This is a genomic window from Nitrospirota bacterium (assembly GCA_040757595.1).
Taxonomy (GTDB): Bacteria; Nitrospirota; Nitrospiria; order Nitrospirales; family Nitrospiraceae; genus JBFLWP01.
Window position 1 is genome coordinate 227,207 of the sequence record JBFLWP010000002.1, and the last position, 111,150, is coordinate 338,356.

At 65.0% G+C, this 111,150-nt stretch carries 112 protein-coding genes, 1 tRNA gene, 1 other RNA gene, 2 pseudogenes and 1 riboswitch (1 of these 117 running past the window's edge); of the genes and pseudogenes, 64 read left to right on the forward strand and 52 right to left on the reverse strand.

What is annotated here, in order from left to right:
* From hisD to AB1411_03035, 16 genes are all read left to right on the forward strand, one after another.
* Positions 1–210: the end of a histidinol dehydrogenase gene (gene hisD / locus AB1411_02960; GenBank protein MEW6542552.1), read on the forward strand. It extends 1,074 nt beyond the left edge of the window; only the last 210 of its 1,284 coding nucleotides appear in the window; the start codon falls outside the window, past its left edge; it ends in the stop codon at positions 208–210.
* Complete coding sequence (gene hisB, locus AB1411_02965; GenBank protein MEW6542553.1) at positions 207–815, forward strand: imidazoleglycerol-phosphate dehydratase HisB; 609 nt, start codon at positions 207–209, stop codon at positions 813–815. The genes hisD and hisB overlap by 4 nt, the downstream gene beginning before the upstream one ends.
* A gap of 96 nt (positions 816–911) precedes the next feature.
* Positions 912–1,526, forward strand: coding sequence for an imidazole glycerol phosphate synthase subunit HisH (gene hisH / locus AB1411_02970; protein ID MEW6542554.1), 615 nt, complete (start codon positions 912–914; stop codon positions 1,524–1,526).
* Between the two features lie 130 nt (positions 1,527–1,656).
* A complete protein-coding gene (locus AB1411_02975) occupies positions 1,657–2,310 on the forward strand; it encodes a hypothetical protein (GenBank protein ID MEW6542555.1) in 654 nt (217 codons plus the stop codon).
* Between the two features lie 121 nt (positions 2,311–2,431).
* Complete coding sequence (gene hisA, locus AB1411_02980; protein MEW6542556.1) at positions 2,432–3,151, forward strand: 1-(5-phosphoribosyl)-5-[(5-phosphoribosylamino)methylideneamino]imidazole-4-carboxamide isomerase; 720 nt, start codon at positions 2,432–2,434, stop codon at positions 3,149–3,151.
* A gap of 98 nt (positions 3,152–3,249) precedes the next feature.
* Positions 3,250–4,053 (forward strand): imidazole glycerol phosphate synthase subunit HisF, encoded by an 804-nt coding sequence (hisF, locus tag AB1411_02985; protein ID MEW6542557.1) that lies wholly within the window; start codon positions 3,250–3,252, stop codon positions 4,051–4,053.
* A gap of 124 nt (positions 4,054–4,177) precedes the next feature.
* The gene (hisIE, locus tag AB1411_02990; protein MEW6542558.1) at positions 4,178–4,987 is read left to right on the forward strand and encodes a bifunctional phosphoribosyl-AMP cyclohydrolase/phosphoribosyl-ATP diphosphatase HisIE; all 810 of its coding nucleotides are present in this window, start codon (positions 4,178–4,180) and stop codon (positions 4,985–4,987) included.
* A complete protein-coding gene (locus AB1411_02995) occupies positions 4,984–5,328 on the forward strand; it encodes a histidine triad nucleotide-binding protein (protein ID MEW6542559.1) in 345 nt (114 codons plus the stop codon). Before hisIE ends, AB1411_02995 begins: the two co-directional genes overlap by 4 nt.
* 362 nt (positions 5,329–5,690) lie before the next feature.
* Positions 5,691–5,924 carry an Arc family DNA-binding protein gene (locus AB1411_03000; GenBank protein ID MEW6542560.1) on the forward strand — a complete coding sequence of 78 codons (234 nt, stop codon included), beginning with the start codon at positions 5,691–5,693 and terminating at the stop codon, positions 5,922–5,924.
* Entirely contained in the window at positions 5,921–6,352 is a 432-nt protein-coding gene (locus AB1411_03005; GenBank protein MEW6542561.1) for a type II toxin-antitoxin system VapC family toxin, read from the forward strand. Before AB1411_03000 ends, AB1411_03005 begins: the two co-directional genes overlap by 4 nt.
* Positions 6,353–6,935: 583 nt before the next feature.
* Complete coding sequence (locus AB1411_03010) at positions 6,936–7,586, forward strand: hypothetical protein (GenBank protein ID MEW6542562.1); 651 nt, start codon at positions 6,936–6,938, stop codon at positions 7,584–7,586.
* Positions 7,558–10,431 carry a hypothetical protein gene (locus tag AB1411_03015; GenBank protein MEW6542563.1) on the forward strand — a complete coding sequence of 958 codons (2,874 nt, stop codon included), beginning with the start codon at positions 7,558–7,560 and terminating at the stop codon, positions 10,429–10,431. The genes AB1411_03010 and AB1411_03015 overlap by 29 nt, the downstream gene beginning before the upstream one ends.
* Before the next feature lie 62 nt (positions 10,432–10,493).
* On the forward strand, positions 10,494–10,826 hold the full coding sequence (locus tag AB1411_03020) for a hypothetical protein (protein ID MEW6542564.1): 333 nt from the start codon (positions 10,494–10,496) through the stop codon (positions 10,824–10,826).
* 156 nt (positions 10,827–10,982) lie between these two features.
* A complete protein-coding gene (gene dnaG / locus AB1411_03025) occupies positions 10,983–12,812 on the forward strand; it encodes a DNA primase (protein MEW6542565.1) in 1,830 nt (609 codons plus the stop codon).
* Between the two features lie 22 nt (positions 12,813–12,834).
* Positions 12,835–14,637 carry an RNA polymerase sigma factor RpoD gene (rpoD, locus tag AB1411_03030; protein ID MEW6542566.1) on the forward strand — a complete coding sequence of 601 codons (1,803 nt, stop codon included), beginning with the start codon at positions 12,835–12,837 and terminating at the stop codon, positions 14,635–14,637.
* A gap of 83 nt (positions 14,638–14,720) precedes the next feature.
* Positions 14,721–14,797, forward strand: a tRNA-Ile gene (locus AB1411_03035).
* A gap of 287 nt (positions 14,798–15,084) precedes the next feature.
* Here the strand turns inward: AB1411_03035 and AB1411_03040 are convergent.
* Complete coding sequence (locus AB1411_03040) at positions 15,085–15,510, reverse strand: response regulator (protein ID MEW6542567.1); 426 nt, start codon at positions 15,508–15,510, stop codon at positions 15,085–15,087.
* 645 nt (positions 15,511–16,155) lie between these two features.
* Between AB1411_03040 and AB1411_03045 the strand changes: the two genes are divergently transcribed.
* From AB1411_03045 to AB1411_03060, 4 genes are all read left to right on the forward strand, one after another.
* Positions 16,156–16,353, forward strand: coding sequence for a hypothetical protein (locus AB1411_03045; GenBank protein ID MEW6542568.1), 198 nt, complete (start codon positions 16,156–16,158; stop codon positions 16,351–16,353).
* 18 nt (positions 16,354–16,371) lie between these two features.
* The gene (locus tag AB1411_03050) at positions 16,372–16,932 is read left to right on the forward strand and encodes a hypothetical protein (GenBank protein MEW6542569.1); all 561 of its coding nucleotides are present in this window, start codon (positions 16,372–16,374) and stop codon (positions 16,930–16,932) included.
* Between the two features lie 541 nt (positions 16,933–17,473).
* Positions 17,474–17,764 carry a hypothetical protein gene (locus AB1411_03055; GenBank protein MEW6542570.1) on the forward strand — a complete coding sequence of 97 codons (291 nt, stop codon included), beginning with the start codon at positions 17,474–17,476 and terminating at the stop codon, positions 17,762–17,764.
* Between the two features lie 93 nt (positions 17,765–17,857).
* A complete protein-coding gene (locus AB1411_03060; protein MEW6542571.1) occupies positions 17,858–18,619 on the forward strand; it encodes a C4-type zinc ribbon domain-containing protein in 762 nt (253 codons plus the stop codon).
* A gap of 2 nt (positions 18,620–18,621) precedes the next feature.
* Here AB1411_03060 and rnhC read toward each other — a convergent pair whose 3' ends face one another.
* Positions 18,622–19,290 (reverse strand): ribonuclease HIII, encoded by a 669-nt coding sequence (gene rnhC / locus AB1411_03065; protein ID MEW6542572.1) that lies wholly within the window; start codon positions 19,288–19,290, stop codon positions 18,622–18,624.
* Between the two features lie 119 nt (positions 19,291–19,409).
* Here rnhC and rnpB point away from each other — a divergent pair.
* An RNA gene (rnpB, locus tag AB1411_03070) (RNase P RNA component class A) lies at positions 19,410–19,829 on the forward strand.
* An 18-nt stretch (positions 19,830–19,847) separates the two neighbouring features.
* Here the strand turns inward: rnpB and AB1411_03075 are convergent.
* Positions 19,848–20,144, reverse strand: a pseudogene (locus tag AB1411_03075) (glutaredoxin family protein).
* Between the two features lie 207 nt (positions 20,145–20,351).
* Here AB1411_03075 and ilvB point away from each other — a divergent pair.
* The 12 genes from ilvB (at position 20,352) to queA (ending at position 33,258) form a co-directional block, all read left to right on the forward strand.
* The gene (ilvB, locus tag AB1411_03080) at positions 20,352–22,127 is read left to right on the forward strand and encodes a biosynthetic-type acetolactate synthase large subunit (GenBank protein MEW6542573.1); all 1,776 of its coding nucleotides are present in this window, start codon (positions 20,352–20,354) and stop codon (positions 22,125–22,127) included.
* A 72-nt stretch (positions 22,128–22,199) separates the two neighbouring features.
* Positions 22,200–22,718 (forward strand): acetolactate synthase small subunit, encoded by a 519-nt coding sequence (gene ilvN / locus AB1411_03085; GenBank protein MEW6542574.1) that lies wholly within the window; start codon positions 22,200–22,202, stop codon positions 22,716–22,718.
* Positions 22,719–22,821: 103 nt separating this feature from the next.
* Positions 22,822–23,835, forward strand: a complete 1,014-nt coding sequence (ilvC, locus tag AB1411_03090; protein ID MEW6542575.1) for a ketol-acid reductoisomerase — start codon at positions 22,822–22,824, stop codon at positions 23,833–23,835.
* 70 nt (positions 23,836–23,905) lie between these two features.
* Positions 23,906–24,556 carry a phosphatidylserine decarboxylase family protein gene (locus AB1411_03095; GenBank protein ID MEW6542576.1) on the forward strand — a complete coding sequence of 217 codons (651 nt, stop codon included), beginning with the start codon at positions 23,906–23,908 and terminating at the stop codon, positions 24,554–24,556.
* Between the two features lie 13 nt (positions 24,557–24,569).
* Positions 24,570–25,379, forward strand: a complete 810-nt coding sequence (gene pssA / locus AB1411_03100) for a CDP-diacylglycerol--serine O-phosphatidyltransferase (protein MEW6542577.1) — start codon at positions 24,570–24,572, stop codon at positions 25,377–25,379.
* Positions 25,380–25,683: 304 nt separating this feature from the next.
* On the forward strand, positions 25,684–27,237 hold the full coding sequence (locus AB1411_03105) for a 2-isopropylmalate synthase (protein ID MEW6542578.1): 1,554 nt from the start codon (positions 25,684–25,686) through the stop codon (positions 27,235–27,237).
* A 129-nt stretch (positions 27,238–27,366) separates the two neighbouring features.
* Complete coding sequence (gene leuB / locus AB1411_03110; protein ID MEW6542579.1) at positions 27,367–28,443, forward strand: 3-isopropylmalate dehydrogenase; 1,077 nt, start codon at positions 27,367–27,369, stop codon at positions 28,441–28,443.
* A gap of 9 nt (positions 28,444–28,452) precedes the next feature.
* A complete protein-coding gene (locus AB1411_03115; GenBank protein MEW6542580.1) occupies positions 28,453–29,676 on the forward strand; it encodes a hypothetical protein in 1,224 nt (407 codons plus the stop codon).
* A 50-nt stretch (positions 29,677–29,726) separates the two neighbouring features.
* The gene (locus AB1411_03120; GenBank protein MEW6542581.1) at positions 29,727–30,821 is read left to right on the forward strand and encodes an aspartate-semialdehyde dehydrogenase; all 1,095 of its coding nucleotides are present in this window, start codon (positions 29,727–29,729) and stop codon (positions 30,819–30,821) included.
* A 15-nt stretch (positions 30,822–30,836) separates the two neighbouring features.
* Complete coding sequence (locus AB1411_03125; protein MEW6542582.1) at positions 30,837–31,082, forward strand: DUF2905 domain-containing protein; 246 nt, start codon at positions 30,837–30,839, stop codon at positions 31,080–31,082.
* A gap of 5 nt (positions 31,083–31,087) precedes the next feature.
* A complete protein-coding gene (locus AB1411_03130) occupies positions 31,088–32,239 on the forward strand; it encodes a SpoIID/LytB domain-containing protein (GenBank protein ID MEW6542583.1) in 1,152 nt (383 codons plus the stop codon).
* Positions 32,239–33,258 (forward strand): tRNA preQ1(34) S-adenosylmethionine ribosyltransferase-isomerase QueA, encoded by a 1,020-nt coding sequence (gene queA, locus AB1411_03135; protein MEW6542584.1) that lies wholly within the window; start codon positions 32,239–32,241, stop codon positions 33,256–33,258. Before AB1411_03130 ends, queA begins: the two co-directional genes overlap by 1 nt.
* Before the next feature lie 97 nt (positions 33,259–33,355).
* Here queA and AB1411_03140 read toward each other — a convergent pair whose 3' ends face one another.
* Positions 33,356–34,054 carry a SurA N-terminal domain-containing protein gene (locus AB1411_03140; GenBank protein ID MEW6542585.1) on the reverse strand — a complete coding sequence of 233 codons (699 nt, stop codon included), beginning with the start codon at positions 34,052–34,054 and terminating at the stop codon, positions 33,356–33,358.
* A gap of 174 nt (positions 34,055–34,228) precedes the next feature.
* Between AB1411_03140 and AB1411_03145 the strand changes: the two genes are divergently transcribed.
* The 10 genes from AB1411_03145 (at position 34,229) to bfr (ending at position 46,111) form a co-directional block, all read left to right on the forward strand.
* A complete protein-coding gene (locus tag AB1411_03145; protein ID MEW6542586.1) occupies positions 34,229–34,657 on the forward strand; it encodes a hypothetical protein in 429 nt (142 codons plus the stop codon).
* 64 nt (positions 34,658–34,721) lie between these two features.
* On the forward strand, positions 34,722–35,774 hold the full coding sequence (locus AB1411_03150) for a rod shape-determining protein (GenBank protein ID MEW6542587.1): 1,053 nt from the start codon (positions 34,722–34,724) through the stop codon (positions 35,772–35,774).
* 25 nt (positions 35,775–35,799) lie between these two features.
* On the forward strand, positions 35,800–36,666 hold the full coding sequence (mreC, locus tag AB1411_03155; GenBank protein MEW6542588.1) for a rod shape-determining protein MreC: 867 nt from the start codon (positions 35,800–35,802) through the stop codon (positions 36,664–36,666).
* Positions 36,663–37,178, forward strand: a complete 516-nt coding sequence (locus AB1411_03160; protein ID MEW6542589.1) for a hypothetical protein — start codon at positions 36,663–36,665, stop codon at positions 37,176–37,178. Before mreC ends, AB1411_03160 begins: the two co-directional genes overlap by 4 nt.
* Before the next feature lie 17 nt (positions 37,179–37,195).
* Positions 37,196–39,076 (forward strand): penicillin-binding protein 2, encoded by a 1,881-nt coding sequence (gene mrdA / locus AB1411_03165; GenBank protein ID MEW6542590.1) that lies wholly within the window; start codon positions 37,196–37,198, stop codon positions 39,074–39,076.
* A complete protein-coding gene (gene rodA / locus AB1411_03170) occupies positions 39,073–40,194 on the forward strand; it encodes a rod shape-determining protein RodA (protein ID MEW6542591.1) in 1,122 nt (373 codons plus the stop codon). Before mrdA ends, rodA begins: the two co-directional genes overlap by 4 nt.
* 90 nt (positions 40,195–40,284) lie before the next feature.
* Positions 40,285–41,793 (forward strand): Rne/Rng family ribonuclease, encoded by a 1,509-nt coding sequence (locus AB1411_03175; GenBank protein ID MEW6542592.1) that lies wholly within the window; start codon positions 40,285–40,287, stop codon positions 41,791–41,793.
* 78 nt (positions 41,794–41,871) lie between these two features.
* Complete coding sequence (gene dprA / locus AB1411_03180; GenBank protein ID MEW6542593.1) at positions 41,872–42,996, forward strand: DNA-processing protein DprA; 1,125 nt, start codon at positions 41,872–41,874, stop codon at positions 42,994–42,996.
* 84 nt (positions 42,997–43,080) lie between these two features.
* A complete protein-coding gene (gene topA, locus AB1411_03185) occupies positions 43,081–45,426 on the forward strand; it encodes a type I DNA topoisomerase (GenBank protein ID MEW6542594.1) in 2,346 nt (781 codons plus the stop codon).
* Between the two features lie 205 nt (positions 45,427–45,631).
* Entirely contained in the window at positions 45,632–46,111 is a 480-nt protein-coding gene (gene bfr, locus AB1411_03190; protein ID MEW6542595.1) for a bacterioferritin, read from the forward strand.
* Between the two features lie 66 nt (positions 46,112–46,177).
* On the opposite strand, the gene AB1411_03195 is transcribed toward bfr, so the two are convergent.
* The 10 genes from AB1411_03195 to AB1411_03240 all read right to left on the reverse strand — a co-directional run bounded on the left by AB1411_03195 (position 46,178) and on the right by AB1411_03240 (position 53,249).
* A complete protein-coding gene (locus tag AB1411_03195) occupies positions 46,178–46,516 on the reverse strand; it encodes a hypothetical protein (GenBank protein ID MEW6542596.1) in 339 nt (112 codons plus the stop codon).
* 32 nt (positions 46,517–46,548) lie between these two features.
* The gene (locus AB1411_03200) at positions 46,549–46,716 is read right to left on the reverse strand and encodes a hypothetical protein (protein MEW6542597.1); all 168 of its coding nucleotides are present in this window, start codon (positions 46,714–46,716) and stop codon (positions 46,549–46,551) included.
* A gap of 423 nt (positions 46,717–47,139) precedes the next feature.
* The gene (locus AB1411_03205; GenBank protein ID MEW6542598.1) at positions 47,140–47,358 is read right to left on the reverse strand and encodes a hypothetical protein; all 219 of its coding nucleotides are present in this window, start codon (positions 47,356–47,358) and stop codon (positions 47,140–47,142) included.
* Between the two features lie 39 nt (positions 47,359–47,397).
* On the reverse strand, positions 47,398–47,952 hold the full coding sequence (locus AB1411_03210) for a redoxin domain-containing protein (protein MEW6542599.1): 555 nt from the start codon (positions 47,950–47,952) through the stop codon (positions 47,398–47,400).
* A 982-nt stretch (positions 47,953–48,934) separates the two neighbouring features.
* Entirely contained in the window at positions 48,935–49,606 is a 672-nt protein-coding gene (locus AB1411_03215; GenBank protein ID MEW6542600.1) for an HD-GYP domain-containing protein, read from the reverse strand.
* A gap of 110 nt (positions 49,607–49,716) precedes the next feature.
* Positions 49,717–50,229, reverse strand: coding sequence for a hypothetical protein (locus AB1411_03220; GenBank protein ID MEW6542601.1), 513 nt, complete (start codon positions 50,227–50,229; stop codon positions 49,717–49,719).
* 14 nt (positions 50,230–50,243) lie between these two features.
* Positions 50,244–50,939, reverse strand: coding sequence for an FMN-binding protein (locus tag AB1411_03225; protein MEW6542602.1), 696 nt, complete (start codon positions 50,937–50,939; stop codon positions 50,244–50,246).
* Positions 50,924–51,382, reverse strand: coding sequence for a hypothetical protein (locus tag AB1411_03230; GenBank protein ID MEW6542603.1), 459 nt, complete (start codon positions 51,380–51,382; stop codon positions 50,924–50,926). The genes AB1411_03225 and AB1411_03230 overlap by 16 nt, the downstream gene beginning before the upstream one ends.
* A 62-nt stretch (positions 51,383–51,444) precedes the next feature.
* Positions 51,445–52,959 (reverse strand): hypothetical protein, encoded by a 1,515-nt coding sequence (locus tag AB1411_03235; protein ID MEW6542604.1) that lies wholly within the window; start codon positions 52,957–52,959, stop codon positions 51,445–51,447.
* A 113-nt stretch (positions 52,960–53,072) separates the two neighbouring features.
* Positions 53,073–53,249 carry a hypothetical protein gene (locus AB1411_03240; GenBank protein MEW6542605.1) on the reverse strand — a complete coding sequence of 59 codons (177 nt, stop codon included), beginning with the start codon at positions 53,247–53,249 and terminating at the stop codon, positions 53,073–53,075.
* Positions 53,250–53,517: 268 nt separating this feature from the next.
* On the opposite strand from AB1411_03240, the gene AB1411_03245 reads away from it, so the two are divergent.
* Together AB1411_03245 and AB1411_03250 are read left to right on the forward strand one after the other, a co-directional pair.
* Positions 53,518–54,177 (forward strand): hypothetical protein, encoded by a 660-nt coding sequence (locus AB1411_03245; GenBank protein ID MEW6542606.1) that lies wholly within the window; start codon positions 53,518–53,520, stop codon positions 54,175–54,177.
* Positions 54,178–54,200: 23 nt separating this feature from the next.
* Positions 54,201–55,220, forward strand: coding sequence for an FAD:protein FMN transferase (locus AB1411_03250; protein ID MEW6542607.1), 1,020 nt, complete (start codon positions 54,201–54,203; stop codon positions 55,218–55,220).
* Positions 55,221–55,231: 11 nt separating this feature from the next.
* Here the strand turns inward: AB1411_03250 and AB1411_03255 are convergent, their stop codons facing one another.
* The 8 genes from AB1411_03255 to AB1411_03290 all read right to left on the reverse strand — a co-directional run bounded on the left by AB1411_03255 (position 55,232) and on the right by AB1411_03290 (position 61,782).
* Entirely contained in the window at positions 55,232–55,651 is a 420-nt protein-coding gene (locus AB1411_03255; protein MEW6542608.1) for a hypothetical protein, read from the reverse strand.
* A gap of 71 nt (positions 55,652–55,722) precedes the next feature.
* The gene (locus AB1411_03260) at positions 55,723–56,691 is read right to left on the reverse strand and encodes a TonB family protein (protein MEW6542609.1); all 969 of its coding nucleotides are present in this window, start codon (positions 56,689–56,691) and stop codon (positions 55,723–55,725) included.
* The gene (locus AB1411_03265; GenBank protein ID MEW6542610.1) at positions 56,688–57,062 is read right to left on the reverse strand and encodes a biopolymer transporter ExbD; all 375 of its coding nucleotides are present in this window, start codon (positions 57,060–57,062) and stop codon (positions 56,688–56,690) included. Before AB1411_03265 ends, AB1411_03260 begins: the two co-directional genes overlap by 4 nt.
* The gene (gene exbB / locus AB1411_03270; protein MEW6542611.1) at positions 57,052–57,477 is read right to left on the reverse strand and encodes a TonB-system energizer ExbB; all 426 of its coding nucleotides are present in this window, start codon (positions 57,475–57,477) and stop codon (positions 57,052–57,054) included. The genes AB1411_03265 and exbB overlap by 11 nt, the downstream gene beginning before the upstream one ends.
* A gap of 68 nt (positions 57,478–57,545) precedes the next feature.
* A complete protein-coding gene (locus AB1411_03275; protein ID MEW6542612.1) occupies positions 57,546–58,670 on the reverse strand; it encodes an ABC transporter ATP-binding protein in 1,125 nt (374 codons plus the stop codon).
* 32 nt (positions 58,671–58,702) lie between these two features.
* Positions 58,703–60,253, reverse strand: a complete 1,551-nt coding sequence (locus AB1411_03280; protein ID MEW6542613.1) for an iron ABC transporter permease — start codon at positions 60,251–60,253, stop codon at positions 58,703–58,705.
* 18 nt (positions 60,254–60,271) lie between these two features.
* Positions 60,272–61,318 carry an extracellular solute-binding protein gene (locus tag AB1411_03285; protein MEW6542614.1) on the reverse strand — a complete coding sequence of 349 codons (1,047 nt, stop codon included), beginning with the start codon at positions 61,316–61,318 and terminating at the stop codon, positions 60,272–60,274.
* A gap of 32 nt (positions 61,319–61,350) precedes the next feature.
* Positions 61,351–61,782, reverse strand: coding sequence for a transcriptional repressor (locus AB1411_03290; protein ID MEW6542615.1), 432 nt, complete (start codon positions 61,780–61,782; stop codon positions 61,351–61,353).
* Between the two features lie 227 nt (positions 61,783–62,009).
* On the opposite strand from AB1411_03290, the gene AB1411_03295 reads away from it, so the two are divergent.
* Positions 62,010–63,512, forward strand: a complete 1,503-nt coding sequence (locus tag AB1411_03295; GenBank protein ID MEW6542616.1) for an aldehyde dehydrogenase family protein — start codon at positions 62,010–62,012, stop codon at positions 63,510–63,512.
* Between the two features lie 94 nt (positions 63,513–63,606).
* On the forward strand, positions 63,607–64,149 hold the full coding sequence (locus AB1411_03300; GenBank protein ID MEW6542617.1) for a hypothetical protein: 543 nt from the start codon (positions 63,607–63,609) through the stop codon (positions 64,147–64,149).
* Positions 64,150–64,209: 60 nt separating this feature from the next.
* On the opposite strand, the gene AB1411_03305 is transcribed toward AB1411_03300, so the two are convergent.
* The gene (locus AB1411_03305; protein ID MEW6542618.1) at positions 64,210–65,754 is read right to left on the reverse strand and encodes a carboxypeptidase M32; all 1,545 of its coding nucleotides are present in this window, start codon (positions 65,752–65,754) and stop codon (positions 64,210–64,212) included.
* A 128-nt stretch (positions 65,755–65,882) separates the two neighbouring features.
* Between AB1411_03305 and AB1411_03310 the strand changes: the two genes are divergently transcribed.
* The 3 genes from AB1411_03310 (at position 65,883) to AB1411_03320 (ending at position 67,977) form a co-directional block, all read left to right on the forward strand.
* The gene (locus AB1411_03310; GenBank protein MEW6542619.1) at positions 65,883–66,536 is read left to right on the forward strand and encodes a class I SAM-dependent methyltransferase; all 654 of its coding nucleotides are present in this window, start codon (positions 65,883–65,885) and stop codon (positions 66,534–66,536) included.
* Positions 66,537–66,581: 45 nt separating this feature from the next.
* Entirely contained in the window at positions 66,582–67,490 is a 909-nt protein-coding gene (locus tag AB1411_03315; GenBank protein MEW6542620.1) for a DMT family transporter, read from the forward strand.
* Between the two features lie 79 nt (positions 67,491–67,569).
* On the forward strand, positions 67,570–67,977 hold the full coding sequence (locus AB1411_03320) for a nuclear transport factor 2 family protein (protein ID MEW6542621.1): 408 nt from the start codon (positions 67,570–67,572) through the stop codon (positions 67,975–67,977).
* Between the two features lie 15 nt (positions 67,978–67,992).
* Here AB1411_03320 and AB1411_03325 read toward each other — a convergent pair whose 3' ends face one another.
* Entirely contained in the window at positions 67,993–68,208 is a 216-nt protein-coding gene (locus AB1411_03325; GenBank protein ID MEW6542622.1) for a hypothetical protein, read from the reverse strand.
* Positions 68,209–68,325: 117 nt separating this feature from the next.
* Between AB1411_03325 and AB1411_03330 the strand changes: the two genes are divergently transcribed.
* Together AB1411_03330 and AB1411_03335 are read left to right on the forward strand one after the other, a co-directional pair.
* Positions 68,326–69,825 (forward strand): alkaline phosphatase D family protein, encoded by a 1,500-nt coding sequence (locus AB1411_03330; GenBank protein MEW6542623.1) that lies wholly within the window; start codon positions 68,326–68,328, stop codon positions 69,823–69,825.
* 110 nt (positions 69,826–69,935) lie between these two features.
* Positions 69,936–70,418 carry a hypothetical protein gene (locus AB1411_03335; protein ID MEW6542624.1) on the forward strand — a complete coding sequence of 161 codons (483 nt, stop codon included), beginning with the start codon at positions 69,936–69,938 and terminating at the stop codon, positions 70,416–70,418.
* 623 nt (positions 70,419–71,041) lie between these two features.
* Here AB1411_03335 and AB1411_03340 read toward each other — a convergent pair.
* From AB1411_03340 to thiC, 6 genes are all read right to left on the reverse strand, one after another.
* Positions 71,042–71,242 carry a hypothetical protein gene (locus AB1411_03340; protein ID MEW6542625.1) on the reverse strand — a complete coding sequence of 67 codons (201 nt, stop codon included), beginning with the start codon at positions 71,240–71,242 and terminating at the stop codon, positions 71,042–71,044.
* Between the two features lie 134 nt (positions 71,243–71,376).
* Complete coding sequence (locus AB1411_03345) at positions 71,377–72,468, reverse strand: aminomethyltransferase family protein (GenBank protein ID MEW6542626.1); 1,092 nt, start codon at positions 72,466–72,468, stop codon at positions 71,377–71,379.
* Between the two features lie 61 nt (positions 72,469–72,529).
* Positions 72,530–72,919, reverse strand: a complete 390-nt coding sequence (locus tag AB1411_03350; protein MEW6542627.1) for a histidine kinase — start codon at positions 72,917–72,919, stop codon at positions 72,530–72,532.
* 57 nt (positions 72,920–72,976) lie between these two features.
* Positions 72,977–73,492: a tetratricopeptide repeat protein gene (locus AB1411_03355; GenBank protein ID MEW6542628.1), complete on the reverse strand. Its 516-nt coding sequence runs from the start codon at positions 73,490–73,492 to the stop codon at positions 72,977–72,979.
* A 114-nt stretch (positions 73,493–73,606) separates the two neighbouring features.
* Positions 73,607–74,407 (reverse strand): sulfide-dependent adenosine diphosphate thiazole synthase, encoded by an 801-nt coding sequence (locus AB1411_03360; GenBank protein MEW6542629.1) that lies wholly within the window; start codon positions 74,405–74,407, stop codon positions 73,607–73,609.
* A gap of 85 nt (positions 74,408–74,492) precedes the next feature.
* Complete coding sequence (thiC, locus tag AB1411_03365; GenBank protein ID MEW6542630.1) at positions 74,493–76,436, reverse strand: phosphomethylpyrimidine synthase ThiC; 1,944 nt, start codon at positions 76,434–76,436, stop codon at positions 74,493–74,495.
* A gap of 159 nt (positions 76,437–76,595) precedes the next feature.
* A riboswitch (TPP riboswitch) is annotated at positions 76,596–76,699 on the reverse strand.
* Between the two features lie 246 nt (positions 76,700–76,945).
* Here thiC and nadA point away from each other — a divergent pair.
* The 3 genes from nadA to lspA all read left to right on the forward strand — a co-directional run bounded on the left by nadA (position 76,946) and on the right by lspA (position 81,476).
* Positions 76,946–78,049, forward strand: a complete 1,104-nt coding sequence (gene nadA / locus AB1411_03370; GenBank protein ID MEW6542631.1) for a quinolinate synthase NadA — start codon at positions 76,946–76,948, stop codon at positions 78,047–78,049.
* A gap of 80 nt (positions 78,050–78,129) precedes the next feature.
* Positions 78,130–80,961: an isoleucine--tRNA ligase gene (gene ileS, locus AB1411_03375; protein ID MEW6542632.1), complete on the forward strand. Its 2,832-nt coding sequence runs from the start codon at positions 78,130–78,132 to the stop codon at positions 80,959–80,961.
* 11 nt (positions 80,962–80,972) lie between these two features.
* The gene (gene lspA, locus AB1411_03380) at positions 80,973–81,476 is read left to right on the forward strand and encodes a signal peptidase II (GenBank protein ID MEW6542633.1); all 504 of its coding nucleotides are present in this window, start codon (positions 80,973–80,975) and stop codon (positions 81,474–81,476) included.
* 29 nt (positions 81,477–81,505) lie between these two features.
* On the opposite strand, the gene AB1411_03385 is transcribed toward lspA, so the two are convergent.
* Positions 81,506–82,402, reverse strand: a complete 897-nt coding sequence (locus AB1411_03385; protein MEW6542634.1) for an undecaprenyl-diphosphate phosphatase — start codon at positions 82,400–82,402, stop codon at positions 81,506–81,508.
* A gap of 235 nt (positions 82,403–82,637) precedes the next feature.
* Here AB1411_03385 and AB1411_03390 point away from each other — a divergent pair, with 235 nt between their 5' ends.
* From AB1411_03390 to AB1411_03410, 5 genes are all read left to right on the forward strand, one after another.
* Positions 82,638–83,408 carry a helix-hairpin-helix domain-containing protein gene (locus AB1411_03390; protein ID MEW6542635.1) on the forward strand — a complete coding sequence of 257 codons (771 nt, stop codon included), beginning with the start codon at positions 82,638–82,640 and terminating at the stop codon, positions 83,406–83,408.
* 189 nt (positions 83,409–83,597) lie between these two features.
* Entirely contained in the window at positions 83,598–84,899 is a 1,302-nt protein-coding gene (locus AB1411_03395) for an efflux RND transporter periplasmic adaptor subunit (protein ID MEW6542636.1), read from the forward strand.
* Between the two features lie 99 nt (positions 84,900–84,998).
* The gene (locus tag AB1411_03400; protein ID MEW6542637.1) at positions 84,999–85,709 is read left to right on the forward strand and encodes an ABC transporter ATP-binding protein; all 711 of its coding nucleotides are present in this window, start codon (positions 84,999–85,001) and stop codon (positions 85,707–85,709) included.
* 8 nt (positions 85,710–85,717) lie between these two features.
* Positions 85,718–86,953 carry an ABC transporter permease gene (locus tag AB1411_03405; protein MEW6542638.1) on the forward strand — a complete coding sequence of 412 codons (1,236 nt, stop codon included), beginning with the start codon at positions 85,718–85,720 and terminating at the stop codon, positions 86,951–86,953.
* A gap of 76 nt (positions 86,954–87,029) precedes the next feature.
* Positions 87,030–87,398 (forward strand): response regulator, encoded by a 369-nt coding sequence (locus tag AB1411_03410; protein ID MEW6542639.1) that lies wholly within the window; start codon positions 87,030–87,032, stop codon positions 87,396–87,398.
* A 26-nt stretch (positions 87,399–87,424) separates the two neighbouring features.
* Here the strand turns inward: AB1411_03410 and AB1411_03415 are convergent, their stop codons facing one another.
* From AB1411_03415 to AB1411_03450, 8 genes and pseudogenes are all read right to left on the reverse strand, one after another.
* Positions 87,425–90,592 (reverse strand): response regulator, encoded by a 3,168-nt coding sequence (locus AB1411_03415; GenBank protein MEW6542640.1) that lies wholly within the window; start codon positions 90,590–90,592, stop codon positions 87,425–87,427.
* A 71-nt stretch (positions 90,593–90,663) separates the two neighbouring features.
* Positions 90,664–91,602, reverse strand: coding sequence for a diguanylate cyclase (locus AB1411_03420; protein ID MEW6542641.1), 939 nt, complete (start codon positions 91,600–91,602; stop codon positions 90,664–90,666).
* Between the two features lie 269 nt (positions 91,603–91,871).
* Positions 91,872–92,504, reverse strand: a complete 633-nt coding sequence (locus AB1411_03425) for a RusA family crossover junction endodeoxyribonuclease (GenBank protein MEW6542642.1) — start codon at positions 92,502–92,504, stop codon at positions 91,872–91,874.
* Between the two features lie 8 nt (positions 92,505–92,512).
* The gene (locus tag AB1411_03430) at positions 92,513–92,953 is read right to left on the reverse strand and encodes a division/cell wall cluster transcriptional repressor MraZ (protein ID MEW6542643.1); all 441 of its coding nucleotides are present in this window, start codon (positions 92,951–92,953) and stop codon (positions 92,513–92,515) included.
* A gap of 24 nt (positions 92,954–92,977) precedes the next feature.
* Entirely contained in the window at positions 92,978–93,187 is a 210-nt protein-coding gene (locus AB1411_03435) for a helix-turn-helix domain-containing protein (protein MEW6542644.1), read from the reverse strand.
* 100 nt (positions 93,188–93,287) lie between these two features.
* Positions 93,288–93,632 (reverse strand): zinc ribbon domain-containing protein, encoded by a 345-nt coding sequence (locus AB1411_03440; protein ID MEW6542645.1) that lies wholly within the window; start codon positions 93,630–93,632, stop codon positions 93,288–93,290.
* Positions 93,633–93,755: 123 nt separating this feature from the next.
* Positions 93,756–94,217: a ComF family protein gene (locus AB1411_03445; GenBank protein MEW6542646.1), complete on the reverse strand. Its 462-nt coding sequence runs from the start codon at positions 94,215–94,217 to the stop codon at positions 93,756–93,758.
* A gap of 57 nt (positions 94,218–94,274) precedes the next feature.
* A pseudogene (locus AB1411_03450) lies at positions 94,275–94,493 on the reverse strand (double zinc ribbon domain-containing protein).
* A 167-nt stretch (positions 94,494–94,660) separates the two neighbouring features.
* Here AB1411_03450 and AB1411_03455 point away from each other — a divergent pair.
* The gene (locus AB1411_03455) at positions 94,661–95,323 is read left to right on the forward strand and encodes an ABC transporter ATP-binding protein (protein ID MEW6542647.1); all 663 of its coding nucleotides are present in this window, start codon (positions 94,661–94,663) and stop codon (positions 95,321–95,323) included.
* Positions 95,324–95,366: 43 nt separating this feature from the next.
* Positions 95,367–96,293 carry a dihydroorotate oxidase gene (locus AB1411_03460; protein ID MEW6542648.1) on the forward strand — a complete coding sequence of 309 codons (927 nt, stop codon included), beginning with the start codon at positions 95,367–95,369 and terminating at the stop codon, positions 96,291–96,293.
* 6 nt (positions 96,294–96,299) lie between these two features.
* Here AB1411_03460 and AB1411_03465 read toward each other — a convergent pair whose 3' ends face one another.
* Positions 96,300–96,509, reverse strand: coding sequence for a LuxR C-terminal-related transcriptional regulator (locus tag AB1411_03465; protein MEW6542649.1), 210 nt, complete (start codon positions 96,507–96,509; stop codon positions 96,300–96,302).
* A 274-nt stretch (positions 96,510–96,783) separates the two neighbouring features.
* On the opposite strand from AB1411_03465, the gene AB1411_03470 reads away from it, so the two are divergent.
* A complete protein-coding gene (locus AB1411_03470) occupies positions 96,784–99,399 on the forward strand; it encodes an FtsX-like permease family protein (protein MEW6542650.1) in 2,616 nt (871 codons plus the stop codon).
* A 13-nt stretch (positions 99,400–99,412) separates the two neighbouring features.
* Here AB1411_03470 and bioB read toward each other — a convergent pair whose 3' ends face one another.
* The 8 genes from bioB to rplU form a co-directional block, all read right to left on the reverse strand.
* Entirely contained in the window at positions 99,413–100,411 is a 999-nt protein-coding gene (bioB, locus tag AB1411_03475) for a biotin synthase BioB (protein ID MEW6542651.1), read from the reverse strand.
* 58 nt (positions 100,412–100,469) lie between these two features.
* Positions 100,470–101,870, reverse strand: coding sequence for a tetratricopeptide repeat protein (locus AB1411_03480; protein MEW6542652.1), 1,401 nt, complete (start codon positions 101,868–101,870; stop codon positions 100,470–100,472).
* A gap of 3 nt (positions 101,871–101,873) precedes the next feature.
* Complete coding sequence (rsfS, locus tag AB1411_03485) at positions 101,874–102,314, reverse strand: ribosome silencing factor (protein MEW6542653.1); 441 nt, start codon at positions 102,312–102,314, stop codon at positions 101,874–101,876.
* The gene (nadD, locus tag AB1411_03490) at positions 102,277–102,966 is read right to left on the reverse strand and encodes a nicotinate-nucleotide adenylyltransferase (protein MEW6542654.1); all 690 of its coding nucleotides are present in this window, start codon (positions 102,964–102,966) and stop codon (positions 102,277–102,279) included. The genes rsfS and nadD overlap by 38 nt, the downstream gene beginning before the upstream one ends.
* Before the next feature lie 136 nt (positions 102,967–103,102).
* On the reverse strand, positions 103,103–104,224 hold the full coding sequence (proB, locus tag AB1411_03495; GenBank protein ID MEW6542655.1) for a glutamate 5-kinase: 1,122 nt from the start codon (positions 104,222–104,224) through the stop codon (positions 103,103–103,105).
* Positions 104,206–105,231, reverse strand: a complete 1,026-nt coding sequence (gene obgE, locus AB1411_03500) for a GTPase ObgE (GenBank protein MEW6542656.1) — start codon at positions 105,229–105,231, stop codon at positions 104,206–104,208. The genes proB and obgE overlap by 19 nt, the downstream gene beginning before the upstream one ends.
* Positions 105,232–105,400: 169 nt before the next feature.
* Positions 105,401–105,655 (reverse strand): 50S ribosomal protein L27, encoded by a 255-nt coding sequence (rpmA, locus tag AB1411_03505; GenBank protein MEW6542657.1) that lies wholly within the window; start codon positions 105,653–105,655, stop codon positions 105,401–105,403.
* A 34-nt stretch (positions 105,656–105,689) separates the two neighbouring features.
* The gene (rplU, locus tag AB1411_03510) at positions 105,690–106,004 is read right to left on the reverse strand and encodes a 50S ribosomal protein L21 (GenBank protein ID MEW6542658.1); all 315 of its coding nucleotides are present in this window, start codon (positions 106,002–106,004) and stop codon (positions 105,690–105,692) included.
* 153 nt (positions 106,005–106,157) lie between these two features.
* Between rplU and AB1411_03515 the strand changes: the two genes are divergently transcribed.
* Positions 106,158–107,072, forward strand: coding sequence for a branched-chain amino acid transaminase (locus tag AB1411_03515; GenBank protein ID MEW6542659.1), 915 nt, complete (start codon positions 106,158–106,160; stop codon positions 107,070–107,072).
* A 115-nt stretch (positions 107,073–107,187) separates the two neighbouring features.
* Here AB1411_03515 and secG read toward each other — a convergent pair whose 3' ends face one another.
* From secG to gap, 4 genes are read right to left on the reverse strand one after another with little or no spacing between them, the layout of a single operon-like run.
* Entirely contained in the window at positions 107,188–107,550 is a 363-nt protein-coding gene (gene secG, locus AB1411_03520; GenBank protein ID MEW6542660.1) for a preprotein translocase subunit SecG, read from the reverse strand.
* A 6-nt stretch (positions 107,551–107,556) separates the two neighbouring features.
* On the reverse strand, positions 107,557–108,339 hold the full coding sequence (tpiA, locus tag AB1411_03525; protein MEW6542661.1) for a triose-phosphate isomerase: 783 nt from the start codon (positions 108,337–108,339) through the stop codon (positions 107,557–107,559).
* A gap of 27 nt (positions 108,340–108,366) precedes the next feature.
* On the reverse strand, positions 108,367–109,566 hold the full coding sequence (locus AB1411_03530; protein MEW6542662.1) for a phosphoglycerate kinase: 1,200 nt from the start codon (positions 109,564–109,566) through the stop codon (positions 108,367–108,369).
* Positions 109,567–109,572: 6 nt separating this feature from the next.
* On the reverse strand, positions 109,573–110,577 hold the full coding sequence (gene gap / locus AB1411_03535) for a type I glyceraldehyde-3-phosphate dehydrogenase (GenBank protein MEW6542663.1): 1,005 nt from the start codon (positions 110,575–110,577) through the stop codon (positions 109,573–109,575).
* Positions 110,578–111,150: the final 573 nt, after the last annotated feature.

Sequence of the window (111,150 nt, forward strand, 5' to 3'; positions counted from 1 at the left end):
GACTACGTGGCCGGCCCCAACCACGTCCTGCCGACGGGCGGGACGGCGCGGTTCTTCTCGGCCCTCTCGCTGGACGATTACGTGAAGAAGAGCAACATCATTTCGTACAACCGGGAGGAGCTGGCCAGGGTCAAGGATCACATCGCGCGCATCGCCCACATGGAGGGGCTCGACGCGCACGCCAAATCGGTGGAGAGCCGGCACGCATGAAAAAGAGCGCAGGAGCCAACCGGCGGGTCGCGATCGAGCGCAACACGACCGAAACGCGGATCAAGGTGGAGCTGGCCCTGGACGGGAGCGGCCGCGGGCGGATCCGGACGACGATCCCGTTCCTGGACCACATGCTCGCCCTGCTCGCGAAGCACGGGTTCTTCGACCTGACCGTGAAGGCCAAGGGCGACACGGAGATCGACGACCACCACACGGTGGAAGACGTCGGGATCGTGCTCGGGGACGCGATCCGGCAGGCGCTTGGGTCGAAGGAGGGGATCCGCCGGTTCGGCTGGGCGGCGGTGCCGCTGGACGAGACCCTGGCCCAGGTGACCGTGGACCTGAGCGGCCGGCCCTACCTGGTCTACAACGTGCAACTGCCCCATCGCCGCATCAAGTCGTTCGACCTGTACCTGTTCGAGGACTTCTTCCAGGCCCTGGTCACGCACGCGGCGATGAACCTGCACGTCAACGTCCTCTACGGCCGCAATCCCCACCACATCCTGGAGGCCGTGTTCAAGGCGCTGGCCAAGGCCCTGGACCAGGCGACGTCCGTGGACGAGCGGGTCAAGGGGGTCCTGTCCACGAAAGGCAAATTGACGTGATAAGTGATGGGTGATGAGTGATGAGCAAGGAACTGGCCCGTAAATGACGTTCCGTCTTCACCGATCACCCGTCACCCTTCACCCATCACGGGTTCTATGATCGCCGTCATTGACTACGAGATGGGCAACCTCCGGAGCGTCCAGAAGGCCTTCGAGACGGCCGGGTGCAAGGCGGTCGTGACCCGCGAGCGGCGGACCATCGAGGAGGCGAGCCACGTGGTGCTGCCGGGGGTCGGGGCCTTCGCCGACTGTATGGCCAACCTGGAACGGTACGACCTGGTCGAGCCGATCCGCCGGTCCATTGCGGCCGGCAAGCCCTTCCTGGGGATTTGCCTGGGCCTGCAACTGCTGTTCAGCGAGAGCGAGGAGTTCGGCCTCCACAAGGGGCTGGACCTGATTCCCGGGCGGGTCCGGCGGTTCCCTTCCGACGGGACCGGTCTCAAGGTGCCCCACATGGGCTGGAACGCCCTGACGATCACGAAGCCGGCTCCCGCGCTGCGGGGCGTCGAGACCGGCGCCTACGTCTATTTCGTCCACTCCTACGTCGTCGAGCCGCGGGAGGCGTCGGTCGCCAGCAGCCTCACGGAGTACGGGCAGCCCTTCGTCTCCAGCATCTGGCGGGACAACGTGTTCGCCTGCCAGTTTCACCCGGAAAAGAGCCAGTCGGTGGGCCTGCGCATCATCAAGAATTTCGCCGAGTGGCGACCGTGACCGGTCACCCGTGAAACGTGAAAGGTGAGACGTGAGACGAGAAGCGAAAGATCGAGCCGGCGTTTCACCAGCCACTGTTTACTGTTCGCTGTTCACCCTGTTTTTTCTGGGGGGGTGCGGGCCTACGAAGGTGCAGACCGACACCTCTCCGGAGATCGAGAACTACCAGGTCAAGACCGTCGCGGTCGTGCCGTTCCAGGCGCTCCCCACGCCGCAAATCATTGATCTGCGCGACAGTCAAATGCAGGGGCCTCAAGGGGCGGTCCGCTCCGACATCTCGCTGGCCATCCCCCAGACCATCGAGCGCTACGACCAGCCGACCGCGACGGTTCCGCCCCAGGCGGCGGAGAAGCTGACGCGGATCTTTTACGGAAAACTGAAGGTGTGGCAGGGGCTCAAGGTCCTGTCCCCGGAAGAAACGGCGCAGGCCGTCAAGAAGCTGGGCGACACGAGCGGCCTGACTCCCGAGCAGGTGGCCAAACGGGTGGCGAAGCAGCTCTCGGCCGACGCGGCCCTGATCGGCCGCGTGCTGATCTATCAGGAGCGGGTCGGCGGGAAGCTGGGCGCCCAGCCGGCGACGGTGGGCTTCGAGGTGAAGCTGGTCAGCGTGGACGGGCGGGTCCTCTGGGTCGGCAACTATTTCGAGAAGCAGCGGCCGATGATCGAGGATCTCCCCGGCTTCGTCCAGCGCGGCGGGGTCTTCGTGACCGCCGACGAGCTGGCCCAGTACGGGGCCGAGCACGTGGTCAAGGATTTCCCCTTCGGCGTCCAGCCGGAGAAATAACCGTGAAAGGTAAAACGTGAGACGTGAAACGTAAAAAGATAAGACGAATGACCGAAAGATGTTTCCCCGCCGCGCATGTCTTTCGTCTCACGTCTCACGTTTTCCGAGGAGCGAGCGGACGATGCTCGTGATTCCCGCGATTGACCTGAAGGACGGCCGGTGCGTGCGCCTGCGGCAGGGCGACATGAAGGCGGAGACCGTCTATTCGGACGATCCGGCGGCGACGGCGCTCCAGTGGGAACGGCAGGGGGCCAAGCTGCTCCACGTCGTGGACCTCAACGGGGCGGTCGAGGGGAAGCCCAAGAACGTCTCGTTCATCGAGGCCATCGCCAAGACGGTCTCAGTCCCGGTCCAGGTGGGGGGAGGCATCCGTTCCCTGGATACGGTCCGGCTGTACCTCTCGGGCGGCGTCCGCCGGGTGGTGCTGGGCACGGCGGCGCTGCAGGACCGGACCCTCCTGGAGAGGGCCTGCGCGGAGTTCCCCGGCCGGATCCTGGTCGGGCTCGACGCCAGGAACGGGAACGTGGCGGTGCAGGGCTGGACCAGCCAGTCGGGCACGAAGGCCGCGGAACTGCTCCAGGCCCTGGCGGGGCTGCCGCTCTCCGGCGTGATCTACACGGACATCGGCCGGGACGGCATGTTGGAGGGGCCGAACCTGGCGGCGCTCCGCGAGATCGTCTCGGTCTCGCGCCTGCCGGTCATCGCCTCGGGGGGCATCTCGCGGGTCGAAGACATCAAGGCCGTCAGGGCGCTGGGCTCCCGCATCGAGGGGGCCATCGTGGGCAAGGCCCTCTACGACGGGAAGCTGGACCTGCGCGAAGCGATCGCCGCCGCCGCGTAGGCTCGGGGCGAGAGGGTGGACATACAGGGAGCGCAAGGCGGCAGTTCCCGAGCCCCTCACCGCGCGCCCCGCGCCTTGAGTTCGCGAAGCGAACGAACATGTTGACCAAGCGCATCATCCCCTGTCTGGACGTCAAGGACGGCCGGGTCGTGAAGGGCGTCTCGTTCGTCAACCTGCGCGACGCGGGCGATCCGGTGGAGGTGGCCCGGGCCTACGACAAGGAGGGGGCGGACGAGCTCTGCTTCCTGGACATCACCGCCTCCTACGAGAACCGCAAGACGATCCTGGACGTGGTGGCCAAGACGGCGGACCAGGTCTTCATGCCGCTCACGGTCGGCGGCGGGGTCCGGACGCTCGCGGACATCCGGGCCCTGCTCAAGGCCGGGTCCGACAAGGTCAGCATCAACACGGCGGCGGTGGAGCAGCCGGACTTCGTAAAGGCGGCGGCGGAGCGGTTCGGCACCCAGTGCATCGTGGTGGCGATCGACGCGAAGCGTCGTGGGGTGGACGCGAAACGGCGTGTCGGGCCGCAGGGGAACGGCTGGGAGGTCTACACGCACGGGGGACGGAGGCCCACGGGTCTCGACGCAGTCGAGTGGGCCAGGCGGATGGAGGCCGCCGGCGCGGGCGAGATCCTGCTGACGAGCATGGACCAGGACGGAAGGCAGAACGGCTACGACCTGGAGCTGACCGCGGCGGTGGCGGAGGCGGTTTCGATCCCGGTGATCGCCTCCGGGGGCGCCGGGACCCTGGAGCATCTCTACGAGGGATTCGTCAGGGGGAAGGCCGACGCGGTGCTGGCCGCCTCCATCTTCCACTACCGGACCTATTCGATCACGCAGGCCAAGACCTATCTGCGGGACCGGGGGGTCCCAATGAGAATGGTGAATGCGGAATGTTGAACGAGGGGGCGACGACGCGGGGACGTGGAGACGCGGTGACGCGGGGAGATCGCCGCGTCCCCCCTTCGCCGTGCCGCCAGGTCCGACACACTCCCTCGGTTCAGCGGTCTTGTTGGAGATGGACGTGACGCAGGTCAAATTCGACGAGAAGGGCCTGGTGCCGGCCGTGGTGCAGGACTGGCGGGACGGCACGGTCCTGATGCTGGGCTACATGAACCGCGAGGCCCTGGCCAGGACGATGGAGACCGGGTCGGTCCACTTCTGGAGCCGCTCGCGGAACCGGCTGTGGGAGAAGGGCGAGACCTCCGGCCACAAGCTGGTGCTCAAGGAAGTCTTCCTCGACTGCGACGGAGACACGCTCCTGGTGAAGGCCGAGCCGGTCGGGCCGACCTGCCACACGGGCGAGCGGGCCTGCTTCTTCACGAAGATGACGGCCGGGGCGCCGGAGCCGCGCACGGCGGCGGAGGCGGCGGGCGGCATCCTGGAGCGGCTCTACCAGACGGTCCTGGACCGGAAACGGTCGCCGACCGCCGGGTCCTACGTCTCCTCGCTCCTGCAGGGCGGCGCCGACAAGGTGCTCAAGAAGGTGGTCGAGGAGGCGGGGGAGGTCGCGCTGGCGGCCAAGGGCGGAAAGCGGGAGGAGATCGTCTACGAGGCGGCCGATCTCCTGTTCCACACCCTGGTCGCGCTCGGCTATCACGACGTCACCCCCCAAGAAGTCTATCAGGAGCTGGCAAGCCGGTTCGGGAAGAGCGGGCTGCGCGCCAAGACCATTGCGGCTGGGACGGGACCGTCGGGCCGGGAGCGTCGGGCCGGACGGGAGCGGCGGGGCAGCCGGGACCGCCGATCGGCTCAGGGCCAGCGGAGCGGGGCGGAGCGGCGGAAGGGACCGGACCGGCGGCAGAGCCGGGAGCGGAGGGGGAGACGCGCATGAGCGACTGCATCTTCTGCAAGATCGCCGAGAAGAAGATTCCCGCCAAGGTCGTCCACGAGGACGACCGCTGCCTCGCCTTCGACGACATCAATCCCCAGGCGCCCATCCACACGCTGGTCATCCCCAAGCGCCACGCTTCCTCCATTGCCGAGCTGACCGAGGCCGACGCAGGCCTGCTGGGGCACCTTATGCTGACGGCGGGGGCGGTGGCGAAGCAGAAGGGGATCGCGGAGTCCGGCTATCGGGTGGTCCTGAACACGGGCAGGAACGGCGGCCAGACGGTCTTCCACCTCCATGTCCACCTGCTCGGCGGCCGTCCGATGCACTGGCCGCCCGGATAAAGAGAGCAGCCAGCGCCAAGCGGGGCCTGTCGCCGAGCACCCCATCCGTCCTCGCTTCGCCCATCCCCCCGTGGGGGCCTTTCAACTCTCTGGTCTCTTGTCGGCTAGATGACACGGAATAACCGTTGGCACACCGCAGGTGCTCACCCCCTCCGCTGCGGGCAGCCTGGGGCCCTGCTCGGCGCCACCCGCCCGGTGAAATTCCGATCCAGCCGAGGCTAAAAAACGAGAAGTGACGGGGCCAGGCAGATTCCAAGCCTGGCCCCTGGTTTGCGGTCAACCCCGATCCGGACGAAGTGACGGATTGACGCCCGCTTGGGTTGATGCTAGCATTGTGCTAGCATGCTGAGGAGGGTGGAGCCATGGCACAAGTACTTGTCCGACAGCTTGACGACAAGGTCGTGGAGCGGTTGAAACGCCGGGCCAAAGAGCATGGCCGGTCCTTGCAGTCCGAAGTCAAGACGATCCTGGAGGAGGCTGCGCCGGACTACGAAGCGGCGTGGAGGCGGATCGAGCGATTTCGAAGCCGGCTCAAACGGTCGGGGCGTCGGTTCAGTGACAGCGCCGAACTCCTCCGCGAGGATCGGGACCGGTGAACCGTTATGTGGTGGATGCCAGCGTCGCGATCAAATGGTTCATCCCCGAGCGGCTTTCCGAGGCGGCGGGTCGGCTCCGCCAGGCGAACCACAGCTTGTCGGTACCGGCCTTCTTTTGGCTCGAAATCGGGAACGTTCTCGCCAAGAAGATTCGCCGGGGCGAGATCACCGGAGAAGAAGGCGACTTCATTCTGAAAGAACTTCGGCAGTTGCCGTTCCGGCGGCATGCCGATGAGAGGCTGTTCCGCTCTGCCTACGCCCTTGCGTTGCAGACGCAACGCAGCCTGTACGATTGCCTGTATCTGGCCTTGGCCGAAGTCATTGACGGGCGCATGGTTACCGCGGACCGCAAGTTCTACGCGGCGCTCATGGCCGGGGAACAGGGCCGACGGCTGCTCTGGGTTGAGGATCTGCCGCAGGCGACCTGAGAAAGCTTGCCGCGGCTGACGAATGGCTGAAGGAAGAACCGGGCGGGGCCTGTCGCCGAGCACCCCGTCCGTCCTCGCTTCGCCCATCCCCCCGTGGGGGCCTTTCAACTCTCTGGTCTCTTGTCGGCTAGATGACACGGAATAACCGTTGGCACACCGCAGGGTGCTCACCCCCTCCGCTGCGGGCAGCCTGGGGCCCTGCTCGGCGCCACCCGCCCGGCGAAACACCGTTCCATCCGCGGCGAAAAAGGAAAGGTATCGCGATGCAGGACCGGCCACCCAGTTGAAGTAACCTCGCACTAAGAATAAAAAAAGTAGAAAGGCGACGAGTCGCTTATTGGGACCCGTCGCCTTTCGTCGCGGTGAAGCACCGCGCCTCATTTGGAGCTTCGGCCTCGGCGGGTTGACACGATTCGCAACAAGACGTAGCCTGTTGCTGCCTCACCACTGCCGCTGATAAGGAGCCCGTTTTCTTTCGTCCGACACTGTCTTTCAGGGCAGGTTCTGGGTTTCTATGGAATCAGGACCTTCGGCAAGCACGTCGCCTCCATTCTCCACCGGAAGTTACTGGACCCGTAACCGTATGGAACTATTAGCGTGGTTTCGACGGAATGCTCCTTCCTTGGGAGAACTCTATGAAGGCGCGGTCAAGATGTTGTTCGAGAACACCATACCTGGGCGCACTCGCTTCATTGCTCATGCTGTTCGGGATATTCGAAACAGGCTTCCAGAGGTCATATCAGGTCTCAAGGGTGGAGCCCGCTTCGAGTGGAAGCAGCACTTGGATGAGCTCACAGACGCGTGGCAAAAAGCAGGGTTCTCCTTGGATAGCTCATTACCAGTTACTATGACCCAAAGTGGTACTTCCTCGGATTCTCGATCATCCAATGTTACATTGCCGCCGCATCTTTTTCGTAGGATTGCAAAGATGCTCGAGGAGTATTCTCGCACGCGCGAGACAAGAAGATCAGCAGCCATCAGGCTTTTTGAGGGTTGTGCTCCAGAGAACAAGCAACAAAAAGATGCCCTCGAACCGATAGTCAGCCAATGGATGGACATCACCGAGTGGTTTGTCAACACAGTACACGACTCTGGTCAGCCTGATGGCGATTATGATTGTGCTGAGTTTACGAGGCATTTCCTTCTGTTCGAAGACACTTTAATAGCGCTACTAGGTCAATTCTTTACGACTATCAAAGGACTCGATGAGATCCTGGAAGACACCAACTCCTGAGCAGGTTGATAGGGCCATCGCTCTTCTCGCTCACCCAGAACTGCGTCGGTACTTCTTCGACCGGCTTGAGAATCCTCACTGGCTTGAACCGCTGAAGCAAAAAGGATTCTTTGGGCATCCGCCCGCGGTTGTGAGAGACGAGGGAAAAGGGACTGTTCGATTTCCTCCATGGCCAGAATCGCGGTATTTAGCCCGCATGGCAGTGCATAATCCAGCAAAGGTGCTCGAGATAGCGCTATCGATCGAGACGGATAACATCCGCGTCAATGAAGATCTTTTGGACGCAGCGCTTGCAATGCCCGCCGAGATGGCAGCCACGCTAGCGTCGAAGGCACCAGCATGGATAGAAAGGCCATATTCCCCTTTTTGGCCAGAGAAGTTCGGTGATCTGGTCGGGCATCTGGCGCGGGGCAATCAAGTGGAGGTCGCCCTGACACTGGCGCAGAAGTTACTCGCCGTTCTACCGAGCCAGGGAGCCCTTTCTCAGGCGCGAGCGCGATTCGAGGCCTGGCATTACGAAGGCATCCTTGAGAAGAACCTTCCCGACCTGATCGCGGCGGCGGGAGTGCGTGCCTTGAATCTTCTGTGCGATCTCCTCAACAGCGCTATGCAGTTGTCCCGCGAACACATAGACGAGGAGGGAGGTGAGGACTACTCATACATCTGGCGACCTGCAATCGAAGGTGAGAGACACAGGGGCTTTCATGAGATCAGAGACCTCTTGGTTTCAGCAGTCAGGGATGCCGCTATACAGATAGTCCGGAAGGATCAAACGTTGCTCGCATCGGTACTCGACGAGTTGGAGCGGAGACCCTGGAAAATCTTCCGGCGGATTGGACTGCATGTTTCGCGTTCATTCCCGGGCAGTGAACCGGACTTGGTGCGATCGAGGCTTATGAATCGGACCCTGTTCGAAGACCGCGGGACCCAGCGCGAATACGCTCTTATGTTAAGGAATCGGTTTAGCCTTCTCTCTGCGGATGACCAGACGGAGGTCTTAGGCTGGATAGAGCAAGGGCCCGACCTCGATCGGTTTTGGGAGAGCCGGAAGGCTTGGGGAGAACAAATACCGACCGAAGAGGAGTCAGCGGCCTATGCGGGGCAATGGCGCCTCAGGCGCCTAAGGTGGATTCGAGACTCACTACCCACGGAATGGAAGCAGCGGTACGACGCCCTTGTGCAGCAGTTCGGAGAACCGCAGGACCCGGAAATGGTCCCAAGAGCCGAGGCTGTAAGGGTTGGTCCACGAGCTCCGAAAAGTCAAGAGGAGCTTGGCGCAATGTCTGCTACCGAGGTGATCGCTTATTTGAAGTCGTGGCTTCCGTCTGACGATGCACTTGGTCCTTCACCAGAAGGGCTAGGGAGGCAATTAAAGAACGTCGTCGCTGCTGAGCCGGATCGCTTTGCCCAGAGCGCATTCAGTTTTCGGGAGGTTGATCCGACATATGTCCGCGCGGTTTTGGAGGGCCTCCATGATGCAGCAAGGGAAAGACCGTTTCCCTGGGAGCCCGTACTTGATCTGTGTTTGTGGGTTGTCACTCAACCGAGGGAGATAGAAGGCCGGACCGTGAGGAAGTGGGATGCTGATCCAGACTGGGGGGCGACACGCTCTGCAATAGCAAGGCTTCTATCGGTAGGGCTTCAAGAAGGACAATATGAACTTCCGATGTCCCTACGTACCAAGGTTTGGAAGATTCTCTGGGAGTTGACGGAGGACCCCGAACCGTCACCACAGTACGAGAGAGAATTCGGTGGGACCAATATGGACCCAGTGGCTATGTCCATTAACACAGTGCGGGGAGAAGCCATGCACACTGTGGTGCGTTATGCCCTTTGGGTCCGTCGCTACATTGCGAAAGCTGAGGACGCTGAACAACGAATTACACGTGGCTTCGGAGAGATGCCTGAGGTGACGGAGGTTCTTGAAGCGCATCTAGATCCAGCACATGATCCTTCTCTTGCAGTTCGCGCTGTTTATGGTGAGTGGCTTCCTTGGCTTGTGCTCCTTGACCGTGGATGGACCACCGACAACCTGAGCAGGATATTCCCGGACAACGACAATCAAAGGAACTTTCGAGATGCCGCATGGGAAGCGTACATTGTCTTTTGCCAGCCATATGACGACGCTTTTTATGTAATAAAGGATGTATATGCTCGCGCTGTCGAGCGAATTGGCACGGTTGCTGCCGATAGTCGGCATCGTGGTGACCCGGATCAGCATCTCGCTGAGCACTTGATGGTTTTCTATTGGCGAGGCAAGCTGGATGTTAATGAGCAAGGGGGGGTACTGGGAAGATTTTACGAAAAGGCGCCAGATTCGCTTCGGGCGCATGCGATTGAGTTCATAGGGCGCAGCCTGAGTAACACCGAAGGTGCTGTGGAGGCAGGGGTCCTTGACCGACTTCGATCCATTTGGGCCATACGCCTTGGTTCCGCGCGCGCGGCGTCAAATCGTGAGACGCATGCTGGAGAGATGGCTGCGTTTGGGTGGTGGTTTGCCTCAGGTAAGTTTGACGACCCATGGGCGGTCGAACAATTGTTCGCTGCGCTCTCTTTGATACGAAAAATCGATGCAGGCTGGCTGGTTCTAGAGAGACTTGCTGCCCTAGCAGAGGCTATGCCCAATGAGAGTGTTCGATGTGCATTGCTGATGATTGAAGGGGATTTGAAGGGCTGGGAAATTCACGGCTGGCGAAACGAGTTGCGTGCCATATTGTCCACTGTTATTCGGAGCACTCGCCCCAACGCTCTCCAAGGAGCGGTAGAGCTCGTCAATCGTTTAGGTGCCAAAGGGTTTCTTGAGTTCAGAGATTTGCTCCCATCGGGTGACTTATCGCTAGACTGAAGAAAGCATGCTAGAAGTCATTGTTATGTGAAGCTAGGCGGACGAGTGGGCGTTGAGGGGTTTTGGCGAATAGTGGCGAAGAATCCGAGGAGAAGGCCCTGCTCCAGACGTTGAGGTCATTGACGAACGACGAGAAACGCTTCACGAGGGACGGGGGCGGCTTTTTTGCCGAGCTGGTTGAGGAGGGACAACCTATGGAGCTGGAAGAGGCCAGAGCGCGGATCGAGGCGGCCATCGGGCAGTACGGGCAGCGGGCGGCCAACGCGATCGAGTTGGTGATCAACGAGGTGCGCTCGGACCTCGGCGCGGCGGCCGTGAACGAGCTGATTGACGAATTCGACCTGGAGCTCCAGTACAACATCGCGCCCCTGGAATCGGACTATTCGAACTTCTGACCGACCCCCCCGTCCTTCCTTTCCCGCCCTTCCCGCGCCATTGACTTCCCCGTCACCCGTCTGTTAAATTGCAAGGTCAATTTTTCTGGATTTTCAAGCCCTTCCACTTCGACTGGCTCGGTTCATCACGGCACGGGATCACAGGAGCGGATTGGCGTGAGCCAGGGCCTCATTCCGGAAGACGTTCTCAACCACATCCGGGAACGAGCGGACATCGCGCAGGTCGTGTCCGACTACGTGACCCTCTCCCGGGCCGGGCAGAACCTCAAGGGGCTCTGCCCCTTCCACAGCGAGAAGACCCCCTCCTTCACGGTCAGCCCCTCCAGGCAGATGTTCCACTGTTTCGGCTGCGGGGTGGGCGGGAACGTCTTCACGTTCCTGATGAAGATCGAGGGGATGGAGTTCCCGGAGGCCGCGCGCGAGTTGGGGCGTCGCACGGGGGTGGCCATTCCCGAGACCCGCGGGGGCCAAGCGCAGAGCCGCGGGGACCGGCAGAAGCTGGAGCAGATTCACGAGGCGGCGGCGGCCTGGTTCCGGCGGAACCTGGAGGAGGGGGAGACCGGCAAAGAGGCCCGGGCCTATCTCGCCCGGCGCGGGATCACTCAGGAGACCATCGAGGCCTTCGGCGTGGGCGTCGCGCCGCCCGCCTGGGACGGGTTGATCCGCAGCCTGGGCCAGGCCGGTTACAAGCCTGCCGACCTGGCTGCGGCCGGCCTGGCCGTGCCGCGGGAGCGGGACGGGAAGGGCCAGCCAGGCGCGGCCGGCTACTACGACCGGTTCCGCGGGCGCGTGATGTTTCCGATCCGGGATCTCCGGCAGCGGGTCATCGCCTTCGGCGGGCGCGTGCTGGACGATGCGGTCCCCAAGTACCTGAACTCGCCGGACACGCCGCTCTTCAACAAGGGGCGGAACCTCTACGCCCTCGACCAGGCGCGCGAGGCAGCCGGGCGGGCGGACACCCTCGTGATCGTGGAAGGCTATTTCGACGCGATCGCGCTGCACCAGGCCGGAGTCCGGAACGTGGCCGCGACGCTGGGCACGGCGCTGACGCCCGAGCACGTGCAAACGCTCCGGCGGTTCGTCAAGCGGCTCGTGTTGCTCTTCGACCCGGATCCGGCCGGCGTGCGGGCGGCGCTGCGGACGTTGGACCTCTTCGTCGGCAGCGGGATGGGCGTGCGGGTCGTGTCGCTGCCGGCCGGCGAGGACCCAGACACATACATCCGCAAGACCGGGGCCGAGGCCTTCCTCCAATTGCAGGACCGGGCCCCCAGCCTGCTGGACTTTTCGGTCGAGCACAGTCTGCAGCAGGCGGCGTCCGGACTGCTGGAGGACCGGATCAGGAGCGTGGACGAAATTCTGCGGATTCTCCAGCGGACCGCCAACCGGATCGAGAAGGAGGAATGCACCCGCCGCGTGGCGGAGCGGCTGGGCATCGGCCAGCAGCGGCTGATCGAGCGGTACCCGGAGCTCCTGCCCAAGGAAGACCGTCGCGCTTCCCGACCCGCTCCCAGGCCGCAGGCCGCCGCGGCCGAGCCGCGGTTCAAGGCCAGCCCGGAGGAGCGGGACCTGGTCCACCTCCTCCTGCACGGCAAGCTGAGCGCCGCCCACGTCCGCTCCCTTTCGCCCGAGTCGTTCTCCGTGCCGGCCTGCCGCCGCCTCGTGGAGCTCGCGCTCGCACACCTGGACCGGGACGGCCGGGTCCTGGTCCGGCCGCTGCTGGACGCGGCGATGGCCGAGCCCCGGTGCGCGGCCGTCGCGACCGAGCTCTCCCTGCGGGACTGCCACGTGGACGACCTGAACGAGTACATCGCCGGCTGTCTGGAGACGCTGGAGCGGAAGCGGCACGAGCTGGCGCTGAACGAGCTGATCGTCAAGCTGCGCGCGGCCGAGCGGGAGGGGCGGGCCGAGGACGTGCGGCGGCTGAATGCCCAGGTCAACGATCTGCGGATGCGGAAGGCGGGCGTGCAGCACGCTCCGACCGTGTAAGGGGAGTGTCGAAGGAGTACCCATGCCGAAAGAAGAGTTGCTGATCGAAGTCAAGAAGCTGATCTCCCGCGGGAAGGAAAAGGGCTACCTGACCTACGAGGAGCTGAACAGCACGCTGCCGGCCGAGATGGTGTCCTCGGACCAGCTCGGCAGCATCATGGCCATGTTCAGCGAGATGGACATCGAGATCGTCGAATCCACGGAAGGGGACCGCTTCCAGAAGGCGGCCGACGGGGACGAATCGGGTGAGGAGGCCGAGGAGGGGGAGGAGTCCGAGGAGAACGAGAAGGAGATCGACCTGACCCCCGGCGTCCTCAGCCGGACCGACGATCCGGTGCGGCTGTACCTGAAGGAGATGGGCAGCGTCGCGCTGCTCAGCCGCGAGGGCGAAATCGAGATCGCGAAGCGCATCGAGGAGGGCAAGAAGGAGATCGCCTCGATCGTGTTCGGGATGCCGATGTCCATCCAGTTCGTCCTGGCGCTGCGGGAGAAGCTCAAGGCCGGCAAGATCGGCATCCGCGAGCTCGTGCCGGTGGCCGAGGAGGAGTTCGAGGACGAGGAGGCGAGCGAGCGCGACGATGAGGAGCTGCGCACCCGCACGCTGGACGCGCTCGGCAAGGTCCGCAAGGTGTCCCAGACGCTGATGGGCCTCTACGGCCAGAGCCGCCGGACCTCCAACAGCCCGGCGAAGCTCCAGCGCATCAGGAGCCAGATCAAGGACGTGCGCCAGCAGGTGGTCGAGAAGATGGAGTCGGTCAACCTGCACCAGGCCATCAAGGACAAGATGGTCCAGCGCGTGCGGGACATCGCGCAGGACATCCGGGCGGCGGAGCGGGAGATCGCCCACTGCCAGCGGAAGCTGGGCGTGCCCGGGGAGGCGGGGCTGGAATGTCTGCGCCGCTTGAACCGGGGCCGGCGCGATTTCCTCGCGGTGAAGCGCAAGGCCGGCCTGTCCGAGGAGGTTCTCCAGGAGGTCAAGAAGTCGTTCCTGGCGGCGCGCAGCCGCATCCGCCAGCTCGAGACCGACGAAGCGCTCGTCTCTTCGGACGAGATCAAGGAAGCGGTCCGGCACCTGGATGTGGCCGCGGAGAAGGTCAAGCGGGGGAAGGCGGAGCTGGTCGAGGCCAACCTGCGGCTGGTGGTCAGCATCGCCAAGAAATACACGAACCGGGGCCTCCAGTTCCTGGACCTCATCCAGGAGGGGAACATCGGCCTGATGAAGGCGGTGGACAAGTTCGAGTACAAGCGCGGCTACAAGTTCAGCACCTACGCGACTTGGTGGATCCGCCAGGCCATCACGCGCGCGATCGCCGACCAGGCCCGGACGATCCGGATTCCCGTCCACATGATCGAGACCATCAACAAGCTGATCCGGACCTCGCGGCACCTGGTGCAGCAGCTCGGGCGCGAGCCGACGCCCGAGGAGATCGCGGAGCGGATGGACCTGCCCCTGGACAAGGTCCGCAAGATCCTCAAGATCGCCCGCGAGCCGATCTCGCTGGAGACGCCGATCGGGGAGGAAGAGGACAGCCATCTGGGCGATTTCATCGAGGACAAGAAGGCCGTCTCCCCGCTGGAGGCCGCCATCCGCTACGACCTCCAGCGCCAGATCAACAGCGCGCTGGAGACGCTGACCCCGCGCGAGGAAAAGGTGCTGCGCAAGCGCTTCGGCATCGGAGAGAGCACCGACCACACGCTCGAGGAGGTCGGCCAGGACTTCGAGGTGACCCGGGAGCGCATCCGGCAGATCGAGGCCAAGGCGCTCCGCAAGCTGCGCCACCCCAGCCGGAGCAAGAAGCTCCGGAGCTTCGTCGAGAGCCTCTGAACCGTGAAACGTGAATCGTGGAGCGTAAAACGTAGGGAGAAGCGGAGTCTCACGCCTTACGGTTCACGTCTCACGGCGGAAACGGGCCCATAGCTCAGGTGGTCAGAGCGGCTGACTCATAATCAGTTGGTCCCAGGTTCGAGTCCTGGTGGGCCCACCATCCCAACCTTCGGTTGAGCCGCGCGCTCTTCATCGCTGTATCGCAACTGTCGCGCGCGGATAAAACCTTCCAGTGTTCCAGCCTTGATCCGCGGCTTCGTGAACCCGGCGGCCACTTCCCGACGGGGGTGGCCGCCGGAACCTTCAAGTAAACTCCTTCTTCCCTTTCGAGGTATCTTCAATTCATTGTGAGCATGACCTGGAACTGCGCCTTGCCGCTCACCCTGCGGTCGTGGGCGGCAGCTTTCCAAGCGAATTTAGCGGGGGCAATGGAAGGACCTTGACCGGTTAGCTTGTCGGTCCGGAGCGTATTGAAAAAGTCCGAGCCGACCAGCGCTCCCCCGGCAGGCCGACCGATTGACTCAACCACTGTCCCAACTCCTTTTCTTTGATCGGCTGGGGGAGCACCGTTTCGGTCCCTTGATAGGTCTCGAGGCCCTCGGCCGTGGACGCATCCGATCCTTTCACCAGCAGAAGAACCGGCAAGAGCATGCCCCGCTCCCGAAGAAATCTGCGCACTTCAGAATGGCGGTTGGCCGGTGGATCGACATCGAGCAACAGTCCGTCGAAATGCCAGCGTTGGAGCATCATCAAGGCCTCGCTCTGGTTGGCGACAGTCCGGAACCCGTACCCAAGCCCGAACAATAAATCTTCGAGCCTCTCTCTGGTATCCGGATTGCGCGCGACGATCAGGAGGTTCTTGGGCGTTGTCATCGCGTAGGCCCCTCCGTTGCGGATTTCGGATGGAGAGGATTTCGCAAGAGCTGTGCCCTGAGAGGATTCTTTGTTCCATCCCTGTTTAGCTTTTGGGGATGAGACAACTCCGTCCGTTTTTGTACAAAGCGATCCGGTTGGGGAAAGGAAGAATGCGGAGACTCCGATCAACCTTGGCCCCTGCTCAAAAGGCAGGTTCTGAGGCAATTGGCAACAGGAGGCTCGTTCCTCACTGACCTCAAATGCCTCATTCTTGTTGGTTCCTGTTTGATCCTGCCCGATGCCGCCCGGACGCATTCCGTTGATTTACTTGCCGCGGTCTCTTTTGGTTGTGCGTGGCACTCAGGATGCTCTTATCCCGCCGAGTCCGAGGATCTCGGAGGCCGGCATGGAGGATGCTATGGCTCAGCGCGCAGCAGTTGCCGACCGGATTCGGGACGCGGTCTCTCAAGCTCCTGGTTGCCTCCTCGACGATTTGGTCTCCGCCTGCTCGGATCTCACCTGGAATCAAATCTTCCTCGGGATCGATCATTTGGCCCGAACCGGGCACCTCCGGCTCAAGCCCGTTGGGCCGGGGCGCTACAGGGTTTGGCTGTCGGAGAGCCAGTGCCGTGATCGGCTGCCCTTTGATCGCGGTGGACCGGCATGAAGACGCGTCCGAAGATCGTGCGACGCGCCGTTCCGCCCAGGTGCGACCGTTGCGGCGGTCTCCTGGTGTTTGAATGGATCGGCGAGCTGAACGGCGATGACGGAACCTGGCGCTGCGTGATCTGCGGAGAGCGGATCGATCCGGTGGTCGTCGCCCACCGCCGCGAGATGGCGGCTCACGAGCCGCGCCGGTAGGGATTCTTGCGGCAGGCCATGACCGGGAGGTACGAGATGCGAGGGGGCGGATTGGCGTTGTGGATGCTGCTGGTCTCGACGGTCCTGGCTTACGGGCCGTCTTCGCCCTTGGCGCTGGCCAAAGTCCAGGTCGTGCTGGATGCCCAAATCACGGCGGACGAGAAGACGGTGAGCGAGATCGTCGCCGCGTTCGACCAGGCCGAATCGGCCGTCCAGGCCCGTGATGTGGATACCCTCATGACCCTCTACTCGAAGCGGTACAACTACCACCGGTTGAGGAAATCCGATGCCAGAAGGCTCTGGGAGGAGATCTTTGAATACCACCGCCAACTGCACTCGACCCACTTGTTCACCCGGATCGTGACTGCTGAGTCCGGCGGAGAGCTGAGAGCGGAGGTGACCTGCACGGGAGCCCTGTGGGGGATCGGAACCGAGTCGGGTCAGAAGGTCACCATCGACAGCTGGTCCGACGAAGTCCACTACCTGGTCAAAGAGGACGGAAAATGGCGGATCATAGGCAATGCCGGGGTTGCGCCGGAGACCCCTCGGTTCGGCCATGCTCCCCATCCTCTGTTCTGAGCATCGGTCTGTCTGCCGCTCTCGAATCATGAGGAGCACTATGCCACGGGGCATGATTCTGTTCGCGGCGTTGTTACTCGCCGGATGTATCCCGACTCCCGATCGGAACCCGCCGCCCCCGAAATCGGGGATGGCCAACCGGCACGCGGCCTTTACGGAGGACCGCCTCTTTCGTTTGTCCTTGGGTCGGACAAGCGGAGTGGAGGGCACGGCAACCTTGCCGCTTGGCAGCCGGTTCCCCTCGATCTTCGGTCGGCAACCCCGCTCCTGATACGTGTCGCCCACTCCTTGCGTCGGAGGCCTGTACAGTTCTGTACAGGTTGTTGCGCCGGGGACACAGTCCGCCAACGGGCCAATCCAGATCCATCGCGTTTAGGGGCACGCTCGTTCTAACTTTTTACGAGACCGATCGTCTTTGTTCTCGCGGTCGCCATTCTGTTCCGGCGCCCTCGTTCGACCGGCCCTTCTCCGGCACGTGTTCGGCACGAATCCTGCTGCGTCCGCTTGGTTGCCGTGTGGATGGGAGGCGCGGGCCGGAGCGATGGACCGGGGAGTCAAAGGCTACTTGCGGATTACGCGGCAGTTGGGAGGGGAGCCGGCCGTGCCCGGTACCTATCTGGTGCTGTTCGTCCCGTTTGGGATGGACAAGCCGACCCTCCAGCCCTGCCCCTGCGAGGGAGAGGCGGCGCTGGCCGCCTGTCTGCACGATCTGGGTCTCGGGCCGCCCGACGCAGCAAGGTTGGCGGAGGAGGCCAAGGTTTTTGCGCGTGCCACGGTCTGGGAGCTGGAGCTCTCCGACCAGCAGGTCAGGAAGTATTGGCCCCCTGTGTGAACGTCTCTCCGTCCTTCTCTCGCCGCCCCTTGCAACCGGGTCCGCCTTCGAGTTACGATGGCTCTCCTCCTTAGTTGTTGCCCAGAGGCGCTGTTGAACCCGCAGCTTCAGCCGCTCATCGAACTGCAGACCCTTGATCTCCGGATCGGCGAGATCAGGGAACACCAGCGAAAAGCCCCGGACCTCCTCTCCGCCGCGGAAGCCCCCCTCCGCGACGCGACCGCGATGCTCAAGGACGCGACCGCCGCCACCGAGACGCTCGGCAAGGAACGCCGCGATCGGGAGCGGGATCTGGAGGCCCAGGAGGCCCAGATCGAGAAACTCAAGGGCCGCCTCTCCGAGCTCAAGACCAACAAGGAGTACCAGGCGCACCTCTTCGAGATCGAGATGGCGAACAAGAAGAAGGGGGAGATCGAGGAGCAGATCCTCGTGCTCATGGAGCGGATCGAGGCCCAGCAGCGGGCTCTGAAGGAAGCCAAGGCCAAGGTGGCGGACGCCGAGCGGCTGTTCGCCCAGGAGAAGGCCAGGCTGGAGGCCGAGTCCGCCGGTCTGGTGACCGAACTGGCCCAGTTGGAGCAGAAGCAGGCGACCCTTGCGACGACGTTGGACCGGGAGTTGCTCGACCGCTACGGCAAGCTCAAGGCCATGCGCAAGGACCTCGCCGTGGTGCCGGTCAAGAACGGCACCTGCTCCGGCTGCCGTCTGCAACTGCCCCCCCAACTGGTTGCCGAGGTCAAGCGGTCAGACGAGATGAATGCCTGCCCCTATTGCCACCGGATTCTCTACTGGGACGGGGAACCGGTGAGCGTCTCGACGAGCCAGCCCCGACAGTTCGAGGAAGAAGAAACGGTCTAGATCTAAGTCCCAGCCGACGCGGCCAGCACCGCTTGCGTCGTCTTGAAGTGGAGCTTGGCCACGGTCCCCAGCCGGTCCTTCCCGTGCTTTTTGAGGATCATCCGCGCCGCGAGCTCGACCTGCTGTGACGCGCCCTTGGGAAGCGGGAGCCCCAGTTCGTCGGCCAGACGCCTGAGCCGGGTCAGGAACTCGGCCCGGGCCAGGACCGACGCGGCGGCGACCGCCAGGTCGGCTTCCGCCTTGGGCTGCTGGATCAATCGGATCTGCTTGCCCTTCTCCAGGAGCGCGTTCTGGATGAACCGCTCGTCCCCGAACTGATCGGCGATCGCCAGCGGGCACTCCACCCGCTCCAGCAGGTTTTCGAGCGCGCGGGCGTGGCCCCAGGCGAGCAGCCGGTTCAGGTTCCTGATCTTGGCGTAGAGCTCGTTGTAGCGCTGCGGGCCGATCGCGACCACGCTGTGCGGGCAGACCTGCTTGATGTCCGGGGCCAGCTCCAGGATCCGGTTGTCGGAGATCTTCTTGCTGTCCCGCACCTGCATGAGGGTCAGGTCCGACTCAGCGGCTTCATCCACGAAGACCGCCGCGACGACCAAAGGCCCGAAATAATCGCCCTTGCCGGATTCGTCGATGCCGATCCGGCCGGTTCCCCGGTTGGGCTGTTCCGTGGTCATGGGGTGTCGTCTGAAGGTGACGGGGGCATCGGTCGGGGAGCGTACTGTAGCAGAGGCCGAAAATCCGGTCAATCGGCTTGCAACCGGATGCCTCGGCGATTATACTGAATCGGCGCGATGGAGGGGACCGGATGATCGCTGGTGGGGAGACCGCCAGAGGAAAGTCCGGACTCCGCAGGGCGGGGCGCTGGGTAACTCCCAGGCGGAGCGATCCGACACCGGCACCACAGAGAACAGACCGCCGATGGCCGGGGGTCCGCGACAGCGGGTCTCGGGATCAGGCAAGGGTGAAACGGCGGGGTAAGAGCCCACCGCGTCCGTGGCGACACGGACGGCACGGTAAGCGTCGCCCGGAGCAAGACCAAATAGGAGGGCGTCCGAGGCTCGACCATATGGGAGTCTCGGAACGGCTGGCCCGGTCAGGCCCTCGGGTAGGTCGCAGGAGGCTCGGGGCAACCCGAGCCCCAGAGAAATGATCATCCCCGTCGCAGAGACGATCTGAGGCGGGACAGAATCCGGCTTACAGGTCCCCTCCAGCGCGCCCTTTTGATCGCCCGTCGCAACTGCCCCTCCGTCACCTTGCCGGCGCAGGCCTCTCGCGCCTCGATCAGGACGACCGGGATCCGGCTCCCATACCGGGCGGCGAGCGCCGCATCCTCGTCCACGTCCACGGTGAAGAGGCTGAACGGCGTCTCGGCCTGGAGCCGGCGCGCCATCTTGGCCACGACGTGACACAGGTGGCAATCGCGTCGCGACAGGATCGTGACGCGGATCGCGTGAGGCGTCGAACGGGCGCTCGGCTGGGCCATAGCCCGGCTACCGTAGCACAGTCGCCCGACGGCCCAAAAGACCATGTCTCCGCGCAGCGAGGGCTCTCTGCCGGCGAGCCGGACAGCGGCGATTTCTATTGACTTCTCCGACAGGTCGCTGGTACGATCTGCTCTCTTTCCTATTGTTTTTTCAGAGGGATTTCACTGTCGGCCGTGACGCGCGCTTGGAGGGGCCCTCGCCTGGGGAGCGAGCCCCGAAGGGCGGCGAGCCATACATACGGGAGCGGAGCGATGAAACTCACCGGGGCTGAAATTTTCTTGGAGTCGCTCAAGCGCGAGGGGGTAAAGACCATCTTCGCCTTGCCGGGCGGCGTCGTCCTGAAGATCTTCGACGTGCTGCACCAGCAGAAGGACGTCGAGGTGGTGCTCACCCGCCACGAGCAGGGGGCGGGCCACATGGCCGAGGGCTATGCCAAGGCCACCGGCAAGGCCGGCGTGGCGCTCGTGACCTCCGGCCCCGGCATGACCAACGTGGTCACGGCTCTGGCCGACGCCTACATGGACTCGGTGCCGCTCGTCTGCTTCACCGGTCAGGTGCCGACCAGCCTGATTGGGAACGACGCCTTCCAGGAGGCGGACAACGTGGGGCTGAGCCGTCCCTGCACCAAGTACAACTTCCTCGTCAAGGACGTGAACGACCTGGCGGTCACGATCAAGGAAGCCTTCTACATCGCCACCACCGGCAGGCCGGGGCCGGTTCTCGTGGACATTCCGAAGGACGTGTCCATGAACAAGACCGACTTCAAGTACCCCAGCTCGGTCTCGATCCGGGGCTACAACCCGACCTACGAGGGAAACAAGTGGCAGATCAAGCAGGCGGCCGACGCGATCCTGAAGGCCAAGAAGCCGGTCCTCTACGTCGGCGGCGGCGTGGTCTTCTCCGGCGCCTCAGAGGAGCTTCTGGAGCTGGCCGAGCTGGCCCAGATTCCCGTGGACATGACGCTGATGGCCCTGGGGGCCTTTCCCGGCGAGCATCCGCTCTCGATGGGGATGATGGGCATGCACGGCACCTACTGGGCCAACATGGCCGTCCACTATTCGGACCTCGTGATCGCGGTGGGCGCCCGGTTCGACGACCGCGTGACCGGCAAGGTGTCGGAGTTCTGCCCCTACGCGAAGGTCATCCACATCGACATCGATCCGACCTCGATCCGGAAGAACGTCCACGTGGACATCCCGATCGTGGGGGACTGCAAGCGCGTGCTGCGGGAGCTGAACCAGATCCTGAAAGCCACGGTAAACGGGGAGCAGCGGGAACTGCGCAAGCCCTGGTGGGATCAGATCAACGAGTGGCGGCAGGCCCACCCGCTCGCGTACGAGCAGGACCCGAACGGCGCGATCAAGCCCCAGCACGTGATCAAGCGGCTCTTCGAGCTGACCAAGGACCGGGACCCGATCGTGGCCACGGACGTGGGGCAACACCAGATGTGGTCCGCCCAGTACTTCAAGCTGGCGAAGCCGCGCCGCTGGCTCACGTCCGGCGGGCTGGGGACCATGGGGTTCGGCGTGCCGGCCGCCATGGGGGCTCAGGCGGCCTTCCGGGACAAGCTGGTCCTCTGCGTGGCGGGGGACGGGAGCGTCCAGATGAACATGCAGGAACTGGCCACGGCGGTCGTGCACAAGCTGCCGATCAAGGTCGTCATCATCAACAACCGGTTCCACGGCATGGTGCGGCAGTGGCAGGACCTGTTCTACGAGGGGCGGTACGCGTCCAGCGACCTGGACACGGTGCCGGACTTCGTCAAGCTGGCCGAGGCTTACGGGGCCGTCGGACTGCGCGCGGCCAAGGTCTCGGAGGTGGACGACGTCATCAAGCAGGCGCTGGCGGCGGACAAGCCGGTGATCGTGGACGTGCCGGTGGACCGGTACGAGAACTGCTATCCGATGATCCCGGCCGGCGGGTGCAACCACGAGATGATCCTGGGCGATCCGCCCGAGCTCAAGAAAAAGCAGGCTGCCGGCGCGCCGGTGACCCCGGAGGACAAGGACACGGTGCTGACGGCATAAGAAGAAGTATGAAGTCTGAACGATGAAGGATGAAGTCAGCGTTCCGACTTCATCCTTCAGCCTTGGTTTAGGATGGAACACATCATCTCGGTCCTGGTCGAAAACAAGTTCGGGGTGCTCTCGCGGGTGGCCGGCCTGTTCAGCGGGCGCGGGTTCAACATCGAGAGCCTGTCCGTCGCGCCCTCGCTGGATCCGTCCATGTCCATGATGACGATCGTCACCAAGGGCGACGACCGGATCATCGAGCAGATCGTCAAGCAGCTCAACAAGCTGATCGACGTGATCAAGGTCGTGGACCTGAACGAGAGCGAGTTCGTGGCGCGCGAGACCGCGCTCATCAAGGTCCATGCGAAGCCGGAGGACCGGGCCGAGGCCCTGCGGATCGCCGACATCTTCCGGGCCAACGTGGTGGATTCCACCCCGACCACCTACACGATCGAGGTGACCGGCGACATCAAGAAGATCGAGGCGATCATCAACCTGCTGCAGCCGCTCGGCATCAAGGAACTGGTCCGGACCGGCCGGGTGGCCATCGCGCGGGAGCCGATCCGGCCCGCCGCCGCGCAGCCGAAGCGGATCGCCAAAGAATAGGCGAGAGGCAAGGGGCGCGAGGCCAGAGGCCGGACCCAATGCTGAGGCTTGCAACCGCGAGCCCTTCGCCACGGGCCACGGGCCGCAACGAGGAGTTGTCAAGATGAAGATGTATTACGATCAGGATGCGGATCTCCAGCAGATCCGGAGCAAGAAGGTCGCGATCATCGGGTTCGGCAGCCAGGGCCACGCCCACGGGCTGAACCTAAAGGAGAGCGGCGTCAGCGTGGTGGTAGGGCTCCGGGAGGGAGGCTCCTGGCGCAAGGCCGAGGCGGCCGGCCTCAAGGTCATGCCGACCGCGGACGCGGCGAAGAGCGCGGACGTCGTGATGCTCCTGGCTCCCGACGAAGCCCAGCCGGCCATCTACCGCAACGACATCGCGCCGCACCTGAAGAACGGGGCCTACCTCGCGTTCGGCCACGGGTTCAACATCCACTTCGGCCAGATCGTGCCGCCGGCCGGCGTCAACGTGTTCATGGTGGCGCCTAAGGGCCCGGGCCATCTGGTCCGCTCCGAGTACACGAAGGGAAGCGGGGTGCCGGCGCTGCTGGCCGTCCATCAGGACCCCAGCGGCGATACGCGCAAGGTCGGCCTCGCCTACGCGAGCGCGATCGGCGGCGGGCGGGCCGGGATCATCGAGACCACGTTCCGGGAGGAGACCGAGACCGACCTCTTCGGCGAGCAGGTCGTCCTCTGCGGCGGACTGACCGCTCTGATCCAGGCCGGTTACGAGACGCTGGTGAACGCCGGGTACTCGCCCGAGATGGCCTACTTCGAGTGTCTGCACGAGGTGAAGCTGATCGTGGACCTGATCTACGAGGGCGGCATCGCCAACATGCGCTACTCGATCAGCACCACGGCCAAGTACGGGGACGTGACGCGCGGCCCGCGGATCATCACCGACGAGACCCGCCGGGAGATGCAGAAGATCCTGGCGGAGATCCAGAGCGGGCAGTTCGCGAAAGAATGGGTGCTGGAGAACCAGGCCAACCGTCCCGTCTACAACGCCCTGCTGAAGAAGGGCGAGGCCCATCCGATCGAAGAGGTCGGGGCCAAGCTCCGGGCCATGATGCCTTGGCTGAAGAAGGGCAAGCTGGTCGACAAGAACAAGAACTGAAAGCGGTTGTCAGTCGTCAGTGGTCAGTTTCAACTGATGACTGATCACTGATCACTGAAAACTCGAAGCAATGGCGGACCGGGCCGTCGGAATTCCGATCGTCAGGGAAGGGCTGCCGTTCGTGGCCGCGACGGGCGGCTCGGCGGCCTTGGCCGGAGCGCTCGGCTGGACAGGGCCGGCCGCGGTGCTGGCCGGGCTGGCCGCCTTTACCGCCTGGTTCTTTCGCAATCCGCGCCGGGTTGCGCCCCTCGCGGCCGGGTCGGTGGTGGCGCCGGGCGACGGTCGGGTCATCGCGATCGCCGAGGAGTTCGAGCCCCGCTACCTGAAGGATCAGAGCATCCGGGTGAGCATCTTTCTGAACGTCTTCGACGTGCACGTGAACCGGATTCCCTGCGACGGCGCGGTCGAGGAGGTGGCCTACCAGCCGGGCCGGTTCGTGGCGGCCGACAGGCCGGAGGCGACGCTGCGGAACGAGCAGAACGCTCTGATGATCAGGACCGCCCAGGGCGCCAAGGTGCTCTGCGTCCAGGTGGCCGGGCTGATCGCGCGGCGGATCGTCTGTTGGGCTTCGCCCGGCGAGCAGGTCCGGTGCGGCGACCGGTACGGCCTGATCCGGTTCGGCTCGCGGATGGACCTGTTCCTGCCGCTCGGGGCGAAGCTGCTGGTCCGGGTTGGGGAACGGGTGAAGGGGGGCGAGACCCTGCTCGCCCAGTTCGGCTGAGGGGGAAGCGATCATGCGTCCACCGTTCATGAAAACCGGCCGGTTCAAGTTCATGAAGGATCCGAAACGCCGGCGCGGGGTGTACCTGATTCCGAACCTGCTGACGACCGGCAACCTGTTCAGCGGACTCTTCTCGATCCTGGCCGTCTTCGACGCCAACTACGTGGCCGCGGCGGTCGCGATCCTCGTGGCGATCGTCTTCGACATGCTGGATGGGAAATCGGCCCGTTGGATGAACAGCACGAGCCAGTTCGGCGTGGAGTACGATTCGCTGGCCGACCTCGTGTCCTTCGGGGTGGCCCCGGGCCTTCTGATCTACTCCTGGGCGCTCAGCACGCACGGCATGCTGGGCTCCGCGGTCCTGTTTGCGTTCGTGGCCTGCGGCGCGCTGCGCCTCGCCCGGTTCAACGTGATGACGGCGACGACCGAGAGCAAGTACTTCACGGGGCTCCCGATCCCGGCTGCGGCGAGCGTGATCGCGACGCTGGTGATCTTCGACCATCACATCGTGCGGATGGGAGCCGAGATCAAGCCGCTCCTGATCCTGATCGTGACGCTCTCGTTGGCCTTCCTGATGGTCAGCACGGTCAAATACCGGAGCTTCAAGGATCTCAAGTTCCGGGGCGGGCAGCACTTCAATTACCTGGTCTGGGCCATCCTGGGGCTGATGCTCGTGGTCGCCTGGCCGCAGTTGATGCTGTTCGTGCTCGCGGCCGGCTACGCCCTGCTGGGGCCGGTCGAAAAGGGCGTCACCCTCGTGGCCAAGACGTTCGGGAGGCGGGAGCCGGCCGCGGAGCAGCCGGTGCTGGAATCGAAGGACTAAACAGGGTAGACTGGAACGGCTGGGAAGAGGAGTAGTAGGCGGTCCCGACGGAAGGGAGAGAGCTGGTGGATGGTGCGAACCAGCCTGGCGGCCGCCGAACTCGCCTCGGAGCCGGGCCCGTGAAATCTCCGGAGTCGGAGGGGGTAATGGGTCCCGCCTGACCCCCGTGACGGGTCCAACGAAGGGTGCCCGGGGCGACGCTGGACGCCGGGCGCTGAATCAGGGTGGTACCACGGAGCGCGTAAGCCTTCGTCCCTGGCCTGCCTGGGAGGAAGGCTTTTTCGTTTTTGAGGAGGGTTGAGCCATGACGCGCATGATCCGGATCTTCGACACCACCTTGCGCGACGGAGAACAGTCGCCCGGAGCCAGCATGAACGTGGAAGAAAAGGTCATGGTGGCCAAGCAGCTGGCCAGGCTGGGGGTTGACATCATCGAGGCGGGGTTCGCCTACAGCTCTCCCGGCGACTTCGAGGCGGTCCGGCGGATCGCCCTTGAGGTCGAGGGGCCCACGATCTGCAGCCTGGCCCGGGCCAGGCCGGAGGACATCGACCGGGCCTGGGAAGCCCTCAAGGGCGCGCCCAAGGTGCGCATCCACACGTTCCTCTCCACCTCGGACATCCACCTGAAGTATCAGTTCCGCATGACGAGGGCCGAGGCCCTGAAGCGGGCGGTGGAGATGGTGCAGCGGGCGCGGGGGTACGTGGAGGACGTGGAGTTCTCCCCGATGGACGCGACCCGGTCGGATCCCGGCTACATGCACGAGGTGCTGGAAGCGGTGATCGAGGCCGGAGCCGGGACCGTGAACATCCCGGACACGGTCGGCTACACGACGCCGCAGGAGTTCGGGCGTCTGATCCGAGGGATCCGCGAAAAGGTGCGCCGCATCGACCGGGCGGTCATCTCGGTCCATTGCCACAACGACCTCGGCCTGGCCGTGGCCAACTCGCTGGCGGCCGTGCTGGAAGGGGCCGGGCAAGTCGAGTGCACGATCAACGGGATCGGCGAGCGGGCCGGCAACGCGTCGCTGGAGGAGGTCGCGATGGGCCTCCGCACGAGGAAGGACGTCTACGGGGCGGACACCGGCATCCGGACCGAGGAGATCACCAAGACGAGCCGGCTCGTCAGCAAGATCACGGGCATGGTCGTCCAGCCGAACAAGGCGATCGTCGGCGCCAACGCCTTCGCCCACGCCTCCGGCATCCATCAGGACGGGCTGCTGAAGGAGAAGAGCACCTACGAGATCATGAGACCGGAGTCGGTCGGGCTGGTGCAGAGCAAGCTGGTCATGGGGAAGCTCTCGGGCCGGCACGCGTTCCGGCAGAAGCTGGAGGAGATGGGCTACAAGCTCACCGAGGAGGAGCTGCACCACGCCTTCGCGCGGTTCAAGAAGCTGGCGGACCAGAAGAAGGAGGTCTACGAAGAGGACCTCGAAGTGATCGTGTCCGAGGAGATCGCGAAGATCCCCGAGCGGTACGTCCTCAAGCGCCTCCACGTGGAAAGCGGGACCGACCAGGTGCCCACCGCCCAGGTGGAGCTGGAGATCGACGGCCGTCTCATCAAGCAGTCAGGGACGGGCGACGGGCCGGTGGACGCCGCCTACCGGACCATCGCGGCGATGGTCCGGACGAAGAGCCGCCTGCTCTCCTACGCGGTCGAAGCCATCACGGGCGGCACGGAGGCCCAGGGGGAGGTTTCCGTACGGGTCGAGGAGGGAGGCAAGACCACGACGGGCCACGGGGCGGACACGGACATCATCGTCGCCTCCGCCAAGGCCTATCTGAACGCGCTCAACAAGCTGGCCTTCTGGGCCTCCAAGCACTTCGATCCGGAGCAGAAGGCCGGCTTGATTTGGCAGTAGGGCGCGGGTAGAGTCGGGAACCGGGACGCGAGCGCGTCGTACGTCACTCGTGAAGCGCTAAACGCAAGAATTTTTCTCTCGCGCTTCACGAACAACGCTTCACGAAAGACGCCTTGGAGGAGTTCGGGGATGAAGGTGAAGATTGCGGTGCTGGCCGGGGACGGGGTGGGACAGGAGATCGTCCCCGAGGCGGTCAAGATTCTCAAGGCGGTGGGGGAGAAGTTCCACCACCAGTTCGAGTTCGCGCCCGCCGTCGTCGGCGGCCAGGCCATTGACCGGACCGGAGCGCCGCTGCCGCCGGAGACGCTGGCGCTCGCCAAGCAGAGCGATGCGGTGCTGCTGGGGGCGGTGGGCGGTCCCAAGTGGGAGGGGCTGGACTACTCGATCCGGCCGGAGCGGGCGCTGCTCGGGCTGCGGGAGGAACTGGGCCTCTTCGCCAACCTCCGGCCGGCGAAGCTCTACCCGATGCTGGCCGATGCTTCCACGCTCAAGCGGGAGGTGATCGAGGGGATCGACGTGCTGGTCGTCCGGGAGTTGATCGGGGGCATCTATTTCGGCAAGCCCAAGGGGATCGAGAAGACCCCGGAGGGGGAGCGGGGCGTCAACACGGAGGTGTACACGACCCAGGAGATCCGGCGCATCGCCAAGGTGGCCTTCGAGGCGGCCAAGAAGCGGCGGCGACGGGTCACCTCCGTGGACAAGGCCAACGTGCTCGAATCCTCGGAGCTCTGGCGGCGCGTCGTGACGGAGGTCCATCGGGACTATCCGGACGTCGAGCTGGCCCACATGTACGTGGACAACTGCGCGATGCAGTTGATCCGGAATCCGAAACAGTTCGACGTGCTCGTGACGACCAACCTGTTCGGGGACATCCTGAGCGACGAGGCGGCGATGCTGACCGGCTCCATCGGCATGCTCCCGTCCGCGAGCCTCGGCGCCCATGCGGGCCTTTTCGAGCCGATCCACGGGAGCGCGCCGGACATCGCGGGCAAGAACGTCGCGAACCCGATCGCGACGATCGCCTCGGCCGCCATGATGCTGTCCTACACGTTCCAGTTGGACAAGGAAGCCGACGCGGTCGAACAGGCGATCCTCAAGACCCTGCAGCAGGGCTATCGGACGAAGGACATCCAGGGCCCGGGCTGCACGCTGGTCGGCACGGTCGAGATGGGAAGCGCGATTCTCAAGAATCTCCAGCGGGGATGAGCCAGGACCATGATCGCTTCAGGAAAGCAGGGAACCATCGTGACAGTGGCCGGCACCGGGGAGCCGGGCTTCGGGGGCGACGGGGGCCCGGCGATCTCGGCCCGCCTGAACGAGCCCAAGAGCCTCGCGCTCGACGGGACCGGCCTCGTTCTGTACATCGCCGATTCGGAGAACCACGCGATCCGGAGGGTGGATCTCCGGACCGGGATCATCGAGACCGTCGCCGGAAGCCCGGATGAGGCGGTCTCTGCGACGGCCGGCTGCGGCGATCAGCCGGGCTCCTGGCCAGCACCGCCGGAGGAGGATCCCTTCGACGGTCCCAGGCTGGCCGGGCCGGAGCGGTTCACCCAGGTCGGCGACCTGAGCGGGACGGTCCGGTTCACGGTCGGGACCGCGCCGAAGACCGGACGATTCGAAGGAGACGGAGGCCCGGCAATCGAGGCGAAGCTCCACTTCCCGTCAGCCGTGGCGGTGGAAGGGGCAGGGCACGTCTATATCGCCGACACGATGAACCACCGGATCCGGAAGGTTGAGGCGCGCACGGGCCTGATCACGACGATCGCGGGCAGCGGGAAGCCGCGCTATTCCGGGGACGGAGGGCCGGCCGTGACCGCCTCGCTGAACGAGCCGACGGCCCTGGCGTTGGACGGGTGCGGGGCGCTCTACGTCGCCGATCAGAGCAACAACCGGGTTCGCCGGATCGATCTGGCGACCGGGATCATCACGACGGTGGCCGGCACGGGCGAGGCTGCTTACACGGGGGACGGGGTTCTCGGTACGGAGGCGGCCTTGGCCGGGCCCAGCGGTCTCGCCTTCGGGCCGGACGGGCAGCTCTATCTCGCCGACACCTTCAACGGGCGGATTCGAGCGCTGGACCTCACGAGCGGCGTGATCAGCACGGTGGCCGGGGACGGGAGCGAGTACCGGTTCCAGGGGGTCGCCGGAGAATTCTCGACGAGCCTCTCGCGGCCTTACGGGATCGCCGTAGACCGGGAGGGATCCATTCTGATCACCGACTCGGACAGCCACCTGATCCGCCGGTGGGACCGGCGCAGGAAGATCATCGCGCTCGTGGCGGGCAACGGAACGGCCCAGTTCGGCGGCGACGGGGGACCCCCGCAGGCCGGCAGCCTGAACTATCCGTTCGGCGTCGCGGTTGACGGGCAGGGGAACATCTACATCGCCGACACGTTCAACCACCGGATCCGGATGATCTCGGCCGAGAAGCGGTGACGAGTGATGGGTGGACGAGTGACGAAGGTGCTGGAAGAGGAGCGGAGGGGATGCTGACGAAGAAACCGGCCTACAAGGTGGCGGTGGTCGGCGCGACCGGTGCGGTCGGGGCCGAAATGATCGAGGTGCTGGAGGAGCGGAAGTTCCCCGTGGAGACGCTCCTTCCCCTGGCATCGTCCCGATCGGCCGGCGGCTCCGTGACCTTCCGCGGCCAGGACGTGACCGTCAAACTGTTGACCAAGGACTCGTTCGGGGGGGTGGACATCGCTCTCTTTTCGGCCGGCACCGACGTGAGCCGGGAGTACGCGCCGATCGCGGCCAAGGCTGGAGCCGTGGTCATCGACAACAGCGCGGCCTGGCGCATGGAGAAGGACGTGCCCCTCGTCGTGCCGGAAGTCAATCCGCAGGATGCGGGCCGGCACCGGGGCATCATCGCCAACCCGAACTGCTCCACGATCCAGATGGTCGTGGCGCTCAAGCCGCTCCACGACCGGGTTCGGATCAAGCGGGTCGTCGTGACGACCTTCCAGTCGGTCTCGGGAACGGGCAAGGAGGCCATGGACGAGCTGATGGAGGAGTGTCAGGCGCTCCTCAGCTTCAAGGAGCCGCAGCCCAAGGTTTATCCCTATCAGATCGCCTTCAACTGTCTCCCGCACATCGACGACTTTCTGCCCAGCGGGTACACGAAGGAAGAGATGAAGATGGTCAACGAGACCAGGAAGATCATGGGGGATCAGACGATCCAGGTGACGGCCACCACGGTGCGGGTGCCGGTCTACGTCGGCCATTCGGAGGCCGTCAACATCGAGACCGAGCGGAAGCTGACGGCCAACGAGGCGCGCGCGATCCTGGCCGCCGCGCCGGGCGTGCTCGTGTTCGACGACCCCTCCCGCAAGGTCTATCCGATGCCGCTGGACGTGGCCGGGAAGGACGAGGTCTACGTGGGCCGGATCCGCGAGGACGAGTCGATCCCCAACGGCTTGAACCTCTGGGTCGTGGCGGACAATCTCCGGAAAGGAGCGGCGCTCAACGCGGTCCAGATCGCCGAGATCTTGGTTGGACTCCCTAGCGAGCGAGGCGAGCGAGAGGGGGAGGCTCCATCCGGCTTCGCCGGTGGAGGGGGCGACGCGAGCCCCTGGAACTGACAAGTGAGGTGACCCATGCCGGACTGGAGCTGGCTGGGCAAGGTGCTGATCGTGATGGGCCTGGGGCTCGCCCTGATGGGGGCCCTCCTGTCCCTCCTCGGCAAGCTGCCCGGATCCGGCAACGGCCTGGGGTGGTTCGGCAAGCTCCCCGGGGACATTCTGATCAAGCGGGATCACTTCACCTTTTACTTCCCCCTGGCCACCAGCCTCCTGATCAGCGTGGTGCTGAGCCTCCTCTGGTATTTTCTGTCCAGACGGTAATCGTGATGCGCGTTGTCGCCACTTTCTGCCTCGTGCTCTGCTGGTGGGCCCTGGCCTGTTCCGCCAGGGCCGAGGGAATCCGGGTCCTGCTGGCCCAGGAGGCCCAGCGGGTGACGGTGACGGCTGACCGGGGACTCGTCGCTCTGACCCAAGCAGGTCAGGAGCGGAGCTTCGCCGGCCCGCTGGTCGTGACCTCCGCTGCGGACGGGACGGGGCTCATGGTGAACGGCGAGGCCTGGCCGGATGGCTCCCTGCTGGTCCGAGCGCAGGAGGGAGATCTCTGGCTTGAGCGGCCTGAGCGGATCGCGGTGGGCGGAGCCCTTCAGATCGCCAGCCGCGGCCGGGGCCTCATGGCAGTCAACCGGGTGGAGTTGGAGGAATACGTCAAGGGAGTGGTGCCGGCGGAGATGAACGCCGGCTGGCATCAGGAAGCGCTCAAGGTGCAGGCGGTGGTGGCGCGCACCTACGCCCTCTACCAGAGGCGTCTCAACCGGGACCCGGCCTACGACGTGGTCGCAACCGTCCAGGATCAGGTCTATCGGGGCCGGGCCGGGCTGGATCAACGGGTCCAGCAGGCGGTGGAAGCCACCAGAGGGCTCGTGCTGACCTTCCGGAACGTGCCGATCTTGGCTGCCTTCTCGTCTACGGCCGCGGGCCCGACCGAAGACGCGCTGACCGTCTGGTCCAAGGACCTGCCTTATTTGAAGGGGGTTGATTGCCCCTTCGACCAGGGCTCTCCCTATTATCAGTGGCGGGCGGAATTCACCTTGCAGGATTTGGAAGACAAGCTCAGAAGGCAGGGCCTGCGCGTGGGGGCCATCGCCAGCCTCACGCCCTACGCCTTCACACCGGCCGGACGGGTCACGAAGCTGCGCCTGCTCCACTCACAGGGAGAATTGCTCCTCCGGGGCGAGGACCTGCGTCGGGCGGTCGGCTACGGGGTGATTCCCAGCACCCAGTTCGAGGTCGAATCCATCGGCCGCTCCGTCGTCTTGACGGGCCGAGGGGCCGGGCATGCGGTCGGGCTCTGTCAGTGGGGGGCCAAGGAAATGGCCGAACTGGGCTATCCGTTCGACACCATCCTGCGCTATTACTTTCCGGGAACCGACCTCAAGGACCTGCGAACGGTTGACCTGGCTCCTCCCGCCGCCCGTTGATGTTGCTGGCCGATTTTGATTTTCCCTTTGATCCCGAGCTGGTCGCAACCCGTCCGGTCGAGCCCCGCGACCAGGCTCGGCTCCTGCTCGTGCCCCGAACCGGCGGCTCCTGGTCTCACCACCGGGTCCATGACCTGCCTGCATTGCTCCGTCCCAACGACCTGCTCGTTGTGAACGACACGAGGGTGCTGGCGGCCCGTCTGGTCGGTCGCAAGCGCCCGACCGGCGGGAAGGTCGAGCTGCTCCTGGTAAAGGAGCGCGAAGAGCGGACGTGGGAGGTGCTGCTCAAGGGGAAAGTCGAGCCGGGGCAGGTCATCGAGCTGGGGCAGGGGGCCACCGTCACCGTTCTGCTGCGTGGCGCGGGCGAGACGGTCGTGCGGTTCGCCGGGTCCCGCCCTGTCCGGGAGCTGATCGAAGAGGTCGGCCTGATGCCGCTCCCGCCTTACATCAAACGGGAACCCACGGGGGAGGACCGGACCTGGTACCAGACGGTCTTCGCCAGGACGGACGGCTCCATCGCCGCCCCGACGGCCAGCCTGCACTTCACGGAGCGGCTCCTCGATGCCCTGCGTGGGCGGGGGATCGGGCTCGCCACCGTGACGCTCCACGTCGGGCTGGGCACGTTCCTGCCGGTGAAGGCACCACGGGTTGAGGAACACCGGATGTTGCCGGAACGGATCGTGGTACCGACGGAAACGGCGGAGACGGTCGAGGAGACGAAACGCGGGGGAGGGCGGATCGTGGCGGTCGGCTCCACGGTCGCGCGGGCCCTGGAGGCCTCGGCCGGTGAGCGGGGGAGGGTCAAGCCGATCCGGGGCGAGACGGACCTGTTCATCGCGCCCGGCTACCGGTTCCAGGTCATTGACGCGCTCCTGACCAACTTCCACCTGCCGCGGAGCACGCTGCTCATGCTCGTCTCGGCCCTGGCGGGCGTGGAGCGGCTGCGGGCAGTCTATGAAGAGGCGGTCAAGGAGCGGTACCGGTTTTACTCCTACGGCGACGCGATGCTGATCCTCTGAGGAAGCGGTCAGCAATCAGCCGTCAGCTATTCGCTTCGGGTAGAAGGGAGCCCCATCTTGTCCAGGCTGCAAGCTGACCGCTGAGGGCTGACGGCTATTACAGCAATTCTTTTCTGATCTGGATCGGGATGCGGGCTTTGAGGGACTGGGTGTAGGCGACCAGAGCGCGCTGCTGCTTCTGCAGCAAGAAGTCTTGCAGGATCCGCTCCTTGGCCGACTGGCCGCCGGCCGCTCCGGTCGCCGGCTGGCGGGCCATGAGGGCCTCCGCCTCGGCGATCTCCGCCGGTGTCAGGGCCACCGAATCCCGCACGATCGTCTTGGCCTTGGCGGTCAGCAGCTCGCCGGCATAGATGGACTCGAACAGCGCCGGCGTCAAGCGGTTGGCGGCCAGAATGCGCCGGTAGAGCTCCGGGTCGAACTTGCCGTTCCGCTGAAAGTCCTGCCGGCTGAGAATGTCGTCGCGCAGCTCGGCCGGACTCACGGCCGCCCCCAGTTCCTTGGCGGCCAGGGTCCACAGCTTGTTCTCGACCATGCTCTCGATGACGAACTGCTTCATCTCCTCTTCCTTGATCTCGCCCTTCACGTTGTCCCGGTAGAACCGATAGGTGTTCTCGTAGCTCCGTCGGAACTCGTCGCGGGAGATCGTCAGATCCCCCACGGACGCGACGGCGTTGGATTCCTGTTCGCCGAACCCCCACCAGCCCATCGTGATCACGAAGGCGATGGCCAGGGCTCCCATGATGGATTTCAACAGCCAGGGATACTTGTGGGCGCTGTCCCGCATGAGCTTGATCATGATGCCGCTCCTTGCTCGAATTCGAAGGGAAATTGTACCGGTCACGGCCGGGAAAGGCAAGACATGATATGCCTGAAAATGTTGAGAAATTTGTGATGGGGCATGAACTTTGTTATACTGACGCGACCTTTGCATGGAGGACGCTTGTCGGGAGAGGGGCGGGAAGGGAACCCTTTGGGCGAGGGGGTGTATCCCAAAGCGCACACCCTCAACCGTCTGATCGCGAAAACCGTGGATTTGATCATCGTGGCTGCGGCCGACCGGCTGGTTCCTCCGGTCGGGTGGCTGGCGGGGCTGGTCTACGTGCTCATCGCCGATGGATTCTCGGGCGGAAGCAGTGTCGGCAAGCGGCTGATCGGTCTGCAGACCGTGGTCACGCGCACTCAGGAATTTGCCGGTTTCCGGGAGTCCATCGTCCGCAACTTGCCCCTCGCGCTGGCGTACCTGCTGTTACCGCTCCCTTACATCGGGTGGGCGCTGGCAGCCGCCATCGCCGGGTTCGAAACGCTGTTGATCATCGGCAATGACCGGGGTGTCCGGCTCGGTGACGAAATCGCGCAGACGCAGGTCTTGGATGCGGGCCAGCTCGACTGGCGCGACTGACCCGACACGTACCCAGTTGGCCGGGCGCGGTCGCCGTGACCGTGCCTGACGGAAGGAGCACAAGGTGGGATTCACAAGCGACGTTCTCGGCTGGTTCTCGAACGACTTGGCCATCGATCTCGGCACCGCCACGACGTTGGTCTACGTGCGGGGCAAGGGCATCGTCCTGAACGAGCCCTCCGTGGTCGCGGTCGAGAAGAAGAGCGAGAAGGTCCTCGCCGTCGGGGCGGAGGCCAAGAAGATGCTCGGCCGCACCCCCGGGAACATCACCGCCATCCGCCCGATGAAGGAGGGCGTGATCGCGGACTTCGAAATGGCCGAGCGGATGCTGAAGTACTTCATCACGAAGGCGCACAACCGGAGTACGTTCGTCCGGCCGCGCATCATCATCGGGGTGCCGTCGCGGATCACGCAGGTGGAGCAGCGCGCAGTGCGCGATTCGGCCGAGCTGGCCGGCGCACGGGAAGTCTACCTGATCGAAGAGCCGGTGGCGGCGGCGATCGGCGCCGGGCTTCCGATCACCGAGCCGTCCGGCAACATGGTCGTGGACGTCGGGGGCGGCACGACCGACATCGCGGTGATCTCGCTGGGCGGGATCGTGTACAGCGAATCCGTCAAGGTGGCGGGCGACCGCATGGACGACGCCGTCATGAACTACGTGAAGAAGAAATACAACCTCCTCATCGGCGAGCACATGGCCGAGCGCGTCAAGGTGGAGATCGGGTCGGCCTACCCGTTCGAGGAGAAGAAGACGATGGCGATCAAAGGGCGGGACTTGATCTCCGGCATTCCCCGGACCATCGAGATCGACGACGCGGAGATCCGGGAGGCGCTGCAGGAGCCGATCGGCACGATCGTGAACGCAATCAAGGTGGCGCTGGAGAACACGCCGCCGGAGCTCGCCGGCGACATCATCGATCGCGGGATCGTGTTGACGGGCGGCGGATCCCTGCTCAAGGGAATGGACACGCGCTTCCGCGAGGAGACGAACCTGCCAATCATCACGGTGGACGATCCGCTCACGTCCGTGGTCCTGGGGGTGGGCAAGATCCTCGACGAGCTGGATCTCCTGCGCAAGGTCTCCGTGATGTCCCAGTGCAGCAGCAGCTCCCGCTGACCGCTCCATCCGCACGGGCATGGCCATGTTGCGCACGACATCCGGAACCAGGCGGGTGGTGCTGGGGTTCTTCATCCTGCTCCTGTCGGTCGTCTTCGTCCTTCCCAAACAGAGCCAGGGGCTGCTGCAGAACGTCGGCAAGCCGATCGCCCAGGTCCTCGCCCTGCCCCTCGGGGCGTTCGCGGCGTTGGACCGCTCAGCGCGTGACCTGTGGGAGAGGTACCTGGCGCTCAGGGGCGTGGCCGAGGAGAATCAGCGGCTGCGCCGCGAGGTGGAGGCCCTGCGGGGGCGGAACAACGAGCTGCGGGAGATCGCGGCGGCCGGGCAGCGCCTGACCGCGCTGCTGGCTTTGCAATCCAGCCAGGAGCTCCGGACCGTCGCCGCGCAGGTGATGGGGCGCGACGCGACGAACTGGTACCGGGGCCTCGTTCTGAACAAGGGCGAACGGGACGGCATTCGGGCCGAGATGGGTGTGATGACGCCGGCCGGGGTCGTGGGGCGTGTGGTGAAGACCACGCCGGTCTCGTCGGTCGTGCTGCTGATCACGGATCCGAACAACGCGGTGACCGGGTTGATCCAGCGGACCAGAGACGAGGGCATCGTCGAGGGCACCGCGGAAGGCAAGGCGCGCATGAAATACATCCCGCTCCTCTCGACGGTGCGGCCCGGGGACGTCGTGGTGACGTCGGGGCTCACCGGCGGGTTCCCGAAGGGGCTCGCCGTCGGGACGGTCACCCGCATCGAGAAAGCCGAAGGGGACCTGTTCCAGTCGGCTGAGATCGTGCCCGACGTGGAGACCCGGAAAGTGGAAGAGGTGCTGGTGATCACGGACCCCCGTCCGCTCGGGACGGGCGAGGGACCGGGTCCCTCGCCCAAGACGGGCAGTCCATGAAGCCGGCTCTGTACGCGGGATTGGCGCTGGGGCTCGTTCCGATCCAGGTGACCGTGCTGAACGGCCTCAGCCTCTGGGGCGTTCGTCCGGACCTCTGCCTGGTGGCGGCCTGTCTGGTGGGGATCGTGGCTGGCAGGCTGGAAGGGCTGCTCATAGGCCTGGCGCTGGGCTTGGGGCAGGACCTCTTTTCGGCCGGCCCGCCGATGCTGAATATGGGTACCAAGGCCTTGGCCGGGCTCCTCGGCGGCCTGGTGGGCCGGCACGTGACCGACGTGACCCCCGTGACGGTCATGCTGGCCCTGGCAGGTTTCTCGGCCCTCTCCGGGGCGGTCGCCATGGCCTCGGTCAAGACGGGGATCGGGTTGATGGACCGTCTGGACATGGTCCGCTTCGTGCTGTTGCCGGAGGCGCTGTTCAACACGGTCGTCGGCGGAGGGCTGTACTGGCTCCTCAGCGTGACGGGACGGCGGCATCAGCAGGCCCCGCGGGCTCCAGTCGGGCTGGTGGGCTGAGATCGGGAGCACGCATCGTGGTGGGGCACGGAGTTTCACAGGACGAGTTGCGCGAGCTCCAGCGGCGACTGACGATCCTGAAGATCGCCGTGCTGCTGATCGTGGGGTTGCTGGCGCTCCGTCTTTGGCATCTGCAGATCCGGGACGGGAGCTACTATCGGGACCTGTCCGAGAACAACCGGACCCGGTCGGTGATTCTCGCGCCGGCGCGCGGGCTGATCTACGACCGCAACGGAGTCCTCCTGGCGAACAATGTGCCCAGCTTCACCCTCTACGTGACCCTGGAGGACGTGAAGGACCGTCACGTCCTGGTTCAGCGGCTCGTCCGCCTGATCGGGCTGGACGAGAGCGCGCTTCGCAAGAAGCTGTCCGAGCGGGGGCCGAAGCTGGTGCCGAGGAAGTTGAAAGAAGGCCTGTCGCTCCGGGAAGCGGCGTTGATCGAATCGCACCGGCTGGATCTTCCCGGCGTCATGATCCAGGCGGAATCCAAGCGGAACTATCCGGCCGGGGTCACGGCGGCGCACCTGATGGGTTACGTGGGACAGATCTCCGCCGAGGAATTGGAAAAGGAAGAGGCGGAGGACCTGTACCAAGACAGCGTCGTCGGCCAGTACGGGGTCGAGAAGACCTACGACCGCATCCTCCGTGGGAAGCCCGGCCAGAAGGTGATCGAGGCCGACGCCCTGGGTCACGAGGTCCGCACGGTCTCGGTCCAGCGGTCTCGGCCCGGGGAAGACCTCTACCTGACGATCGACGTTCGCCTGCAGCGGCTGGCCGAAGAGCTGTTGGGCGAGGAGGCCGGTGCGATCGTGATGCTGGACGTGACCGCGGGCGACGTGCTGGCGCTGGCCAGCCGCCCGACGTTCGATCCCAATCTCCTCTCGCGCGAGCTGACCGCCAAACAGTGGGCGGCGATCGTCCAGGACGAGTCCCGCCCGCTGACCAATCGGGCCACGCAGGGCCAGTACCCGCCGGGCTCCACGTTCAAGATCGTCATGGCGGCCGCGGCGCTCGAAACCAAGACCATCGACCCGTCCGCGAAGATCCGTTGCGTGGGGGGCTTCGCGTTCGGCAACCGGGTGTACCGGGACTGGAAAAAGGGCGGGCATGGCCCCATGGACGTCACCCAGGCGCTCGTGGATTCGTGCGACGTCTTTTTCTATACGGTCGGCCAGCGGATGGGGATTGACACGATCGCCGCCTATGCCAGCCAGTTCGGGCTCGGACGCGAGACCGGCATCGACCTCTACTCCGAGCGGGTGGGGATCGTGCCGTCGCTGGCGTGGAAGCAGAAGGCCAAGGGGCAGGCCTGGCTTCCGGGCGAGACGATTTCGGCCTCGATCGGACAGGGGTACGTGACGGTCACGCCGATCCAGATGGCGCACCTCATCGCGACCGTGGCCAACGACGGAGTCTCGTTCCGCCCTCATCTGGTCAGGGCCGTGATGGAACGGGAGACCGGCCGGCTGCAGGAGCTCCCGGCGGTGCCCAACGGCCGGCTCTCGGTGGCCGCGGACACGCTTGGTCTCATCAGGGACGCCCTCGCGGGGGTCGTCACGAGGGGCACGGCGACGAGGGCCCGGTCCGCGCTCGTCTCGATCGCCGGCAAGACCGGCACGGCCCAGACCGCCGCGCTGCGGTCCGGGGACGGGAAGGATCTTCCCAAAAAGCTGCGGGACCACGCCTGGTTCGTCTCCTATGCGCCGACGGACGAGCCGCGCGTCGCGGTCGCCGTCCTCGTCGAGCATATGGGGCACGGCGGGTCGGCGGCCGCCCCGCTCGCCAAGCAGATGATCGAGGGCTATGTGAACCTGACGAAGCCGGTCACGCACCTGGCTCGGACGCCGGAGCCGGTCCGGCCGGACGGGATCGAGGTGGCGATGCGGGAGCGCCGATGATCGATCGGGTTCTGGACAGCCGCAGGCTGGACAGCTTCGACTGGCAGTTCCTCGGGGTGATCGGCGCGATCCTCGTGATCGGGGTCCTGTCCATCTACAGCGTCACGTATGCGCAGGCGGGCACGGGGCTTCCGCTGTACGCCAAGCAGATGGTCTGGATCCTGATCGGCTGCGCGGTCTTCCTGGCCATGCTCATGGTGGACTATCACGAGATCGCCCGCTGGTCTTACGTCCTGTACGCGGTGATGCTCCTCCTGCTGGCCGTGGTCCTCGTGGCCGGCAAGACCAGCCGAGGCGCGCAGCGGTGGATTCCGCTCGGGCCGTTCGCGTTCCAGCCGTCCGAGTTCGCGAAGCTGGTCCTGATCCTGGTGCTGGCGACCTATTACGCCAACGCGCCGCGCGAGGGCTGGCTGCAGCGGGTGGTCCTGCCCGGGCTGATCATGATGCCCGGCCTGCTCCTGATCCTGAAGCAGCCGGACCTCGGCAGCGGCCTCAGCTTCCTGTCCATCTACACCGGGATGCTGCTGGTGGTCGGCATGCGATCCAAAGCGCTCGGGGTGCTGCTGCTCGGGGCGCTGATGCTGTTTCCATTTGCCTGGGAGATGGTCTGGGGGGCGCTGCACGACTACCAGCGCGAGCGGATCATGACGTTCGTGGATCCGGCTTACGACACGGGCGGGAAGGGGTACCACGGGCTCCAGTCGCGGATCGCAATCGGCTCAGGCGAGTTGCTGGGCAAGGGCCTCTACGGCGGGACTCAGAGCCAGCTCAAGTTCCTGCCCGAGGGGCACACGGATTTCGTCTTCGCGGTCTTCGCGGAGGAATGGGGATTCCTGGGAGGGCTGGTGTTCCTGGGTCTGTTCGTAGCGCTGATCATGCTGTCGCTGGAGATCGCTCTGAAAGCCAAGGACGCGTTGGGAGCGCTCCTGGCGTCCGGCGTGATCGCCATGATCGGCTTTTGTTTCGTCGTGAACATCGGGATGACCGCTGGCCTGCTGCCGATCGTCGGCATTCCGCTCCCCCTGATGAGTTACGGGGGGAGCGCGGTGGTGACGACGATGGCCGCCCTGGGCCTGCTGCTCAACATCAAGCGCCGGCGGTTGACGTTGTTTTATTGATAATTTGGATTGGCGCGGGGTGCGTGGCTGGAGGCGATCGTGCGGTTGCCTCTCGCCCCGAGCCTCTCGCCTTCGATTTGAGGAGTGACCATGGGGCTCGAAATTGCGATTTCGGTGACTCGGGAAGAAACCCGGGCGGCGGTCCTGGACAACCGCGTGCTCACCGATCTGTACGTGGACCGCGCCAAGAACAAGGACTTCGTCGGCAACGTCTACAAGGGGCGGGTCGTGAAGGTCCTGCCGGGCATGCAGGCGGCGTTCGTGGACATCGGGATGGAAAAGGCCGCCTTCATGCACGTCTCGGATTTGTCGTTCGACATCGAGGCGAACGACACCTTGATGGACAGCGAGGAGGATGACAAGGGGCCCGAGATGCCGAGGCCCCGCAGGCAGACGGGCAAGCCGATCGAGCAACTGCTGGAAGAAGGCCAGGAGGTAACGGTGCAGATCTCCAAGGGGCCGATCGGCACCAAGGGCCCGCGGGTCACGACCTACGTCTCGCTGCCGGGTCGGTTCCTCGTCTTCATGCCGAACGTGGAGCACATCGGCGTGTCGCGCCGGATTCCCAAGGACGAGGAGCGGGCCAGGCTGAAGGAGATCATGAAGCGGATCCGCAAGCCTGGTTGCGGGTACATCGTCCGCACCGTGAGCGAAGGCGTGAAGGAGGAGGAATTGCGCTCGGACGTCGAGTTCCTGGACTGTCTGTGGCAGGACCTGCTCAAGAAGCGGGAGCAGCAAGGCGCCCCCAGCCTCCTGCACAGCGACCTGACCCTGACCTTCCGGGTCGTCCGCGACCTCTTCACCAAGAAGGTGGACCGGCTGCTCATCGACTCGCGTCGGGAGTACGAGGCCGTCAAGGATTTCGTCCATCGGTTCATGCCGGAGCAGACCTCCCGCATCCACTACTACGACAAGGAGGAAAGCCTGTTCGACCACCTGGGGATCGAGATGGAGATCACCCGCGCCCTCAGCCGAAAGGTCTGGCTCAAATCGGGCGGCTACATCGTGGTGGACCATACGGAGGCGATGACGGTCGTCGACGTGAACACGGGCCGGTACGTCGGCAAGCGGGATCAGGAGGAGACGATCCTGAAGAACAACCTGGAAGCGGTGAAGGAAATCGCGTACCAGATCCGTCTGCGCGGGATCGGCGGGATCATCATCATCGACTTCATCGACATGGAGCGGGAGAAGAACCGGGAGCGGGTCTACCAGGCGCTGGTGGACGCCATGGCCGGAGACAAGGCCAGGACGCGGATCTCCCGCGTCTCGGACCTGGGCCTCATCGAGATCTCCCGCGAGCGGGTCCGGGAGGACCTGTTGCGGACGATGTCGGAGCCCTGTCGCTACTGCGAAGGGCGGGGATACACGAAGTCACCGTCGACCGTGGCCTACGAGGTGTTCCGGGAGATCCGCCGGATCGGGCGGGGACCGGACGAGCAGAAGATCGTGGTCGGCGTCCACCCGGCCGTGTCGGACCTCTTGTACGACGAGGAACGGCAGGGGCTGGACGATCTGGAGCGGGAATATCACGTCAAAGTCCTCGTGAAGCCCGACCCGTTGCTTCACCTGGAACAGTACGACATCGCCGTCCTCTGAGGTCTCAGAAGCTTTCAGCCTTCAGCGGGATTATTCAGGCTGACGGCTGAAGGTTCCAAGCCGCCTGATTGAGGATTCATGGACCTCGCGTCGCTGTGGCCGTGGTTTGCCCTGCGAGCCGTGCAGGAGATCGGCGATGCGGAGGTATGCGGCCTGGTTCGGACTTTCGGCTCGCCCGGGGCGGCCATGGGCGCGTCGGTGGACGAACTGGTCTCGTCCGGCGGCTTGAGTCCGTCGGCGGCGCGGGCCGTCCGGCGGGGGCCGGATGACGAGACCCGGCGGTCCCTCGACCGGGAGCTGAAGCGGCTGGAGCGGATGCGGGTGGCTCTAGTCACCTTCCTGGATCCGCTCTATCCCCGTCGGTTGGCCATGATTCCGGACCCGCCCCCGTTCCTGTACGTGACCGGGACGCTGGATCAGCGGGACCAGCAGGCCGTCGCGATCGTGGGTGCCAGGCGGGCGACCGAAGCCGGCAAGCTGGTGACCGAGGAGCTCGGCCGGGCTCTGGCGTCGGCCGGCTTGACGATCGTCAGCGGCATGGCCAGGGGGATCGACGCCGCCGCTCACCGCGGGGCGCTGAACGCGGGCGGGAGGACCGTGGCGGTCCTAGGCTGCGGGATCGACCGGACCTATCCGCCGGAGCACGAGGGGCTCCGCCGGCAGATCGAGGCGTCCGGCGCCGTGCTGACCGAGCTACCCGTGGGCGCTTATCCGCACGGCTACCATTTCCCGCGCCGCAACCGCATCATCAGCGGGATGTCGCTCGGGGTCGTGGTCGCCGAGGCAGAACTCCAGAGCGGGTCCCTCATCACCGCCCGGCTGGCGGCCGAGCAGGGACGCGAGGTCTTCGCCGTGCCTGGCTCGGTCAGGTCCGCCAACAGCCGGGGTCCGCACGGGCTCATCAAGCAGGGGGCGAATCTCGTCGAACAGGCGGGCGACGTGATCGAAGAACTGTTGCCGCAGCTCGACGATTCCTTCCGGGAACGGCTGCGGACCAGCAATCTTGCGGCGACCCAGCCGGGCCCCAAATTGGAGGAACGGGAAGCGGCCCTCTGCACGACGCTGTCCGTGGAGCCGATGCACATCGACGAGGTGATCGCCAGGACCGGGCTGCCCGCTGCGGACGTCAACGGCCTGCTCTTGGGGCTGGAATTGAAAGGGCTCGTGCGTCAACTGCCGGGACCCTCCTACATTCGGGTATAATTAGCCGAAAAGCTTGCAAAGCGGAGGGCCGTCGGTATATATCACACGGCCCGACGCATTCACGACAATCCGTTGCGAGCAACCATGGCCAAGTCGCTGATCATCGTCGAGTCGCCGGCCAAAGCCCGGACCATCACCAAGTACGTGGGACGGGGTTATACGGTGATGGCGTCCGTCGGTCACGTGAAGGATCTGCCGACCAGCAAGCTGGGCGTGGATCTCGATCGGGACTTCGCGCCGCAGTACGTGACCATCAAGGGCAAGGCCAAGGTGCTGGCGGAAATCAAGAAGAAGGCGGTCGAGGCGGAGAAGGTTTTTCTGGCCCCGGACCCGGACCGGGAGGGGGAGGCGATCGCCTGGCACATCGCCCAGGAGATCAACGGGAAGGCCCCTGCCGGCAAGGCCAAGGGGAAAGGGCCCACGGTCTACCGCGTGCTCTTCAACGAGATCACGGAGTCGGCGATCAAGCGGGCGCTGCAATCCCCCGGCCAGATCGACATGAACCTCGTCAACGCGCAGCAGGCGCGGCGCGTCCTGGACCGCATCGTGGGCTACCAGGGCAGCCAGTTGCTCTGGAAGAAGGTGCGGCGGGGCCTCAGCATGGGCCGGGTCCAGTCGGTGGCCGTCAAGCTGATCTGCGACCGCGAGAAGGAGCGGGAGGCGTTCCGTCCGGAGGAGTACTGGTCCATCACGGCGACGCTGGCCGGCGCGGCCCCCCCGCCGTTCGAAGCCAAGCTGCACAGCATCAACGGACAGGAGGCTGTCGTCTCCTCGGCCGACGAAGCCAACCGGATCGTCTCGGCGGTGCAGGAACGAGACTTCGTCGTCCAGTCCGTCGAGCGGAAGGAGAAGCGCCGCAACCCGGTGGCGCCCTTCATCACCAGCCGGCTTCAGCAGGAGGCGGCGCGCAAGCTGCGCTTCACGCCCAAGAAGACCATGATGCTGGCCCAGCAGCTCTACGAAGGGTTGGAGATCGGCAAGGAGGGCCCGGTCGGGCTCATCACCTACATGCGAACCGACTCGACGCGCATCGCGAGCGAGGCGGCGGCGGAGGCCCGGGACCTCGTCCGCGAACGGTTCGGCCCGAACTATCTGCCGGCCAGCCCCAACGTCTACAAGACCCAGAAGGGCGCGCAGGAGGCCCACGAGGCCATCAGGCCGACTTCGGCCCACCGCGATCCCGAATCGATCAAACAATATCTGGATCGGGATCAGTACCAGCTCTACAAGCTGGTCTGGAACCGCTTCGTCGCCTCGCAAATGGCGCCGGCGATCCTGGAGGTCACCCGCGTCGACTGCGCGCCCGAAGGGACGCAAGACCGGTACCTGTTCCGGGCGAACGGGACCGTCGTCAAATTCCAGGGGCACTTGGCCGTGTACCAAGAGGGCAAGGATGGGGACCTGGCCGCCCAGAGCCGCAAGGCCGACCAGGAGGCTGAAGACGAGGCGGAGCGACAACTGCCTCCCCTGACCGAGGGCGAGCGGTTGAGGCTGGTGGTCAGGGAAGGGCAGCCGGTGCCCGGCCTCATGCCCAAGCAGCATTTTACCCAGCCGCCGCCGCGCTACAACGAGGCCCTGCTGATCCGGGAGCTGGAGGAGAAGGGGATCGGCCGGCCGTCCACCTATGCGACGATCATCTCCACGATCCAGGAACGGAAGTACGTCGAGAAGGTCGAAGGCCGGTTCGTGCCCACGGAGACCGGTCGGACGGTGAACGACTTCCTCGTGAAGGGGTTCCCGGACATCCTGAACACGGACTTCACCTCCCTGATGGAAAAGGAGCTGGACGAGGTCGAGGAGGGGGAGAAGCCATGGGTGGCCGCGGTCCGGGACTTCTACAACCCGTTCACCAGGGACATCGACAAGGCCCAAGGGATTCCCGGCCCCAAGGACACGGTGGAGCCGCCGACGAACATCCCGTGCGAAAAGTGCGGGCGCATGATGGAGATCAAGTGGGGCCGGAACGGGAAGTTCCTGGCCTGTCCGGGCTACAAGGAAGATCCGCCCTGCAAGAACACCCAGAACTTCGAGCGGCTGCCGGATGGGACCATCAAGGTTGTCGCCAGACAGGAGATCACCACCGACGAGAAGTGCGAGAAGTGCGGCTCCCCGATGGTCATCAAGACGGGGCGGTTCGGCAAATTCCTCGCCTGCTCGGCCTACCCGGCCTGCAAGACCACCAAACCCCTGCCGATCGGCGTGAAGTGTCCGATGGACGGGGGTGACCTGACGCAGAAGCGCAGCAAGAAGGGACGCACCTTCTATGCCTGTGCCAACTATCCCAAGTGCGAATTTGCGATCTGGGACCGGCCGGTCAACAAGCCCTGCCCCAATTGCCGGGCGCCGTTCCTGGTCGAAAAGGTGAGCCGGCAGGCCGGCGTCACCGTCCAGTGTCGCAACGAAGACTGCGGCTACAAGGAAGCCGGCTGATCGGCCTCCTTTCCGAATCTTTTCTGCCGCGTCGCCTCCCGCCTTGCCGAATTCGAGATTCGCCCTCGCTTTTACTTGTCAAATGGCTTGACAGAAGGCGCCCGCGCGTCGAAATATGATGGTGTTGCCATACGGCTGATATGGGTATGCAGGGAGCGCTCTTGAGCGCCGATGATGTCCACCGCAAAGAGGAGAGGGAGTCACCATGAAAGCCAAAGAGGGCGTGCTTGATTTCTTGCAGAAGGTGGTCACGCTTGAGCTGACGGCGGTCCATCACTATCTCTTGCACGCGGCGATGTGTGAGAACTGGGGCTATGAACGATTGCATCAAGAGCTTCATGAGCGCACGAATGAGGAGTGCGCCCATGTGTCCAAAGTGATTGACCACATGCTCTATCTGGAAGGTGCTCCGGACGTGCAGAAGCTCGGTGCGGTCCATTCCGGGGAAAGCGTGCCGGACTTGTTCAACGCCGATCTGAAGCTTGAGCAGGAGGACGTAAAGCTCTTGCGAGAGGCCATCACGCACTGTGCAAAGGCCGGCGATTACACGACCCGCCATCTCTTGGAGGATATGGTGGTGGATTCTGAAGAACACATTGACTGGTTTGAAACGCAACTGCGAACGATCAAGCAGGTCGGGCTGGAAAACTACCTGAGCGAGCAGATCAAGAAGGGTGGCTCGTAGGAGCGCGTTCCAAGCGGATGCAAAAGCCTTTGGAGCATGACCGCGCCCGTTGGCTTGTGTGGAGATTCATGGCTGGCAGACGGGGCACTTGAGCGGTTCAGCTCCGGCCATGTACACGTAGCGATCCTGGTCGTACTCGACGATGAAGATCCATAGGCCATCAGCCGCAGCTTGGGCTTCAATTTCAGGAATCGTCTGCACAGTCCAGCCGGACCAGGTGACCTGGTGTAGGGTCACGACATCGGGAACGCCGTCCCCGGTTCGGTCGTAATGCACTTCAATCAGCCCGTTTGGCAGGACCTCCCACCCGATCGGTTCGCCGGGGTTGTCTGGCTGGGCTGCCGTGGCTAGGCCGACGGAACAGACCAGACAGAAGAAACAAACCCGAAAAACCCATTTGCCCATGGCGGTCCACCTCTTCAACATTTCCTCCTCTTCTATGGGATCTCGATGGGAGATGCGTTGAACATGGCCTCCGCGATCCGGGCGAGGATCTTCCACATCCACAAGCCGACGATGGTCAGGATGATCATCCCGACCGAGGCCGTCAGGCTGATGAGCACCGCCCTCTCCCCGTCCGGCGTATGGAAACGCCGCCCAAACATGCGCGTCTCGTATGACTGTAAATCTTTACGGAATTGTGTTCTCAGCCGGTGGACCCACCAACGGGAATCCTCCCTTTCGTTGGATATCCCAGCTCGACTGAAAGCGCTGCGCCGGTAATAGCGTAACGGCAGTTTCCGCAGGTCCAGTACGCCCCCGTTGGGGTCAAGCTGCGCTGTTGACACCTTGGACAGTGAAGAACCTTCATGGATCCTCCCGATCTAGCAGGCTGTTGAAAAACCGTTTTGCTACCTCGGCACACAGCGCGGCGCGAGGTCGCAGACGTAATCAGAGGACACCACAGGATGTTCAAAAAGGCCGTCCAGCGCGGCCGCAGCCAGCGAGGAGGCGAGGCGTACTCTTTTCGGTACGTTGAGCCTCTGAGCGCCGCGAGAACAAAGCTGGCGGACTTTTTCAACATCCTGCTAGTGACAGACCATGTCGTTCTGTCCCTGAGCGAGGATTGACTCTCGGCCGGCGATGACGTGCTGGAGATGGGCAGCCAACCGGCCCACTTCTCCGGCAAAGCGCATGAACTCTTCGCGCTCGAAGTGCAGCGTCATCGGTCCATAGGTGAAGTGCAATCTCCCGCAGCCGCACACATTCAGCACCGTCTGCCCATTGCCTTGGATCACTTTCTGCACGTCGTTTTCTCCTCCTTGTTTGCGTTGAAAGTTCAGCCCTCAGCGATCACCGCGGTGGGCTGAGGGTTGAGTGGCGAGCACCGGCGTTTGAGCCTGGCTACTCAGTCCTGCGGATCGGTGACGGCTGCCTACCGAGCACCGTGTATCCGGGCGTTGGCTCGCGCCGACAATCTCCAGAATTGCGGCCATGCCCCGGCCATTGAGGTCATGCACCAGGTGGAACCGAAAGAGGCCGGCCGGATCGATCAGGAACGTCTGACACCTGGCTGCCCTGCTCGTCCGCGCCATTCCGTAGCTGCGACGGAGCCGCCCCAAGGGATCGGCCAGCAGGGGGACGCGAAGCTTCCCGAACTGGCTGCACCAGGAACTGAGCAGCGTGGGGGTGTCGGGGATCGTCGCGAGAAGGGTCGCGTCCGCCTTGGAAAAGGCCTCGGATTGCCGATCCAGAAACACGCTCTCGATCAAGCCCAGCGAGGGAGGGAAGCACAAGGCTACCCATCGGCCCTGGAAGAGAGCGGAGTCAATGTAGGTCATGGCTCCCTGGATCAGTGCCGGAACCCGGAATCGAGGCGCTTTGTCGCCGATCTGTTGCATGGCAAGCCTCCGGTCATTGCGAACGATGGCGGTGCCGGTCTTGCGTATGTCCCGATCCGATCCCGCCTGGTCTGGGGCGCCTGTCGTGACAGTGAGCAGCGGGTCCATGCGGCTTACGTCCGGGCAGAATCTGCACCATGGGCAAGGCCCCGCAATTGATGCACTTCCACAGATCTGCCCGCATGTAAAAATCCATCGATGGTTCGGATACCAGCAGGCCAGCGCACTTCGGACAAGTCATGATCTCCTCGCTTGTTTAACAAACTGGCCAAGCCATCAGGTCTGAGTGCATCACCCGGCAGTCACCGCCGATCGGGCAGATGGCTTGCTCCGGCGGATGGGTTAGCAAATCGGTTCCCCGTTCGCTCTTGCTTTCGAGTTGCGTGTCGAAGCTGAACGGGCAAGCTCCTTACGGCGAGCTGGCCGACGATCGCGTCCAGCCGCTCTTCGCACCGACCGCAGCAGGTGTCGTCGAGACCCATCTCCAGCTTGATCTCGTGACAGGACCCGGAGTGGCGCTCGACCATTTCAAGAAACCGGGCCTCGGTGATTCCTTTACAGAGGCAGACATACATGCGGCACCTCCCTGCAACGGCTTGCCCGATACTGTCTGGTCGCTGAGATGGGAACACGTTGTCCCCTTGAAAACAGAAAAGCCCAGCGCGACCGTGGTCGCCTGGGCTCCGGGGTCTAGGCCCCTCTAGCCTTAGTAATAGTTATGAGAATCAATATCAATTATATTGCGAGCCATCCTCTCTGTCAACAACTTTTTCTCGCCCTTCGAAGAGCGGTTCCCGCCCATTCACTAAAGCCCCGAGCGAAGGGGAAAGAATCGATCCCGCTGTTCAGGAGAGGGGCGGGGGCCCGGAGGAACCGGGGCCCCCGCTGGAAACCCGTTGCGCAGGGCTGCTACTTCTCTCGCGAGCACAGGCCTGTCGCAACGGGTGGATGGGCGGGTGGCACAACCCGCCCAGATATGCACCTATCCAAGCCCGTTAGCGAGAGTGAGAGGTACGCTGGTCACAGGCTGGAGCTCGAGCCGGACGAAGGTCTCAACGAGATCGGGCTCCAATTGCGAGCCGGCGACCAACCGGAGCAGGCGCAGAGCCGACTCGTGGTCCCGCGCCGGACTGTACGGCCGGTCCGACGTGAGGGCGTCGAAGGTGTCGGCTACGGCGAGCACGCGCGAACCAAGAGGGATGAGTGGGCCACGCAGCCCGTACGGATAGCCGGCTCCGTCCCACCGTTCGTGATGGTGCGCGATCCAAATGGCTGCGGTCTGGAGAAAACCGAACGGCTCCAGCAGCTCGGCGCCGGCCCTCGGGTGCGATTGGACCACGGCATATTCATCCATCGTGAGAGGACCGCGCTTGTAGAGAATCTCGTCTGGCATGGCCAGCTTGCCGAGATCGTGGAGCACCGCTGCGTACCACAGGTCGATCAAGTCGTCCGGGGAAAATCCGGCCGCACGTCCAAGGAGGACCGCGTAACGGGCGGTCCTGGTTCCGTGGTGATAGAGGTCAGGGTCCTTGATCGCCATGACTCTGGCGAGTCCGAGTAACATGTCGGAGCGCGAAGCGGCCTGGCACGCACGGTCGAGCAGATCTTCGGTCGCAGGATCGAGTTGGTACCGAGAGGGTTGTTTGACTGGCATGGCAACTCCTTCTCTGTGTAAAAACAACAGAGCCCAAGGCCGCCGGCGGCCTTGGGCTCTGGACGGGAAGTCTCTGGCCTTGATCGCTCTTGTGAAACGCTAGCCGTCCATCAACCTGGGCTCTTCCGAGCCACGAGTGGCTGCTTCAGAAACCACATCTCATAGAGCGGAACGACCATGGTGACAAGGAACGCGACGACCATGAGGATGTCGCCTGCCAGCAGCGTCAACACGAAGAATGGGGCGACGTAGGCGATCAGCCAGGGCGAGACGAGATCAAACCCTACGCCGGCGAAGGCCGCCCAGGTTGTCCAGGCCTTCGTACGGTCGCTGGCGCCGGTCAGGTAAAGTACATGCACGAGGATGATGAAGGTGACCGGCATGGTGAACAGATGAAAATGGGTGACCTCCGCTAGCTCCCGGAAGGACATGGGCTCCCCGAACGTGGCGTCCGAGCCCCGGTAGTGGTCGGCGATGCCTTGCGGAGACAAGCCCGTCATGCTGTGGGCCCAGTAGAAGCTGAAGGCAAAGGCGGCCAACGTGAACAGGAGAAACAACGTGTAGATGAGCCGGATGTGACGGTCCGTATCCCGCAGGCGGAAACGTGCGTTGAAATTGCGCATGTCTGCCAGGTCCCTCAGCGTCCGAAGATCAGATCCAGGAAGCCCTTCTCTTGACGCCGAGCCACAACCTGGTCGCTGCCCTTGCCGATCGGCTTCAAGTACATCTCGTCAATCAGAACCAGCACCCGCTTGACCCCGGCGCTCATGGACCGGACCGACATCGTCGCGCCGGAAATGTTGATGATGTCCTTGTTGAGCCGGAGGGGATCGAGGACCGTCTTTCCTTCATACTGGTAGTTAAACCGCTTCCGGCCGACCTCGCTGCCGCGGGCGTCCCGGAACACCATCAGCTCGACGTTCGTGACTTCGCCGGTGTTATCAGTCCCGACCATGTAAGTCATGTGCTTGTACTTCCCGATCGTGTTGCTGACCATTGCATACCCGTCAACCCTAGCTCCGGTCTCGCCGATGTAGATCTCGAATTCTTCCTCGGGAAACTTCCAGCCGATGCGGGATTCGACCACCTGCTTCTTCTCCGGAGTCAGACGGATGGTCTCTTTCTTGATCCGCTCGGACTTTGGCAGCATGAGCTTGAGGGCTTCCTCCTCGGTCATGAACTCCTCGCCCCATTTGGCGATTTCTTCCTCGGTGATGTACCGGCGCAGCTCGTCGTCCCAGATCTTCTGGGCGGCCTGGACCGGTAGGGGCGCCAGGCCGATGACCACAGCGAGGGCGAAGGCTTTCGGGGCGGTTTTCAGGTCGGAGAACATCCCCGCTCCTTCAATTTGACGTTCAACCGCCGCATGAGACCGGCCATCTCCTCTTCCGACGGCTCGGCCGGCTCCCAACCGAAGAGGCGGGAGCCGCCGCGGAACTTCCAGCGCTCCCGCGTCTCGGCAAAGCTGACCTTGGTCACGTCGTTCAGCCTGGTCACCGTCACGGTGACGCGAGTCCGGTCCTTGGCGTCTTTCAGCTCGCGACCGAAGATTCCGTACGTCCGACCGGCCACCGGCACCTCCAGCCAACTCGTCTCGATCTTGCCGTTCTCCTTGTCCTTGAGCGTCACGGAACGGTCCTTCAGCGTGTCCAAGGAGGCGTCCCAGACCTGGGCGTAGGAGCAGACGAGGTACCGGTCCTGGACGCCTTCTATCGAAGCGCATCCGACGAAGAAGCTGCTGAGGGCGATAACGATGAGATTGCGAAGCAACAACATTGATAACCTTTTCGAAGGGTAGGTCCCTCCAGCCGATGACGGCTGGAGGGACCCACAACGGCTCAGAAGTACGTCGCGGCCATGGCCATGAACCCGTTTCCGTCAACCCGGTTACCTCGGGCCGTGGAGGTGGGGGTATTGGTCGCGTAGTTGTTGATGCTCGTGTTCAACTGGTTGTTGAACTGGTACTCGAACTTGAACACCGTGTCCTCGATCGGCCGGAAGTTCAAGCCGATCGTCAGACGCGAGAGCTCCCGCGCATTGCCTGGGCAGGCAGAACCAGTAGTGATGCCAGCCAGGCAGGAGTTCCTCGTGATGTCGGTCGTGTCCGTGTCAATCTGCTCCCAGCGCACGACGGCGGTGAAGGTCGAGGCGTCCGTGAAATGGTCTGGGGCCAACTTCTTCAGGAAGTCCGGCAGGAAGTGGTAGTTGGCCTGGACATAGTAGCCGGCCATCCCGGACGGACCCACGGCGGTGGCCGTCTGGTTCCCGGTGATTCGGACCCAGTGCGCCTCGCCGATGAACTCCCAAGGCCCTTTCTGCAGGGTCCAGTCAACGGCGTACATGTTCACATAACTGTCGAAATTGTTGACGCCGTTGCTGTTCCTGTTGCCGAGCAGCCCATGATAGAAGGACCCGGCCACTTCGATGCCCAACAGCGGGCTGTAGGCCAAGCGTCCGACGATCGCCTTGTCGCTGTTCGCGTCGCGCGCAAAGCTGCCCCGCGCGTTGCGGGTGCCGTTGAGGTCCGTGATGACCGTGCCCGGTGCAGCCAGGGTGCCGCTGCTGGTGTTCTGGAGTCCGTTGATCACGTAGAGTTCGTAGTCCACCTTGGCGAGCTTACCGGGGTAAAAGGTGCCGTACATGCCGGCTCCGGCCTCTGTCCAGGTGGAAGGCATGATCATCCGGGCCACCATCGGCCGGTCCACCAGGTCGTTCAAGGGCGAGTCGTGCAAGAGGTTGAACTTGCCCATCGGGACCAGGATGAGCCCGGCTCGGACGTTGGCCGCCTCGTTGATCAGATAGTCAATCTGGGCGAATTCCAACTTGATCTCGCCGTCTGACTGGTTGTTGTTCGGTCCCCCCCGCTCGAATTCGATTTCCGTCGCGAACTTGATCCGATCCGTGATGTCCGAATAGATGAAGGGGATCATCCGGACCTGGTTGAAGGTGTTCCGGCTCCGGTTGTCCAGGTTGGACCGGGACAGGGCGTTGAACTGGATGTCCGCGTAGCCGCCCACCGTGGCCTTGGGCGCGCTCAAGAACGGCTTGGCATAGAGCAAGCGGCCCGAACCGGTAGAGGCGAAGGACAGGGGGACCTTCTCTTCGCCCGCCCGCTCTCGGGCGATCTCAGGGATCGGCCCGGTGCCGGTCGGCTTCTTGCCCTCGGGCAGGGGGGGGGCCGGTTCCCGCATTTTCTCCCGCTCCCGCTCTTTCTCCTCGAATTCCCTCATTTCCTGAAGTTGCTGCTCCAGCTTCTTGATCCGTTCCTCCAGGGTCTTGTCCTCCGCCTGTGCCGGAGCAGCCAGCATGGATGAACAGGCGACGAGAGCCCCGAGGATCAACCACGTCCTCATTGTGCCTCCTTACAATGGTTGAGGTTGTTGGTTTGGCTCGGGACTCGGAGGTCTCTGACCTGGCTGCTGTGGAAAGGGTTCTCTTCCGGTGCCTCCTTAAGGTAAACGACTCGTCAGTTGACGGGCGTGGCCCAGCCTTCGATCAGCGAAAAGGGGATCAGAACGATCCGCTTGCAACGTTTGCATTTCAACTCGATGCCGTCGCCGCGAAGCTTGGCCATCAACTGGCCGCACTCGCAGCGGGTCTCACCGGAGTCGGGACGGCGGATCATCTCGCTCTTGGTCGACATTCCGTGTTCGAAAAGAATCGATTGGGAGAAGCCGACTTGCCGGCTCTGTCAGTGGCGATGCTCCGAGGCGAGCGACGCAGTCCCTTTCGATTATCGAGGTAAAATTTCAAAATTGAGAACGATTATTGATATCCTAATCATTGCTCGCCTGTCAATAATAATTTTAACGATATCTATCAATAGCTTGCGAATTATTCTCAGCTGGCGTGAGTGCTATGATTCAGGGTTGACGGCCTTGGTCGCGCTTGACCGGTGACGCAAGCGCGTCGTGCAATCCCTCGGACGGTTCCGTATAATATTATCCATGCGAAGCGGAAGACCGGTGTCCTGGCTCAGCGTGATCGTGCTCGGCGCATTGGAGTGCCTGCTGGCTGCCGGCTGTGCCACGACCGCTCCGTCGCCGGATAGCCAGATCCCTCACGCCTCCGTCGTGTTCGGCCGGACCGTGACGGTTCTGACCGCTCCCTCAACCCGCCGGTACGAGCCCAAGGTCCGGTTTTTCGAGCTGGTGAATCGCACCACCCAGGAACGATACAAAGTCGAGGTCCAGTCCCAGGACAAGGTCTTCGCGATCGAGCTTCCGGCCGGGGACTATGTCCTGTCGCGTGTCCAGATCAGCGAGGGGCCCTTTCTCTCCATGGCCGACCTCGACGCGGCGTTCCAGGTGGAGAGTGATCGCGTGCTGTACCTCGGCACCTGGCGATTCGGCGTGGATGGCCCCCGCTATGGCCGCATGCTCGTGGTCTCGGCGGTCCAGAATCAGGAGGATCAGGAGGAAGCGGAGCGACAGATCTTCGTTCGGTATCCCGAGCTCGCCGGACAACCGATCGCCAGCCTGTTGCCGGCCCCGGTCGCCGCCGAGGTCCGCCTCTACGAAGTCATGCCCTATCCCTACTACCCCCGCTACTACCGCCGCCATTGGTGGTAAGCTTTAGCCCTGCTCTCGGCGTGATGATCCGTCAATTCCTTCCAGGCGTTTCATGGCTGCTCCTCGGTGCTCTCCTGGGCTGTGCCCATGCCCCCGATCAGGCCCCGGTCGTGCTCAAGCGGGCGCAGATGCAGATGGGGACGCTCGTGCAGATCACCGTCGTCGCGCCCACGGAGCGGATCGCGCAGGAGGCGGCGACGGCCGGCTTTCAGGAGATTCGCCGTCTGGAAGAGCTGCTCAGCACGTGGATTCCGGCCAGCGAGCTCTCCCGGGTGAATGCCGCTGCCGGGAGGGAGCCGGTCCGGGTCAGCCCCGACACGTTCCTCGTGTTGCAGCGCTCGCTCGACATCGCCCGGCTGACGGAAGGGGGATTCAACATCGCCGTGGGACCGGCCGTGGAGGCCTGGAGCGTGACGGAGCGTCAAAAAGTGCCCGGCGATTCCGAGTTGGAGGCCCTGCAGCCCCTCCTGGACGTCGCCCAGATCCGACTGGATGAGGGGGCGGGAGCGGTGTTCCTGGCGCGCGCCGGGATGCGCGTTGACGTGGGCGGGATCGGCAAGGGCTTTGCGGCCGATCGGGCCGTGGAGGCGATGAAGTCAGCCGGGGCCACCGCCGGCGTCGTTGCCCTGTCCGGCGACATCAAGACGTTCGGCCGCCTGCCGGACGGAGCGCCGTTCCTCTTCGGCATCCAGCATCCGCGCCGCCCGGGCGTGCTGGCCAGGGTCACGCTCCAGGACGAGGCGATCTCGACCGCGGGAGATTATGAGCGGTATTTCGAGCGCGACGGGGTCCGCTACCACCATATCCTGGACCCGCGGACGCTCAAACCGGCCCGCGGCTGCCAGAGCGTGACCGTCGTCGCCGCCGAGGGCATCATGGCGGACGGGCTGGATACGGGCATTTTCGTGATGGGGCCGGAACGGGGCATGGAGCTGATCGAACGGCTGCCGGGAGTGGAGGGGGTGATCGTGGACGGCGAGGGACGGGTCCTCGTGTCGTCGGGCCTCAAGGGGCGTCTCGTCCTGGATCCGGACGCTCCGTGAGCGCGGCGAGGTTATTTGAAGACGATCTTCTTCAAGCTGGAGACGGGGAGGAGCACCTCGCCGAAGTCGGACTCTCCCTTGAACTGTCCGCCGATCGCGAGCGGAAATTCTCCGGTCTTCCCCTTGTGCAGGGTGATGACGAAGAGGGTATGATCTTTGTCCACGCCGGGTTTCGTCTCGATCTGCTTGATGTCCTCGAACTTGACGTTGATGGTGGCCGCCCCGCGCTTGACCGGCACGTGCCGCATTTCGTGCAAAGCCACGTGCGTCTCGTCGACCTTCTGCTCCCAGTAAAAGACGAGATTCTTGACCTCGGTTTCGGTCCCCTGGGCGTCGGTGATGACAGCGTGGAAGACTTTGTCGGATTTGCCCTGAGCCCAGACGATTCCTGTGAACAGGCACAAGGCGGCGAACAACGCGATCAGTCTCACGATTCCTCTCCTGGTTCCATGATGTCGGTTGAGCAAGGCCGTTCCTTCGCAAGTGTCTGGCAGAAGTGGTCCTACCGCAATTTGTACGTGATCGGGATCTGAACGACGACCTGGGGGCGGCCCAGCTCGTGCGGAAGCTGGAGCGGCGTCGCGCGACGCACGGCTTCCAGCGCTGCCTGGTCCAACTCCTCGTGCCCCGAGCCTTCCAGGACGTCTAGGGACCTGAGCCCTCCATCGTCTCCGATCACCGCCCGCAGGAGCACGCGCCCTTCCACTCGGTTGGCCCGCGCCGCGGCCGGATACCGTTTGAACCGTTCGACCCGGCTCCAAAGCGTCTGGGCCAGCCACCCATAGTCAGCCTTCGGCGCAGGGACCGCGCGCACCCGCACCTCTTTGACGGAAGACTGCTCGACGGCCGGGGCTGATTGCACGGGAATCTCTTGGAGCTTGGGTTCCCGGACGACAGAGGCGGGGGGAGCCGCATCGGGGAGAGGGCGCGGCGGCGCCATCGGCTCGACGCTGGTTGCCTTGGCGACGATCTGTGCGGTTGTCGAGGTCGTTGCGGATTCGACGGACGTGGCGGAGACGGGTGTTTCCTGAACGACCTGGCGCGTCTCACGGGTCGCCACCGACTCGGCTTGGGCTTGGGCCGGGGGCTGGGCAATCTCTCGAATGGCCTGGGGAGATGGCGCCGTTTGGGTCGCCACCGGCACCGTCTCGACCTCGCGCACGATCGGTTTGATTTCGCGCACCTCCTGCCGGACGACGGTCTGAACTTCCCGCACCTGCTCCACTGGTTGCACCGGTTGCACGGGCGGCTTGGTCTGTGCCGGAGCGGGGGGCGCCTCGGCGGGCGCGGGCGCCGGCTCATGGACGACCGCGATCTCCCAGCGGAACGGCTCCGGTTGCGGCGCAAGGCGCAGGTTGCTCACCAGCAGGATCGCGACCCCGACGGCCAGCCCGTGCAGGAGAACGGAGACGACCCAACTCCCCGCGTACCGCTGCAGTTCGCCCTGATGGCGGAGCGAGACGGTGCTCACGAGCGCTCGACCTCCAGGCTCACCTGCCGGAAGCCCAATCCCCGGACCTCGTCCACGACCTGGACGAACCGCTCCAGCAGGGTCACGCGATCGGCGCGGACGACGACCAGGGACTCGCGCGGATGCGGGGCGAGCACGGCCTTCAACCCGTCCTGGGTCACCGGCTGGTCGTTCAGGAACAGCCGCCCGTCGGCGGTAAGCGTGAGCACCAGCGGAACGTCCTTGCGGTCCCCGGCTTCCTTCGCTTTGGCGAGATCCACCGGGATCTGGCCGGTCGTGATGAACGTGGCGGTCGTCAACACGATGACCAGCAGCACGAGCATCACGTCCACCAGGGGAATGACGTTGATCTGATTCAACTCACGCTCCATGCCGAACCTTGTAGAGCGTGATCAGCTCGGCCACCCGTCGCCGGAGCACGTTGTTCAGGACCACGCAGGGAATGGCCACGAGCAGGCCCACCGCCGTGGCCTTCAAGGCCAGGCTCAGCCCGATCATGATCGTGCTGACCGCCATTTGCCCGGAGGTGCCCATGGTGTGGAAGGTGAGCATGATGCCGAGCACGGTGCCCAGCAGGCCGATGTAGGGGGCGTTCGCCGCGACCGTGCCGATGATCACGAGGCGCTTGGTCAGGGCCAGTTCGAAGACCTGCAGGTTGGGGAACTGGGAGGCGTCCACGCGGCGGTAGAAGAGCCACCGCTCGACGGCGACCGCGACCGACCAGACGCTGAGGGCGAGCAACAGCCCGATCACTCCGTAATCGACGGTTTCTTTCAAGGCCTCCATCGGGAGAGTTCCTCTGGAAGAAAATCGAAGTACGTTACCATATCGGGGCCGGAGAAGTCTAAGGGCTGTCAGGCCGGGAAGGAACTCGAACCCTCCTCGAACAGCACGGTGTGGGTGGCCAGGACTTGAACCTCCACCGGCGTTCCGACGGGATAGACGCTGGTGGAGGTTTCGCTGCTGTGGAGGACGTGGCCGGACGGGAGACCGATCGTATAGAGGTTTTCCGAGCCGCGGAACTGCCGGGCCAGAATCCGTGCGGTGCAGTGCGGGGACGGAGCGATGTGGACGTCGTCCGGACGGATCATCACCACGACCTTGGCTCCGCCCCGGTAGCCGACCTGGTTGGGGAATTCGCCGATCTCGGTCAGCACCTTCCCGTTCTCCACGAGGCCGGGGATGAAGTCCGCCTGCCCGACGAAATCCGCCACGAACGGGGTGGCCGGCGTGTGATAGATGGCTTCCGGCGTGTCGAACTGCTCGAGGCGGCCGTGGCTCAGAACGGCCACCCGGTCGGCCATCGCGAAGGCCTCCTCGTGATCGTGCGTGACCAGGATCGCGGTGGTTCCGGTGCGGGTCAGCAGCTCGTGCAGGTCCTCCCTCATCTTGCCCGTCATGTCCGGGTCCAGGTTGCTGAACGGCTCGTCCAGCAGCAGGACCACGGGCTTCTGCGCCAGGGCCCGGGCGAGCGCGACCCGTTGTTGCTGACCCCCGGACAGCTCATGGGGGTAGCGGCGATCCAGGCCGGCCAGGCCGGTCAGAGCCAGCATCGCCTGGACCTGCTCGCTCCGCTCCCGGGCGGGCAGTGACTGGAGCCCGAAGGCGATGTTGTCCGCCACGCGAAGGTGGGGGAAGAGGGCGTACTCCTGGAAGACCATCCCCACGCGACGATCCTCGGGCGGGACCAGGAGATGCGGGGAGGAGACCAACCGGCCCTCCAGGTAGACTTCGCCGTCCGTCACCCGCTCGAACCCGGCGATCGCGCGCAGCGTGGTGGTCTTTCCGCAGCCGGAGGGGCCCAGCAAGCAGAGGATCTCCCCGGCCCGCACGGAGAAGGTCACGTCGGCGATCGCGACGCGCCCCTTCTCGTAGGCGCAGGAGACGCGGCGGAGCTCCACGACGACCGGGCGGTCCCGCTCGTCGGACAGGCGTGCGGTCAGGACCGGATCGGCGCGCTGGCGTTGCCCGATGGACATTCTTTCCTCTCAGAACCGTTGCATGTCCCGCATCACGCCGCCCGCCAGTCCTTCGAGACCAGCAACAGCAGGGCCGGCAACGTCATCACCACGATCAAGAGGGCCGACGGGGCGGCGAGCTGATAGTACTCTTCGCTGGCTTCCAGCCAGACCCGAACGGCCAGGGTGTCGAAACCCACGGGGCGCAGAAGCAGCGTGGCGGGCAGCTCCTTCATGCACTGCAGGAACATCAGGACCCAGGCGGCGACGAAGCCGCCGCGCACGAGCGGCAACGTGACCCTCCACAGGGTCCGCAGGGTGCCGAAGCCCAGGCTCCGCGACGCCTCCTCCAGGTTCGGCGTGACCTGCTGAAGCGCCGGCTCCATCGTCTGCAAACCGGCCGGGAGGAAGTGGACGATGTAGGCGATGATCAGCACCAGGGCCGTGCCGTACCAGAACGGCGCCAGGTGGGAGAACAGCAAGAGCAGGGCAAGGGCGCCGACGGGGCCGGGCAGGACGTACCCGACGTAGGCGGCCTGGAAGCAGAGCTGGTTGAGCCGGGACGGCCAGCGGGTGGCCAGGTAGGCGAGCGGGGTCCCGATGACCACCGCCGCGGTGGCTGCCAAACCGGACAGGAGCACGCTGTTCCAGACGAAGCCGAGGAACCGGCTGTCCAGCGCGCCTTCCGCCACCGCCCCGACGCTCCAGCGCAGGAGCAACCAAGCCGGCGCCCCGAACGAGACGCCGAGCACGAGCGCCAGGTAGCCGGTCACGAGGATCGTGCCGAGCAGCCTGCACCGTTTCCTCTGGGAAGCGCGGTAACGTCCGGTCGTCTGGTAAAACCGGCTGCGCTGCCGGAACCAGCGCTCGGCGAGCAGGAAGATCAGGGCGGACAGCACCAGCAGGAGGCTCAGGATCGACGCCGCGGCGTGGTCGTACCGGCCCGTCACCTGCTGGTAGACCGCGTAGGTGAACGTCTGGTAGCGCAGGAGCGAGACGGCGCCGAAGTCGGACACGACGTAGAGGATCACGAGCGAGAGGCCGGCCACGATGGCCGGGCGCAGCAACGGCAGGGTCACCCGCAGCCACACGCGAACGCGCGACGTGCCGCACACCCGCGCGACCTCCTCGAACGACACGTTGAAGTTGAGCAGGGCGGCCCTCGTGAGCAGGTAGACGAACGGGAAGGTGTCCAGGGTCATGACCAGGGTGACGCCGGCGAAGCTGTGCGGGGGGAAGAGGGGGAAGGGGCCGCCGGACCCCAACAGGTAGCTGTACACGTAGGCCAGAACGTAGGTGGGCATGGCGAGGGGCAGCGCCAGCGCCCATTCCCAGGTGCGACGGCCGGGGAAGTCGTACCGGACGACGAGCCAGGCGAGGGACACCCCCAACAGGAACGTGCCGGCTGCCACGCTCAGCGCCAGCGAGCCGGTATTGGCGAGGAGCTCGGGGATGCGGGTGATCCAGAGCCGGCCCCATACGGAGCGGTCGGTGGACAGGGCCAGGTAGGTGACGAGGAGGACCGGCAGGCAGATCAGGCCGGCGACCGCCACCGCGATGACCGAGAGCGACGAAGGGAACGACTGTCGAACCGCGACGCCCATGACGATGCTCCGGGACCGTTATCGCAAGCCAGCCCGCTCGATCAGGTTCATGGCCGGCTCCCGCAGTTCGCCGAGCTTCGCCAAGGGCACGGCCGCGGCGCGGAAACTGTCCCGTTTGGGCAGGGCGGGATCGGCGGCGACGTCGGGGTGGAGGGGATACTCCTTGTTGAGGTCCGCGAAGAGCTTCTGCCCGTCCTGCGAGGCCAGGAATTCCACGAGCCGCTTGGCGGCAGCGCGGTGGCGCGAATGCTTGGCCACGCCGACGCCCGCGACGTTCATGATGGCGCCCATGCCGCCGTCCTGCTGGTCCAGCATGAGCAGCGCGATCGGCGCGTCCGGATGGGCCGCCAGATGGCGATAGACGTAGTAGTGGTTGACCAGCCCGACCGCCGCCTCGCCCTTGGCCACGGCTTCCACGATCTGGGAGCTCTTGCCGAAGACGGAGGTGCCGGCGTTGGCCTTGAGCCCCTGGAGGAACCGCTCCGTCCGCTCGTCCCCGTACACGGCCTTGATGACCGACACGCCAGCCTGCAGATATTCGCTGCCGGCGTTGGGGATCGCGACCTTGCCCTTCCAGTTGGGATCTCCCAGCTCGAGGATCGAGGTGATCTCGCCCGGCTTGACCTGCCGCCGGTTGTAGACCAGGATCCAGAACCGGCCCGAGAGGCCGATCCAACTGTTGTCCACCGCCCGGAAGGGCGCCGGGACGCCCCGCTCAACTTCCTTGAGGTCGAGCGGCAGGAGCAGGCCCAGTTCGCGGGCCCGCTCCAGGCTGCCCGCGTCGTTGGTGATCAGCAGATCGGCCTGGGTCCGGTCCCCCTCGGCTTGGAGCCGGTTGACGAGCTCCGTGGCCCCGGAGGAGAGCAGGTCCACCTGGATGCCGGTCTTGGCTTGGAACGCGTCCAGGACCGGCTTGATCAGGCGCTCCGCGCGGCCGGAGTAGACGACCAGTCGGTCGGCGGCCCCGGCTTCCACGGCCGCGGTCAAGGTCCAAAGAGCCAGCAGAACCGCCAGCAGCCGGCCGGAAGAAGAGGAGAGAATTCGATGAAAATGAAATTGATTCATGCTCTCAATTATATGGGAAAAACAAAAAACGCTCAGTGCCGGCAGCCGGAGCAGAGGCCGTACAGCTCGAGCTTGTGGGTCTGAATCGTGAACCCGTTGCGTTTGGCGACTTCTTCCTGCAGTTGCTCGATGTCGCAGTTCTCGAACTCCACGATCTTTCCGCAGCCCGTGCAGATCAAATGGTCATGGTGTCCCTTGTGCGAGACGTTGTCGTACTGGGTCTGGGTACCGAAATGGCGGGCCTGGGCCAGGCCCGCTTCGCAGAAGAGGTTCAGCGTCCGATAGATGGTCGCCAGCCCGATGTGCGGATCCTTCTTCGCCAGGAGTCGGTACATCTGCTCGGCCGTGATGTGCTCGTTCCTCAGGAACACGTTGAGGATCTGCTCCCGCTGACGCGTCAGCTTGAGCTGGTGCTTGCCCAGGTGTTCCCTCAGGACCGTCATCTCCTTGAGTTGTCTGTTCATGGGCCGCCCCCGGCAAATTGATAATGAATATTAAAATAGGTGGGGGGTGGCGCGCAAGGGGGGCGCAGGGACGCGATCGGCCCCGCGTTGACTGGCTCCCGGGCCGGAGACTATAGTGCCCTCAGCGCAATGCTGAACGAGGAATGAGGAACGAAGGCCTCCGAATATCCCGCGTTCGTCATTCTGCATTCAGCGTTGGTTGACAGTTGGTCTACGCGGAGGCTCCGATGGCGTCGTTAGAGGTGCCCAACTTCATCAACGGCCTGTGGTGTCCGTCCCGGCCTGGTGCCTGGTTCGAGAGTCGGAATCCGGCCAATCCCGGCGAGGTGATCGGGCTGTTCCCGCAGTCGGGCCAGGCCGACGTCGACGAGGCGGTGGAGGCCGCCAACTGCGCCTTCGGCCCCTGGCGCGAGCTGGGGCTGGTCAAGCGGGCGGAGTATCTGCTGCGGGTCGCCCGGGTGATGGAAGAGGACGTGGAGGCCCTGGCCCGCGACGTCGCGCGGGAGGCCGGCAAACAGATCAACGAGGCCCGCGCCGACGTGGTCGAGGCGATCCACACGGCGCAGTACGCCTTCTCCTACGGGCACCTCGGCCAATACGGAAAGATCCTGGGCGACGAAGTGCCGACCAAGCGCTGTCACGAGGTGCTGGAGCCCAGGGGCGTGGTCGTCGCGATCACCCCCTGGAACTTTCCGGTGGCCCTCCCGTTCTGGCTCACCGGCCTCTCGCTCGTCCTGGGCAATTGCGTGATCCTCAAGCCGAGCGAGCTGACCCCCCTGTGCGGGGCGCGGATCGCCGGCTATTTCGAGAAGGCCGGCATCCCGGCCGGCGTCTTCCAGGTGGTGCACGGGACCGGCGAGGCGGTGGGCGCGCCGCTGGTGGCCCATCCCCGCACCCACGTGGTCCTCTTCACCGGCAGCTACGAGGTGGGCCTCAGGATCAAGCAGGAGGTCGCCCGACATCCCCAGAAAGTGTGTACGATCGAGACCGGCGGCAAGAACGCCGTCCTCGTGATGGAGGACGCCGACCTGGACATGGCGGTGACCGCGAGCCTCCTCTCCGCGTTCAAGACGGCCGGCCAACGGTGCGTGACGTCCGGCCGCCTGCTCGTGGACCGGCAGGTGGCGGACCGGTTTACGGAACGGTTCGTGTCGGACGCCAAGCGGGTGAAAGTGGGAGATCCGCTGGACGAGTCCATGTTCTACGGCGCCATGATCAACCGGCAGGGGGTGGAAAAGGGCCGCCGTTTCAACGAGGCGGCGCGCAAGGAAGGATTCCAGGTACTGCTGGACCGGAACACGGAGCCGCCGCCGACGCCCGACGGCTACTGGCTCAAGCCGTTCGTCTACACGGGCCCCTGGCGCAGCGACAGCTACTGCCTCACCGAGGAGGCCTTCAGCCCGCACGTCGCCATCGTGCCGGTCGGCGGCGTCGAGGAGGCGGTCGCGGTCTACAACGACACCAAGTACGGCCTGGCCGGAGCCATCATCACCGAGGATTACCGCAAGGCCAAGTACGCCGAGGAGCATCTCCAGTGCGGGATCTTTTACTGGAACTTGCCCAGCATCGGCGCCGGGGTGCGGATGGCGTTCGGAGGGGTCAAACAGTCGGGGAACCTGGTGCCCTCGGCCGCAGGCCTGATCCCGGTCCTGACCCATCCCAAAGCGGTCACCTACAACCTGGACCGGAAGATCGTGATGGCCCAGGGACTCAGCGCGGAGATCAAATAATGGGCCAGGGGCGCGTGGCTAGAGGCTAGAGGCCCCTCTCGCCTCGTGCCCCGAGCCTCTCGCCTGGCTTGAGTGTATGCGGAAGCCACTAGAAATGACCATCGACCGGACGCTGCTGGTGCACCTGCTGCACCTGGCGGAGCCCCATGGGCTCATGACGGACGTGAAGCTGCAGCAACTGGCGTTCCTCTGCGAGCTGCAACTGTTCGGCAAGGGGCTCAAGGGGTTCCACTTCGAGTTCTTCCGCTACGCCTACGGAGCCTTCAGCAAGGATCTGGACAACGATCTCCTGTCGCTGCGGCGCAAGGAGCGGCTTGAAAACTTCAGCCCGTCGGACAAGGCTGGGGAGGTCCTCAAGCTCCTGCCGGAGGCCGTGGAGGGGGGCGAGACCAACGAAAAGGTCATGGAAATCGTCGAAGCGGTCGTGGCCAAGTATGCCCCGCAGGACAGCGGCGAGATCACCAAGTCCGTCGAGGCGGTCGAGCTGTCCACCCCCGAGCAGCCGGAGTTCAAGCTCCCGATCCGGGACATCTCCTTCCACACGGTCATCCTCGTGCCCTCCCGGATCGAGGTCCAAGGCGAATTCACCCTGTCTCCCAGGATGGCCGCCCGCCTCAACGCCGCGTTAGGCTACTAGCATAGGCGCGGGGCGCGAGGCACGAGGGGGCGATCGTCCTGCTGTTTCCGCCTCTTGCCTCTAGTCCCGAGCCTCGAGCCCATACAGTTCGCTGTACTTCCGTTCCAGATAGGCGAGAAACGGCTCAGGGCTGAGCGGGCGGCCGGTGACCCGCAGGATCAGGTGATCGGGCCGGAACGTGCGCCCCCACCGGTGGACCTTCTGGTTCAGCCACTTCTTCAGGACCGTGAGCCGGCCTGCCGCGATCTCCGCCTCCAGGTCCGGCAGCTCGTGACGCGCCTGCTCGTAGAACTGCACGGCGTACAGGTTGCCCAGCGTGTAGGTCGGAAAATAGCCGATCGCGCCGAATGACCAGTGCACGTCCTGCAGGACTCCTTCCGCATCCCGCTCCGGCACGATCCCGAGGACCTCCCGCATCTTGTCGTTCCAGACCGCCGGCAGGTCTTCCACACCGACCTTCTCCTCGATCAAGGTCTGCTCGATCTCGAACCGCAGCATGATGTGGAGGTTGTAGGTCAATTCGTCCGCCTCCACCCGGATCAGCGACGGCTTCACCCGGTTGATGGCGGCATAGAATCGCTCCAGTTCGACCCCGCCCAACTGCTGGGGAAAGGCCGCCTGCAGCATCGGGTAGAAGCAGCGCCAGAAGGGGCGCGAGCGACCCACGCAGTTCTCCCAGAGGCGGGACTGGCTCTCGTGGATGCCGAGCGAGAGGGCCTCTCCCAGCGGCGTCCCGTACCGTTCCTGGTCCAGGCCCTGGTCGTAGAGCCCGTGTCCGCCCTCGTGGATGCAACTGAACAGACAGGCCGGCAGCTCCTTCTCGTAGACGCGGGTGGTCACCCGCACGTCGGTCGGATGGAAGGAGGTCGTGAAGGGGTGGGCCGACATGTCCAAGCGTCCACGGGCGAAATCGTAGCCCATGGCGGTCAGGACCAGCCGCCCGAACTCCACCTGGCGGGACGGCTCGTAGCGCAGGAACAGCATCGAGTCGTCGATCTTCACGGAGGATGCGACCACCCGGCCGAGAAGCGGGACGAGCCGGGCCTTGAGCGTCGCGAAGAGCGGGCGCAAGGCGGCCACCGTGGCGCCCGGCTCGTAGGTGTCGAGTAGCGCGTCGTAGGGGGAGTCGTGATAGCCGAGGTATCGGGTCTCTTCGCGCTTCAACGTCACGACGGTCCGGAGATTCGGCAGGAACAGGGAGAAGTCGCTCTGCTTCCTCGCTTCCGTCCAAACCTGCTGGGCCAGCGAACATTCCCGGCCCAGGCGTTTGACGAACTCCGAGGGCAGCCTCTTGGCGCGGCTGAAATCCCGCCAGACCTCCCGCAGCAGGGCGCGGGACGGCTCGTCCCAGGAATCGCCTGGCGTCTCGATCGGAAGCCCGGTAGCCGGGTCGATCCATCGGCCGAGCAGGTCCTCGATCTCCGGCGCGACCAGCTTGTCATGGGCGAGTCCCTGGAGCGTCGCCAGTTGTTCCGCCCTGGCCAGGCCTCCTCCGGACGGCATGTAAGTCTCCTGGTCCCAGGACAGGAGCGAGGCCGCGCTGGTCAGGTGCTGGATTTCCTTGAGTCGCGCCGTCAGGGGTTCGAGCGTCGCCAACGTTTTCATCTCGCCTCGTGCCTTCCCCTTAACGCCTCTTACGTCTTACGTCTGACGTTTCACGGCTTTTCGCGGTATGATGCCCGGCCAGTGTACGCAACCGGTTCGCCGTTTTGCAATCAGCGGGAGGAGCGAGCATGAAAGCGCTGGTCTTGCCTGAAATCGAAGCCTATGCCGAGGCGCACTCGGCCGCCGAGTCGGAGGTCTGTCAGGCGCTGCGGGAGGAGACCTATCGGACCATGGATAGCCCTCAGATGGTTGTCGGTCCGCTGGAGGGGGCCTTCCTCAAGATGGTCACGCAGCTCGTGGGGGCCAGGCACGTGTTGGAGATCGGGACGTTCACCGGCTACAGCGCGCTGTGCATGGCCGAGGTGCTGCCCGAGGACGGTCGCCTCATCACCTGCGAAATCGACCTGGACTCGTTGGAACTGGCCAGGAAGTACTTCGCCAGGAGCCCCCACGGGCGCAAGATCGAAATACGGATGGGGCCGGCGTTGGAAACCTTGCGCGACCTGACCGGGCCGTTCGACCTCATCTTCATTGATGCCGACAAGGTCAACTACGTCAATTACTACCGCCGGTCGCTGGACCTGATCGCGCCGCGGGGCGTCATCCTCGTTGACAACGTGCTCTGGAGCGGGGACGTGCTGCTCGAGCCGCCGCCGGACCAGTCCACCGCCGTGATCCAGGAGCTCAACCGCCTGGTGGCCCGGGATCAACGGGTGACGTCGGTGCTGGTGACGATCAGGGACGGTGTCTTAGTCATCCGCCCGACAGGACACGCGAGTTGAAAGATCTTGACGCGGTGGGGACGGCTTGCTATAGGCCGTGGCCGTATGAGTAAACCCTCGGAACTCTCGGCCTACGGCGCGCTCGTCACGGCGGCGGTCGTGTGGGGCGGCTCGATCGTCGGCCAGAAGCTGGCCCTCGGGTCGTTCTCGGCGGTCGAAACCTCCGTGCTCCGCGGGATCGGGGCGCTGGGGATCCTGATTCCACTCTGGTGGTGGCAGGAGGGCGGCTCGGTCAAGTTCTCCCGCCGGGACCTCGGCATCTTCGCCGCGCTGGGGCTGGCGGTCCTGGGCAATCACCTGCTCACCCTGTTCGGGCTCCGGTACATCGGGGCGGCGGCGGCCGGGGTCATCATCGGCGCGAGCCCGGTCATCACGGCCCTGCTCTCCTCGCTGTTGCTCCGAGACCTGCCGTTCAAGGCGGTGGCGGCTGGCTGCGCGGTCTCGTTTGCCGGCGTGGCCCTCGTCTCAGGGATCGGAGCCGAGAGCGCGGCTGGAGAGCGACCCTGGCTGGGCGGGACGCTGGTGGTGCTGGGCCTGGTCAGTTGGGCCCTTTACACGGTCGGCGGTCGCCGGACGATGGAGCGCTTCTCCCCGCTCACCGTGAACTGGGCCACGCTGTTGATCTCCATCCTGTTTCAGATTCCGCTCCTCTTGACGGACCAGAAGCTGATGGTCGCCGGGATCGGTTCGGTGCCTCCGTCCGGCTGGTGGGCGCTGGGCTACCTGATCGTGTTTGCGACGGCTCTGGGACAGCAGGCCTGGCTGTACGGCGTGCAGGGGATCGGGCCGTCCCGGGCCGGCGTCTTCGTGAACCTGATCCCGGTGGCGGCTCTCGTGCTCTCCACGCTTGTCCTGGGCGAGTCCATCGGCGGCAAGGAGCTGGCCGGCATCGCCTTGATCCTGGCGGGCGTCTGGCTGGTGAACCGGCAGTCGGCGAGGGCCGGCGGCCGGTGATGTCCGCCCGTCGTTCCCGCAAATGGCGAGCCTGTCTCTCCCTTCGCAGCAGGCAGCCGTTTCGAGTATGATACGCGCCATGAGCGAAGAAGCAGAGCGGGTCAGGCTGCAGATCGAGGCGGTGACGCGGGCGAACGAGGCGTTCTACGAAGCCTTCGAGGGCCTCGACATCGAGCGGATGGACGAGGTCTGGCTCCAGCGGGACTATGTCACCTGCATCCACCCGGGCTGGACGCGCCGCGACGGCTGGCCGGCCGTGCGCGACTCCTGGGTCATCATCTTCAACAACACCTTTTCGATGGAGTTCGAGCTGACCGACGTGATGGTCCAGGTGGCGGAGGACGTCGCCTGGGTCATCTGCACGGAGAACATCACGAGCCGGATGGGCGACACCGCTCACGAAAGCCGGGTGCTGGCCACCAACCTGTACGAAAAGGTGGGGGATCGCTGGTACCTGATCCACCACCACGGCTCCCAGGTGAGGTGAGGGAGGGAAGGGGCGCTACTTTTCCTCTACGACGAGGGTCTTGGCCCATTCGGTCATGACGGCGTCCCGCTCTTCCATGGTCATGGCCGCGTACTTGTGGAACATCGCCGACCCCTTTTTCCGCCGCCAGGCGACGAAGTTCAGGAAATGGTCCTTGCAAAGCGCGTTGGTTCCGGCGGGAGCGTAGGCCCGGACGGTGCAGTTCGCCACGGAACAGGTCTGGGTGCTCATTGCTGCGGTTCTCCACGATGATGTGAAGTTCGACCGCAGTATGCCGGACCCACGAGCCCGAATGCAACGGGCTGCCGGCTTGACGCGAGCCGGTCCGGTTCAGTATGTCAAAGCCCCGTGAAGATTTCCGGATCCGGTCCTTTCCCCTTCCTGCTGGCTTCGGCCCTGGCCCTGGCGGTTCCAGTCCATGGGTGCACGTCCGAATCCCGGCCGGGGCTCCCACCAAACAGCCCCTTCGCAGACGCCACCGTTGGCACGGACCGGCTCCTGAGCCACGGCGTGGCCGCGGGGGACGTCACGGCCGACTCGGCCCTGGTCTGGTTCCGGACGAACGGTCCCGCTCGGTCCCAGGTCGAGTGGTGGCCGGAGGACGGCCAGATGGGATCGCAAAGCATGCGATCCGCGGCGCCGATCAGAAGCGCGGTCGTGGCCACCAGCCGCGCGCGGGACTTCACCGCTGCCGTGCGATTGACGGGCTTGACGCCGGGCACTGGCTATCGGTACCGGATCCTGACCGGCCCGCCCGAGGGCGAGGCCGAGTTGAAGCCGGCGCGCGATCGCGGGGCGGGCCGCTTTGCCACGGCTCCCGGCCCGGATAGCTCCCGGCCCCTCCGGTTCGTTTGGAGCGGGGACCTCGGCGGGCAGGGGCGCTGCCGGGACGCAGGAACCGGCTATCGGATCTTCGACCAGATCGTTCAACGTCAACCCGCCTTCGTGCTCCTGCTGGGCGACCTGATCTACGGGGACGACCGGTGCCCGTCCCCGCCCAACGTGCCGGGCGGGGATTTCCTCGCGACGACGCTGGAGGAGTACCGGGCCAAGCACCGCTACCAGCGAGGCGACGCGGCGTTGCAGCGGCTGCTGGCTTCGGTGCCGGTCTATGTCATCTGGGACGACCACGAGGTCAGGAACAACTTCTCCGGCCCGCACGATCCCCTGATGCCGGTCGGCCGGCAGGCCTTGCTCGAGTACTGGCCGATCGGGACGTCCGGGGACGACGAGTTCCGGCTATATCGGCGGGTCCGGTATAGCGCCGATCTGGAGCTGTTCATCCTGGATACGAGACAGTATCGCAGCCGGAACGCCGAGCCGGACGGGCCCTCCAAGACGATGCTGGGCGAGGCCCAGCGGCGGTGGCTGTTGGAAGGGCTAGCCGCCTCGTCGGCCACGTGGAAGGTGATCGCCACCAGCGTGCCGCTGTCGAACCCCAAAACCGGGAACAAGCTGAACTCCGGCAACGACAGTTGGGCCCGGGGTGCGGACGGGACGGGCTTCCAGGTCGAGCTGCGCGGCATCGTCCAGATGATCCTGGACCGCCGGATCAGGAACGTCGTCTGGCTGGCCACGGACGTACACTACGTCCAGATCAATGCCTACGATCCGGACCGGGACGGAGCGACGGACTTTCACGAGTTCATCTGCGGCCCCCTCTCCTCCGCTCCCGGCATCCTGCTTCCCCCGGACCGGGCCTTCAACCCGACGACGCTCCACGGCGAGAGCGGGTTCCTGAACTTCGGCCTGGTCACGGTCGGGCCGGACGCGCTCGGCCTGGCCATCGTTGACGAGGCCGGCCGGTCCCGCTTCACCACCACCATTCCTGCGAGGAAGGATCGTTAACCCCCTTGCAATCTCGCCCGGAAGCCGGCTAGGGTAGGCGTCCGCCGGGGCGGGAGCGATCCGTCCTGGCGGCGGAACGACAACCACGGAGCGGTGAAGGAGAGCACGACATGGCTGGGTTGATGACGGCGGAAGAGGTGTTCGAAAAGGCGAGGGCAGCGGCCCTGGCCGCGACTGGGCCGGACGAGCGCGGTTTGCAGATTGATTACCCGGCCCTCAAGGCGAATATCCAGGTGGCGCTCGGAGACCGGAAGGTGGCGCTGGTCCACGCGAACAAGTTTCTGCCCGAGGGATACGAGGAGCAGGGACGTTTCAACCTGCTGCTGTTGACGGCGGGGAAAGTCCTCTACGACATGGTCATCGGGGACTCCTATTTCCGGTATGATGTGGTCTCCCTTGGGGACATTGACAAGGTCCAGATCATTGACGCGGTCTGGGAAAACCGGGAGAAGCGGCGGGAGGAACCGTTCCTGAGCCTCCGCTTGATGCACGCGGACGAGACGCATCTCCTTCTGGCGCTGGACGAGAACGAGCGCAAGAGCCTCCTCACCTTTGCCGCCGCCGTGACCGCGGCGCGGCATCCGGAACGGTAGGCTGGAACGGTGAACGATGAATGCTGAACGCTGAATGGGGGGGAAGACGACGGTCTTCAGTTCAGCGGCGGCAGCCGGGGAAACAATCTCCTGGGTGCCCGGTTGGCAAGGGATTGACGATGCCCGGTTGGTCTCGCAGAGGGTCCCACCGAGATTGACAATAGAAACTGCCGACAGTTGACAATAGGTTGACGATCTGCCCGCTTTGCCGGAACATCACCTCGGTCCTTCCCGCCATGGTCAGCCGCGTCTCGGTGCCTGATCGGCGTAAACTTTTCTTCAGACTGCCAGAGCCACGGGTTCAGGCACGGTGGCTAACAACCACTCTCAGCGGTCACTGCAAGCGATCTGCTGAAGCGCGAAGTTAGCCTTGCTGCTTGATGCGTCGCTCATACTCTTCATGAGGTCCGACCCACACCCAAACGAAACTGCCCCATCCTCAACAGCCGGCGCCCGGTGATGAGGCCCCACCCTCACGGACCACAGCTTGCCAATCTTTTTGAAGTGTAGCGAAGGGTGTGCGGGATTTTCTTTCAGGAGGTCGAAGTTGTGTCGGGCCACTCTTTGGACAGCTTCCGGAAGGTGTGCATAGCAAGCCCAAAACCGAGCCGTTGTGCGATGTTTCACAGGTCCTTTAGCGTCCCTTTTGCTTTCTCTTCGAGCGCTTCACGTATCAGGAAATCCAGCTTTCCAGCCTTGGAATCGGCTTCGATCTCCTTATCCCATCGCTCCCAGTCCTTTTCTGACAGCCACCGGACGAGTTCGGTGAACTCCTCCCGAGGAAGCTTCTCGATCTCCGTCTTAAGTTGATCTACTTTCGACATGGTCTTTCCTCCCGACACGGCCGACCAACACCGATTTGCCAGGCTTGAAGTCTGACGCAACGTGCGGCCGGATTCACGAACTCAGTATGCCATCATTCCCGGCTACGCGCCACACCCCGCTGCGCGGTGAACGGCTAGCCTTTGGTGTGGAAGGGCAGGGCGTGGACGGTGGCGGGATATCGCCGACCGTCGTGTTCGACGGTCAACTCGGTGCCGGGCTGGGTGAAGTCGCGCAGAGGAAAGCCAAGCGCGATGACCTGGCCCAGTGAAGGGGAGGGGGCCGCGCTGGAGATCCAGCCGACTTCCCGCTCGCCGCTGAAGAGCTTGGCCCCTCTGGGCGGGACCACCGGATCCTTGAGCGCCAGCCCCACCAGCCGGCGCCTGACGCTTCCGTAGGTGTCCATCCTGGCGACCACCTCCTGCCCTGGATAGCAGCCCTTGCTCAAGCTGAAGGCCTTGCCTTCCAGGTTGGCCTCCGGCGGGACGATTTCTTCGGTTAAGTCCATGCCGGCTCTTGGAAGCCCCGCCTCGATCCGGAGGGACTCGCGGGCTGCGATCCCGAAAGGCTTGAGCCCCATCGGACCTCCTGCCTCCCAGAGCCGTTCCCAAACCGAAATGAATCTGTCTGCCGGCAGCAGGATTTCGATGTCGGTTTCGCCGGTCTCCTCCGTTCGGATCAGCAACATCTCTTGCCCGTCGATCTGCTGCGTGAGGAAGGCCAGTGGTTTGAGCCCCGCCACATCGGCTCCGAGCGAGGCTTTGACCAAGTCATTGGACTTGGGGCCGCTGATAAGCAGGAGCCCCCAGGTCTCCGCGCAGTTCTCGATCTTGGCCTTGGTGCCGTAGAGGAGGAACTTGCGAAGGGCCTGGAACGTCGTTTCGCCGATCTCGCCCACGTCCTCCAGCATCAGGGCCTCGGCCAGGAGGTAGACCCGGAAGTAGGTGAGCATCTTGCCCTTGTGGGTGAGGAGGCTGGAATAGAGGCCCTGCCCGACGGTCAGCGGCAGGATGTCGTTGCTGATCACGCTCTGCAGCCATTTCACCCGGTCCTCGCCGAGGACCCGCAGCTTCCCGCGGTGGGAGAGGTCGGCCAGGCCGACGCCCGCCCGCACTGCCCGGTGCTCGGCCGCCGGATCGCCGTAATGGAGCGGCATGGTCCAGCCGGCGACCTCGCCGAAGACGGCGCCGAGCTTCTCGTGCTGGTCGTGGAGGCGGGTTTGCTTCATGGGATCGTGAGACGTGAAATGCCAGACGCGAGACGAAAGACCGGCTTCCTCTGAGAACCCCTCACGCCTTACCCCTTACGGTAAGTTCCTCGATCAGCTCCCGCGTCCTTGCCGAGAACTCGTTGCGGGAGACGATCTTGGTCACGCCCAGCTCTTTGGCGCGCCGCCACGCCTCGACTTCCTCGTGGTTGGCGAAGGCCAGGATCGGGAGGGCCGGCGCACCTGTTCGAAGGTCCTGGATTGCCCGGAAGGGGTCGAATCGCTCCTCGTTCAGGTTGACGACCAGGGCGGCCGGCGCAGCGGAGGCAGCCTTGACCGCCGCGTCTTCCTGCGTCCGCACCCGCTCGAGCGTGTAGTCGCCGCCGCGCAGCGCGTCCCGGACCTTCGTGTAGAAGAATACGTCGCTCACGGCGACGAGCACGACTTTGTCTTTGTGATCCGGTTGGTTCATAGGATCCTTGAACGAGTACCCGAAAAGCCGCACCCCTGCGCCTCGTGCCTGCTTCGTTCAGTTCAACATGCTGATCAGCCGGCTCAGCGAGCGCTTGGCCAGGGCGTACTTGGGGTTCAGCGTCAGGGCCTTCTTGTAACTTTCGATGGCCCGGTCCCACTGGCCCTTCCGCTCGTACACGCGCCCCAGGTTCAGGTGCGGAAAGGCAGGACTCTCGTAGCGCCTGGCCTGCATGGCCTTCTCGAACCAGGGGATGGCCTCATCGAATTGCCCCTTCTCGATCAGATAGGCGCCGATGTCGTTGTACGGGTTCCCGAAGTCCGGGTCCTGCGCGATGGCGTGGTGGCACTCCTCGATCGCCTCGTCCAGCCGGCCCATGAAGCTGTAGGTCCAGCCCAGGAAGGTGTAGGCCTCGGCGGTCGGGTGTGTGTCGATCGAACGCTTGTAGAGGTTGACCGCCTCCTCGAGCTCGCCCTTCATCTGACGCTCGTAGGCCTGCTGGAACAAGTTCCAGGCGTCCCGTTTGGCCTCTTCGCCGCCTTCGCCCTGCAGGAGAAAATCCTGGATGTCCATGGATCGCAACGAAGAGCTGATGGCCTATGGCAAACGGCCGATGGCACGGAACCGGGGTCAAAACCGCAGCCTCTTTTCCGGGCCATATGCCATCAGCTATAGGCCATACGCTTCCTATTCCTGCTTCAGTTTTTTCCTGATGAGTTCGGCGCCGTACCGGCCCGAGAGCAGCATGGAGCCGAAGGCCGGCCCCATGCGCGGCGTGCCGTAGACCGCGGCCACGGCCAGCCCGACCACGAAGCAGTTGGGGTAGACTTCGCCGGTGCGCTCCATGACCGCCTCCTCGGAGCGCGAGACCCACATGGCCCCGTTGCCGGGCACCTTCTCGTACAGGTTCCGCCGGTGCAGCAGGTCCACGACCACCGCGTCGTGGCCGGTGGCGTCCACCACCACGCGGCTCTCCAGCGCGATCGGATCCACGTGGATCACGTCGTGCCCCGCCATTTCGGCCGTGGTGTTGTTGACCACGACTCCTTCGAGCACGCCGTCCTGCCGCAGGATCAGGTCCACCACGCGCGTGAGGTTCATGATCTTGGCGCCGGCCCGGTAGGCGGCGGCGATCAGGGCTCCGGTCGCGTGGGGCGGGTCCACCAGATACATCCCCTCGCAGTCCTTGACCTGCTTGCAGGGGACGCCGAACTCCTCCAGGATCTCGTGGGCGGGCGCGCAGATCGAGGCCTTGTTCATCAGGTAGCCGCCGGACCAGAACCCGCCGCCCAAAGCCAGGGACTGCTCCACGATGAGCGTCCGGAAGCCCATGGCCGCCAAATCCCTGGCGCAGAGCAGGCCGGAGGGACCGGCTCCCACCACGATCACGTCGCTCTCGATGAGCTGGTCGAACTCTTTATAATATTCCCGCGCGATCTGGCGGGTGACGTCACGCTCCCGCAAGGGCGCCGGTTTGGGCCGTTCCATGGTGACTCCCTCAGAGTGTTCAGTTTTCAGTCGTCAGTCTTCAGTTTGAAACTGACCACTGATCACTGAGAACTGACAACTTGACTTAGAGGTAAATCTCCGCTCCCGCCTTCTTGAACTCTTCGGCCTTCTCCTTCATGCCGATCTGGATCGCCTGCCGCTCGTCCACCTGCTTCCGGGCGGCGTAGTCGCGCACGTCCTGCGTGATCTTCATCGAGCAGAAGTGCGGGCCGCACATCGAGCAGAAGTGCGCCACCTTGGCCGCGTGGTCGGGCAGCGTCGCGTCGTGGAAGGCGCGGGCCGTGTCCGGGTCCAGCGACAGGTTGAACTGGTCCTCCCAGCGGAACTCGAACCGCGCCTTGGAGAGCGCGTTGTCCCGCGCCTGGGCGCCGGGGTGCCCCTTCGCCAGGTCCGCGGCGTGGGCCGCGATCTTGTATGCGATGACGCCGGCCTTGACGTCCTCCTTGTTCGGCAGCCCGAGATGCTCCTTGGGCGTCACGTAGCAGAGCATCGCGCAGCCGTACCAGCCGATCATCGCGGCGCCGATCCCGGAAGTGATGTGGTCGTAGCCGGGGGCGATGTCCGTGGTCAGGGGACCCAGGGTGTAGAACGGGGCCTCGTCGCACTCCTCGAGCTGCTTCTCCATGTTGACCTGGATCAGGTGCATCGGCACGTGGCCGGGGCCCTCGATCATGACCTGCACGTCGTGCCGCCAGGCGATCCGGGTCAGCTCGCCCAGGGTCTCCAGCTCCGCGAACTGCGCCTCGTCGTTGGCGTCGGCGATCGAGCCGGGCCGCAGGCCGTCCCCCAGGCTGAAGGCCACGTCGTAGGCCTTCATGATCTCGCAGATCTCTTCGAAGTGCGTGTAGGCGAAGTTTTCCTCGTGGTGGGCCAGGCACCATTTCGCGTGGATCGAGCCGCCGCGGGACACGATGCCCGTCATCCGCCCGGCCGTGAGGGGGATGTAGGCCAGCCGGACGCCGGCGTGGATCGTGAAATAATCCACCCCCTGCTCCGCCTGCTCGACCAGGGTGTCCCGGTAGACCTCCCAGGTCAGGTCCTCGGCCTTCCCGCCGACCTTCTCCAGGGCCTGGTAGATCGGCACCGTGCCGATCGGCACCGGCGCGTTGCGGATGATCCACTCGCGCGTCTCGTGGATGTTCTTGCCGGTGGAGAGGTCCATGACCGTGTCCGCGCCCCACCGGATCGCCCAGATCATCTTCTCGACCTCCTCCTCGATCGAGGAGGCCACCGCCGAGTTCCCGATGTTCGCGTTGATCTTCACGAGGAAGTTCCGGCCGATGATCATCGGCTCGGACTCCGGGTGGTTGACGTTGGCCGGGATGATCGCCCGGCCCCGCGCCACCTCGTCGCGCACGAACTCCGGGGTGATCCTGGCCGGGATGGCCGCGCCCCAGCCCTGGCCCGGGTGCTGGAGGACGCCGCCCCCGTGGCCGTTGCCGTTCGAGCGGCTCTCGGCCAGCCGCTCCCGCGCCTGGTTCTCGCGGATCGCGATGAACTCCATCTCGGGTGTGACGATCCCTTTGCGCGCATAGTGCATCTGTGTCACGTTCATCCTGGCCTTGGCCCGCAGCGGCTTCCGGATGTGCTGGAAGCGCAGGTGCGCGAGCTTGGGGTCCGCGGCCCGGAGCCGGCCGTACTGCGAGGAGACTTGGGACAGTTCTTCCACGTCATGCCGGCCGGTGATCCAGGCGCGGCGCAGCGGGGCGAGGCCTGCCCGCAAGTCGATCGTCACCGTCGGGTCCGTGTAGGGGCCGGACGTGTCGTAGACGGTGACGGGAGGGTTGGGGATCGGCTCCCCCCCGTTCGCCGCCCGGGTACCCGTTGCTCCCCGGGTTGCAACGGGTGTGGGAGTGAGGGCGATCTCCCGCATCGGCACCCGGACGCCCGGCAGGGTCCCCTCGACGTACACCTTGCGCGACGCGGGCAGCGGCTGCGTCGTCAGGGTAGAAGGCCCTGCGCCGTTCCCGTTACCGGAACCGTTGGCATGGGGCTGCTGGGTGCTCATAGCAACGATCCTTTCTCCAAAAAAAGTTATCAGTGGGTCAGTACTCAGTTGTCAGGCTTCGCTCGCTGAGAACTGAAAACTGTCTACCGATAACTGATTTCTCCAAAACAAAAAAGCCGCACCAGGTAGAAGGGTGCGGCTGCCAAGAGTCTCCAAGGCCAATGGGCCCTGCCGCTTCCCTACGCTGGTATTATCCAGGTCAGGTTCTGAGGGTCGTCCGTGAGATTCGGACTCTCAGCCGTGAGGCTCCCCTAGCTATGGACGGTGATCGTACACCCCGTTTTTTCCGGTTGTCAACCGGCCCGCCGACCAACGGGCCGGCGCCGATCGGCCCCGGGAGGTCCGACGCACCGGATGCCCCGCCCTGGGAGGGAGGGCGGGCCGTTGATTGTCCGGAGCGGCTGTCGTAGAATGCGCACTTACGTCAGACGGGCGGCGGTCCAGGCTGGCTCCGGAGCGGTTGTGAACGGCTGGCCGCAACAGTCCGGGATAAAGGAAGCCAAACCAAGGTGAAGGCCCTCGCGTCGGTCCCGACATCGGTGACGGAGTATCAGGCCCTGACGCCGCAGGAGCTGTTCGAGCGGACGGCGGCGGCCAAGAGGACCCTGGGCGACCGGGCGCTGATCCTCGGGCACAACTACCAGCGGGACGAAGTGATCGAGCACGCCGATTTTCGCGGCGATTCGCTCATGCTGGCCAAGCTCGCGGCTGAGCGCGCCGAACGGCCCCACATCGTCTTCTGCGGCGTGCACTTCATGGCCGAGACCGCCGACATCCTCAGCCGCTCGGGGCAGACCGTCATTCTTCCGGACCTGTCGGCCGGCTGCTCGATGGCGGACATGGCTGCGATCGAGCAGGTGGACCAGTGTTGGGAGTCGCTCTCCCGCATCCTGCCGGTTGAAGAGGCCGTGACGCCGGTCGTCTACGTCAACTCGGCGGCGGTGCTCAAGGCATTCTGCGGCGAGCACGGCGGGATCACCTGCACTTCTTCCAACGCCAAAGCGGTGATGGACTGGGCCTGGGCCCGTCGCGAGAAGCTCCTGTTCTTCCCCGACGAGCACCTGGGCCGCAACACGGCCAACAGGATGGGCTTGCCGCGCGAGCAGATGATCGTGTGGGACCCCTTCATGCCGAACGGGGGGCATACGGCGGACGCAGTCCGCAAGGCCCGGCTCATCCTGTGGAAGGGCCATTGCAGCGTGCACCAGATGTTCCAGCCGGCCCACGTGGACTACTTCCGGCGGAAGTACCCGGACGGCAAGGTCATCGTGCATCCGGAATGTCACGAGGACGTCGTCAACAAAGCCGACCTGGTCGGCTCCACCGAGTTCATCATCCGGACGGTTCGCTCGGCCCCAGCCGGAACGACCTGGGCGGTGGGGACCGAGCTGAATCTGGTCAATCGCCTGAAGCGAGAGCAGTCCGACAAGCACGTCTTCTTCCTTTCCTCCACGGTCTGCCAGTGCGCCACCATGTTCCGCATTGATGCTCCCCACCTCTGCTGGGCGATGGAAAACTTGGCCGAAGGCCACGTCGTGAACCGCATCGTCGTGCCGGACGATGAAAAGGCCTGGGCCAGGATCGCGCTGGACCGCATGATGGCGGTGAGTTGAAAGCGCTCAGCGGCAGCTCACAGCCCGGACCACTTTCAATCGCTGCATGCTGATGGCTGACTGCTCTACGGGCGGTCTCAATGGACTATAAAGCGACGCTCAACCTCCCGCGCACCGATTTCCCGATGAAGGCGAACCTGCCGCAGCGGGAGCCGGAGCAGCTTGCCTGTTGGGAAGAAGAACGGCTCTACGAGCGGATTCAGGAGGCCGGGCGGGGGCGCCGGCCCTATATCCTTCATGACGGCCCGCCGTACGCCAACGGGCGCATCCACATCGGCCACGCGCTCAATAAGATCCTCAAGGACATCATCGTCAAGTCCAAGACCATGGCCGGCTACTGGGCCCCCTACGTGCCGGGCTGGGATTGCCACGGGCTGCCGATCGAGCACCAGGTGCTGAAGGAGCTCGGCGAAAAGAAGAAGGGGCTGGACACGCCGGCGATCCGCAAGCTCTGCCGCGACTATGCAGAGAAATACCTGAACATCCAGCGGGACGAGTTCAAGCGCCTGGGCGTGCTCGGGGACTGGGACCATCCCTACCTCACGATGGACCCGGCCTATGAGGCGACCATCCTGCGCGAGTTCAGCAAATTTGTGGCCAAGGGCGGTGTGTACAAGGGGCTTAAGCCGGTCCTCTGGTGCACGGTGGATCAGACCGCCCTCGCCGAGGCTGAGGTGGAGTATGAAGACCATACCTCGCCGTCCATCTACGTTAAGTTCCCGCTGGTCAACGGACCGGATATTCTGGGCAGCGCAGCTGTATGGAAGCTGCCGTTTCCCAAAGAGGTGAAGAGCGTCTCGGTGGTCATCTGGACCACGACCCCTTGGACGCTGCCCGCGAACCAAGCGGTCTGTCTCCATCCCGAAATTGACTATGCCTTCGTGAAGGTGGGCCAGGAGGTGCTCGTCGTCGCGCGCAACCTCGTGGACGGGGTTGCCAAGGCCTGCGCGCTCTCGGATTATCGAGTGCTCGGAACCAGGAAGGGGAACGAGGGATTCCTGGGGTTGGAAACCCATCGGCCCCTAGCCGACGGGCTCTCGCCCATCCTGCTGGGGGATTTCGTTACGGTGGATCAGGGGACCGGTTGTGTGCACATCGCGCCGGGACACGGGCAGGAGGACTATGAACTGGTCCTTGAATACAACCGGCGGGCTGCAGCGCCGGGCGAGCGGCTGGAGATCGTGGCGCCGGTGGATGGCGCCGGACGGTTCACCGAAGCCGTCAGGGAGTTCGCCGGGCAGCACGTGCTGAAGGCCAACCACGGCATCGTCGAGCGGTTGCGCGCCAACGGCCGGCTGCTTGGGAGCGGCACGCTACCCCACTCCTATCCCCACTGCTGGCGGTGCAAGCAGCCGGTGATCTTCCGGGCGACGGAACAGTGGTTCGTCTCGATGGAGACGAACCACCTGCGGGCGAAAGCGCTCGCCGCCATTGACCAGATCGCGGAGCACAAGGGCTGGATTCCGCCCTGGGGGCGGGATCGCATCCACGGGATGATCGAGAACCGCCCGGACTGGTGCCTCTCCCGCCAGCGGGTCTGGGGCGTGCCGATCCCCGGCTTCACCTGCACAGCCTGTAAAGAGGTCTTGGCCGATCCCAAGGTGATCGAGCATGTCGCGGCGCTGGTCGAGCGGCAGGGGGCGGACGTGTGGTTCGAGAAGCAGGCGGCGGAGCTGATCCCTGGCGGCACAACCTGCCGAAAGTGCGGCGGGGGTTCGTTCGAAAAAGAGCGGGACATTTTGGACGTCTGGTTCGAATCGGGCGTGAGCCACGCGGCGGTGCTGAAGCCCCGCCAGTGGTGGCCCGCCGACCTCTATCTGGAAGGCTCCGACCAGCACCGGGGCTGGTTCCACAGCGCGCTGCTCTCTTCCGTGACGACCGATGGCCAGGCGCCGTACAAGGCGGTGCTGACTCACGGGTTCGTGGTGGACGGGGCCGGCAAGAAGATGTCCAAGTCGGCCGGCAACGTCGTGGCGCCGCAGGACGTGATCAAACAGTCCGGCGCCGAGATCCTGCGCCTGTGGGTGGCGGCCCAGGATTACCGGGAGGATCTCCGGATCTCGCCGGAGATCCTGAACCACCTGGTCGAGGCCTACCGGAAGATCCGGAACACCTGCCGGTTCCTGCTGAGCAACCTCTACGATTTCGATCCGGCGGCCCATCGGGTGCCGTACGAGCGCCTGCCCGAGCTGGACCGGTGGGCGCTCTTACGGCTGGGCGAGTTGATCCGTCGTGTCGAGGAGGCCTACGAGGACTTCGAGTTCCACGCGATTTTCCACGCGCTGAACAATTTCTGCTCGGTGGACCTGAGCTCGGTCTACTGCGACATTCTCAAGGACCGGCTCTACACGTTCCGGGCGGATTCGCCGGAGCGTCGCGGGTCGCAGACCGTGTTCTTCGACGTGCTCGTGGCCGTGACCAAGCTGATGGCGCCGATCCTCAGCTTCACCGCGGAGGAAATCTGGCGGACGATGCCGGAGGCCTGCAAGAGGAGCCTGGGGACGTCCAGCGTGCACCTGGCCTCGTTCCCCAAGCCAGACGACCGTTGGAGCGACGCCGAGCTGTCGAGCCGGTGGGAGCGCCTGCTGGCGGTGCGGGTCGCCGTGCAGGGGGAGTTGGAGAAGCAGCGGCGGGACAAGGTGATCGGGTCGTCGCTGGAGGCTCATGTCCGATTGCGCGCCAATCGAGAGACCTACGATTTCCTCGCGCGCTACGAGACCGACCTGCCGACGTTGTGCATCGTCTCGCAGGTGTCGTTGGCGTTGGGGGACGAACAGGGGGAGAGTCTGCAGGTGGCCGTGGCAAAATCCGAGCATGCGAAGTGCGAGCGGTGCTGGAACTATCGCCGCGCGGTCGGGTCGTTCCCCGATCACCCGACCCTGTGCGACCGCTGCGTCGAGGCGATCCGGTGAGCGGCGGGACGATGCGATACAGCCTGCTGGCCCTGATCAGCCTGGGCACGATCGTGCTGGACCAGGTGACCAAGGTGCAGATCATGCAGACCATGCGCCTACACGAGTCCATCCCCATCGTTCCCGGCTTTTTCAGCCTGACCTACATCCGGAATCCCGGGGCGGCCTTCGGCATCCTGGCTTCGAGCAGCAACGGATTCCGGCTGTTCTTCTTCGCGTGCACGTCGCTGTTCGCGCTCGGGCTGCTCGGCACGATCTTTTTCCGGCTCCGCCAGGACGACTGGATCGGGCGGCTCAGCATCGCGGGGATCCTGGGCGGGGCGATCGGCAACTTTCTGGACCGGCTGCGGTTCGGGGAAGTGATCGACTTTCTGGACTTCTACGTCGGCACCTACCACTGGCCGGCGTTCAACGTGGCCGACTCGGCCATCAGCGTCGGCGTCTGTTTCCTGATCGCCCACTTTGCGTTCGAGAAGAAAGAGCCGGACGAGGCCTTGCAGCAGAACCGTCCGTAGCCCGACGCGTTTTCTCCCCCGAGGTCCCTTCAGCGGAAGATCATCAGCACGAGGGCCCCGAGCGCCATCCGGTAGAAGGCGAAGACGCGGAGCGTGTGCCGCTTGACGAAGGCCAGAAATGCGGCGATCACCGCCCAGGCGACGAGGTACGACACGATCAGCCCGATGAGCAGAGCGAACGTGTCTTCGGTCGTGAACAACTCGCGGGACCTGACGAGCTTGTAGCTCGTGGCCGCGATCATGGTGGGCAAGGCCAGGAAGAAGGAATACTCCGTGGCCACTTTTCGATCCATGCCGGTGAGCAGGCCGCCGACGATCGTCGCCCCCGAACGGGAAACGCCCGGGATGAGCGAGAAGCACTGGGCCAGCCCGACCAGGATCGCGGTCATGAAGTTGACGCGCTGGAGATCGGTGATGTGCGAGCGGTGCGGTCTCGCTTCGACCATGAGGATGACCAGCCCGCCGACGATCAGGGCTGCGGCGACGGTCCTCGGGTTGAACAGATACATCTCGATCCATCCCCTGGCCAACAGGCCCACCACCGCGGCCGGGATGAACGCCAGGCTCAGGCCGATGAGGAACCACAGGTTCGGGTGAGTGTCCGAGGAGCGGTAGAGGATGTAGCTCCAGCCCTCCTGCATGGAGCGCTCGCTGGCCGAGCGGGAGGATTCGATGAGACTCCGGAAGGAGGCCTGCTCCTTCGCCGCGCTGGCCAGCACCGCCGCGATCCGTTCCCGCTCGTAGGTGATGACGGCGAGGATGGCGCCGAGCTGAATGGAGATCTCCACGCTCACCGCCACCGCGCCGGTGAACCTCAGCCAGTATCCGAGGATGATGAGATGGCCGGTGGAAGAAATTGGCAAAAATTCCGTGAGCCCTTCCACCAGGCCCAGCAAGGCCGCCAGACCCGGTCCCCAATCCGACATCGCGCCTCCCCGCGTGCGCCGCGCCCACTGCCTGGTCGCGAGCAAGGCGCATAATCACAGAGTCGTATGGCCGAGTCAAGACAAACGGCGTACAGTCGGGAACCGCATGGAAGTCGCGGCCTCTATTGACAAAATGGGGCTGATGGACTACACATCTGCCCGGAAACGCTCGGCGGCGGCGATCGGCGGCGGGAGAGGCGGCTGCCTGCTTCCGGCTACGTGAAGGGAGGGCTGAATGAGCAAGTTTCTCGCATCAGGCGTGGTCCTTGTCGCGGCGATGGCTGCTAGCGGCTGCCTCGTTTCGGAGAGCAAGTACAAGATGGCGGTGGAGGAGACCGAAGCCGCCAGGACCGAGTTGGAGAAGGTGCGGGCCCAGAAGAACGCGCTCGAGCAGCAGATGAAAAGCATCAAAGAATCCAACGCCAAGCTGGTCGGTGAGGCGGAGACGGCCTTGGCCGAGTTGCAGCGTTTGAAAGACAGCCGCGACCGGGATCGGGAGGCGATCGAAGCGCGGATCCGGGACCAGGAGCAGAAGATCAAGGATCTCACCGCCCAACAGAAGGCGCTGAAACAGGAATACGATGAGGCCAAGCACCGCAGCGAAACCTTGCAGGCAACCGTGGCCCGGTACCAGAAGGAATTGAAAGATCGGCAACGCCCCGTCGAGATGGCGCCGCCTGCCGCTTTGCGGCCGCAGGCCAAGAGCATGCCGACTCCTCCGGCGCCGGTCGCGCCGGCCCCCAAGATGCCGGCCCCTCCGACGCAGCCGTTGCCGGGAGCCTCGCCCGTTCCCTCCCCGCCAGGCCAGCAGGCCGGCCTAGCCCCCGTGAACATCAACAAGGCCTCGGCCAACGACATGGTGCTGTTCTTGGGGCTGAGCAAAGAGGTCGCCGAGCGGGTGGTGGCAAACCGGCCGTACAAGCTCAAGGGCGAGCTGGTCGCAAAGAACGTGCTTCCGAAGGGGACTTTCGACGTGATCAAAGACCGGATCACCGTCGCTCCCTGACCCAGGCAGCATACGGCGAGCAGCGGGCAGCGAACATCCGCTGACGGCTCTGAGAGCTTTCGCGATGAGCCGTTGGCAGCGTTGAGACAGGCCATTCGTCTCTGGGCGGATGGCCTGTTGCTTTTTGGACTGACTGACCGCAGAATGATGCCGACGCCGTCGTTCGGCGCCGGTGGGAGCTGGGGGCGCGTGCGCAAAGCAGTCTGGATCATCGGCATTCTCGCCGTCGGGTTGGCCATCGGGGGCTACGTGTTCTTCAGCGGGGAGCGCAAGGTCCCGATCCGGTACCGGACCGCGCCGCTCGAGCGGGGCGCGATCGTCTCGGTGGTCACGGCGACCGGCACGATCAACCCGGTCACGACGGTCCAGGTGGGGAGCCAAGTGACGGGGATGATCCAGAACCTCTACGCGGACTTCAACTCGACGGTAAAGACCAACCAGATCGTGGCCCGCATCGATCCGTTCCCCTACCGCGCCCGGCGGGACCAGGCCGCGGCGAGCCTCGCCAACGCGAAAGCCGCCGTGGTCAAAGCCAGGACGGAGATGGCGCAGCGGAAGCGGGAACTGGACCGGGTGCAGTCGCTGGTCAAGCAACAGTTCGTGTCCCAGAACGACGTGGACGTGGCGGTCACGGCCCACGAAAGCGCGGTCGCCCAGTTGGCGGTGGCCGAGGCGGCGGTCAAGCAGGCGCAGGCGGCGCTGGAGGCCGCCGAGTTGGACCTCACGTACACGGTCATCCGTTCCCCGGTGGACGGCGTCGTGATTTCGCGCTTGGTCGAGATCGGTCAACGGGTCTCAGCCAGCTTTTCCATTCCCACCCTGTTCGTGATCGCCGAGGATCTGACCAAGATGCAGGTGGATACCAACGTCAGCGAGGCTGACATCGGCGGCATCGTCGAGGGAGGGAAGGCGGCGTTCACGGTGGACGCGTATCCGGGCGAGCAGTTCCAGGGAACCGTCCGGCAGGTCCGCAACGCCCCGATCAGCGTCCAGAACGTGGTGACCTATGACGTGGTGGTCGGGGTGGACAACAGGGATCTGCGGCTGAAGCCCGGCATGACCGCGAACGTGTCCATTATCGTGGCCGCGAAGGACGGCGTGCTGAAGGTGCCCAACGCCGCGCTGCGGTTCGTTCCGCCGAAGCCTGCCCTCGTCCGCGCCGAGGGCTCGGAACGGACCGGCTCTGCCGACGGATCGGGCCCCGGCGCGGGCGGGCAGCGGCCTCGGCCGACCGGGGGAGCGGGAGCCCAGGGCGTACCGGGGAGGACGGTCTGGCGGCTGGGCAGCTCGGGCGATCCGGAGCCGGTGCGGATCCAGACGGGCATTTCCGACGGGAACGTGACCGAACTCGTCGCCGGAGACATCAAGGAAGCCGACGAAGTCATCGTCGGCGTCGAAACGCTCAGGAGCGGTCGCAAGCCGGGCAGCCTGCCTCCGGGGTTCGGAGCCGGCCAGCCGCGGCGCGGCAGCTCGCGGGACCGCGGCCTCTGAAAATCGTGACGGGTGACAGGTGACGCGTGAAAAGCATGAGGAGAGAATCGTCTGTTCGCTGCTCGTCACGCGTCACTCGTCACGCATCACGGTAACAAGATGGGTTCTCTGATCGTCTGCAAGGACGTCTGGAAGATCTACCGGATCGGCGACATCGAGGTTCAGGCCCTGCGCGGCGTCAGTCTGGAGGTCGACCGCGGCGAATTCGTGGCGATCATGGGGGCCTCCGGGTCCGGGAAGTCCACTCTCATGAATATCCTGGGCTGCCTCGATGTTCCCTCCAGGGGCGACTACCGGCTGGATGGGCTGGACGTGGGGAAAGCCAGCCAGGACGAGCTGGCGGAGATCCGCAATCTGAAGATCGGGTTCGTCTTCCAGAACTTCAACCTGATTCCGCGCACCAGCGCGCTCGAGAACGCGCAGCTCCCGCTGTTCTACCGGGGGCTTTCCCTGCGCGAGCAGCGTGCCAGGGCCGCCGCGGCGCTGGCCCGGGTCGGCCTGACCGGGCGTGAGCACCATGCCCCGAACCAACTGTCCGGCGGGCAGCAGCAGCGCGTCGCCATCGCCCGCGCGCTGGTCTCCGAGCCGTCGATTCTCCTGGCCGACGAGCCGACGGGGAACCTCGACACGGAGTCCAGCCGGGAAATCATGGGCGTGCTCGAGAGCCTCAACCGCGAGGACGGCCTCACCGTCATCCTCGTGACGCACGAGGTAGACATCGCCGCCTCCGCGGCTCGGCAGATCCTCGTCAAGGACGGGCAGATCGTGAGCGACCGGCGCCGTGCGGCGGCTCAGGTGAGGCGCGGGTAGGGACCGCCGTGGGCGCGTTCATCTTCTTGACGGTGGTGACGGCCTTCCGTATCCTGAGCCGGAACCGGCTGCGGGCCGGGCTGACCATGCTCGGCATTATCATCGGCGTCGGGGCCGTGATCGCGATGGTCAGCATCGGGCAGGGGGCCAGGGCGGCGGTGGCGGCGCAGGTGGCCAGCATCGGGACGAACGTGATCATCATCCTGCCGGGGGCCACGACGGTTGGGGGCGTTCGCGGGGGACAGGGGAGCGCCGTGACGCTGACGGTGGCCGATGCGCTGGACCTCAAGAAGAAAGTTCCCTTGTTGAACGAGGTAGGGTGGGCCAAGCGGGACGTGATGCAGATCGTCTACGGCAACCGGAACTGGAACGGGCCGGTCAACGGGATCTCGCCCGGCTATCTCACGATCCGGGACTGGTCCTATGCCAGCGGCGGGCCCTTCAACCAGGCCGACATGGACGCGGGGGCCCGCGTCGCCTTGATCGGCCAGACGATGGTGGAAAATCTCTACGACCCCGGCGAGGAGCCGGTTGGCTCCACGATCCGGGTCAAGAACGTGCCGTTCCGGGTCATCGGGGTCTTGGCGCCGAAGGGACAGTCGGCGCAGGGGTCCGATCAGGACGACATCCTGTTCATTCCGTTCACCACCGCGGAGCGCAAGCTGCTCGGCACCAATTTTCTCGGCTCCGTGGGGGCCCTGTTCGCCTCCACCGATCGTCCGGAGGACCTGGTCCCCGCAGTCGAGGGGATTCGCGAGGTCTTGCGGGCCCGGCACCGGCTGCAACCCGATCAATCCGATGACTTCACGATCCGCACACAGGTGGACATCGGGCGAGTCCAGGAGGGGGCCAGCCGGACCCTGACCCTGATGATGTTCTCCGTGGCGTCCATCTCGCTCCTGGTCGGCGGGATCGGGATCATGAACATCCTCCTCGTGTCGGTCACCGAGCGGACCAGGGAGATCGGCGTGCGGATGGCGGTCGGGGCCAAGCGCCGCCACATCCTGCTTCAGTTCTTGATCGAGGCCATGACCCTCAGCCTGGTCGGGGGCCTGCTCGGCATCGTCTTCGGCATCGTCGGCGCGCGGGCGACCACGGCGGTAGCCGGCTGGCCTACGATCATCTCGGCCGAGTCCATCGTGGTCGCGTTCCTCTTCTCGCTGGCCGTCGGGCTCTTCTTCGGGCTCTACCCGGCCAACAAGGCTTCCCGCCTCAACCCCATCGAGTCCTTGCGATACGAGTAAAGCTTCGGCAATCATTGCCGATGAGAAAAGGAAGTGATGAGTGATGGAGAAGCGTGGCGTGAACGAACCGAGCGGCGTGAAAGCGCTCGTGGTTGACGACGAGCCGACCACGCGGCTCCTCGTCAAGAGGCTTCTGAGAGACCTCGGATGGAAGGCGTTCGAGGAGGCGAAGGACGGGAAAGAAGCGGTGCAAAAGCTCCAGGCCGAGCCCTTTGATCTTCTCGTTCTCGACTGGAACATGCCGGAGATGACCGGACTGGACTTGCTGAAGGCCGTTCGTGCCGACGACAATCTGAAGGACTTGCCGGTCCTCGTCGTGACCGGGGAGGCGAAGAAAAGCGTCGTCTTGGAGGCGATGGAAGCGGGGGCCAGTTATTACGTGGTCAAGCCGATTTCACCGCAGGCGTTCCAGGACGCGATCGCGGAGGTCTTCAAGAACCGCTAGGACGGGGACCGTTGCCGGGGCGCTCCTCACCTGGCGACGCACTCCGCCTCGAGCCTGGTGCGCACGCGGGCGAACTCCGCTTCCAGGTCGTCCAACAGCTTGTCTGCTCGCGACAGATCCTGAGCTGCGCCGATCGTCTGAAGGTCCGCGCAGAGGCGGGCCATTGACCGTGCGCCGAGGTTGCCACAGGCTCCCTTCAACCCGTGGGCCGCACGTTCCAGCGCCTGCCCGTCCTTCCGTCGAAATGCCTCACGCAGACTGGCCAAGCGCCGCGGCGCGTCGTCCAGGAATTGCGCGATCAGCGTTTCCAGGAACTGAGGATCCTGTACGCCCCCGAGTTCCCGCAACACGTTCAGGACTTCCCGGTCGACTGAGTCCGGTACGGGCTGGACGGTGTCCCGCTCTTTGTCCGCTCCCCGATCCTGCCGAGCCCCGTCCGTCTCGGCGTGCTGCGGGAGCCACCGCTGCAATACCGCGCGGAGGTCATCCCGCTTGACCGGCTTCGCCACATAGTCGTCCATCCCCGCCGCCAGGCAACGCTCCCGATCACCCTGCATGGCGTTGGCCGTCATGGCGATAATCGGTACGCGCTGCGCGCCGCGTCTCTCGCCATGCGTCGTTCGTATCTCGTCTGGCGCTTCACGCTTCACGTGCGACGCTTCACGTTTTCTGATTTCACGCGTGGCTTCAAAGCCGTCCATTTCCGGCATTTGACAATCCATGAGCACCAGGGCGTAAGGGATGCGCGCCAGCGCATCTATGGCTTCGATCCCGTTCGCGGCGATGTCGGCGCTGCAGCCGAGTTTCTCCAGCATCCGCACGGCCACCTTCTGGTTCACCACGTTGTCCTCCGCGACGAGGACGCGGGGGCGCGAACGCGAGCGGGCCTCCTCCAGGCTGTGGCGGGTGATAAGCGGAGCGGGGGCTGGAACCGGACTGCCCTGCAGGGCCGCCGGGACCGGATTCGAGGCTTGCTCGCCCGTTCGTTCCATCACCGTGACGATACAGTCGTGCAGGTGGGCGCCCCGAACGGGCTTGGTGAGGTAGGCGGAAAATCCGGCCTGTCTGGCGCTTTCCGCCTCTCCGCGCTGGCCATAGGAAGTCAGCAGCACCAGGCGAAGGGCTGAAAGAGCCGGATCGTCCTTGATCGCACGGGCCAACTGAAGCCCGTCCATGCCGGGCATGTGCATGTCGATGAGCGCCAGGTCGTAGGGCCTTCCCTGCCCCGCCGCCCTGCGAAGCATCTCCAGCGCTTCCTGGCCGTCTGCGGCGCAACAACTCTCCAGGTTCCAACCCCGCAAGTACTGCTCCAGGATGCGGCAATTGGTGGCGTTGTCGTCCACGACCAACGCGCAGAGTCCTTGCAAATCGACCCGGGGTTGCGGCCGGGCTTGCTCGGTCACGGCTGGCCTGCTGAGGCTGGCCGTGAACCAGAACGTGCTCCCCTTGCCGGGCTTGCTCAACGCGCCGATCTGCCCGCCCATCAACTCGGCAAGCTGCTTGGAAATGGCCAGGCCCAGTCCGGTCCCGCCGTATTTCCTCGTGTGCGAGCTGTCACATTGGGAAAACGCCTGGAAGAGGCGGGTCAGCCCTTCCGGGGAGATTCCGATTCCGGTGTCGGTCACCTCGAAACGCAGGACGACGGGCGGTGAGCCCTGAGCGGGAGCGCCGCTCCCATCGGCTCCTTGTTCGGTGTGCGGCACCTCGTGGCCCGCGTTCACCACTGCGACTTGAACGATCACCTCCCCCCGATGCGTGAATTTGACCGCGTTGCTGACCAGATTCAGGAGGATCTGGCGCAGGCGGGTGGGGTCGCCGTGGAGGGCCGTCGGGACGTCCGCATGGAGGAGGGCCGTCAACTCCAGCCCCTTGCTGTGGGCCTGCTCGGCGCACAAGTCCATGACTTCCTCGACCATCGTGCGCAGGTCGAAGTCGATGAGTTCGAGTTTGATCTTGCTGGCCTCGATTTTGGAGAAATCGAGGACATCGTTGATGATCGCGAGCAGGGCTTCGGCCGACGAGCGGATGCTGTCGGCGTATTCCCGTTGCTCCGCGTTCAGGCTTGTGTCGAGGAGGAGCCCGGTCATCCCGATGACCCCGTTCATCGGCGTGCGGATCTCGTGGCTCATGGTGGCGAGGAATTCCGATTTCAGACGAGCGGCCTCCAGAGCTTGGTCGCGGGCCACGGCGAGCTCGGTGTTGCTCCGCTCCAGGTCTCGGGCCAGCCGGCTGAGACGCTGGGTGGTCCAGAGCAGGACGCCGAGCATCGGAATGAACATGAGCGTGCCGGCCGTGCCCAGCCGCCGCATGATGGTCTCGACCGGGGCCAGGATGTCGTCCCGGTCCATTCGCACCAGGATTCCCCAGTGGAATCCCGCAAATTCCTCGGTCCCCCTGGTGGTGGCATAACCGGTCAGGACCGGCACCTGCCGGCGCTCGTGATGCTCTTCGACGAATCCAGGCGGGGCGGCGTTGAACAACTGGGCCGAGGCGACCCCGATCCGCCTCAGGTTGACCCGGCCCTCTTCCCGCAGGATGGAGTCGACGATGAGTTCCCCGTCCCGGGTCAGGAACTGGTACTCGACCCGCGCATGGGTCCCGTGCTGCGCTTGCAGCGCGGTGACGGTCCGGGCAAAAATGTCCTCAAGCACGGGGAGGCCGACCTGTGCGGTCACCGCCCCCAGGAACTCGCCTCTGGCTCCCGTGATCGGTGCTGTGAAGGAGACGGCCACGACTCCGTCGGCTTCTTGGGAAACCGCCGCATCCTGCGCGTAGATTCCGCGCCGGCCTCGTACGGCCAGGAACCAAGGCGCTCCGCTCCGATCCCGCCCCACCGTGGCCGGGTCCGTGGCCGCGACGATCGCCCCCTGCGCATCGGTCACGCCCAGCCAGAGGTACAGGGGGTAGGCCTCCTGCAGCGTCTGGAGGCGGCGGGTCATCGCTGCGCGATCCTGTCCCCGGAACACCGGCATCTGCGCCATGATCTGGAGATCACCGTAGCGCTCGGCGAGAAGGAGATCCAGCTTGCCCGCGATGTCTGCGGCCGAGAGGGCCAGGGTTTCCCCCGTCGCGCTGACCAATCGGCTTTCGACGTCATGGAGGACGATGGCGCCCATCGCCAGCACCACCACGGTCATGGCCAGGATGAGGGCTGGAAGCCACCGATAGGGGCGGGTGTCTAGGGGGCGGTGCATGGCTGCCGTTCGCTCCGTGTCTTTGAGAGGACTGATCGCACTTGGGGCTTCGACTGCCTGGGAGCGACAGCTCACGGAGCGCCGGCGGCGATGCGGCTGACCGAGCCCAGCTCGGTGCGGTTGCCCCCGCTTTCCTTGGCACGGTAGAGCGCCGCGTCCGCCGCTTTGACGAGCGCGTCTGGTTCCCCCGCGTCGTCGCCGCGGCCCGCCGCCACGCCCAAGCTGGCCGTGATGGGAACGATCTGGCCTTCGGCAACCTCGACGGACGCGCGTTCGAGGGCCTCCCGGACCCGCTCCGCGACCGCCACGGCGTCCGGTCCGTTGCATCCCGGCAACACCGCCAGAAACTCCTCCCCGCCATAGCGACCGATCGCGTCGTAGGGCCTCACGGCCGCGCTCATCCGTCTGGCGGCTTCGCAGAGCACCCGGTCGCCGGCCAGGTGCCCATAGGTGTCGTTCACCTGTTTGAAGCTGTCGAGGTCGGCCAGTACGACGCCGATGGCGGCCTGCTCGCGCTTCGCTCGGGCGAACTCCTGCCCCAAGGTTTCGAAGATGGCGGCCCTGTTCCAGAGGCCCGTAAGCGGATCGTGCGTCGCCTGAGCCTGAAACGCCTCACGCGCCGCGATCAGCTCCGCCTGCAGATCCAGAATACGCTGGCCGGCTCGGAGACGTGCGCGGAGCTCTTCGAAGTCTACGGGCTTGGTCAGGTAATCGTCTGCGCCGGCGTTCAGACCTTTGATGATTTCGGTCTTGCAGCTTCTGGCGGTCAACAGGAGGAGGTACATGTAGGGCTGGGCGGCCCGCTGCCGGATCCTCTGGCAGACTTCGGTGCCGTCCAGCTCCGGCATCATCCAATCGAGGATGGCCAGTTGCGGCGCCTCGGCGCGTTGCAGGATTTCCCAAGCCGCCTGTCCGTCGCGGGCCACGACGACCTGATACCCCCACGCCGAAAGGGCGGTTTCCAGGATGCGACAGGTCAGCGAGTCGTCATCGGCGATCAAGATTCTCATGGCACGGCCTTCCCGACCGTTTGGCCCGGAGCCCTCAGCGGTTGCTGCCTTCCCTGTTGGGAACCGTGTCCGCGCTCGCGGGCGGGTCCCCGTCGTTCTATCGGACTTGCCGCTGGAAGTGCTGCTTCAAGCCGGTGCGGGTAGACGATGACGACCAGCCATTGCCCTTATCGGCCGATCCATCGCTCTTCTTGAGGGCGGATGCCCCGAAAATGTGCTGGGTCGGGACTGGTCAATATCGGGTGGTTCGGATCTCGCGAGGGCTGGGTTCAGGGGAGGCGATGAGGAGCTTGTCTGGAAACGCAAGACGCCTTGGAGCAGAGCGAGATCTCCATCCGCGGGCGGGCGGCGTCGTGGCGCTTGTAGAGGTGAATCTCGACGAGGCGGTTGTCGTTGAGGCCCAAGGCTTCGCAGAGGGCGTCCTGGGCGATCTTGAGCCCGCCGTCCACGTCCCGGCGGAGCGGCGAGGCGAAATGGAAATGGATGGACAAGGCCAGCGAGTCGTGCTGGAGGGTCTTGAGCAGGTTCTGCCGGAGCGGGGAACGGGCCAGGGCGACGAGCACCTGTTGGGCGACGAGCGCCTTGTAGTTCCGTCCCACCGCGGAGAGCACGCGCCGGCCGTTCACGGTGGCGTACTGGTGGTTGATGCTCGGGGGGATGGGGAGCGTCAGAGCGAGCCGGTCCGCAGAAACCTCGGCTTGGAGTTGTTGGACTGGCGTCGCAACGGCCGGCAAGGCCTGGAGGCGCGATCGGCGGAACGGTCGAAGCTCGTTGGACGATTCCCTGGTCGCCCGGCCTTTACGGTCGTCCGGGATGGCCTTTCTTGTGGGAGCGCGGTAGGAGGTCAGGCGAAGCGGAACAGGCTTCAGGCGGGCGGCGATCCTGCGGGACTGGCGTGGCACCGACCGGCTCAGAGGAGGTTGGAGATCTTGCTGAGGCTCTGCTCGAGTTTGTAATCGCTCTTGCTGAGATGTCGGCGCCAATCGGCCGGATTCCAGATCTCCATCCGGTTGTACAGGCCCACCAGGACGACTTCCTGGTCCTCGTCCACCGGCACCATCTTGCGCAACCGTCCCGGAATCAACACCCGCCCGGCCTTGTCCACGTCCGAGGTCCCGGCCTCGGAGACCACGTGGTACATGAACAGCCGGCTCTCCTCTTCATCCAGCTTGGCCTTGGCTCCTTCCAGGATCTTGCCCCACTCGCCGGAAGAGTACATATAGAGCGGCTGCTCCGGCCCCTTGATGAAGACGACGCCCTTGCCCTCCGCTTCCAACTGCTCCCGGATCGGGGAGGGCACGATGAAGCGGCCCTTCTCGTCCAGCTTGCACGGGTAGACGCCTGCGAACATGGTGCGCCTCCTTGCCGCGTCAGCTCATCGCGGCCTGCGAGGGCCGGGAATGCGCCGCCGGAGCCACTGTTCGAGGTCCGAGCGCACGAACCGCCATTCTTTACCCAGCTTGAATGCGGGCATGCGGCGATCCTGGATGTATCGGTACAGGGTCCGCGGCGCGATCTTCAGGTATCGGCAGGTCTCGGCCGCGGTCAACAACTCGTCTTTGCTGGAATTGGCGTGAACGGGCATGGCCGGTCGCTCGTCCGTCGTGCCTGATGGTCCGATTCACAGGGAGGCAGTGTAGGATGGGAGCGGGGAATTGTCAAGCAAATCACCCTGCCGATACATGTCAGTCCATGTCAGTCGGTACCGATTCTACCCCGTCCCCTTCCGGCTGTTCGAGCGCCTGCTCGACGTCGTCGCCCAAGTCCTCACCCATTTCCTGCCCCATCTTTTTCATGAAGCGGGCCATGCTCTTGGGATCGTTCTCGTCCAGGTCTCCGAAGTGGCTCGGATCGGCCAGGGATTCCAGGCGCGCCTCGTCGGACTTGGGAGCGGCGAACCGGGACATGACCCGCTCAAGCCTGGCGCTCTGGCAGTGCCGGCAGACGAGCTGGGGCTGGCTCTTGAGGTTGAGGATGAGCTGGCTGGTCCGCTTTCCGCAGTCCCGGCAGCGATATTCGTAGATCGGCATGGTCCTCCTCTAATAAGAGCTTATGGCGTATGGCTTATGGCAGATGGCATCAGACGAAAGCCGTCCTTCTTTCTCTTGCTCTAGCCATAAGCTATTCGCTTTATGCCATACGCTCTTTGTACTTCAAACCGTGCGGGCCAACGTGTACACGTAGACGTCAGCCGCCCCGGCCCGGCGCAGGGCTTTGGCGCATTCGTTGACGGTGGTGCCGGTTGTCAACACGTCGTCCACCAGCAGGATGCGCTTCCCTTCAATGTCCCCCGGTCGCCGAACCGCAAAAGCCCGGCGCAGATTTTTCAGCCGGGCCGAACGGGTCAGCTCGGTTTGCGGATCGGTTCGACGGACCCGCAAGAGGTTGTCGTAGGACAGCGGCAGCCGGAGCCGGCGGTTGAGCCGATCGGCCAGCAGGAGCGACTGGTTGAATTCCCGCTCCTTCAGCCGCGTGGGGTGGAGCGGCACGGGCACCAGGAGGTCGAACGCGGGAAGTTGATCCATGGCCGTACCCATGAGGTCCCCCAGCGTGGCGGCCAGCGCCACCTTGCCGCGGTACTTGAGCAGATGGATGGCTTCCCGCAGGGGCGACACGTACGGGTACCGGGACCAGGCCCGGGTATATGAAGGGCGGCGAAGCCGGCATGGCTGGCACAGGTGATCGGGGGAATACGTCAGCGCGACCGGCGAGGCGAAGGGCTGCCCGCATCGAGGACAGATCGGGCCGCACAACGGCGTGAGTTGCGTCCAACAGACGCGGCAGAAAAAAGGGATCGGGTCGTCGCCGAGTTCCGCGCCGCATGCTGCACATGCCTCCGGGAGCACCCAGTGAAGGAATAGCCGGAGGGCTGAAACGAGCCTGGGTTTCACCTGATGGATGCCCCGGTTGCCGCTGCACTGTCGGCCCGCTCCAGGGCAGTTGTAAGCGCTCCGCTCCGGGACTGTCAAGGGGCCGGCCCGTCCTTGTGAGGCTTGGAGACGATGTGGTATAGGAATGGCGCGTTGCGCACCGGCGTGCGGCGCGGGGTGCCCGGAGCGTGGTCAAGCTCGAGCATGTTTACAAGGAGTATGCGAGGGGGGCCGTGCTGGTGATGGCGCTCCGGGATGTCTGCCTGGACGTGTCGGCCGGTGAGTTTTGCGCCGTGATGGGGCCGAGCGGGTGCGGGAAGAGCACGCTCCTGAACCTGATTGCCGGACTGGATCGCCCCACCGCCGGTCAGATTCTGATTTCGGGCCGCTCAACGCACGGGTTCTCGGACGCGGACTGGACCAGGCTGCGGCGGGAGCGGATCGGAATGATCTTCCAGGCCTTCCATCTGATCCCCGGTCTCACCGCAGGAGAAAACGTCGCCTTGCCGTTGCTGCTCCAGGGGGAGAATGGACGGACCGTCCGCGATCGGGTAGCCGAGTGCCTGGAGGCGGTGGGCATGGGGCATCGGGAACGGCACCGGCCGGGGGAATTGTCCGGTGGAGAGCAGCAGCGTGTGGCGATCGCCCGTGCGCTGATTCACCGGCCGCACCTCATCCTGGCCGATGAGCCGACCGGCAACCTGGATTCCAAACACGGCGGAGAGATCGTGGAACTCCTGCGGACCCTCTCGGTCCGGCCCGGGCAGACCGTGATCATGGTGACCCATAGTCAGGACGCGGCGCGGGTGGCGAATCGCGTCTGCCTGATGAGGGACGGCTGCATTCAATGAGTGCGAGTTGCCGAAACCGATCACAGACCACTGATAACTGAGCATGGATCTGTCCACCACCATCGCCGGAGTCCGTCTCCCCAGTTGCTTCATGAACGCGGCCGGCGCGCTCTGCGTGACGCGCGAGGAACTGGAGGCGCTGGGCCGGTCCCGTGCGGGTGCGATCGTCACCAAGTCGATGACTCTGGAACCGCGCCAGGGGAATCCCGAGCCGCGCTACTACGGGTTCCCGCTGGGCTCCATCAACTCGATGGGGCTCCCCAACCTCGGGTATCGGGCCTACGTCCAACTCATTCCCGATCTCAAGAAGTTCAACAAGCCGGTCATCGCGAGCATCGCCGGGTTCGGTGAAGAGGACTTCGTCACGATCGCCAAGGCGGTGAATGAGAGCCGCCCGGATCTCGTGGAAGTCAACCTGTCTTGTCCCAACATCCCCGGAGAGCCCCAGATCGGCTACGACGCGGAGGCGTCCGAGCGCCTCTTGAAGCGCGTGCGGAAGGTCCTGTCGGTGCCGATGGGCGTCAAGCTCCCTCCCTACTTCGATCCGGCCCATCATGAAAAGATCGCGAAAGTCCTTGCCGGCGTCGGCGCGGACTTCCTCTCCCTCATCAACTCGGTCGGCAACGGGCTCGTTGTCGATCCGGACAGGGAAGCCGCGGTCATCAAGCCGAAAGGAGGGTTTGGGGGGCTCGGAGGCCCGTTGATCAAACCGGTCGCGCTGGCGAACGTCAGGGCGTTCTGGAGGCTCTTCGAAGGCCGGCTCCCGATCATCGGCACCGGCGGGGTGGTCAACGGAGCCGATGCGTTCGAGCACCTGCTGTGCGGGGCGTCGGCCGTCCAGATCGGGACGACGCTGGTCGAGGAGGGGCTCGGTTCGTTCGAGCGACTCGAGCGGGAACTGTCGGCGTGGCTGCAGAAGAAGGGCTACCGCTCTCCGGCAGACTGCCGTGGGAAGCTCAAGGAGCTCTGAGCGCGGTCAGCGCGACGCGAAGCTCTTGGGCAGGAGGCGAAGGAGCAGGGCCTGCCGCAGCAACTGAGCGACGTTTCGCACCTTGAGGCGCCGCATCAGGTTGAACCGATGCACCTCGACGGTCCGGACGCTGATATCCAGGTGCTCGGCAATTTCGCGGTTGGTGAGGCCCTGGGCCACCAGGCGCAGAATTTCCTTCTGACGCGGCGTCAGCACGTGAGTGCCTCCCGTGCGGCCTCCTCGCCGTCCGCTCTGCCTCCGCTTCATGCTTCGTGCTCGCGCCATGATCGTCCTCGCCTCCTTTTAATTTACTCTAACAGAGGGATGCGGCTCTGTAAATACCGAATCAGGGGTTATAGCCAGAAATCCGTCTGAAGGGTTGGCGCGCTTGATCATAACTGCGTATCCGCGCGGATTCAGGGAATTTCCGGTCCGTCGGTCAGGAAAACCCTGAGGCGCGGCGTCTCGTCAACAAGGTGGAGTGCGGCCCATGGTCGGAGCGTTGGGACTGCTCGGAGTCGGACAGCTTGTGGAGCGTCCGGTCCGCACGCTCGTGACCGTTCTCGGGATCGCCATCGGCGTGTCCGTGTCCGTTGCGATCCAAACGGCCAACGTCTGGGTGCTGAAATCCTTCGAGGAGACCGTTGCAACCGTTGCCGGTCGGGCGACGTTGCAAGTGTCCGGAGGAGATCTCGGCCTGGACGAGACGGTGATCGAGTCACTCCGCCGGCAGCCGGACGTGCTCGCCGCCACGCCGATCCTGCAGCAGACTGCGAGGATGGCGGGCGGGCCGCGTCAGGGTGCGCCGGTCCTCGTCGTCGCCCTCGATCTGCTCGAAGCGGCCGACCTGAAGGGGTTCCGCCTTCGCAACGAGAGGAAGGATGCGGCCGCCACGGTGGGGCTGGACGAGCTGCTCGCCGAGAATTCCCTGTTCGTGGGAGCCCGCCTGGCGTCCGAATGGCGGCTGCAGGTGGGCAGTCCGCTCGACCTGCTGGTGGGCACCCGCGTCTATCGGCTCGTGGTGCGGGGCATCGTGGAGTCGGAAGGCGGACTTCCCTCCGCCTGGGAAAGTCTGGCCGTGATGGACATCGCCGCCGCGCAGAGCTTGTTCGGGCTGGTCGGTCGGCTGGACCGGGTGGATCTCGTCACCGATCCGGCCCGGCCGGTGGCGGAGGTGGCCCAAGCCCTCCAGGCCCTGCTGCCTCCTCCGCTCACGGCGAGCCGCCCGGCGCGGCGCGCGGAGCAGGTAGAGCGGATGGTGCGGGCCTTTCAGCTCAACCTGGCCACGTTGAGCGCGGTCGGACTGTTGGTCGGGCTGCTCCTGGTCTACAACACGGTCTCGTTTGCGGTCGTGACGCGGCGGCGGGAGATCGGCATCCTCCGCACCTTGGGCCTGTCCCGATTCGGCGTGAGCCTGCTCTTCGTGGGGCAGGCGACCATGCTGGGGGGGCTGGGCGGACTGGTGGGGAGCGGGTTGGGCGGGCTGTTGGCGCGCGGGCTGGTCTCCCTCCAGAGTCGGACGGTCTCTGAGCTGTACGTGCCTCTCGTCGATCCCGCAGCCGAGGTGTTGGCCCTGCCGCCCGCTCTGTGGCTGCAAGGGGTTGCGATCGGCGTCCTGGTGTCGATCCTCGGCGCGCTCGTGCCCAGCCTGGAGGCGGGCCGGACGGATCCGGCGCGGGCCCTCGCGCCCGGCGACTATGAAGTCGCGCAGGCCTCCCGCTCCGGACTGCTCGCCTGGCTCGGCGCCGGCGGATTGCTCCTGGCCGGATTGTTCGCGCTGCCCGGCCCGATCAAGGGGCTTCCGCTGTTCGGCTACGCCTCCGCCTTTTGCCTGTTGCTGAGCCTGTCCTGTCTGTCGCCGGCGCTCGTCGGCCTGTTCGGTCGGACCGTGGCGGGGGGGCGGGCCCGATGGGGGAGACTGGTCGGCGCGGTCGGCCGGGTGGCGGCGAGCCAGGTCGAGCGGTCGCCGGGGCGCAGCGCGGTCACGGTCTCGGCGCTGATGGTCGGCATCGCCGTCATGGTGGGGGTCGGAACCATGATCCAGAGCTTCCGTCACACGGTCGAGGCCTGGGTCGATCAGACCGTGCTGGCGGATCTGGTCTTGGCTCCTCCGTCCTGGCCGCAGGGGGACGAAAGTGGCCTGCTGTCACGGCGCATCCCGCAGGCTTGGGCCGGCGTCGTGGCTGGCGTGCCGGGCGTGGCGGCGGTCGATCCGTTCCGACAATTGCGCGTGGAGATTCAGGGACGGCCGATGTCGTTGGTGGCGAGGGATCTCGGGGTCCACGGGGAGCGGAGCCGGTATCTGTTTCTGGAGGGGGACTCGAGGGACACGTTGCGGCGGACGGCGGCGGCCGATGGCGTGATCGTGTCGGAGGTCCTGGCCGCGACGCTCAACGTGAGGCGGGGCGACTCGCTGCGGTTGACGACGCCGCTCGGGGAACGAACCTTTCCGATCGCGGGCGTGTTTTACGACTATGCCACCGACGGAGGGAAGGTGGTCATGGACCAGGCCCTCTACCATCGGCTCTGGCCGGATCCCACGACCACCGTGCTGGCGATCTACGTTCGGCAGGGGGAGGACGTGGGCGTGGTGCGAGAGCGGATCCTCGCCCAGATGCGGGAGGTAGCCGGTCCGGAGGAGCAGATGGCGGTGATCCGGAACGGCGAGATCAAGGCCGAGATCCTGGCGATCTTCGACCGGACCTTTCGGGTAACGTACGCGCTGGACCTCATCGTGGTCGTGATCGCCCTGCTGGGCATCTTCAACACGCTCCTGACCTCCGTCCTCGAACGGCGGCGGGAGCTGGCCACGTTGCGGGCGATCGGCGCCAGCGAGCGGCAGATCGGGCGGCTGGTGTTGTGGGAGGCGTCGTACCTGGGCGTCCTCGGCGGGCTGCTGGGGCTCGTGGGAGGCGGGCTCCTGTCCGCCCTCCTGATCTACGTCGTCAACAAACAGTCCTTCGGCTGGACGATCCAGCTCACGGTTCCGACCGGGCTGGTGGGGCAGGCGATCGGCTTGGCCCTGGGCGTGGCGCTCATCGCCGGCTTCCTGCCGGCCCTCTGGGCGGCCAGGCAGGTCATCGCCGACGGCTTACGCTACGAATAGATGCCGTGACGCGTCACGCGTCACGCGCCGCGGGGCTATAGTCCACCTCGATGTCGAACCCCAGGTCGGCGATCATCTTCCAGGCTTCGGGGGCCGGCTGGCCCGGGGTGGTCAGGTACCCGCCGATAAAGAGGGAGTCGGCGGGGTAGAGGGCCAGGGGCTGCAGGGTCCGCAGGTTGAACTCCCGTCCGCCGGCGATCCGGATCTCGGTCCGGGGATGGAGGAACCGGAACAGACACAGGACCTTCAGGCACCGTTGCGGCGACAAGTGGCGCGCCTGCTCCAACGGGGTGCCCGCAACGGGATGCAGCGCGTTGAGCGGAATCGAGTGGGGTTTGACCTCCCGGAGCGCCAGCGCCAGGTCGATCACGTCCTCGTCGGTTTCCCCCATGCCGATGATGCCGCCGGAGCAGATCTCGAGCCCCGCGGCTCTGGCGTGCTCGATTGTGTCCAGCCGGTCGCGGAAGGTGTGGGTCGTGCAGATGGCCTGATGGTAGGCCTCGCTCGTGTTCAGGTTGTGGTTGATTCGGTCCACGCCGGCGCTCTTCAGGGTCCGGGCCTGTCCCTCGCTCAGCAGCCCCAATGAGCAGCAGACCTGGATCGGGACTTCCCTCTTGATCGCCCGCACGGCCTCGGCAATCTCCTGAAGCTCCCGGTCCAGGGGGCTCCGGCCGCTGATCACGATGCAGTAACGCTGCGCCTTGGCGGCCGCGGCGCGCCTGGCTCCCTCCATCATCTGCTCGCGCGGCACCAGCCCGTACCGTTCGATCTCGGCGGTCGAGATCGAGGATTGGGAGCAGTAGTGGCAGTCCTCCTGGCAGGCGCCGCTCTTGGCGTTCAAGAGCATCTGCAGCCTGACCGTCCGTCCGAAGTGCCGCTCGCGCACGCGGAACGCGGCGCCCAGGAGGTCCATGAGCCGCTCATTCGACGTCTGCAGAACCGTCCGGCATTCCTCGCGCGAGAGGACTTCGTCGCGCAGGGCTTTTTCGGCGAAGAGCTGAAAATCGGTCATCGTCCTGGCTCCAATCTGGTTTGGCAAGGGTTGGTTCACGGGCGGGCCGTCCGTCCCTTCACACGGTCTCGAAGGGGGCGGCGATGCCCTGATAGGGGATGGAGCGGGCGCCGTGGGGGCCCTCCTCCCTGTGCAGATCCGCGCCGGAGGGAGCCACCCAGGGCAGGGCCACGTAGGTGTTCCATTGGCCGCAGCGGCGACAGCGCCCCGACCACTCGGCCGACTCCCGCTGGCAGTGGGTGCAGAGATAGGGGACCACGACCCGCTTTTTGAACCCCAGCGCCTTTTTGAGCTCGTCCACGGCATACTCCATCTGCTGCTTCCGCAGATAGAGGTTGGCCATGATCTTGTGGTAGTCGGACATCTGGTCCTGAGGGCCTTCCAGCATGGACAGGAGATCGAAGGCCTCGTCCACCATCTCCAGCCGATAGTAGAGCTTGCCCAGGTAGAATTTCAGGACCGGGTTCTGCGGATCCCGCTGGACGGCTTCCTGGTAGACCCGGATGATCTCGCCGGGTTCGCCCATGTCCAGGTACAGCTCCTCCAGCCGGTGGAGGAGGATGACGTTGCCGGTCTTGGCGTAGACCTTTTCGAGGATCTCGGCGGCGTTCTTGGTCTTGCCCTCCCGGATGAGGATCTCCCCCAAGCCGATGTACGCGGGCAGGAAGCGTTTGTCGCGCTTGATGGCAGCCCGGAAGAAGTGGCGCGCCTTGTCCGAATGTCCCCGCTCCAGCTGCTGCCGGCCGACCTCGTAGGTGATCCCGGCCAGCAGGCTTGCCTCGGTGCGGTGATCCTGCTCCGAGAGATTGGCCTTCAGCAACCGCTGCTGGATCCCGAGCGCGTCGCTCCACAGCTCGAGGCGGATGTAGAGATCGCGCTTGCGCATCAGCGCCGTGAGGTGGCCGGGGTCTACCCGCAGGACCTCCTCGAGAGTCTGCAGCGCCTCCTCGAACCGTTTCGCGCCCTCCAGGTCCCTGGCCAGCGCCAGCAGCACCTCGACGCTGCGTTCCTCGATGCTGCGGGCCTTGCGGTGCAGGCGGATGGCCTCCACGTAGTTCCGCTCGGCGTGGTAGATGTTGCCCAGCCAAAGCAGCGAGTCGGTGTGGTTGGGATCGAGCGCCAGGGCCTTCTCGAACAGCCCGATCGCCTCGGAGGTGCGCTTCGAGAGGAAGGCGTGCATGGCTTCCCGGTGGAGGGTCTCCACGCGCTCTTCGCGTCGGCGCAGCCGGCTGTTGCGCCAGTTCAGGATCATGGTCTTCGTTTCGCGGACGCCCACGAGGAGCATGACGAAGAGGGCGCCGACGGCCATGGAAAGGAGGACCAGGCTGACGGGGCTCAGCTCGAGCGCGTCCGTGGGGCTGAGCTTGATCGTCACCGTGCCCGGGTTCAGCTCCTGGAAGTAACCGTAGATCAGGCTGGCGGAGATGATCAGGAAGACCGTGAGGAGGAGCTGGAACATCCGCTATCCCCGCGTGCGAGCGCGCCGCGTTGTCTTTCCCGTAGCGAGCGCGGGCGCCACCGGCGAGGCGACGGCCTGCGCCGCCGGCAGCCGCACCCGCCTGGCGTCGGCCCACAGCCGCTCGAGTCCGTAGTGCGCGCGGATGTCGGAGCGGAAGATGTGGGCGACGACGTCCCCGAAATCCATGAGGATCCACTGAGCGGACGCGGCGCCTTCGGTACTGAGCGGGGGAGAGCGCCGGCCCGCGAGCGCCTGCGCGATATGGTCTGCGATGGCCTGCACCTGCCGCTCGGATTCCCCCGAGCAGATGACCAGGTAGTCGGCGATGGAGGTCAGTTTGGCGACATGGAGGATCAGGACGTCGTCGGCCTTCTTCTCGAGGGACGCCTGAGCGACGGCGATGGCTTTAGCCTTGGACTCCTGTGCGATCGCGTTCCTCCTGATAGAGTCGGAAGCGCATTATATAGGATTCCACCGGGGCAGGCAACAGGTTTGACAGGCTGAGCCGGCGGCGAATGCGATCCCGGATGTCGGAGGCGGAGACCCCGCACGGAGGCAGGGCCAGCAGGATCAGGCCGCCTCCGGGGATGGAGACGTCGAGCCGCGCGGCGCGACGCCCCTCCAGGTCGCTCAGCGCTTGGGCGTCCAGCGGCGGCAGGAGCGACAGGCCCGTGAGCGAGCGGAATTGAACGGGAGGGCGGGGAACGACCACGAACCGGCAGGAGCGGAGCAGCGGCTCCGGCTCCCGCCAGGTCGGGAGGTCCAGAAACGCGTCCAGACCGATGATGAAGAAGAGTTCCGCCGCCGGACCGTACTCCGCCCGCAGCGCGCGGACCGTGTCGATGGAGTAGGACTTGGCCGGGCGGCTGGTCTCGACCTCGGACACCGAAAAGGTCGGTTCGTCGGCGATGGCCAGCCGCACCATCTCGAGCCGGTGGGGAGCCGGGGCGAGGGTGGCCGACGGTTTGTGCGGAGGATCGCCGGACGGGATGAAGACGAGCCGGTCCAGGCCCAGCCGGTCACGCGTCTGGGTCGCGATGGTCAGGTGACAGCGGTGGATGGGGTTGAAGGCGCCGCCGAAGAGGCCGATCTTCATCGCCGCTCCTGCGGCGAAGGTGCGAGGCGCGGGGCGCGGGGCGCGGGATTAAGAAGATGGAATGTCCGGTCGGTTGTACGTCGTTTGCCCATAGGCTTTTCGCCTCTGGCCTGTCGTCCGTTCACCTGTCGTCCGTTCAGAGGAGGACGAGGTTGTCCCGGTGGATCACCTCCTCGTACTCCTGGGGGCCGATCACCTTCTGGAGCTCGGCGGTCTTGAGCCCCTTGATCCGGTCCAGGGTCTCGGCGGAGAAGTTGACTAGGCCCTTGGCGAACTCCTTTCCGTCCCGGTCGGCGCAGGTGACCGCGTCACCGGGCCGGAAGTCCCCGCGCACGGCCACGATCCCGGAGGCGAGGAGGCTCTTGCCGCGACGGACCAGGGCCTCGACCGCTCCGTCATCCACCGTCACCTGGCCCTTGGGCCGGAGGGTGAAGGCGATCCAATGTTTGCGGCTCGTGAGCCGGCGTCCCTTTGGGAGGAAGAGCGTGCCGCCCGGCGCTCCCTCGAAGACGGACGGCAGCAGGCCCGTCCGATCCCCGTTCAGGATCAGCGTGGCGACGCCGTACGCGGCCACCTTTTTGGCCGCCTGGACCTTGGTGGCCATCCCGCCCGTCCCTTCGAAGCTGCTGGAGACCCCGGCCCGCCGCTCGATGTCCCTGGTGATCTCCGGGACCAGGGGAATGAGCGTCGCCGACTGGTTCTTTCGCGGGTCCTCGGTGAAGAGCCCGTCCACGTCGGACAGGATGACGAGGAGGTCCGCGTCCACCAGGTGCGCCACCTGGGCTGCGAGCGAGTCGTTGTCGCCGAAGCGGATCTCGTCCACCGCCACCGTGTCGTTCTCGTTGACGATCGGGATGACCCCGAAATCGAGCAGCGCGGTCAGCGTGTGGCGGGAGTTCAGGAACCGGCGGCGGTCGGCCAGGTCCTGGTGGGTGAGCAGCACCTGGGCCACCTTCTCGCCGAGCCGTTCGAACGCCTTCTCATAGGCCCACATCAGGCGGCTCTGCCCGACCGCCGCCGCCGCCTGTTTCACCGGGAGGCTTTTCGGATAGGACGTGAGGCCCAGCTTCTGGATGCCCGAGATGATCGCGCCCGAGGAAACGAGCAGCACTTCGCGGCCGCCGGCCTTGATCCTTGCGATCTCGTCGGCCAGCCGGTCGATGCGGTCGGGGCGGAGGCCGGCGCCCCGGGAGGCGACCAGGCTGCTCCCGACCTTGACCACGACGCGCTTGGCCTGTTTCAGGAGGTGGTCGCGCACGGCGTCCTCAGGGAACCCACCTGCTGGCCGACGTAGGTCGTCAGCTCCTCCAGCCCCTGCCGGGTGACGGCGGAGATCGGGAAGAAGCGCAGGCGGTGGCGTTTGCAGTAGGTCCGCAGCCGGTTCAGGCGGGCCTCGTCGCCCTTGATGTCGAGCTTGGTCCCGACCACGGCGAAGGGCTTCGCGGGCAGGGACTCGTCGTAGGAGGCGAGCTCGTTCCGCAGGGTCTCGAGGCTCCGGACCGGATCCTCGGCCGCCCATTCCGAGATGTCGATCAAAAACAGCAGGAACGAAGTGCGCTCGACGTGACGGAGGAACTGCAAGCCCAGGCCCTTTCCCTCATGGGCTCCCTCGATGAGTCCGGGAATGTCCGCGACCACGAAGCTGCGGTCTTCGCCCCACGAGACGACGCCCAGGTTCGGCGTGAGGGTCGTGAACGGATAGTCGGCGATCTTCGGGCGGGCCGAGGAGAGCGCGGCGATCAGCGTGGACTTGCCGGCGTTCGGAAAGCCTACGAGCCCGACGTCGGCCAGCAGCTTGAGCTCCAGGCGAAGCCACCGCGCCTCGCCGGGCTGACCGTGCTCGAAATGGGTGGGAACCCGGTTGGTGGGGGTCGCAAAGTGGGAGTTGCCCCGGCCGCCGCGGCCGCCCCGCGCGACGAGGCAGTCTTGCCCGTCGGCGGTCAGGTCCGCCAGGATCTCGCCGGTCTCGTCGTCGGCGATCACCGTGCCGACCGGCACCCGGACGATCACGTCCGTTCCGTTGCGCCCGTGCCGGTTCGACCCCTCGCCGGCGCCGCCGGCCTTGGCCTCATACTGTTGCTGGTACCGGAGGTCCAGGAGCGTGGTCAGCCGCCGCGACGCCGCGACCGTGACGTTCCCCCCGCGCCCTCCGTCCCCTCCGTCCGGGCCGCCGTGCGGCACGTACTTCTCGCGCCGGAAGCTGCAGACCCCGTCGCCGCCCTTGCCGGCCTTGACGAAGATGCGGACCTCATCCACGAACAACATGGCAACTCCTGTCCTCTGCGCTCGGACCCGCGTCGGGAACGAGGCAGTATAAATCTCCATCCAAGGCAAAGCAAACCGCACCCCCGCAGGAAACGGAGGCGGGTCGCGTCGCGTTCAGCAGGAAAACGGAAAAGAAGCGTGGAACGGAAAGGGGTGGGAGCGTCGAGGCTCAGACAGGCGGATACACGCTCACCTTCTGGCGAGCCCGGCCCCCCTCGAACTTGACGATACCCGAGATGAGCGCGAACAACGTATGGTCCCGGCCCATGCCCACGTTGAACCCGGGAAAGAACTTCGTGCCCCTCTGCCGGACGATGATGCCGCCGGCCTTGATCGGCTGGCCGCCGTAGGCTTTCACACCCAGATATTGGGGATTGCTGTCCCGGCCGTTTCTGGATGAGCCGCCGCCTTTATTTGTTGCCATGAGGTGTTCCTTCCGTCGCTCGAGTCCGCCGGCCTCAGGCCGTCACGATGTTCGTGATCCGGACCTGGGTGAAGTGCTGCCGGTGCCCTCTGGTGCGCCGATAGTTCTTGCGCCGCATCTTCTTGAAGACCGTGATGGACCGCGTCCGGCTCTGGCGGAGAATTTCCGCCGTGACCCGGGCCCGCTCGACCCAGGGCCGGCCGATCTGGAGCCCGGCTTCGTTCTGCACCAGCCGGACCTGCTTGAGCTCCACCGTCGCTCCGACCTCGCCCGGGAGCTTCTCGACCCGGAGGACCTCGCCCGGCTCGACCCGGTACTGCTTGCCTCCGGTCTCAACGATCGCGTACATGCTCGCTGCCTCCGTAAACGGGACCGTGCTTTCTATCACGGCGATCGGAAAGGTGTCAAGGGCGCCTTCCTCTAGGGGTGGTGATGGGGCACCCGTCGCCGTCTTGGTCCGGCATCGTTGACAAGAATTTCGAGGCGTTGCTATAGTGCGTCCATGCTCCAGCCGAGCGACAAGATCTGGATGGACGGCAAGTTCGTGAACTGGGCGGACGCCAACGTCCACATCCTGACCCACTCGCTCCATTACGGGCTGGCCGCCTTCGAGGGCATTCGCTGCTACAAGGGCAAGCAGGGCTCCGCGATCTTCCGCCTGCCGGAGCACGTGGACCGGCTGTTCGAGTCGGCTCACGTGTCCATGATGAAGATCCCGTGCGACCGGAAGCAGATCGCGGACGCCATCGTGGAGACCGTGCGGGTCAACAGGCTGGACGCCTGCTACATCCGGCCCCTGGTCTACATCGGGTACGGGGCGATGGGCCTCTACCCGGGCGACAATCCGATCCGGGTGGCGATCGCGGCCTGGCGCTGGGGAACCTACCTGGGCGAAGATGCCCTGACGAAGGGGATCAAGGCCCGGGTCTCCTCCTTCACCCGCCACCACGTCAACGTCACGATGACCCGCGCCAAGGTCTCCGGCCACTACGTGAACTCCATCCTGGCCAAGCTGGAGGTCAAGAAGGACGGGTACGACGAGGCCATCCTGCTCGATCCGGACGGCTACGTGTCCGAGGGGACCGGGGAGAACGTTTTCCTGCTCCGTCGCGGCGTCCTCACGACCACGCCGCTCACGTCCATCCTGGAGGGGGTGACGCGCAATTCGGTCATGGAGCTGGCGCGGGAGCGCAAGATTCCCGTGGTCGAGGAGCGGTTCACGCGAGACGCCATGTACGTGGCCGACGAAGTGTTCCTGACCGGGACCGCGGCCGAGGTGACCCCGGTGCGCGAGATCGACGGCCGTCAGATCGGCAGCGGCGCGCCCGGACCGGTCACGCAAGACCTGCAAAAGGCCTTCTTCGACATCGTCCGCGGCGAAGATCCCACCCACGCAGCCTGGCTTACCCGGGTCTGACATAGTTATCAGTTTTCAGTGCTCAGTTCTCAGTAAGGCGGACAGGCGCACGATGCCCCCGTGGCAGCTTCTGCGTCTTCACTGAAACTTAGAACTGATAACTGAAAACTCTTCGTTAGGGCGTGGCTGGAGCAGGACTCGCGGGAGAAGCGGGAGCCGGGGCCAACTCCTTCGATTGGGCATCCGCCTGGGGCGCGGGAGCCGGAGCAGCCTCCTTCTTGTTCAAGTCGATCACGGTCGAGGAGAAGGTCCGTTCCTTGGAGAGGACCGCGAGGCCGAGCGAGGTCAGCATGAAGATGATGGCGGCCGCCACCGTGACCTTGCTCAGGAACGTGCCCGGCCCGCGGCTGCCGAAGACCGTCTGGCTGGATCCGCCGAACGCCGCGCCGATCTCGGCCCCCTTGCCCGACTGGAGCAGGATGGCGCCGATCATCAGGAAGCAGACGATGACGTGAACGATGACCGCCAGGGTATACATCTCGTGTTATGGCCTCACCTTTCCGTGTGCGAGGGACAGGATTCTAGCAAAGGACTGCTCCTGGAGACAAGCCCCACCCACGAGCGCCCCGTCTATTTGCTCGGAGGCCAGAAACTCCCCGGCGTTCTCCGGCGTCACGCTGCCTCCGTAGAGCACGAGCGTCCGCTCGCCCGCCTCCGCGCCCCAGCCGCTCGCCAGCGTGGCCCTGAGCGTCCGATGGACGGCCGAGGCAAGGGCGGCGGTGGCGGCACGGCCGGTCCCGATGGCCCAGACCGGCTCGTAGGCCAGGGTCACCAGCGCCAGGTCGTCCTTCGAGAGGCCCGCCAGCCCCCGTTGCAACTGGCCGGTCACGACGGTTTCGGTCCGCCCGGCCTCCCGGTCCGCGAGGGATTCCCCCAGGCAGAGGATCGGTCGCAGCCCGTGCCGGAGGGCGGCGCGGATCTTTCTGTTGACCCCTTCGTCCGTGTCTCCGAAGAACTGCCGCCGCTCCGAGTGGCCGACGAGGACGTACCGGCAGCCCAGGTCCTTGAGCATCGGGGCCGAGACCGCACCCGTGAACGCGCCCTGATCCTCCCAGAACAGATCCTGCGCGCCGAGGGCGAAGGGAAACGAGGGAGAGGCGGCCTGGCGGACGGTCTGCAGCGCGGTGAAGGGAGGGACGAGGACGACCTCGACCCGCTCGGATGAGCCGAGGCCCTTGGCCGCTTCCGCCAATCGCTGCACGAAGGCCGCCGCTTCCGAGGCGGTCTTGTGCATCTTCCAGTTGCCTGCGATGAGCCGTCGGCGCACGGGGTCCCCGGTGAGCGGGCGCGGGCTTTAGTCGTGATTGTTGGGCAGGGCGGCCAGCCCCGGCAATTCCTTGCCTTCCAGCAGCTCGAGGGCCGCGCCGCCTCCGGTGGAGATGAACGACATGCTCTCGGACTCGCCGGCCCGGTGCACGGCCAGGGCCGTGTCGCCGCCGCCCACGATCGTCAGCGCGTAGGCGTTGGCGACGGCGTGGGCGATGGAGAGCGTGCCGCGCGCGTACGCGTCGCGCTCGAACATGCCCATCGGGCCGTTCCACAGGATGGTCTTGGCGTTCTGGACGGCCTCGCTGAAGAGCTTCACGGACGCGGGCCCGATGTCCAGCCCGTACCAGTCCTTGGGGATCTCCTGGACCGGGACGAGCTTGGTCTCGGCGCCCGGCTCCAGGCTGGCCGCCACGACGCAGTCCACGGGGAGGTAGAACTTCACCCCGCGCGAGAAGGCGTGCTCCTGGACGCCCCGCGCGAAGTCCAGCATGTCGTTCTCGACGAGCGAGTTGCCGATCTCGTACCCCATGGCCTTGATGAACGTGAAGGCCATGCCGCCGCCGATGATGACCTTGTCCACGCGCTTGCCGAGGTTCTCGATGACGCCGATCTTGCCCGACACCTTCGCCCCGCCCAGGATCGCGACGAACGGCCGCATCGGGTCGGCCACCGCGCCTTCCAGGTATTCGATCTCCTTCTTGAGCAGGTAGCCGGCCGCCGCGTCCTTGACGTATTTCGTGATGCCGACGATCGAGGCGTGCGCCCGGTGCGCCGCACCGAACGCGTCGTTGATGTAGACGTCGGCCAGGGAGGCCAGGGCCTTGGAGAAGGCCTCGTCGTTCTTCTCTTCCTCGGAGTGGAACCGGAGATTTTCCAGGAGGAGCACGTCCCCCGGCTTCATGGCCGCGACCATCTTCTCCACCGTCGGGCCGACGCAGTCCGGGGCGAAGGCCACCTCCTTGTTCAACAGGCGCTGGAGACGCTTGGCGACGGGGGCCAGGCTGAGCTTCGGATCGGGTTTGCCCTTGGGCCGGCCCAGGTGCGAGCAGAGGATGACCCTGGCGCCCTCGTCCACGCCGCGGTTGATCGTGGGCAGGGTGGACCGGATGCGGGTGTCGTCCGTGATCTGGTGGGAGTCATCCAGCGGGACGTTGAAGTCCGCCCGGATGATCACGCGCTTGTTCCGGAGGTTGACGTCCTCGATCGTCCGCTTGTGCAGGTTCATAGGCCGTCAGGGCTTGGCCACCATGAACTTGATGAGGTCGCGGACCCGGCAGGAATACCCCCACTCGTTGTCGTACCAGGCGATGACCTTGACCATGCGGTGCTCCAGGATCGTGGTCAGCGGGGCGTCCAGCGTAGCCGAGTGGGAATCGCCCTTCTGATCCACCGAGACGATCGGGTCCTCGGAATAAGCCAGGATGCCCTTGAGCGGGCCTTCGGCGGCCTTCAGGAAGGCGGCGTTGACCGAGGCCGCGTCGCAGTCCTTCTCCGTCTCGACGGTCAAATCCACCAGCGACACGTTGGGCGTGGGCACCCGGATCGCCATTCCGTCCATCTTGCCCTTGAGCTGCGGCAGGACGAGGTGCAGCGCCTTGGCCGCGCCGGTGCTGGTCGGCACCATCGAGACCGCCGCCGCCCGCGCGCGCCGCAGGTCCTTGTGGGGCAGGTCCAGGAGCTGCTGGTCGTTCGTGTACGAATGGATCGTGGTCATGACCCCGTGGCGGATGCCGAAGTTCTCGAGCAGCACCTTGGCAACCGGCGCCAGGCAGTTGGTCGTACAGGAGGCGTTCGACACGATCTGGTGTGCCTTCGGGTCGTAGGTCTGCTCGTTGACGCCCAGGACGATCGTTACGTCCGGATCCTTGGCCGGCGCAGAGATGATCACCCGCTTGGCGCCGGCCGAGAGGTGCTTGCTGGCCCCCTCGCGGTCGGTGAAGCGGCCGGTGGACTCGACGACCAGGTCCACCCCCAGGTCCTTCCACGGCAGCTCCTTCGGGTCCTTCTTGGCCAGGATCTTGATGGACTTGCCGGCCACCGAGATCGAATCGTCTTCCGCGTGGACCTCCGCCCGGAGCGTCCCGTGCACCGAGTCATACTTCAAGAGGTAGGCGAGCGTCTTCGCGTCCGTCAGGTCGTTGATCGCCACGAAGTCCAGTTCAGGATCGCCCAGCGAGGCCCGCAGGACGTTCCGCCCGATCCGGCCGAACCCGTTGATTCCAATGCGAATTGCCATGGTTGAGTGGTGCTCCCAGGAAAAGAAAAAATGCCGGCTTACGTGCGCCGGCAGGAGGGGTGAATAGTACCCAGGCGGCGAGGCGATGTCAAGGTCGTTAAATGTCTGCGGGCGACAGTTTGACCGGGACCGAGAGGTATGCCGTAACTATCACGTGAAAAACGCCAGGCGGCGGGAGAAACTGGCCGCGGTCCTTCTCGATCTGGCTAAATTATGTGCTCACGGCGATTGCGGCAGCGGGCCTGTTCGCCAAGGAGGTCATGACGTGGAGCACGGCCCTTCTCTCTTTCGTTCTGGTGATCGCCCTGATAGTTATTGCATGGTTCCTGATCCCGTCGGATTGAGGAGGCAGTCATGGAGTATGTGATTTTTATCCTTGCCGGGCTCGTGGTGTTCGGTCTGGTAATGCTCGCCTACGTCAAATACGCCGAAAAGCACTAGCCTTTACTCTCTTCCTCTTGTACCCGCTTCTTAAGCGGGGCGCCTTCCGTCCGAATACTTCGGCGCACCCACGCGGCTCCGATGCCCGCTCTGGTAACCCAGCCTCTCCGTTTGCACAGGTTGCACATGCCG

Bases quoted from the DNA above. Each gene is read 5' to 3' on its own strand.
- AB1411_03230 (MEW6542603.1), bottom strand. From the start codon at position 51,382: ATGTTGTTGCTTCGCAATCTCATCGTTATCGCCCTCAGCAGCTTCTTC.
- thiC (MEW6542630.1), bottom strand. From the start codon at position 76,436: ATGAGCACCCAGCAGCCCCATGCCAACGGTTCCGGTAACGGGAACGGC.
- AB1411_03235 (MEW6542604.1), bottom strand. From the start codon at position 52,959: ATGAGGACGTGGTTGATCCTCGGGGCTCTCGTCGCCTGTTCATCCATG.
- rpmA (MEW6542657.1), bottom strand. From the start codon at position 105,655: ATGGCAACAAATAAAGGCGGCGGCTCATCCAGAAACGGCCGGGACAGC.
- AB1411_03215 (MEW6542600.1), bottom strand. From the start codon at position 49,606: ATGCCAGTCAAACAACCCTCTCGGTACCAACTCGATCCTGCGACCGAA.
- queA (MEW6542584.1), top strand. From the start codon at position 32,239: ATGTTGCTGGCCGATTTTGATTTTCCCTTTGATCCCGAGCTGGTCGCA.
- ilvN (MEW6542574.1), top strand. From the start codon at position 22,200: ATGGAACACATCATCTCGGTCCTGGTCGAAAACAAGTTCGGGGTGCTC.
- AB1411_03200 (MEW6542597.1), bottom strand. From the start codon at position 46,716: ATGTTTGGGCGGCGTTTCCATACGCCGGACGGGGAGAGGGCGGTGCTC.
- AB1411_03460 (MEW6542648.1), top strand. From the start codon at position 95,367: ATGGATCTGTCCACCACCATCGCCGGAGTCCGTCTCCCCAGTTGCTTC.
- AB1411_03310 (MEW6542619.1), top strand. From the start codon at position 65,883: ATGAAAGCGCTGGTCTTGCCTGAAATCGAAGCCTATGCCGAGGCGCAC.
- hisF (MEW6542557.1), top strand. From the start codon at position 3,250: ATGTTGACCAAGCGCATCATCCCCTGTCTGGACGTCAAGGACGGCCGG.
- AB1411_03225 (MEW6542602.1), bottom strand. From the start codon at position 50,939: ATGTTCTCCGACCTGAAAACCGCCCCGAAAGCCTTCGCCCTCGCTGTG.
- AB1411_03015 (MEW6542563.1), top strand. From the start codon at position 7,558: ATGAGATCCTGGAAGACACCAACTCCTGAGCAGGTTGATAGGGCCATC.
- AB1411_03470 (MEW6542650.1), top strand. From the start codon at position 96,784: ATGGTCGGAGCGTTGGGACTGCTCGGAGTCGGACAGCTTGTGGAGCGT.
- AB1411_03240 (MEW6542605.1), bottom strand. From the start codon at position 53,249: ATGTCGACCAAGAGCGAGATGATCCGCCGTCCCGACTCCGGTGAGACC.
- hisH (MEW6542554.1), top strand. From the start codon at position 912: ATGATCGCCGTCATTGACTACGAGATGGGCAACCTCCGGAGCGTCCAG.
- ilvC (MEW6542575.1), top strand. From the start codon at position 22,822: ATGAAGATGTATTACGATCAGGATGCGGATCTCCAGCAGATCCGGAGC.
- AB1411_03300 (MEW6542617.1), top strand. From the start codon at position 63,607: ATGACCATCGACCGGACGCTGCTGGTGCACCTGCTGCACCTGGCGGAG.
- exbB (MEW6542611.1), bottom strand. From the start codon at position 57,477: ATGGAGGCCTTGAAAGAAACCGTCGATTACGGAGTGATCGGGCTGTTG.
- AB1411_03480 (MEW6542652.1), bottom strand. From the start codon at position 101,870: ATGTTCCAGCTCCTCCTCACGGTCTTCCTGATCATCTCCGCCAGCCTG.
- rpoD (MEW6542566.1), top strand. From the start codon at position 12,835: ATGCCGAAAGAAGAGTTGCTGATCGAAGTCAAGAAGCTGATCTCCCGC.
- AB1411_03265 (MEW6542610.1), bottom strand. From the start codon at position 57,062: ATGGAGCGTGAGTTGAATCAGATCAACGTCATTCCCCTGGTGGACGTG.
- topA (MEW6542594.1), top strand. From the start codon at position 43,081: ATGGCCAAGTCGCTGATCATCGTCGAGTCGCCGGCCAAAGCCCGGACC.
- AB1411_03355 (MEW6542628.1), bottom strand. From the start codon at position 73,492: ATGGACATCCAGGATTTTCTCCTGCAGGGCGAAGGCGGCGAAGAGGCC.
- ileS (MEW6542632.1), top strand. From the start codon at position 78,130: ATGGACTATAAAGCGACGCTCAACCTCCCGCGCACCGATTTCCCGATG.
- AB1411_03115 (MEW6542580.1), top strand. From the start codon at position 28,453: ATGATCGCTTCAGGAAAGCAGGGAACCATCGTGACAGTGGCCGGCACC.
- AB1411_03050 (MEW6542569.1), top strand. From the start codon at position 16,372: ATGACCGGGAGGTACGAGATGCGAGGGGGCGGATTGGCGTTGTGGATG.
- AB1411_03385 (MEW6542634.1), bottom strand. From the start codon at position 82,402: ATGTCGGATTGGGGACCGGGTCTGGCGGCCTTGCTGGGCCTGGTGGAA.
- AB1411_03000 (MEW6542560.1), top strand. From the start codon at position 5,691: ATGGCACAAGTACTTGTCCGACAGCTTGACGACAAGGTCGTGGAGCGG.
- AB1411_03435 (MEW6542644.1), bottom strand. From the start codon at position 93,187: ATGCCCGTTCACGCCAATTCCAGCAAAGACGAGTTGTTGACCGCGGCC.
- hisA (MEW6542556.1), top strand. From the start codon at position 2,432: ATGCTCGTGATTCCCGCGATTGACCTGAAGGACGGCCGGTGCGTGCGC.
- AB1411_03010 (MEW6542562.1), top strand. From the start codon at position 6,936: ATGGAACTATTAGCGTGGTTTCGACGGAATGCTCCTTCCTTGGGAGAA.
- AB1411_03220 (MEW6542601.1), bottom strand. From the start codon at position 50,229: ATGCGCAATTTCAACGCACGTTTCCGCCTGCGGGATACGGACCGTCAC.
- AB1411_03285 (MEW6542614.1), bottom strand. From the start codon at position 61,318: ATGAATCAATTTCATTTTCATCGAATTCTCTCCTCTTCTTCCGGCCGG.
- rnhC (MEW6542572.1), bottom strand. From the start codon at position 19,290: ATGACCACGGAACAGCCCAACCGGGGAACCGGCCGGATCGGCATCGAC.
- AB1411_03515 (MEW6542659.1), top strand. From the start codon at position 106,158: ATGCTCCAGCCGAGCGACAAGATCTGGATGGACGGCAAGTTCGTGAAC.
- AB1411_03160 (MEW6542589.1), top strand. From the start codon at position 36,663: ATGAAGCCGGCTCTGTACGCGGGATTGGCGCTGGGGCTCGTTCCGATC.
- AB1411_03045 (MEW6542568.1), top strand. From the start codon at position 16,156: ATGAAGACGCGTCCGAAGATCGTGCGACGCGCCGTTCCGCCCAGGTGC.
- bfr (MEW6542595.1), top strand. From the start codon at position 45,632: ATGAAAGCCAAAGAGGGCGTGCTTGATTTCTTGCAGAAGGTGGTCACG.
- AB1411_03125 (MEW6542582.1), top strand. From the start codon at position 30,837: ATGCCGGACTGGAGCTGGCTGGGCAAGGTGCTGATCGTGATGGGCCTG.
- AB1411_03340 (MEW6542625.1), bottom strand. From the start codon at position 71,242: ATGTCGAAAGTAGATCAACTTAAGACGGAGATCGAGAAGCTTCCTCGG.
- AB1411_03415 (MEW6542640.1), bottom strand. From the start codon at position 90,592: ATGCACCGCCCCCTAGACACCCGCCCCTATCGGTGGCTTCCAGCCCTC.
- AB1411_03345 (MEW6542626.1), bottom strand. From the start codon at position 72,468: ATGAAGCAAACCCGCCTCCACGACCAGCACGAGAAGCTCGGCGCCGTC.
- AB1411_03440 (MEW6542645.1), bottom strand. From the start codon at position 93,632: ATGCCGATCTACGAATATCGCTGCCGGGACTGCGGAAAGCGGACCAGC.
- AB1411_03320 (MEW6542621.1), top strand. From the start codon at position 67,570: ATGAGCGAAGAAGCAGAGCGGGTCAGGCTGCAGATCGAGGCGGTGACG.
- dprA (MEW6542593.1), top strand. From the start codon at position 41,872: ATGGACCTCGCGTCGCTGTGGCCGTGGTTTGCCCTGCGAGCCGTGCAG.
- AB1411_03280 (MEW6542613.1), bottom strand. From the start codon at position 60,253: ATGGGCGTCGCGGTTCGACAGTCGTTCCCTTCGTCGCTCTCGGTCATC.
- AB1411_03305 (MEW6542618.1), bottom strand. From the start codon at position 65,754: ATGAAAACGTTGGCGACGCTCGAACCCCTGACGGCGCGACTCAAGGAA.
- mreC (MEW6542588.1), top strand. From the start codon at position 35,800: ATGTTGCGCACGACATCCGGAACCAGGCGGGTGGTGCTGGGGTTCTTC.
- rplU (MEW6542658.1), bottom strand. From the start codon at position 106,004: ATGTACGCGATCGTTGAGACCGGAGGCAAGCAGTACCGGGTCGAGCCG.
- AB1411_03105 (MEW6542578.1), top strand. From the start codon at position 25,684: ATGACGCGCATGATCCGGATCTTCGACACCACCTTGCGCGACGGAGAA.
- AB1411_03055 (MEW6542570.1), top strand. From the start codon at position 17,474: ATGGACCGGGGAGTCAAAGGCTACTTGCGGATTACGCGGCAGTTGGGA.
- AB1411_03360 (MEW6542629.1), bottom strand. From the start codon at position 74,407: ATGGAACGGCCCAAACCGGCGCCCTTGCGGGAGCGTGACGTCACCCGC.
- AB1411_03295 (MEW6542616.1), top strand. From the start codon at position 62,010: ATGGCGTCGTTAGAGGTGCCCAACTTCATCAACGGCCTGTGGTGTCCG.
- AB1411_03130 (MEW6542583.1), top strand. From the start codon at position 31,088: ATGCGCGTTGTCGCCACTTTCTGCCTCGTGCTCTGCTGGTGGGCCCTG.
- AB1411_03350 (MEW6542627.1), bottom strand. From the start codon at position 72,919: ATGAACCAACCGGATCACAAAGACAAAGTCGTGCTCGTCGCCGTGAGC.
- rodA (MEW6542591.1), top strand. From the start codon at position 39,073: ATGATCGATCGGGTTCTGGACAGCCGCAGGCTGGACAGCTTCGACTGG.
- AB1411_02995 (MEW6542559.1), top strand. From the start codon at position 4,984: ATGAGCGACTGCATCTTCTGCAAGATCGCCGAGAAGAAGATTCCCGCC.
- AB1411_03140 (MEW6542585.1), bottom strand. From the start codon at position 34,054: ATGATCAAGCTCATGCGGGACAGCGCCCACAAGTATCCCTGGCTGTTG.
- AB1411_03275 (MEW6542612.1), bottom strand. From the start codon at position 58,670: ATGTCCATCGGGCAACGCCAGCGCGCCGATCCGGTCCTGACCGCACGC.
- bioB (MEW6542651.1), bottom strand. From the start codon at position 100,411: ATGACCGATTTTCAGCTCTTCGCCGAAAAAGCCCTGCGCGACGAAGTC.
- AB1411_03040 (MEW6542567.1), bottom strand. From the start codon at position 15,510: ATGACAACGCCCAAGAACCTCCTGATCGTCGCGCGCAATCCGGATACC.
- AB1411_03325 (MEW6542622.1), bottom strand. From the start codon at position 68,208: ATGAGCACCCAGACCTGTTCCGTGGCGAACTGCACCGTCCGGGCCTAC.
- nadD (MEW6542654.1), bottom strand. From the start codon at position 102,966: ATGAAGATCGGCCTCTTCGGCGGCGCCTTCAACCCCATCCACCGCTGT.
- ilvB (MEW6542573.1), top strand. From the start codon at position 20,352: ATGAAACTCACCGGGGCTGAAATTTTCTTGGAGTCGCTCAAGCGCGAG.
- leuB (MEW6542579.1), top strand. From the start codon at position 27,367: ATGAAGGTGAAGATTGCGGTGCTGGCCGGGGACGGGGTGGGACAGGAG.
- pssA (MEW6542577.1), top strand. From the start codon at position 24,570: ATGCGTCCACCGTTCATGAAAACCGGCCGGTTCAAGTTCATGAAGGAT.
- gap (MEW6542663.1), bottom strand. From the start codon at position 110,577: ATGGCAATTCGCATTGGAATCAACGGGTTCGGCCGGATCGGGCGGAAC.
- AB1411_03335 (MEW6542624.1), top strand. From the start codon at position 69,936: ATGGCTGGGTTGATGACGGCGGAAGAGGTGTTCGAAAAGGCGAGGGCA.
- secG (MEW6542660.1), bottom strand. From the start codon at position 107,550: ATGTATACCCTGGCGGTCATCGTTCACGTCATCGTCTGCTTCCTGATG.
- AB1411_03175 (MEW6542592.1), top strand. From the start codon at position 40,285: ATGGGGCTCGAAATTGCGATTTCGGTGACTCGGGAAGAAACCCGGGCG.
- AB1411_03530 (MEW6542662.1), bottom strand. From the start codon at position 109,566: ATGAACCTGCACAAGCGGACGATCGAGGACGTCAACCTCCGGAACAAG.
- hisB (MEW6542553.1), top strand. From the start codon at position 207: ATGAAAAAGAGCGCAGGAGCCAACCGGCGGGTCGCGATCGAGCGCAAC.
- AB1411_03120 (MEW6542581.1), top strand. From the start codon at position 29,727: ATGCTGACGAAGAAACCGGCCTACAAGGTGGCGGTGGTCGGCGCGACC.
- AB1411_03290 (MEW6542615.1), bottom strand. From the start codon at position 61,782: ATGAACAGACAACTCAAGGAGATGACGGTCCTGAGGGAACACCTGGGC.
- AB1411_03095 (MEW6542576.1), top strand. From the start codon at position 23,906: ATGGCGGACCGGGCCGTCGGAATTCCGATCGTCAGGGAAGGGCTGCCG.
- AB1411_03195 (MEW6542596.1), bottom strand. From the start codon at position 46,516: ATGGGCAAATGGGTTTTTCGGGTTTGTTTCTTCTGTCTGGTCTGTTCC.
- AB1411_03400 (MEW6542637.1), top strand. From the start codon at position 84,999: ATGGGTTCTCTGATCGTCTGCAAGGACGTCTGGAAGATCTACCGGATC.
- AB1411_03430 (MEW6542643.1), bottom strand. From the start codon at position 92,953: ATGTTCGCAGGCGTCTACCCGTGCAAGCTGGACGAGAAGGGCCGCTTC.
- AB1411_03420 (MEW6542641.1), bottom strand. From the start codon at position 91,602: ATGAGAATCTTGATCGCCGATGACGACTCGCTGACCTGTCGCATCCTG.
- AB1411_03250 (MEW6542607.1), top strand. From the start codon at position 54,201: ATGATCCGTCAATTCCTTCCAGGCGTTTCATGGCTGCTCCTCGGTGCT.
- AB1411_03315 (MEW6542620.1), top strand. From the start codon at position 66,582: ATGAGTAAACCCTCGGAACTCTCGGCCTACGGCGCGCTCGTCACGGCG.
- lspA (MEW6542633.1), top strand. From the start codon at position 80,973: ATGCGATACAGCCTGCTGGCCCTGATCAGCCTGGGCACGATCGTGCTG.
- obgE (MEW6542656.1), bottom strand. From the start codon at position 105,231: ATGTTGTTCGTGGATGAGGTCCGCATCTTCGTCAAGGCCGGCAAGGGC.
- AB1411_03390 (MEW6542635.1), top strand. From the start codon at position 82,638: ATGAGCAAGTTTCTCGCATCAGGCGTGGTCCTTGTCGCGGCGATGGCT.
- AB1411_03210 (MEW6542599.1), bottom strand. From the start codon at position 47,952: ATGCAACAGATCGGCGACAAAGCGCCTCGATTCCGGGTTCCGGCACTG.